Annotated in this window: 100 protein-coding genes; 61 read left to right on the forward strand and 39 right to left on the reverse strand. The window is 63.8% G+C overall.

Annotation, left to right across the window (positions count from 1 at the left end):
- Positions 1 to 135: 135 nt before the first annotated feature.
- Positions 136 to 543, reverse strand: coding sequence for an ACT domain-containing protein (locus NKH21_RS23420; protein WP_352669119.1), 408 nt, complete (start codon positions 541 to 543; stop codon positions 136 to 138).
- Between the two features lie 260 nt (positions 544 to 803).
- Between NKH21_RS23420 and NKH21_RS23425 the strand changes: the two genes are divergently transcribed.
- Both NKH21_RS23425 and NKH21_RS23430 read left to right on the forward strand, forming a co-directional pair.
- A complete protein-coding gene (locus NKH21_RS23425) occupies positions 804 to 1214 on the forward strand; it encodes a DoxX family protein (protein WP_352669033.1) in 411 nt (136 codons plus the stop codon).
- Positions 1215 to 1359: 145 nt separating this feature from the next.
- Positions 1360 to 1623 carry a YMGG-like glycine zipper-containing protein gene (locus NKH21_RS23430; RefSeq protein ID WP_352669031.1) on the forward strand — a complete coding sequence of 88 codons (264 nt, stop codon included), beginning with the start codon at positions 1360 to 1362 and terminating at the stop codon, positions 1621 to 1623.
- A 71-nt stretch (positions 1624 to 1694) separates the two neighbouring features.
- Here the strand turns inward: NKH21_RS23430 and rpsP are convergent, their stop codons facing one another.
- From rpsP to NKH21_RS23465, 7 genes are all read right to left on the reverse strand, one after another.
- On the reverse strand, positions 1695 to 2096 hold the full coding sequence (gene rpsP / locus NKH21_RS23435) for a 30S ribosomal protein S16 (protein ID WP_352669029.1): 402 nt from the start codon (positions 2094 to 2096) through the stop codon (positions 1695 to 1697).
- A gap of 50 nt (positions 2097 to 2146) precedes the next feature.
- A complete protein-coding gene (locus tag NKH21_RS23440) occupies positions 2147 to 2473 on the reverse strand; it encodes a chorismate mutase (RefSeq protein WP_352491671.1) in 327 nt (108 codons plus the stop codon).
- Between the two features lie 7 nt (positions 2474 to 2480).
- Positions 2481 to 4094, reverse strand: a complete 1614-nt coding sequence (ffh, locus tag NKH21_RS23445) for a signal recognition particle protein (protein WP_352867800.1) — start codon at positions 4092 to 4094, stop codon at positions 2481 to 2483.
- A 409-nt stretch (positions 4095 to 4503) separates the two neighbouring features.
- Positions 4504 to 5472: a CPBP family intramembrane glutamic endopeptidase gene (locus tag NKH21_RS23450; protein ID WP_352669025.1), complete on the reverse strand. Its 969-nt coding sequence runs from the start codon at positions 5470 to 5472 to the stop codon at positions 4504 to 4506.
- A gap of 147 nt (positions 5473 to 5619) precedes the next feature.
- Positions 5620 to 6222, reverse strand: coding sequence for a DUF1236 domain-containing protein (locus NKH21_RS23455; protein ID WP_352669022.1), 603 nt, complete (start codon positions 6220 to 6222; stop codon positions 5620 to 5622).
- Positions 6223 to 6285: 63 nt separating this feature from the next.
- Positions 6286 to 7380, reverse strand: a complete 1095-nt coding sequence (locus NKH21_RS23460; protein ID WP_352669020.1) for a zinc-binding metallopeptidase family protein — start codon at positions 7378 to 7380, stop codon at positions 6286 to 6288.
- Positions 7381 to 7470: 90 nt separating this feature from the next.
- Positions 7471 to 8718, reverse strand: coding sequence for a flavin monoamine oxidase family protein (locus NKH21_RS23465; RefSeq protein WP_352867804.1), 1248 nt, complete (start codon positions 8716 to 8718; stop codon positions 7471 to 7473).
- A gap of 185 nt (positions 8719 to 8903) precedes the next feature.
- Between NKH21_RS23465 and NKH21_RS23470 the strand changes: the two genes are divergently transcribed.
- Positions 8904 to 9704 (forward strand): lytic murein transglycosylase, encoded by an 801-nt coding sequence (locus tag NKH21_RS23470; protein WP_352669117.1) that lies wholly within the window; start codon positions 8904 to 8906, stop codon positions 9702 to 9704.
- Between the two features lie 323 nt (positions 9705 to 10027).
- Here the strand turns inward: NKH21_RS23470 and NKH21_RS23475 are convergent, their stop codons facing one another.
- The gene (locus NKH21_RS23475; RefSeq protein ID WP_352669015.1) at positions 10028 to 11251 is read right to left on the reverse strand and encodes an argininosuccinate synthase; all 1224 of its coding nucleotides are present in this window, start codon (positions 11249 to 11251) and stop codon (positions 10028 to 10030) included.
- Positions 11252 to 11420: 169 nt separating this feature from the next.
- Between NKH21_RS23475 and NKH21_RS23480 the strand changes: the two genes are divergently transcribed.
- Positions 11421 to 12062 (forward strand): LysE family translocator, encoded by a 642-nt coding sequence (locus tag NKH21_RS23480; RefSeq protein ID WP_352669013.1) that lies wholly within the window; start codon positions 11421 to 11423, stop codon positions 12060 to 12062.
- A gap of 57 nt (positions 12063 to 12119) precedes the next feature.
- Here the strand turns inward: NKH21_RS23480 and NKH21_RS23485 are convergent, their stop codons facing one another.
- Both NKH21_RS23485 and rlmN read right to left on the reverse strand, forming a co-directional pair.
- Entirely contained in the window at positions 12120 to 12572 is a 453-nt protein-coding gene (locus NKH21_RS23485; RefSeq protein ID WP_352669011.1) for a hypothetical protein, read from the reverse strand.
- On the reverse strand, positions 12569 to 13801 hold the full coding sequence (gene rlmN / locus NKH21_RS23490) for a dual-specificity RNA methyltransferase RlmN (RefSeq protein WP_352669009.1): 1233 nt from the start codon (positions 13799 to 13801) through the stop codon (positions 12569 to 12571). The genes NKH21_RS23485 and rlmN overlap by 4 nt, the downstream gene beginning before the upstream one ends.
- Positions 13802 to 13961: 160 nt before the next feature.
- Here rlmN and NKH21_RS23495 point away from each other — a divergent pair, with 160 nt between their 5' ends.
- Positions 13962 to 14117 carry a hypothetical protein gene (locus NKH21_RS23495; protein WP_352867809.1) on the forward strand — a complete coding sequence of 52 codons (156 nt, stop codon included), beginning with the start codon at positions 13962 to 13964 and terminating at the stop codon, positions 14115 to 14117.
- Between the two features lie 23 nt (positions 14118 to 14140).
- On the opposite strand, the gene NKH21_RS23500 is transcribed toward NKH21_RS23495, so the two are convergent.
- Positions 14141 to 14647 (reverse strand): invasion associated locus B family protein, encoded by a 507-nt coding sequence (locus NKH21_RS23500; RefSeq protein ID WP_352667992.1) that lies wholly within the window; start codon positions 14645 to 14647, stop codon positions 14141 to 14143.
- Between the two features lie 362 nt (positions 14648 to 15009).
- Here NKH21_RS23500 and NKH21_RS23505 point away from each other — a divergent pair, with 362 nt between their 5' ends.
- The gene (locus NKH21_RS23505) at positions 15010 to 15615 is read left to right on the forward strand and encodes a methyltransferase family protein (RefSeq protein WP_352867812.1); all 606 of its coding nucleotides are present in this window, start codon (positions 15010 to 15012) and stop codon (positions 15613 to 15615) included.
- A 46-nt stretch (positions 15616 to 15661) separates the two neighbouring features.
- Here the strand turns inward: NKH21_RS23505 and NKH21_RS23510 are convergent, their stop codons facing one another.
- From NKH21_RS23510 to NKH21_RS23525, 4 genes are all read right to left on the reverse strand, one after another.
- On the reverse strand, positions 15662 to 16024 hold the full coding sequence (locus tag NKH21_RS23510) for a YkvA family protein (RefSeq protein ID WP_031212728.1): 363 nt from the start codon (positions 16022 to 16024) through the stop codon (positions 15662 to 15664).
- Positions 16025 to 16116: 92 nt separating this feature from the next.
- Positions 16117 to 16413, reverse strand: a complete 297-nt coding sequence (locus NKH21_RS23515; RefSeq protein WP_352667997.1) for a 4a-hydroxytetrahydrobiopterin dehydratase — start codon at positions 16411 to 16413, stop codon at positions 16117 to 16119.
- Positions 16414 to 16419: 6 nt separating this feature from the next.
- Positions 16420 to 17016 (reverse strand): RNA 2',3'-cyclic phosphodiesterase, encoded by a 597-nt coding sequence (thpR, locus tag NKH21_RS23520; RefSeq protein WP_352667998.1) that lies wholly within the window; start codon positions 17014 to 17016, stop codon positions 16420 to 16422.
- Positions 17017 to 17153: 137 nt separating this feature from the next.
- Positions 17154 to 17801, reverse strand: a complete 648-nt coding sequence (locus tag NKH21_RS23525; RefSeq protein WP_352867816.1) for an arylesterase — start codon at positions 17799 to 17801, stop codon at positions 17154 to 17156.
- Positions 17802 to 17908: 107 nt separating this feature from the next.
- Here NKH21_RS23525 and NKH21_RS23530 point away from each other — a divergent pair, with 107 nt between their 5' ends.
- The 4 genes from NKH21_RS23530 (at position 17909) to NKH21_RS23545 (ending at position 22904) form a co-directional block, all read left to right on the forward strand.
- The gene (locus NKH21_RS23530; protein ID WP_352668002.1) at positions 17909 to 18619 is read left to right on the forward strand and encodes an ABC transporter ATP-binding protein; all 711 of its coding nucleotides are present in this window, start codon (positions 17909 to 17911) and stop codon (positions 18617 to 18619) included.
- Positions 18619 to 21168, forward strand: coding sequence for an ABC transporter permease (locus NKH21_RS23535; RefSeq protein ID WP_352668005.1), 2550 nt, complete (start codon positions 18619 to 18621; stop codon positions 21166 to 21168). Before NKH21_RS23530 ends, NKH21_RS23535 begins: the two co-directional genes overlap by 1 nt.
- A gap of 219 nt (positions 21169 to 21387) precedes the next feature.
- Positions 21388 to 22167 (forward strand): Bax inhibitor-1/YccA family protein, encoded by a 780-nt coding sequence (locus NKH21_RS23540; RefSeq protein ID WP_352668007.1) that lies wholly within the window; start codon positions 21388 to 21390, stop codon positions 22165 to 22167.
- A 167-nt stretch (positions 22168 to 22334) separates the two neighbouring features.
- Positions 22335 to 22904, forward strand: a complete 570-nt coding sequence (locus tag NKH21_RS23545; RefSeq protein WP_352668009.1) for a GNAT family N-acetyltransferase — start codon at positions 22335 to 22337, stop codon at positions 22902 to 22904.
- Between the two features lie 4 nt (positions 22905 to 22908).
- Here NKH21_RS23545 and NKH21_RS23550 read toward each other — a convergent pair whose 3' ends face one another.
- Together NKH21_RS23550 and NKH21_RS23555 are read right to left on the reverse strand one after the other, a co-directional pair.
- Positions 22909 to 23295 (reverse strand): DUF2794 domain-containing protein, encoded by a 387-nt coding sequence (locus NKH21_RS23550; RefSeq protein WP_352668011.1) that lies wholly within the window; start codon positions 23293 to 23295, stop codon positions 22909 to 22911.
- 478 nt (positions 23296 to 23773) lie between these two features.
- A complete protein-coding gene (locus NKH21_RS23555) occupies positions 23774 to 24523 on the reverse strand; it encodes a DUF1223 domain-containing protein (protein WP_352668013.1) in 750 nt (249 codons plus the stop codon).
- Positions 24524 to 24698: 175 nt separating this feature from the next.
- Here NKH21_RS23555 and NKH21_RS23560 point away from each other — a divergent pair, with 175 nt between their 5' ends.
- On the forward strand, positions 24699 to 25361 hold the full coding sequence (locus tag NKH21_RS23560; RefSeq protein ID WP_352668015.1) for a ceramidase domain-containing protein: 663 nt from the start codon (positions 24699 to 24701) through the stop codon (positions 25359 to 25361).
- Positions 25362 to 25427: 66 nt separating this feature from the next.
- Here NKH21_RS23560 and acnA read toward each other — a convergent pair whose 3' ends face one another.
- Complete coding sequence (gene acnA / locus NKH21_RS23565) at positions 25428 to 28118, reverse strand: aconitate hydratase AcnA (protein WP_352668016.1); 2691 nt, start codon at positions 28116 to 28118, stop codon at positions 25428 to 25430.
- Positions 28119 to 28400: 282 nt separating this feature from the next.
- Here acnA and ccmA point away from each other — a divergent pair, with 282 nt between their 5' ends.
- The 4 genes from ccmA (at position 28401) to NKH21_RS23585 (ending at position 30611) form a co-directional block, all read left to right on the forward strand.
- Positions 28401 to 29009: a heme ABC exporter ATP-binding protein CcmA gene (ccmA, locus tag NKH21_RS23570; protein WP_352668017.1), complete on the forward strand. Its 609-nt coding sequence runs from the start codon at positions 28401 to 28403 to the stop codon at positions 29007 to 29009.
- A 70-nt stretch (positions 29010 to 29079) separates the two neighbouring features.
- Entirely contained in the window at positions 29080 to 29745 is a 666-nt protein-coding gene (gene ccmB / locus NKH21_RS23575) for a heme exporter protein CcmB (protein WP_352668019.1), read from the forward strand.
- Positions 29746 to 29871: 126 nt separating this feature from the next.
- Complete coding sequence (ccmD, locus tag NKH21_RS23580; protein ID WP_352567342.1) at positions 29872 to 30039, forward strand: heme exporter protein CcmD; 168 nt, start codon at positions 29872 to 29874, stop codon at positions 30037 to 30039.
- Complete coding sequence (locus NKH21_RS23585) at positions 30036 to 30611, forward strand: DsbE family thiol:disulfide interchange protein (RefSeq protein WP_352668020.1); 576 nt, start codon at positions 30036 to 30038, stop codon at positions 30609 to 30611. Before ccmD ends, NKH21_RS23585 begins: the two co-directional genes overlap by 4 nt.
- Before the next feature lie 239 nt (positions 30612 to 30850).
- On the opposite strand, the gene NKH21_RS23590 is transcribed toward NKH21_RS23585, so the two are convergent.
- Positions 30851 to 31018 (reverse strand): hypothetical protein, encoded by a 168-nt coding sequence (locus tag NKH21_RS23590; RefSeq protein WP_023721879.1) that lies wholly within the window; start codon positions 31016 to 31018, stop codon positions 30851 to 30853.
- Between the two features lie 263 nt (positions 31019 to 31281).
- Between NKH21_RS23590 and NKH21_RS23595 the strand changes: the two genes are divergently transcribed.
- Entirely contained in the window at positions 31282 to 32199 is a 918-nt protein-coding gene (locus NKH21_RS23595) for an SMP-30/gluconolactonase/LRE family protein (protein ID WP_352668023.1), read from the forward strand.
- Positions 32200 to 32231: 32 nt separating this feature from the next.
- A complete protein-coding gene (locus tag NKH21_RS23600; protein ID WP_352668024.1) occupies positions 32232 to 32441 on the forward strand; it encodes a tautomerase family protein in 210 nt (69 codons plus the stop codon).
- Positions 32442 to 32723: 282 nt separating this feature from the next.
- Here the strand turns inward: NKH21_RS23600 and NKH21_RS23605 are convergent, their stop codons facing one another.
- From NKH21_RS23605 to NKH21_RS23640, 8 genes are all read right to left on the reverse strand, one after another.
- The gene (locus NKH21_RS23605) at positions 32724 to 33257 is read right to left on the reverse strand and encodes an NADPH-dependent FMN reductase (RefSeq protein WP_352668112.1); all 534 of its coding nucleotides are present in this window, start codon (positions 33255 to 33257) and stop codon (positions 32724 to 32726) included.
- Between the two features lie 40 nt (positions 33258 to 33297).
- A complete protein-coding gene (locus NKH21_RS23610; RefSeq protein WP_352668025.1) occupies positions 33298 to 33918 on the reverse strand; it encodes a pyridoxamine 5'-phosphate oxidase family protein in 621 nt (206 codons plus the stop codon).
- 80 nt (positions 33919 to 33998) lie between these two features.
- Positions 33999 to 34664 carry a septation protein A gene (locus tag NKH21_RS23615; RefSeq protein WP_352468104.1) on the reverse strand — a complete coding sequence of 222 codons (666 nt, stop codon included), beginning with the start codon at positions 34662 to 34664 and terminating at the stop codon, positions 33999 to 34001.
- A gap of 60 nt (positions 34665 to 34724) precedes the next feature.
- A complete protein-coding gene (ftsY, locus tag NKH21_RS23620) occupies positions 34725 to 36479 on the reverse strand; it encodes a signal recognition particle-docking protein FtsY (protein WP_352867827.1) in 1755 nt (584 codons plus the stop codon).
- 11 nt (positions 36480 to 36490) lie between these two features.
- The gene (gene mtaB / locus NKH21_RS23625; RefSeq protein WP_352668029.1) at positions 36491 to 37792 is read right to left on the reverse strand and encodes a tRNA (N(6)-L-threonylcarbamoyladenosine(37)-C(2))-methylthiotransferase MtaB; all 1302 of its coding nucleotides are present in this window, start codon (positions 37790 to 37792) and stop codon (positions 36491 to 36493) included.
- Positions 37792 to 38676, reverse strand: coding sequence for a diaminopimelate epimerase (gene dapF / locus NKH21_RS23630; RefSeq protein WP_352867830.1), 885 nt, complete (start codon positions 38674 to 38676; stop codon positions 37792 to 37794). The genes mtaB and dapF overlap by 1 nt, the downstream gene beginning before the upstream one ends.
- A gap of 74 nt (positions 38677 to 38750) precedes the next feature.
- The gene (locus NKH21_RS23635) at positions 38751 to 38912 is read right to left on the reverse strand and encodes a DUF1328 domain-containing protein (RefSeq protein WP_352479665.1); all 162 of its coding nucleotides are present in this window, start codon (positions 38910 to 38912) and stop codon (positions 38751 to 38753) included.
- Positions 38913 to 38982: 70 nt separating this feature from the next.
- Positions 38983 to 39993 (reverse strand): MBL fold metallo-hydrolase, encoded by a 1011-nt coding sequence (locus NKH21_RS23640; RefSeq protein WP_352867833.1) that lies wholly within the window; start codon positions 39991 to 39993, stop codon positions 38983 to 38985.
- 304 nt (positions 39994 to 40297) lie between these two features.
- On the opposite strand from NKH21_RS23640, the gene NKH21_RS23645 reads away from it, so the two are divergent.
- Positions 40298 to 40837, forward strand: coding sequence for a protease inhibitor Inh/omp19 family protein (locus tag NKH21_RS23645; protein WP_352450179.1), 540 nt, complete (start codon positions 40298 to 40300; stop codon positions 40835 to 40837).
- 83 nt (positions 40838 to 40920) lie between these two features.
- Complete coding sequence (gene zapE / locus NKH21_RS23650; RefSeq protein WP_352867837.1) at positions 40921 to 42123, forward strand: cell division protein ZapE; 1203 nt, start codon at positions 40921 to 40923, stop codon at positions 42121 to 42123.
- 31 nt (positions 42124 to 42154) lie between these two features.
- On the opposite strand, the gene NKH21_RS23655 is transcribed toward zapE, so the two are convergent.
- The gene (locus NKH21_RS23655) at positions 42155 to 42583 is read right to left on the reverse strand and encodes a GNAT family N-acetyltransferase (protein WP_352867840.1); all 429 of its coding nucleotides are present in this window, start codon (positions 42581 to 42583) and stop codon (positions 42155 to 42157) included.
- Between the two features lie 232 nt (positions 42584 to 42815).
- Between NKH21_RS23655 and mdh the strand changes: the two genes are divergently transcribed.
- The 11 genes from mdh to lpdA all read left to right on the forward strand — a co-directional run bounded on the left by mdh (position 42816) and on the right by lpdA (position 54499).
- Positions 42816 to 43784, forward strand: a complete 969-nt coding sequence (mdh, locus tag NKH21_RS23660; RefSeq protein WP_352668043.1) for a malate dehydrogenase — start codon at positions 42816 to 42818, stop codon at positions 43782 to 43784.
- 41 nt (positions 43785 to 43825) lie between these two features.
- Positions 43826 to 45022, forward strand: coding sequence for an ADP-forming succinate--CoA ligase subunit beta (gene sucC, locus NKH21_RS23665; protein WP_352867844.1), 1197 nt, complete (start codon positions 43826 to 43828; stop codon positions 45020 to 45022).
- Positions 45022 to 45513 (forward strand): hypothetical protein, encoded by a 492-nt coding sequence (locus NKH21_RS23670; protein ID WP_352867847.1) that lies wholly within the window; start codon positions 45022 to 45024, stop codon positions 45511 to 45513. The genes sucC and NKH21_RS23670 overlap by 1 nt, the downstream gene beginning before the upstream one ends.
- Positions 45514 to 45545: 32 nt before the next feature.
- The gene (locus NKH21_RS23675; protein WP_352867850.1) at positions 45546 to 45917 is read left to right on the forward strand and encodes a cupin domain-containing protein; all 372 of its coding nucleotides are present in this window, start codon (positions 45546 to 45548) and stop codon (positions 45915 to 45917) included.
- A 2-nt stretch (positions 45918 to 45919) separates the two neighbouring features.
- Positions 45920 to 46417: a DUF1579 family protein gene (locus NKH21_RS23680; protein WP_352867852.1), complete on the forward strand. Its 498-nt coding sequence runs from the start codon at positions 45920 to 45922 to the stop codon at positions 46415 to 46417.
- Positions 46418 to 46429: 12 nt separating this feature from the next.
- Complete coding sequence (gene sucD / locus NKH21_RS23685; RefSeq protein WP_352719356.1) at positions 46430 to 47332, forward strand: succinate--CoA ligase subunit alpha; 903 nt, start codon at positions 46430 to 46432, stop codon at positions 47330 to 47332.
- A gap of 126 nt (positions 47333 to 47458) precedes the next feature.
- The gene (locus tag NKH21_RS23690; protein WP_352867855.1) at positions 47459 to 50446 is read left to right on the forward strand and encodes a 2-oxoglutarate dehydrogenase E1 component; all 2988 of its coding nucleotides are present in this window, start codon (positions 47459 to 47461) and stop codon (positions 50444 to 50446) included.
- Positions 50447 to 50475: 29 nt separating this feature from the next.
- A complete protein-coding gene (gene odhB, locus NKH21_RS23695; protein ID WP_352867858.1) occupies positions 50476 to 51771 on the forward strand; it encodes a 2-oxoglutarate dehydrogenase complex dihydrolipoyllysine-residue succinyltransferase in 1296 nt (431 codons plus the stop codon).
- 23 nt (positions 51772 to 51794) lie between these two features.
- Positions 51795 to 52322, forward strand: coding sequence for a hypothetical protein (locus NKH21_RS23700; protein ID WP_352867861.1), 528 nt, complete (start codon positions 51795 to 51797; stop codon positions 52320 to 52322).
- On the forward strand, positions 52319 to 53074 hold the full coding sequence (locus NKH21_RS23705) for an SDR family oxidoreductase (protein WP_352867863.1): 756 nt from the start codon (positions 52319 to 52321) through the stop codon (positions 53072 to 53074). The genes NKH21_RS23700 and NKH21_RS23705 overlap by 4 nt, the downstream gene beginning before the upstream one ends.
- Positions 53075 to 53092: 18 nt before the next feature.
- Positions 53093 to 54499, forward strand: a complete 1407-nt coding sequence (gene lpdA / locus NKH21_RS23710; protein WP_352668058.1) for a dihydrolipoyl dehydrogenase — start codon at positions 53093 to 53095, stop codon at positions 54497 to 54499.
- Positions 54500 to 55243: 744 nt separating this feature from the next.
- On the opposite strand, the gene NKH21_RS23715 is transcribed toward lpdA, so the two are convergent.
- Both NKH21_RS23715 and NKH21_RS23720 read right to left on the reverse strand, forming a co-directional pair.
- Complete coding sequence (locus tag NKH21_RS23715) at positions 55244 to 56311, reverse strand: TraB/GumN family protein (protein WP_352668060.1); 1068 nt, start codon at positions 56309 to 56311, stop codon at positions 55244 to 55246.
- Positions 56312 to 56396: 85 nt separating this feature from the next.
- Entirely contained in the window at positions 56397 to 57335 is a 939-nt protein-coding gene (locus tag NKH21_RS23720) for a tyrosine recombinase XerC (RefSeq protein ID WP_352668062.1), read from the reverse strand.
- A gap of 129 nt (positions 57336 to 57464) precedes the next feature.
- Here NKH21_RS23720 and rimM point away from each other — a divergent pair, with 129 nt between their 5' ends.
- Together rimM and trmD are read left to right on the forward strand one after the other, a co-directional pair.
- On the forward strand, positions 57465 to 58064 hold the full coding sequence (rimM, locus tag NKH21_RS23725; RefSeq protein ID WP_352867868.1) for a ribosome maturation factor RimM: 600 nt from the start codon (positions 57465 to 57467) through the stop codon (positions 58062 to 58064).
- Positions 58061 to 58759: a tRNA (guanosine(37)-N1)-methyltransferase TrmD gene (trmD, locus tag NKH21_RS23730; protein ID WP_352668066.1), complete on the forward strand. Its 699-nt coding sequence runs from the start codon at positions 58061 to 58063 to the stop codon at positions 58757 to 58759. Before rimM ends, trmD begins: the two co-directional genes overlap by 4 nt.
- Here trmD and NKH21_RS23735 read toward each other — a convergent pair.
- On the reverse strand, positions 58741 to 59493 hold the full coding sequence (locus NKH21_RS23735; protein ID WP_352668068.1) for a sulfite exporter TauE/SafE family protein: 753 nt from the start codon (positions 59491 to 59493) through the stop codon (positions 58741 to 58743). The genes trmD and NKH21_RS23735 overlap by 19 nt on opposite strands.
- A gap of 368 nt (positions 59494 to 59861) precedes the next feature.
- Between NKH21_RS23735 and rplS the strand changes: the two genes are divergently transcribed.
- From rplS to leuC, 6 genes are all read left to right on the forward strand, one after another.
- Positions 59862 to 60401: a 50S ribosomal protein L19 gene (gene rplS / locus NKH21_RS23740; RefSeq protein ID WP_254817835.1), complete on the forward strand. Its 540-nt coding sequence runs from the start codon at positions 59862 to 59864 to the stop codon at positions 60399 to 60401.
- Positions 60402 to 60664: 263 nt separating this feature from the next.
- A complete protein-coding gene (locus tag NKH21_RS23745) occupies positions 60665 to 61462 on the forward strand; it encodes a transporter substrate-binding domain-containing protein (protein WP_352468079.1) in 798 nt (265 codons plus the stop codon).
- Positions 61463 to 61727: 265 nt separating this feature from the next.
- Entirely contained in the window at positions 61728 to 62540 is an 813-nt protein-coding gene (locus tag NKH21_RS23750) for an amino acid ABC transporter permease (protein ID WP_352867874.1), read from the forward strand.
- Between the two features lie 50 nt (positions 62541 to 62590).
- The gene (locus NKH21_RS23755; protein WP_352867877.1) at positions 62591 to 63226 is read left to right on the forward strand and encodes a class I SAM-dependent DNA methyltransferase; all 636 of its coding nucleotides are present in this window, start codon (positions 62591 to 62593) and stop codon (positions 63224 to 63226) included.
- Positions 63227 to 63301: 75 nt separating this feature from the next.
- A complete protein-coding gene (locus NKH21_RS23760; RefSeq protein ID WP_352867929.1) occupies positions 63302 to 63454 on the forward strand; it encodes a hypothetical protein in 153 nt (50 codons plus the stop codon).
- A 73-nt stretch (positions 63455 to 63527) separates the two neighbouring features.
- Positions 63528 to 64937, forward strand: a complete 1410-nt coding sequence (gene leuC / locus NKH21_RS23765) for a 3-isopropylmalate dehydratase large subunit (protein WP_352867881.1) — start codon at positions 63528 to 63530, stop codon at positions 64935 to 64937.
- Positions 64938 to 64999: 62 nt separating this feature from the next.
- Here leuC and NKH21_RS23770 read toward each other — a convergent pair whose 3' ends face one another.
- A complete protein-coding gene (locus NKH21_RS23770; RefSeq protein ID WP_352493166.1) occupies positions 65000 to 65311 on the reverse strand; it encodes a hypothetical protein in 312 nt (103 codons plus the stop codon).
- A 160-nt stretch (positions 65312 to 65471) separates the two neighbouring features.
- On the opposite strand from NKH21_RS23770, the gene NKH21_RS23775 reads away from it, so the two are divergent.
- The gene (locus tag NKH21_RS23775) at positions 65472 to 66668 is read left to right on the forward strand and encodes a GGDEF domain-containing protein (RefSeq protein ID WP_352867884.1); all 1197 of its coding nucleotides are present in this window, start codon (positions 65472 to 65474) and stop codon (positions 66666 to 66668) included.
- Positions 66669 to 66746: 78 nt separating this feature from the next.
- Entirely contained in the window at positions 66747 to 67967 is a 1221-nt protein-coding gene (locus NKH21_RS23780) for a GGDEF domain-containing protein (RefSeq protein ID WP_352668077.1), read from the forward strand.
- Here NKH21_RS23780 and NKH21_RS23785 read toward each other — a convergent pair.
- Positions 67951 to 68310: a hypothetical protein gene (locus NKH21_RS23785; protein ID WP_352668080.1), complete on the reverse strand. Its 360-nt coding sequence runs from the start codon at positions 68308 to 68310 to the stop codon at positions 67951 to 67953. The two genes, NKH21_RS23780 and NKH21_RS23785, sit on opposite strands and share 17 nt — an antisense overlap.
- A 252-nt stretch (positions 68311 to 68562) precedes the next feature.
- Here NKH21_RS23785 and NKH21_RS23790 point away from each other — a divergent pair, with 252 nt between their 5' ends.
- The 7 genes from NKH21_RS23790 to NKH21_RS23820 all read left to right on the forward strand — a co-directional run bounded on the left by NKH21_RS23790 (position 68563) and on the right by NKH21_RS23820 (position 73935).
- The gene (locus NKH21_RS23790; protein WP_352867888.1) at positions 68563 to 68943 is read left to right on the forward strand and encodes an RAD23 family protein; all 381 of its coding nucleotides are present in this window, start codon (positions 68563 to 68565) and stop codon (positions 68941 to 68943) included.
- Between the two features lie 243 nt (positions 68944 to 69186).
- Positions 69187 to 69606 carry a succinate dehydrogenase, cytochrome b556 subunit gene (sdhC, locus tag NKH21_RS23795; RefSeq protein ID WP_292663224.1) on the forward strand — a complete coding sequence of 140 codons (420 nt, stop codon included), beginning with the start codon at positions 69187 to 69189 and terminating at the stop codon, positions 69604 to 69606.
- A gap of 1 nt (position 69607) precedes the next feature.
- On the forward strand, positions 69608 to 70003 hold the full coding sequence (gene sdhD / locus NKH21_RS23800; protein WP_352468070.1) for a succinate dehydrogenase, hydrophobic membrane anchor protein: 396 nt from the start codon (positions 69608 to 69610) through the stop codon (positions 70001 to 70003).
- 3 nt (positions 70004 to 70006) lie between these two features.
- A complete protein-coding gene (gene sdhA, locus NKH21_RS23805; RefSeq protein ID WP_352867892.1) occupies positions 70007 to 71845 on the forward strand; it encodes a succinate dehydrogenase flavoprotein subunit in 1839 nt (612 codons plus the stop codon).
- Positions 71846 to 71847: 2 nt separating this feature from the next.
- The gene (locus NKH21_RS23810) at positions 71848 to 72285 is read left to right on the forward strand and encodes a DUF3052 domain-containing protein (protein ID WP_352668085.1); all 438 of its coding nucleotides are present in this window, start codon (positions 71848 to 71850) and stop codon (positions 72283 to 72285) included.
- Complete coding sequence (locus NKH21_RS23815; protein WP_292663232.1) at positions 72285 to 73064, forward strand: succinate dehydrogenase iron-sulfur subunit; 780 nt, start codon at positions 72285 to 72287, stop codon at positions 73062 to 73064. Before NKH21_RS23810 ends, NKH21_RS23815 begins: the two co-directional genes overlap by 1 nt.
- Before the next feature lie 232 nt (positions 73065 to 73296).
- Positions 73297 to 73935: a YceH family protein gene (locus tag NKH21_RS23820; RefSeq protein WP_352867896.1), complete on the forward strand. Its 639-nt coding sequence runs from the start codon at positions 73297 to 73299 to the stop codon at positions 73933 to 73935.
- Between the two features lie 252 nt (positions 73936 to 74187).
- On the opposite strand, the gene NKH21_RS23825 is transcribed toward NKH21_RS23820, so the two are convergent.
- Complete coding sequence (locus tag NKH21_RS23825) at positions 74188 to 74613, reverse strand: OsmC family protein (RefSeq protein ID WP_352643715.1); 426 nt, start codon at positions 74611 to 74613, stop codon at positions 74188 to 74190.
- A gap of 225 nt (positions 74614 to 74838) precedes the next feature.
- Between NKH21_RS23825 and NKH21_RS23830 the strand changes: the two genes are divergently transcribed.
- The 3 genes from NKH21_RS23830 (at position 74839) to NKH21_RS23840 (ending at position 76081) form a co-directional block, all read left to right on the forward strand.
- The gene (locus NKH21_RS23830; protein ID WP_352668090.1) at positions 74839 to 75075 is read left to right on the forward strand and encodes a hypothetical protein; all 237 of its coding nucleotides are present in this window, start codon (positions 74839 to 74841) and stop codon (positions 75073 to 75075) included.
- Positions 75076 to 75077: 2 nt separating this feature from the next.
- A complete protein-coding gene (locus tag NKH21_RS23835) occupies positions 75078 to 75434 on the forward strand; it encodes a YciI family protein (protein ID WP_352668092.1) in 357 nt (118 codons plus the stop codon).
- 119 nt (positions 75435 to 75553) lie between these two features.
- Positions 75554 to 76081 carry a hypothetical protein gene (locus NKH21_RS23840; RefSeq protein ID WP_352540843.1) on the forward strand — a complete coding sequence of 176 codons (528 nt, stop codon included), beginning with the start codon at positions 75554 to 75556 and terminating at the stop codon, positions 76079 to 76081.
- Between the two features lie 263 nt (positions 76082 to 76344).
- Here NKH21_RS23840 and NKH21_RS23845 read toward each other — a convergent pair whose 3' ends face one another.
- On the reverse strand, positions 76345 to 77589 hold the full coding sequence (locus NKH21_RS23845; RefSeq protein ID WP_352867927.1) for a ubiquinone biosynthesis hydroxylase: 1245 nt from the start codon (positions 77587 to 77589) through the stop codon (positions 76345 to 76347).
- Positions 77590 to 77689: 100 nt separating this feature from the next.
- Between NKH21_RS23845 and tesB the strand changes: the two genes are divergently transcribed.
- The 6 genes from tesB to NKH21_RS23875 all read left to right on the forward strand — a co-directional run bounded on the left by tesB (position 77690) and on the right by NKH21_RS23875 (position 85218).
- On the forward strand, positions 77690 to 78565 hold the full coding sequence (tesB, locus tag NKH21_RS23850; RefSeq protein ID WP_352867901.1) for an acyl-CoA thioesterase II: 876 nt from the start codon (positions 77690 to 77692) through the stop codon (positions 78563 to 78565).
- A 219-nt stretch (positions 78566 to 78784) separates the two neighbouring features.
- Positions 78785 to 79123 (forward strand): P-II family nitrogen regulator, encoded by a 339-nt coding sequence (locus tag NKH21_RS23855; protein WP_023679755.1) that lies wholly within the window; start codon positions 78785 to 78787, stop codon positions 79121 to 79123.
- 49 nt (positions 79124 to 79172) lie between these two features.
- On the forward strand, positions 79173 to 80495 hold the full coding sequence (locus NKH21_RS23860) for an ammonium transporter (protein WP_352480032.1): 1323 nt from the start codon (positions 79173 to 79175) through the stop codon (positions 80493 to 80495).
- A gap of 323 nt (positions 80496 to 80818) precedes the next feature.
- Positions 80819 to 83467: an FtsK/SpoIIIE family DNA translocase gene (locus tag NKH21_RS23865; RefSeq protein ID WP_352867904.1), complete on the forward strand. Its 2649-nt coding sequence runs from the start codon at positions 80819 to 80821 to the stop codon at positions 83465 to 83467.
- A gap of 130 nt (positions 83468 to 83597) precedes the next feature.
- Complete coding sequence (locus NKH21_RS23870) at positions 83598 to 84281, forward strand: outer membrane lipoprotein carrier protein LolA (RefSeq protein ID WP_352867907.1); 684 nt, start codon at positions 83598 to 83600, stop codon at positions 84279 to 84281.
- Positions 84282 to 84411: 130 nt separating this feature from the next.
- Positions 84412 to 85218, forward strand: a complete 807-nt coding sequence (locus tag NKH21_RS23875) for an exodeoxyribonuclease III (protein ID WP_352867909.1) — start codon at positions 84412 to 84414, stop codon at positions 85216 to 85218.
- A gap of 20 nt (positions 85219 to 85238) precedes the next feature.
- On the opposite strand, the gene NKH21_RS23880 is transcribed toward NKH21_RS23875, so the two are convergent.
- Genes NKH21_RS23880 through NKH21_RS23890 form a run of 3 tightly spaced genes read right to left on the reverse strand, consistent with a single transcriptional unit; the run spans position 85239 to position 88418 of the window.
- Complete coding sequence (locus NKH21_RS23880; RefSeq protein ID WP_352867912.1) at positions 85239 to 86090, reverse strand: TIGR01459 family HAD-type hydrolase; 852 nt, start codon at positions 86088 to 86090, stop codon at positions 85239 to 85241.
- Positions 86087 to 87373: an FGGY-family carbohydrate kinase gene (locus tag NKH21_RS23885; RefSeq protein ID WP_352867915.1), complete on the reverse strand. Its 1287-nt coding sequence runs from the start codon at positions 87371 to 87373 to the stop codon at positions 86087 to 86089. Before NKH21_RS23885 ends, NKH21_RS23880 begins: the two co-directional genes overlap by 4 nt.
- 1 nt (position 87374) lies before the next feature.
- Positions 87375 to 88418 (reverse strand): class II aldolase/adducin family protein, encoded by a 1044-nt coding sequence (locus NKH21_RS23890; RefSeq protein WP_352867918.1) that lies wholly within the window; start codon positions 88416 to 88418, stop codon positions 87375 to 87377.
- A gap of 227 nt (positions 88419 to 88645) precedes the next feature.
- Here NKH21_RS23890 and NKH21_RS23895 point away from each other — a divergent pair, with 227 nt between their 5' ends.
- The 5 genes from NKH21_RS23895 to NKH21_RS23915 all read left to right on the forward strand — a co-directional run bounded on the left by NKH21_RS23895 (position 88646) and on the right by NKH21_RS23915 (position 94368).
- A complete protein-coding gene (locus NKH21_RS23895) occupies positions 88646 to 89425 on the forward strand; it encodes a DeoR/GlpR family DNA-binding transcription regulator (protein ID WP_352668102.1) in 780 nt (259 codons plus the stop codon).
- On the forward strand, positions 89425 to 90804 hold the full coding sequence (locus NKH21_RS23900; RefSeq protein WP_352668104.1) for an FGGY-family carbohydrate kinase: 1380 nt from the start codon (positions 89425 to 89427) through the stop codon (positions 90802 to 90804). The genes NKH21_RS23895 and NKH21_RS23900 overlap by 1 nt, the downstream gene beginning before the upstream one ends.
- Entirely contained in the window at positions 90801 to 92345 is a 1545-nt protein-coding gene (locus NKH21_RS23905) for a sugar ABC transporter ATP-binding protein (RefSeq protein WP_352867922.1), read from the forward strand. The genes NKH21_RS23900 and NKH21_RS23905 overlap by 4 nt, the downstream gene beginning before the upstream one ends.
- Positions 92346 to 92365: 20 nt before the next feature.
- Positions 92366 to 93343, forward strand: a complete 978-nt coding sequence (locus NKH21_RS23910; RefSeq protein ID WP_502903445.1) for an ABC transporter permease subunit — start codon at positions 92366 to 92368, stop codon at positions 93341 to 93343.
- A gap of 86 nt (positions 93344 to 93429) precedes the next feature.
- Positions 93430 to 94368: an ABC transporter substrate-binding protein gene (locus tag NKH21_RS23915; RefSeq protein ID WP_352668109.1), complete on the forward strand. Its 939-nt coding sequence runs from the start codon at positions 93430 to 93432 to the stop codon at positions 94366 to 94368.
- Positions 94369 to 94513: the final 145 nt, after the last annotated feature.

The following is a 94513-nucleotide window of genomic DNA, read 5'->3' on the forward strand; positions in this document are numbered from 1 at the left end:
ATCCGCCGCGGCCCGGCGCGGGGGGGGGCGGGGGTGGGGCGCGGGCGCGCCGCGCGCCGTGTGGGGGGGGTTTTGGGGCCGGCTGGCTTTGGCGCCCCCGCGCCGGCGTCTCAAATAGGCAGCAAGGCGCCGGCGTCACAGCCGGTTCTCCTCCACCAGGTCCAGCAGCAACCCCAGCGCCTCCTCCGCCCGGTCGGCGGGCACGAACAGGTGATCGTGGTAGAAGGCCGAGACCGGATTGACGCCGATGCCGGCCGCGGCCAGTCGCGCGGTGATGGCGGCGAGGAAGCCGACCGCTTCCAGCGACGAATGGACGTTCAGCGTCAGCATCCGGCAGCGGAACACGGTTTTCAGGCCAGCGGCCTTAGCCTGCTCTTCAAGCACGATCAGCGTCATGCCCTCGCGCTCGCGAAATAGCATCACCGGGTGGAGCCTGTCGGGAACGGGCGCATCGGGTGGCAACGTGGTGAAGACATGAACGCCGGCAAGCAATTCCGGCGTCATCGCCGCCAGCAACTGTTTCAGGTCGGTCTCTCCGGCCATCGGTTGCTTTCGTTGTACGATCAGGCGGCGGCTGCCGTCGAGCGCTCGGAAGATTCCCTTGCGGATTTCCAATAACGCTCTCCACCTCACGCCGCAAGGTGGACTTGGCCAGGTTCGTTGCCGGCGGAACTTGCATTTCCGAGGTCGCCGTCCCCCGGAGTGAAAAAGAACTGGAGGCATGTCGGATCGCCGTTATGGGCCGCGTCCTTGGTTCGAGCTGGCGAAGGACCCAGTGCTCACAACGACCGGAGGGAACATCAATGACCATGTCTCAGGCAGCACCCGTCTCACCGCGTGCCCTGTGGGCCGGCCGCGTGCTCAGCGCCGTCATCGTGCTGTTCATGATCTTCGACGGCGTCATCAAGCTGCCGCCGCTCGAAATCGTCACCCAGACCATGATGCAGCTCGGCTGGCCAGCCGATGCCAATGTCTCGCGCATGCTCGGCGTCATTGGATTGGTCTCGACCGTGCTTTACGCGCTGCCGCGCACCTCGGTGCTCGGCGCCATCCTGCTCACCGCCTATCTCGGCGGCGCCGTCGCCACGCATGTGCGTATCGGCAGCCCTTTGTTCTCGCACATACTGTTCGGCGTCTATCTCGGCGCCATCCTCTGGGGTGGCCTGTATCTGCGCGATCCAAGGGTGCGCGCGTTATTCCCGTTCAGCCAATAGCGGCGATTTCGAAAGCCGTTCGATGGTGGCCACGCCGCCAGAGCGGGCGCGATCCGCAGCCGATCTTCTTCTTTGGATCAAATCGCCCGGTTGTGAGTTAGGGGGTGCAGCGGCGAGGACGGCACCCTGTTGGAGAGGAACGACAATGAAAAAGCTGATGATCTTGATGGCCTTGCTGGTGCCGCTCGGTGCCTGCTCCCGTACTGAGCAAGGCGCGGCAGTTGGTGGCCTGGGCGGTGCGGCGATCGGCGCTGCGGTGGCCGGCAACCCAACCAAGGGCGCGGTGATCGGCGGTGCGGCCGGCGCTTTGGCCGGTGCGCTGATCGGCCGTGCCAGCGAAAGCGGCCAGTGCCGTTATCGCGATCGTAATGGTCGTGTGTACGTTGCGAGCTGCCCAGAGGGCTATTGATCGGGCCGCAATCATGCGGATGAACAGCAAAACGGCGGGCAAGGCCCGCCGTTTCGTGTTGTGGAGATGCTTTATTCGGCGCTGGCGGCTTCCGCCTCGGCCGGCGCGGCTGCAGCGGCGGCAACGGCCGCAGCGGCATCTTCCTGCGCCTTCTTCAGCAAGGCTGCGCGCTCCTGCGCCTTCTTGCCGGGCTCGGCCTTCTTCGGGTTGGAGCGGGCGTCGCGCTTGGCGATGCCGGCTTCATCGAGGAAGCGCAGCACGCGGTCGGTCGGCTGAGCGCCATGCGCCAGCCAATGCTTGACGCGCGCGGCGTCGACCTTGACGCGTTCGCCGTCCTTGGGCAGCAGCGGATTCCACGAGCCGAGCGACTCGATGAAACGGCCGTCGCGCGGCGAACGCGCGTCGGCGACGACGACATGGTAATAGGGACGCTTCTTCGAGCCCGCACGGGCCAATCGGATCTTCAGTGGCATTTCTTTTCTCCTAAAAGGTCTAACTTGGTTGATCGGTTGGTGGCTGGTCCTCAGCCGGTTTTTGTCACGCCGTTGGATGCGGCGATCTGCTCGTGATGGCGGATCACTTCGCGGACGACGAAGTTCAGGAATTTCTCCGCGAAATCCGGGTCGAGATGGGCGTCCTTGGCCAGTTGGCGAAGACGGGCGATCTGCTGCTGCTCGCGCGCCGGGTCGGCAGGCGGCAGGCCATGTTCCGCCTTCAGCACGCCGACTGCCTTGGTGCAGCGGAAGCGCTCGGCCAGCATGTGGATCAGCGCAGCGTCGATATTGTCGATCGAGGCGCGATAATTGGCCAGCGCCGCACGCGCATCCGCCATGTCCTTCTCTTCGTTCATGGCGCCCTCACTTCTTCTTGCCGAGGCCAGGCAGCCCGCCACCGCCCGGCAGGCCGGGAAGTTTCATGCCGCCGGGCAGCCCAGGCAGGCCACCGCCACCGGGAAGACCACCGGGCAGGCCCTTCATGCCGCCGAGCCCGGCCGCCTGCGCCTGCTTCTGCAAGGCTTCGAGCTGCTTGGGGTCCATCTTGGAGAGATCCGGCATGCCGCCGCCCATCATGCCGCCTCCGGGACCGCCTGGGCCGCCAGGCATCATGCCGCCGAGCCCCATCTTGGAAGCGAGCCCGCCCATCATGCCGCGCATCAGGCCGCCGCCTTTGCCCTTGCCGCCCATCGCCTTCATCATGTCGGCCATGCCGCGATGCATCTTCAACAGTTTGTTGATTTCGGCAGCGTCGGTGCCCGAGCCGGCGGCGATGCGCTTCTTGCGCGAGTGCTTCAGAATATCGGGGTTGGCGCGCTCGGCCTTGGTCATCGACGAGATGATGGCGAGCTGGCGGCCGAACATCTTGTCGTCGAGACCGGCGGCGGCCATCTGGTCCTTCATCTTGCCCATACCGGGCATCATGCCCATGATGCCGCCCATGCCGCCCATTTTCGACATTTGCTGAAGCTGGCCGGCGAGGTCGTTCAGGTCGAACTTGCCCGATTGCATCTTCCTGGCCATCGCCGCCGCCTGTTCGGCGTCGATGTTCTCGGCTGCTTTTTCGACGAGGCTGACGATGTCGCCCATGCCGAGGATGCGGTCGGCGATGCGCTTGGGGTGGAATTCCTCCAGCGCGTCCATTTTTTCGCCGGTGCCGATCAGCTTGATCGGCTTGCCGGTGACGGCGCGCATCGAGAGCGCCGCACCACCGCGGCCGTCGCCGTCCATGCGGGTCAGCACGAGGCCGGTGATGCCGACGCGCTCGTCGAAGCTTTTTGCCAGATTGACGGCGTCCTGGCCGGTCAGCGAATCGGCGACCAGCAGGATCTCGTGCGGCGACGACATCTTCTTGATGTCGGCCATCTCGACCATCAAGGGCTCGTCGATATGAGTGCGGCCGGCGGTGTCGAGGATGACGACGTCATGGCCGCCAAGCTTGGCCGCCTGCACGGCGCGGCGGGCGATATCGACCGGCGTCTGGCCGGCGACGATCGGCAATGTCGCGACCTTGACCTGCTCGCCGAGCTGGCGGAGCTGCTCTTGCGCGGCGGGACGCCGCGTGTCGAGCGAGGCCATCAAAACCTTCTTGTTTTGACGATCGGTGAGGCGCCTGGCGATCTTGGCCGAGGTCGTCGTCTTGCCGGAACCTTGCAGGCCGACCATCATGATGACGACCGGCGCCGGTGCATTGAGGTCGATGGCGACGCCCTCGGCGCCGAGCATCTCGACCAGCTCGTCATGGACGATCTTGACGACCATCTGGCCGGGCTTGATCGACTTGACCACGGCGGCGCCGACGGCCTTCTCGCGCACCTTGTCGGTGAACGAACGCACCACTTCCAGCGCCACGTCGGCCTCGAGCAACGCACGGCGGACCTCGCGCAGCGCCGCCGAGACATCAGCCTCCGACAAGGCGCCGCGGCCGGTGAGGCCGTTCAGGATGGAGCCAAGGCGCTCTTGTAGGGACTCAAACATTGGTCAACCCGCCGCGCGACAGCGCCTTGGATTCATTTTGATCCCTGTCGGGCCGATGGCCCTCCACGCCTCTTGTGCGTTCCTGTAGCGATTCAAACATTCTTTTTCCTTTTCCCTGGCACCCGGATGATGCCCGAGAGGTAATGCGTTCGCGCCGACTGTCCAAGCAAAAGCCGGTCCGGGCAAAGCCCAAAGCCAAAAAGCACCCGGGGGCGCACAGCGCTGCCGGGTGTTGGCCTCCGGGATCGATTTACAGCACTTCACCTCAAAGAGGTTTCGGCGTCCCGGTCGGTTTGCTCGGAGGAATACTCGTCGCGGAATTCGCGGCGTGTAGACAGGAAATCGGCCGCAGAGTCAAGCTTTGGTCAGCTTTGCGCCAAATATGCCCAGGACGACCAGGCAAGACGCATCAGCGCACGCCGCCGCCGCGCGCCATATCCGGCTCGACCTTCAGTGGTGAACGCGGATGCAAAAGCAGCAGAACGGTCAACAGGCTGCTGACGATCCCTATCGCAGCGATGAGGGCGGCATCTAAAGTCGTCCAGCCGGCGGCTTCCAGCGGCTTGGCGTTGAACAGGGCGAAGGAATTATAGCTTTGCTGGTGCGAAATCAGCAGGAAGCCGGTCAGATTGTTGCCGAGATGGGCCCCGAAGCCGGCACCGAGATTGCCGGTTGCATAGACCAGAAGCGTCAGCAACAGCGCAAAGGCGGCGATCGAGGCCAGCACGCAGGCATTGATCGCAGCGCTCGAACCTGGGCTCCAGTGCAGGGAGGTGAACAGCAATCCCGGCAGCAGCGCCCAGATGAAAGGGTTCTGGAACCGGCTGGCCAAGCCCCTGAGTAGATAACCGCGAAACAGCATCTCCTCCGACGAGGTCTGAAGAAAGGTCAGGGCGGCGATCGGGATCAGGAACAAAAGCCACGAAGACAAGCCGATCGCGCCGCGCGCGATGTCGGGCTGCAAACCATAAAGCAGGATCTCGGAAAGCAGCGAGGTGATCAGCACCGCGGCCAGCCCTTTCAGGAACCCCGACCACGAAATGCGCCGGCTGACGCCAATCAGGGCGGTCAGCTTCTCGCGATGGATCCAGCGCATGGCAGCCCAAAGACCGAGCCAGATTCCGGCAAATGAAGCCAACGCCGCGAGGATGCCCGCCGGAGAGGCCATGAAATCCTGCACCGCTCCTCCACCTGGCGGGGCGGTGCCAGATGATGCCTGCCAAACGGCAAAGGCATAGGTGCCGCCGAACAGCACGGCGGCAGTGGTTCCGAGCCAGAACAAGATGACGACCGCCGTTCCAAGCAGAAGCCGCGGCAAAGTGGTCTTGTTGTTGGCGGTGTGCCGGTACTGTTGGAAGGCGGTTGGGTCGATCGTCACGCGGGCTCGCTGGCGGGTGCTTCGGCTCGCAAGGTCTAGAACATCGGTCCCAATGTGGAAACCGGTATTGCAGCGGCAACACCGGTCTGTGGCAATGTCGGGAGTGCGAGCGGCCGCCATTACAGGGCGACCGCCCTGTTTGTATCGTCAGCGCACGACGTACACGATACGCCGGCTGCCCGGATCGACCAGTGCCGGCTGGCCGTTCACATAGACGTAGCGGTAATCATAGTCCGGAATCTCGCGCAGCTCGACGGTGTCAGGCAAGGTCGCGCCCGTCACCACCTCGCCCTCGAGATAGACCGGATCGAGCCGATGCGTACGGACATAGGTACGGATCTCGGCCGGCGGTCTCCGGATAGGCTCGATCGCCTCGCCGGCGACGATCGCTCCGGTATAGCTGTCGGAATATTCGACGCTATCGGCGGGCGGCGTCACGATGGCAATGTCGGCGCTGGCCGGACGCTGTGTCAGGACCACACGGCTGCCGCCGAAATCGGCCGTCACATAGTCGGAATAGACCCAGCCCTGGCCGTTGGCCTCGGCGATGGTGCACCATTTGCTGTTGGCGATGCAGCCGTCGAGCGTCGCCGACTGGCCGGCCGCGAGCACGCCGATCACCGGATATTGCGGGCCGGGGCCGGCGCGTACATTGAGATCAGTGATGGCCGAGACGGCGGTGTCGGCCAAAGCAGAGCCCGACATCGCCATGAGCGCTCCGGCCACCGCCGGAAACAATTTGCGTTTCATGGTCTTCTCTCCGTTTCACAGTCCCTTGGGACGGAAAACGAAGCAAAGCCGCATGCGTTCCGGCTAAAAGGCTTCCGCCGGCTCACGATTTGTTCCAGTCGTTTTCGGCAGGTCGGTCAAAAGCTGGTGAACAAAAGCAAGTTTTTGCGCCGCCACGTCCGAGATGACGAAGGGATAGAGATCGGGCAGGCCCATGCAGCGGTTGATCGAGTTGGACGCCTCCGACAGCACCAGCCAGCGGTCGAGAATCCTTTCGAAAGGCTCCGGCCTGGCGGCGGGTTCCGATGGTGCCGGCTGCAGCTTGCCGCCGGTATCGGTGCGCGGCAGCTCGTTGGTTTCAACGGTTTCCAGCCGGCCGAGCGGGAAATTCAGGGCATGCACCATCTCCAGCGTGTCGGTGATGTGCATGTGATGCGCCCATGTCTCGGCCCAGTCCTCCCATGGGTGCGACGTCGCATAGGCCGAGATATGGCGCTGCTGCCAGTCGGGCGGCGCGCCATCGGCATAATAGGTCTTGAGCGCCTGTTCGTAGTCGGCGCGCTCGTCGCCGAACAAGGCGCGAAAACCGGCAAGCTTTTGCGGATCGCCGCGTATCAGGCGGTCCCAATAGTAATGGCCGAGCTCGTGGCGGAAATGGCCGAGCAGCGTGCGGTAGTTCTCGCCCATCTCGACGCGCCGCCGCTCGCGCTCAGCCGAATCCGCCTCGGCGACGTTGAGCGTGATCCGGCCGTTGTCGTGGCCGGTCAGGATACGCTCGCCGCCGGGACCGCCGCCGATCGGATCGGCAAGAAAATCGAAAGCGAGGCCGATCTCGTCGCCAACGTCCTGCTTGGGTGCGATCGGCAGGCCGAAGGCGAGCAGCGAATACACGGCACGCTTCTTTGCCGCCTCGACACGGATCCAGCGGCGGCGGTTGCCGTCGACCGACAGATCCGGGATCAGTTGGTTCAGCGCACAGGCGCGGCAGAAGGCGTGGCCGGGCTCCGCCATCCAGTTGCAGGCGCATTCGTCGGCATTGGTGCAATGGAAGACGTCTGCGCCGGACAGCGCGAAGCGCGCATGCTCGGGATCGTAGAGCACGAGGCTGGCGCAGTTCAGGCATTGCGCGTTCTCGAAATAGAGACGGTGGCCGCAATGCGGGCAGTCGAAAAGCTTCATTGGCGTCTCAAATCATTCGAAATGCGGAGGACGATACGAGCAGGAGAAGGCCAAACGCCTGTCAGCTGCCCACGTTCCTGCCGGCAGATGCTATTTTGCCGCAAGGTGGGCGACGACCTCCTTGGCCACTGCCTCGCCCGACAATCTGGCGCCGCCGCAGGTCTGCATCAGCGGACCGGCCAAATGCTCGCCGGCGAAGAAGATCTTTTCCGCCACCGGCTGCATCAAAGTGGCGCGCGCTTGCGAGCGGCCGGGACGCGCCGCCGCATAGGCGCCGCGCACGAACCGCTCAGCGCCCCAATTGGTCATCATTGCGCGTCCGACATGCTTTCGTATGTCGCCGCCAAAGATGCCGCAGAGCCGGTCGACGACGAAGTCGATGCCGGCCGCCTCGCCCGCCGCCGATATCTCCCAAGCGAAATCGCCGCCGACGAAACCGACCATCAGATCGAGGTCGAAAGGAAAGCAGAGGAAGTAGATGTCGTGCCGGGCCAACCGCTCGATCAGCAAATCGTCGAACGGCTCCAGGCCGAGCCTGGTACCGGATATTTCCACCGGCAGCTTGGTCAGCATGCCCATCGGCAGGTCGAAGAAGGCAGCGAAATGCGCATCGGGGAGTGCAGGCGAGAACGCGATCTCCTCGAAGGCGAGCACTGCCGGCGAGGCGGTGACGATGGCCGCATTGGCGCGGATGGTACCGCGATCGGTGACGCAGGCCACGCCCCGCTCATCCCAGACGATCTTGCGCACAGGCGTCGACAGTTCCACCGGCACATCGGCACCGAAGCGGGCAACCAGCGTACCGAAGCCTTCCCTGGTGAAATAGTTCGGATCGAGATCGGCGGCGGCCTGAAAGTCGCGGATCGATATCTCGTCTTCGTCGGCGCCGAAATCCATCGGCCCGGCGAAGGTTGCGGCGGCGCGCGGCGCCTGTCCCTTGGCGAGCAATGCCGAAAGACGGTCGTCGTCGCCTTCCCTCACCTGATGTGCCGCCACGGGCTCGAACAGCCTTGCGTCGGCCACCTTCATCGCGGCCTCTTCGGCTTCGCTTGCCTTTCGCTCGCGGTAATAGAGATGATCGACATTCATGTCGTGGTGATGAAGTGTCCAGGCGGCGGCCTTCGCCTCGGGAAAGTAGGGATTGCGGTCCGCGGCATGCAGCCAGGCGCAGCCGATGTCGAACGGCACGCCGAAATGCTGGTCGCTGGTCCAGGCGCGGCCGCCAATGCGGTTCATCGCTTCCAACAATTTGAAGGAAAAACCGGCGGCGCGCAGGGTCTTGGCAGCCGAAAGCCCGGCTGAACCGGCGCCGATGATCACGACATCAACGTCTTCCATGCTTATTCTGTCCCCGCCACAATAATTACTTGATCGTAGGCAAATTCCCGGGCGTCCGCCAGTGTGGTGGATTTGAAGTTCCTGCTGTATTGAGTGCATCGGCGCAGCGCCGGGACAGTGACAAGCAGGTGTTTCGCTGGCAAATTCGCAATTGGGAACATGATTCAGGCAACCAGGAGAGCAGCATGGCATTTCTTGCCAAGGGGAAGATGTTTGTAGTGGCCACGGTGGTGGCGGTGCTTGCGCTGGCGACGAGCGCGCAGGCGGCGGCCAGTTGCGGCAAAAACGGCGCCGGCTTCGAGGCGTGGAAACCGGAGTTTGCCGCGGAGGCGAAGGCCGACGGTGTCGGCTCGAAGGGTCTGGCCGCTCTGGCTCGCGCAACCTACGCGACAAAGACGATCTCCGTCGACCGCGCCATCCATAAGGCTTTCAGCGGCTCGGTGGAAGCTTTCATGAAGCGCCGTGGCGCGTCCGCGATCATTGCCAGGGGCCGTGCGCTGAAGAAGGCCAATGCCGCGCTGTTCGACAAGATCGAACAGAATTACGGCGTGTCGCCGGGTGTGTTGCTCGCCATCTGGGGCATGGAGACCGGCTTCGGTTCCGCCATGGGCAACCAGAATACGGTCTCCGCCATTTTAACGCTGGCCTATGACTGCCGCCGTCCGGAATTCTTCTACCCTCATGCCATTGCAGCCCTGAAGCTGGTTGATCGCGGAGCGCTGAGCGCCTCGTCGGTCGGTGCCGCGCATGGCGAGATTGGCCACACGCAGTTCCTGCCCGGAAATGTTTTGACATATGGCGTAGGCAACAAAAATCTGCGCGACAAGGCCACTGCGTTGGCTTCTACCGCCAACTTCCTCAAGGGTCATGGTTGGCGGCCGGGTGCCAGCGCGCAGGCGAATATCGGCGCAATTGCCGGCTGGAATTCGGCGAGCGTCTATCAACAGGCCATCGCCCGCATGGCCACGGCGATCGATGCCGACTGACAGGGACCTCCAGAGCTTTGTCTTAACGCAATTCCGGACGGAAAACCGTTTCACACTTTTCCTGGAATTGCTCTATTCGACAGAAAGCCCGGCCAAGCGCCGGGCTTTCTATTTCACGTGGAGCGCGTAGGAGCAGCCGGCGAGCACCTTGCCGGGACGTGAATCAACGGTTGAGACATTGAGCGTGACGCGCGTGCGCCGCGTCGCTTCGCTCCTTGCTCCGCCCTGGGATGACGAAGTGAGAGGTGGCCTGTGGCTAATCGCCAGCGTGGAGAGGGCGGATGCCAGTCAAAGAGCCAAATCCCTCGGTGCGGAGGAACAGGCTAGCCTTTACGACTACGCGCCGCCAGCGTGCGCAGCCTGAGCGCGTTGAGGCGGATGAAGCCTTCGGCGTCCTTCTGATCGTAGGCGCCGCGGTCGTCCTCGAAAGTGACCAGCGCATCGGAATAGAGCGTCTTCCTCGACTTGCGGCCGGTGACAATTACGTTGCCCTTGTAGAGCTTCAGCCGCACGGTGCCTTCGACGTCTTCCTGGCTCTTGTCGATCATCGCCTGCAGCATCAGCCGCTCGGGCGCGAACCAGAAGCCGTTATAGATCAGCTCGGCGTAGCGCGGCATGAACTCGTCCTTGAGATGGGCGGCTCCGCGGTCGAGCGTGATCGATTCGATCGCCCGGTGGGCTGATATCAGGATGGTGCCGCCGGGGGTCTCGTAGACGCCGCGCGATTTCATGCCGACGAAACGGTTCTCGACCAGATCGAGCCTGCCAATGCCGTTGTCGCGGCCGAGATCGTTCAGCGCCGCCAGCATCGTTGCAGGCGACAGTTTCTTGCCGTTGAGCGCAACCGGGTCGCCCTTGAGGAATTCGATCTCGATCTCGGTGACCTCATCGGGCGCATCCATCGGCGAGATGGTGCGCTGGTGGACGAATTCGGGCGGCTCGCTCCACGGGTCTTCCAGCACCTTGCCCTCGGAGGAGGAGTGCAGCAGGTTGGCATCGACCGAGAAAGGCGCATCGCCCTTCTTGTCCTTCGGCACCGGGATCTGGTGCTGCTCGGCGAAATTGATGAGATCGGTGCGCGACTTGAACGACCAATCGCGCCAGGGCGCGATGACCTTGATGTCGGGATTGAGTGCATAGGCCGACAGCTCGAAACGCACCTGGTCGTTGCCCTTGCCGGTGGCGCCATGGGCGATCGCATCGGCGCCGGTCTCCCTGGCGATCTCGACAAGATGTTTCGAGATCAGTGGCCGGGCGATCGAGGTGCCGAGCAGATACGTGCCTTCATAGACAGCGTTGGCGCGGAACATCGGGAAGACGAAATCGGATACGAACTCCTCGCGGACATCGACGATGCGGATATCCTTGATGCCCATCATCTCGGCCTTGCGCCTGGCCGGCTCCAGTTCGCCACCCTGGCCGAGATCGGCGGTGAAGGTGACGACCTCGGCGCCGAGCTCGGTCTGCAGCCATTTCAGGATGATCGAGGTATCAAGGCCGCCGGAATAGGCGAGCACGACTTTCTTGACGGCTTTTGCTTTCGACATGGTGGGCGGTTCCGCGACAGGGGTTCTTCGCGGGCGAGGTATCACGGCGTTTTAGGCCAGCGCAAGGGACGAACGATGCCTGGACCAGATGCTGTATCGCCCAGAGGCTGGCGAGAATACGGCTCTTGCGGTATGGCTGCGCCGTCTTTTTGCCGCACCGAGACGAGCCATGTCCTTCATCCCCGACAGTACGACGCTTATCCAGTTCTCCATCGCCACCTTCATCCTGGCGATCACGCCTGGGCCTGATATGACGCTGTTCGTGTCGCGCACGCTGAGCCAGGGCCGCGCCACCGGCTTTGCCTCAATGGCCGGCGCCTTGTGCGGCACGCTGATCCACACCACGCTGGTGGTGGTCGGCGTCTCGGCGCTGATCGTCGCCTCGCCGATGGCGTTCTTCGTGCTGAAAATTTTCGGCGCCGGGTACCTGGTCTTCCTGGCATGGCAGGCGATCACAAAAGGGTCGGCGTTTTCGCCGGAGAAGAAGAGCGGGCCGAGAATCTCGCTGTTCCGCAGCTGGGCGGCTGGGCTCGGGGTCAATCTCCTCAACCCGAAGATCATCCTGTTTTTCATGACCTTCCTGCCGCAATTCGTCTCCGCGCATGATCCCAACGCGCCGGGAAAGCTGTTCTTCCTCGGCGCGATGTTCGTCGTGCTGGCGATCCCGGTGACGGCGCCGATGGTGCTGGCGGCGGAAAAGTTCTCGGCCGCGATGAAATCCAGCCCGCGCGTGACGCGCGTCGTCGACTATCTCTTTGCCGGAGTTTTTTCGGCCTTCGCGCTCAAGATCCTGTCGGCCCAGGCGAAATAGGGCGCATTCCTGCTTGACCATGCTCTTTTCCGAAAAACCGGCCTCCACTTTTCGGGATCATGGTCCAATCTGACGCCAGCTTCCGGCCGAGCGCCCGGCGCTCAGCCAGTAGAAAATGCCGCCGACCATGCCGCAGCCGATCACCGCCAGCATGACGCTGGTATTGGTAACCTCGAAATTGGCATCGGCCGTCTGGTGGACGAAGCCGAGGAAGACCGCCGAGACCACAGCACCCGCCAGCGCATAGAACAGCCAGTCACGCCGGCCAAGAATCTCGGAGACGAGGATGGCGATGGCGGCCGGCATGAAGGCGAAATAGGCGACGAACAGCGCGACGAAGGGGATTGAAAACCACAGCGACGCCTGCGCCGCCGGTTGCGCCTCGTCCGTCATCAACCCAAGAGACGCCAGGAACATGATGTTAAGGAAGGCGCTTGCCGCCAGCGAAGCAACGCCATAGCCGACAAGGATGACGGCGAAGCGGATCAGATAGGCGACGACGCGATTCACGCCTCGCCATGCCCTGCGATCATCATCGCTTCCAGCGCCAGCCGGTCGACTTTGCGCATGCGCTCGGAGTCCGACTTGAGCTGGCCGCAGGCGGCGAGGATGTCGCGGCCGCGCGGCGTGCGGATCGGCGAGGCATAGCCGGCATTGTTGATGTAGTCGGCGAATTTCTCGATCGTCTCCCAGTCCGAGCACTGGTAGTTGGTGCCCGGCCACGGATTGAACGGGATCAGATTGATCTTGGCCGGAATGCCCTTGAGCAACTTGACCAGCGCCTTGGCGTCTTCGATGGAATCGTTGACGTCCTTCAGCATCACATATTCGAAGGTGATCCGCTTGGCGTTGGACAGGCCGGGATAGGCACGGCAGGCAGCGATCAGCTCGTTCAGCGGATACTTCTTGTTGATCGGAACCAAAAGGTCGCGCAGATCGTCATTGGTGGCGTGCAGCGAGATCGCCAGCATGACGCCGATCTCCTCGCCGGTGCGGAAGATCTCGGGCACGACGCCCGATGTCGAGAGCGTGATGCGTCTCTTCGAAAGGGAAAGCCCGTCGCCGTCGGATGCGATCAGCAGCGCCTTCTTCACCGCCTCGAAATTGTAGAGCGGCTCGCCCATGCCCATCATGACGACGTTGGACACTTTCCGGCCCTCGGCCGGCACGATGGCCCCGTCGGGCGTATCGCGGTCGGGGAAATCGCCGAGCCGATCGCGGGCGGTCAAAAGCTGGGCAAGGATTTCCTCGGCGGTCAGGTTGCGCACCAGTTTCTGCGTGCCGGTGTGGCAGAAGGAGCAGGTCAGGGTGCAGCCGACCTGCGAAGAGATGCAGAGGGTGCCGCGGCCTTCTTCGGGAATGTAGACGGTCTCGATCTCGACCGGCCGGCCGGCGCCGCGCGGCGGAAAGCGGAACAGCCATTTGCGCGTGCCGTCGGAGGAAATCTGCTCCTCGACGATCTCGGGCCTGACAACGGTGAAATGCCTGTCGAGCGCGGCGCGCAGATCCTTGGAAATGTTGAACATGCCGGCAAAATCGGAAACGCCGCGCACATAGATCCAATGCCAGAGCTGCTGGGCGCGCATTTTCGCCTGGCGCTCCGGCACGATGCCGGCAGCGACAAGGGCGGCCCCAAGTTCGGCGCGCGTCAAGCCGATCAGCGAGGGCTTTTCAGGCGCCGTGCGGGTGCGCAACGCGTCACGCGCGCCTTCGGCGGTAAGATCGAATGAAAGGGTCATTGTTGCACTGATATAAGCGATTTGCGGCCGAATACAGCATCGTGCCCGAAATGAAGCGCGGCGCATAGCACAGGTTAGCGGCGGAGTCATGCCGGGTGCGCAAGCAAGGGCAGGGCTTCAGAAAAGGCTGGCGTCCAATTTTGCGTTGGAGACAACCAAATTGGCGACCTCGGCGCTGCCCTCATCCGGCGGCGACGTCAGCGCCATTCCCGCAGCGCTGGCAATCAGCGAAAACTTCTATGCGGCGCTCTTTCTCCCCGTCACCATACGGGGAGAAATGCCCGGCAGGGCAATGAGGGGCGGCGTCAACGCCTAAAAGGTCGGTCTTCCGACTCTAAGCTACTTGCACTTGGCGATCGAGGCCAGCGCAGCCGAGATGCCCTTCAGCGAGAAGACGTAGGTGGTGGTGTTGCCGCGGCCGGACTTGGCCGACACCTTCATGTCGGTGCCGGTCTTCATCGCGGCGATCAGCACCGGCTCCTCGGCGGCGTTCTCGACCCAGGCCGACTTGCCACGCGTGAACATCGAAAAAGACTTCCTGTCGATGGTGACGGTGGCCTTGGAACCTTCCTGGAAGGTATAGCCGGCGATGAATTGCGGCTCGTAGGACACTTGCTGCCCTGGCCGCTGGCTGACGAAGAAGAACATGTCGCCGTGATCGAGCGTCGGCGGCTGCTTGTCGGTTGGCACCGTCAGGACATAGCAGACCTTGCCGCCGCCCGACGCCTGATAACTGTAGGTGCCCCAGGCATTGTGCTGGCCGATCTTGGTTGCCGACTGCGCCAGCGCGGGCGCCGTCAAGGCCACCAGGGCCAGGCTGGAAACTATAGCAATCAATCCGCGCATCGCTTTTCCCGTATTCCACTGGTGCGGCGGCAGGCCGGCTCGGCGTCCTGCCCGTCGCTTCATTTTGATTTAATCTGGGTTACCAAACGGTGAATTTCCCCTGAGAAAAGGATGTTCACGCCAGGAAACCGCCGCCGTCTTCGCGCTGCCGCTCGAAAAAAGCGGCTGGCGCAATGTCCCTGCCGCGACTTGGAGGCCACGAAAACGGCAAGAGTTTGACTTTTCAAGCAGCTAGGTCCTGCAGCGGTTCTCGCTTTTCTGAGGTACGTGACGAATTTCCCTGCAGGCGCTACCATGTCTGCGTTCGCCGCCACGGCACTCGGCCAGGGTGCCCTCCTTGGCGGCTTACGGGAGATTTGGCCATGGCCATTTCCGAGACAGGGCTTATCCTGGCGGGCGGCACAGTCGTCCTGGCGATCGTGTTCGGCATTCGTGTCGCCGTCCGCGTGGCGGCCGGTGGCCCGGTGCCCTCCGATGGCGGGGAGGCGGCGGGCACGTCGGGCGCGCCCGACGTGCCCGGGGTCATTGCGCTGCCGCCTTTGATCTTCCTCGGCTTCCTGGTGGCGGCAACCGTGCTCGAGGTGCTCGTTCCCCTCCCGGTCATGGCCGGGCAGGCGCTCGCCCGCTATCTGGCCGGCGCCGTGCTCGCGGTGTGCGGCTTCGTGCTCATCTTTATGGCGGCGGGCCGCTTTCAGGCAGCTGGAACCAACATACCACCGACCTTGCCAACGACCTCGCTGGTCGTCGACGGGATCTATCGGCGGACCAGAAACCCGTTCTATCTGGGAACGACCCTCATCTATCTGGGCCTCGGCGTCGCGGCCGGAAGTCTTTGGGCTATCGCGCTCGTCATCCCCCTGCTGTGGGTGATCAATGCCGGCGTCATCGCGCCGGAAGAGCGCTATCTCGAGCGGAAGTTCGGAGATGCCTATCGCGCCTACAAGGCGCGGGTGCGGCGGTGGGTTTGACGGCCGGAAAGTCGGTTCTCGCGCGATTTTTTTGCGCCGCACCGGCTCAGCTCTTGTCGGCGATGGCCTGCCTGGCGGCGAGCCGGTGCGCCGGCGTGATGTGGGCGCTGACGGCGGTAATCGCGGCGGTCAGCACGGCGATGTCGTCGGTGAAGCCTAGTCCAAGGATGAAATCGGGGATGACGTCCGTCGGCAGCACGAAATAGCCGAGCGCAGCCAGCAAGGTGCCCTTGGCGCGCAGCGGCGTCTTCTTGTCCATGGCGCAGTAATAGGCGGCGACCACCTCTTCCATGAACGGGATCTGCCGGGCGGCTTTCTTCGCCGTACGCCAGAACTTTTCGCGCACTTCGCTCTCATTGCCCGGCTTGCTGCCGAGGCCGAAGAAATCAAAACCGGATTTTTGCGCCATCAACCTCTCCTTGCGGCCGTCGCGTGACTTCACGCATGACCGCGAGACAAAATGTGGTGAAAGCCGAACCTCGCTGCAAGGTGCAGATAGTCTCAGCCGCCGAAATAGCGGTTCATCTTCCTGGCCAGCTCGAAATCCAGCGCCGTCAGGCCGCCAGCGTCGTGCGTGTTGAGGGTCACGTTTACGGTCTTGTAGACGTTCGACCAGTCGGGGTGGTGGTCCATCTTCTCCGCCGCCAGGGCGACGCGGGTCATGAAGGCAAAGGCTTCGGAGAAATTCTTGAAGGTGAAGGTGCGGGTGATCGAGCCGCCATCCTTGGCCAGCGACCAGCCTTCGAGGCCGGCAAGTTCGGCGCGGATCGCCTCTTTTGCTAGTTTCTCCCTGGCCATATCCGCCTACCGCATGATCCGCGAAGCGTCGGCGGCGCCGACCAAACGGCTGGCGACGCGATTGTCGGCACCTGAAAGCGGCCAGGCCTCCTCGACGACGTAAGGCCCGCCGCCGACCGAGTCGCGCGACGACATCAGCACGAAGCGGCCGACCCGGAACGGCAGCGTCGAAAAATTGCCGCGCGCCGACAGATACTGGGCGACATCGAGCGGGTTCGAATTGCGCAGGCGGGCCAGCGTCACATGCGGCATGAACTTGCGCGGGTCGGCCGGGATGCCGAGCCGCTGGCAGATGCGCTCGATCTCGGCCTGCAATGCGGAAAGATCGGGCGAAGCGGCGACCCCGGCCCACACCGCATGCGGCTTCTTCTGGCCGAAGGCGCCGACGCCGGACAGCGTCAGCGGGAAGGAGGCGCGGTGAACACGGTCGAGCGCGTTGGCGATCTCGTCGGCGACATGGCCCTCGACATCGCCGATGAAGCGCAGCGTCAGATGATAGTTTTCGACGTCAATCCAGCGGGCTCCGGGCAGGCCGCCCCTGAGCAGGGACAGCGAAAGAGCGGCATCACGCGGCATTTCGAGGGCGGTAAAAAGACGCGGCATGGGAAGCCTCCTGTCCTCGAATCGAACTCTTGCCCCTAGCGAATCATCGATATTCGAACGGGGCAAGCGGTTTGTTGGTCGCAGGGCTGCCTAAAAGCTTCCCCAGCGGAATGTGGTGCGGCGGCGAACCCTCGCCTTCAGGAATTACCCCGCACCGTTGCAATGGTCTTCTCCACACTGGGCAGGATACCCTCGACGATGCGGTCGACGCCTCGGGCACTTGGATGAAGGCCGTCCTCGAGCTGCAGGACGGATTGGCCGGCTACGCCCTCGAGAAAGAAAGGATAGAGCGGCACGCCGTATTTTTCAGCCAATCGCGGAAAGATTGCGTCGAAGGCGTTCTGGTAGTCGGCACCGAGATTGGGCGCCGCGCGCATTCCGGCAAGCAACAGCGCGATCTTGCGCTGCTTCAGTTTTGCCAGCATCGCGTCCAGGTTTTTTTCCGCTATGGCGGGCGAAACGCCGCGCAGCATGTCGTTGGCGCCGAGCTCCAGGATGACCAGTTGCGTGCCGTCCGGTACCGACCAGTCGAGCCGCGACAGGCCGCCGCTCGTCGTATCGCCGGAGACGCCGGCATTGGCGACCGTGACATCGTAGCCCTTGGCGCGCAGCGCCGCCTGCAGCTTTTCGGTGAAGCCCTGACCTGGCCCGAGGCCATAACCCGCCATCAAGCTGTCGCCGAAACCGACAATGGTGAAGGGTTCGGCGCGCGCCGATGAAATGGCGCCGCCGCAAATGGCGAGGAAAAGGGCGAAGGCTGCGGCAAAGGTGTGTTTGAAAGCCATGCGGCAGGCCCCATATGACCAGGAACATCTGTTGGCGAAGGCAGGTTTTCGTCTTTGTCGAGCATCGGATGCTCTAGCCTTCATCTCCCATATAGGACGATTTGATTTTGGAAGAAGCCGTCATTTCGCTGAAAGACGTATCGCTGACGCTCGGCGAAGGTGCCTCCTCGGTTCATGTGCTGAAGGGCGTCAGCCTCGATGTGACGGGCGGCGAAGCGACAGGCATCGTTGGGCCTTCAGGTTCGGGAAAGTCGACATTGCTGATGGTTTTGGCGGGGCTTGAAAGGGTCGATTCGGGCACGGTCCGAGTTGCCGGCGAGCTGCTCAACGGCAAAAGTGAAGACCAGATCGCATCGTTTCGGGGGCGAAACATCGGCATCGTATTCCAGTCTTTCCATCTCATCCCGAATATGACGGCGCTGGAAAACGTCGCCGTCCCGCTGGAGCTTGCCGGCCATGTCGATCCCTTCGGCGTGGCGGCGCGCGAGCTGGCGGCGGTCGGTCTCAGCGATCGCGTCACCCATTACCCCGGCGAATTGTCTGGCGGCGAGCAGCAGCGCGTGGCGATCGCCCGGGCGCTGGCGCCGTCGCCGCGCATCCTGATCGCCGACGAGCCGACCGGCAATCTCGACCAGGCGACGGGGCGGCACGTCGCCGACCTGCTGTTTGCCAAGGCGGCCGAACGCGGCATGACGCTGGTGCTGGTCACGCATGACCCAGTGCTTGCGGCGCGCTGCTCGCGCCAGGTGTCGATGCGGTCGGGGCTGATCGAGGTCGCGCCTGAGCCGGCCACCAGGGCCGGCAAGGTGACCGCCTGATGCCGCTGTCGCAAACGCTGAGGCTCGCCTTTCGGTTTTCGCTGCGAGAAATGCGTGGCGGGCTGTCCGGCTTCCTGATCTTCCTTGCCTGCATCGCGCTCGGCGTCGCGGCAATCGGCGGCGTCAATTCGGTGGCGCAAGCGATTTCCGCCGGTGTTGCCGATCAGGGCCAGACGCTGCTCGGCGGCGATCTCCGCTTCCAGCTCAACCAGCGCGATCTTACCAGAGCCGAACGCAGCTTCCTCGACCGGCTTGGCACGGTTTCGCACAGTGCCAACATGCGCTCGATGGCGAGGCTCGAGGACGGCTCCGACCAGGCGCTGGTCGAGGCCAAGGCGGTCGACGGCGCCTATCCGCTCTATGGCGCGCTGGAGACCGAGCCGGTGCTGTCGCGAGAGGATCTGTTCGGCGAAAAATCCGGCGTCTTCGGCGCCGCCGCCCCGGATCTCTTGTTCGAGCGGCTAAACCTTGGCATCGGCGACCGGCTGAAGCTCGGCAGCGCGACGTTCGAGCTGCGTGCGAGGCTGGTCAATGAGCCGGATGCGGTGTCGGATGGCTTCGGTTTTGCGCCGCGGCTGATGGTGTCGACCGACGGGCTTGCCGCTTCCGGCCTGATCCAGCCGGGCAGCCTGGTCGAGAACGCCTATAAGGTCCGCCTGCCCGGTGGCACCACTGAGGCACAGATCAAGGCGATCCAGGAGCGGGCGGGAAACCAGTTCCCGCAGGCCGGTTGGTCGATCCGCACACGCAGCAACGCAGCGCCGGCGCTGTCCTCGAATATCGAGCGGTTCTCGCAATTCCTGACGCTGGTCGGGTTGACGGCGCTGGTGGTCGGCGGCGTCGGCGTGGCCAATGCGGTGCGGGCCTATCTCGACGGCAAGCGCGGCGTCATCGCCACCTTCAAGAGCCTGGGAGCTTCGGGCGGGTTCGTCTTTGCCGTCTACCTGGTGCAGATCCTGATGATCGCAGCCCTCGGCATCACGTTGGGCCTTGTGCTTGGCGCGCTGATGCCGTTCGCGGCCAGCGCGGCACTGCAGTCGGTCATTCCGGTACCGGCGGAAGGCGGGTTCTACCCCGGCGCGCTCGGCATGGCGGCGCTGTTCGGACTGCTGGTGACGCTGGCTTTCGCCTTGCTGCCGCTCGGCCGTGCCCGCGACGTGCCGGCAACGGCGCTGTTTCGCGAAATGGGTTTCGAGGGCCGCGGTTTTCCCCGCCCGCTCTATATCGCCGCGGCAATGGCCATCGCGCTGCTACTCGCGGTGCTGGCGATCCTGTTTTCCGGCGACCGCCGTATTGCCTCGATCTTCGTCGGCGGCACGATCTTTTCGTTCCTGGTGCTGCGTGTCGTCGGCACGCTGGTGCAGTGGGCGGCGAAGAAAAGCCCGCGCGTGCGCTCGACCGCGCTCAGGCTCGCGATCGGCAACATCCATCGGCCAGGCGCCTTGACGCCATCGGTGGTTCTGTCGCTGGGTCTCGGGCTGACGCTCCTGGTCACGTTGGCGCTGATCGACGGCAATCTCAGGCGGCAGATTTCCGGCAGCCTGCCGGAACGGGCGCCGAACTTCTTCTTCGTCGATATCCAGAGCGGCGACGTCGATGCCTTCTCCGCGCTGGTCGGCAAAGAGGCGCCGCAGGGCACGCTGATCAAGGTGCCGATGCTGCGCGGCCGGGTGATGGCGCTCAACGGCGTCGATGTCGACAAGGTCAAGGTTCCGGCCGAAGGCGCCTGGGTGCTGCGCGGCGACCGTGGCCTGACCTATGACGCAAAGCTGCCGGAGAATGCGACGCTGACCGAGGGCAGTTGGTGGCCGGAGAATTATTCCGGCGCGCCGCTGGTCTCGTTTTCCGCCGAGGAAGGCAAAGAGATCGGGCTGAAGCTCGGCGACACCATCACCGTCAACGTGCTCGGCCGCAACATCACGGCGAAGATCGCCAATTTCCGCCAAGTCGAATGGGAAACCATGGGTATCAATTTCGTCATGGTGTTCTCGCCCAACACATTCGCCGGTGCGCCGCATGGCTGGTTGGCGACGCTGACCGAGACGAACGCATCGGCGGCCGACGATGCGCATCTTCTCAATGCCGTCACGCGTGCCTTTCCCGCGGTGACGACGGTCAGGGTCAAGGACGCGCTCGACATCGTCAACCGGCTGGTGGCGCAGCTCGGCACGGCAATCAGGGCAGCAGCGGGCGTGGCGTTGATCGCCTCGGTGCTGGTGCTGGCCGGGGCGCTCGCCGCCGGCAACCGGGCCCGCATTCACGACGCGGTGGTGCTGAAGACCCTGGGAGCGACCAGGAGAACACTGATCGCCGCCTTTTCACTGGAATACATGCTGATCGGCCTTGCCACTGCGATGTTCGCGCTGGCAGCGGGCGGTGTGGCGGCGTGGTTCGTCGTCACGCGCATCATGACGCTGCCATCCCACTTCATGCCCGAGGTGGCGGTGGCGACCATCGGCTTTTCACTGATGGTCACGGTCGGTATCGGCCTTGCCGGCACGTGGCGGGTGCTGGGCCATAAGGCGGCGCCGGTGCTGCGGAATCTTTGAACCAGAGCCGGTTTTGATTAAATCTCGTTAATGTTCCGGGCGGGAAGTCCAATAAAACCGTATCTCCGGCACTTCACGGAGCATTACGCCTGGTTACGGTCTTGTCCTTTACGCCAAGAACCATCATATTTCGGCGCAGGCATGCTGGAGCCCCGCCAGCGGCGCCTGGGTTCAAAAGGACCTGACACCGGACGGGGCAGAAGCAATATGAGGATTTCCATGGCTGATCCCGTTCGCAATTATCAGACGCGCGCCGTGCCCGGCGCCGGCGTCGATGCTGCCATCGACCAGGGCCTGCGCGCCTACATGATCAAGGTCTACAATCTGATGGGGCTTGGCCTCCTCATCACCGGCCTTGCCGCGGTCGGCACAATCATGCTGGCCACCACCAGCGATCCCGCCTCGGCGGTCGCGACGTTGCCAAGCGGCGAGATGCTGACCTCGTTCGGCTACGCGATCTTCGGCTCGCCGCTGAAATGGCTGGTGATCTTTGCCCCGCTGGCAGCGGTGATGTTCCTGTCGTTCCGCGTCCAGTCGATGACCGTTTCGGCCGCGCAGACGACGTTCTGGGTCTACGCCGGCCTCGTCGGCCTGTCGCTGTCGTCGATCTTCCTGGTCTACACCACCGCCAGTATCTCGCAGACCTTCTTCGCCACCGCCGCCGCCTTTGGCGGGCTGTCGCTCTACGGCTACACGACCAAGCGCGATCTCTCGGCGTTCGGTTCGTTCCTGGTCATGGGCCTGGTCGGCCTGATCATCGCGATGGTGATCAACGTCTTCCTGCAATCGTCGGCGCTTTCCTTCGCCGTTTCGGCGATCGGCGTGCTGATCTTCGCAGGCCTTACCGCCTACGACACGCAGAACATCAAGGAGATGTACTTCGAGGGTGACGAGACTGATGTCGCCGGCCGCAAGGCGATCATGGGCGCATTGAGGCTCTATCTCGATTTCATCAACCTGTTCATGTTCCTGCTGCAGTTCATGGGCGACCGTCGCTAGTACGGCGTTCTTTGCCGACCATGGTCTTTTCCGAGAACCGGTTTCGACTTTTCGGGATCATGGTCTGACTGGACCAGCGAGTTTGGAAAGGGCGGCCCAACAGCCGCCCTTTTCTTTTGTGCCGGCTTTTGCTTTGATATAAGGCAGATGAACGACTTGCATAAAATATGAGCAGCATCACGTTACGGGCCGCGACGTCGGCCGATCTCGACCGGATCACGGAAATCTATGCCGACGCGGTGACGAATGGCACGGCGAGCTATGAACTCGAGCCACCAAGCCGCATCGAGATGGGCGCGCGATTCGACAACCTGATGGCGGGCGGCTTTCCCTATCTCGTTGCGGAAAAGGCCAGCGGCGTGCTCGGCTATGCCTATGCCGGAGCGTTCCGGCCACGCCCGGCCTACCGCTTCGTCGTTGAGGATTCCGTCTATGTCGCGCCCGCGGCCAAAGGGCAAGGCGTCGGGCTGCTACTGATGCAAGGGCTGATCGAGGCGGCCAAGGCGGCGGGCTTTCGCCAGATCATCGCGGTGATCGGCGACGGCAGACCCGACAGCGCCTCGGTACGGTTGCACGAGAAGCTCGGCTTCCGCCATTCCGGCCGCCTGGAAGGCTCCGGCTACAAGCACGGGCGTTGGCTCGACACGGTGTTCATGCAGTTGCCGATCAATGGCGGGGCATCGATCCCGCCCGATCCGCAATCGCTGCCCGAGCGGAAGTTCCGCCAGCAAAAATAAAGGGTTACGCCTCGACCAGCTTCAGCGTTCGGTCGAACACGCCAAGCACCCGGCCGAGTTCCTGGCCACGCTTGAGGATGCGTCCGCCGGCGGCGATGACGGCGAACGCGCCTTGCCGGCGCGCCAGCTTCGGATCCTTGACGATCTGGAAAAGCGGCACTTCGCTGGTGCGGCGGAAGACGGAAAAAATGGCGCGGTCGGCGAGATGGTCGATGGCATAGTCGCGCCACTCATTGGCGGCAACCATACGGCCGTAAAGCCTGAGGATCTGGTCCAGTTCGCGCCGGTCGAACCGCACCGGCTGGTCGAGGCGTTCGCGTCTTGCCTCATGCAGCGGGATCAATATTGCGGATGCGTCCCCATCCTCCGTCCCGCTGCTGCGATCAGTCATGCCTGGATCCTCGCAATGAATCGTACGCCGACCAAAGTTGGCGCTTTCGTTACCGAATTGCAAGGCCCGGCCGGGCAAGGCCAGCACCGCGCGGTTTCTCCAGCGTCCAGTCACGTTTGCGAAACGCCTGTTGGAATTGGTGATGCTTCGCCACAATCCTGCCTTTTTTTATCCGTGCTCATGCCCCAATGTCCGACGAATTTACCGGTGTTGCCTGAGACGGTTCGGTCCGGCACCGGCTCGTAAACCCCAAGCCCCCCGCCCACGGGTCTGCGTCGGATCGAACCAACCTCGGTTTTTCCTTGGAAAGATCGGGTGCGACGATCCCAAAACCTAAATGACCGGCGTCAGAAGCAAGCTGACGCCGGTTTTTTATTGGCCGGCCGCCGCGGCGGTGCGATCCAGATAGGCTGTCGTCGGAGGCTTGAGCGCGGTTATCCCTTCTCCCACAACAAGGGGAGAAGGGAGAACGCTCTATCTAAGGCTTGCGGATAAAGGCTGCGCCCAGGATCGGCCCGGGCATGCCGTCCTTGCCGACCGACTGCAGCAGCACGGCGCAGCCGCCCTTCTTGGCGATCTCGCTCATGGGCAGTTCGTAGCGCTGCGCCTTGCCGTGCCACATGCCGGCGGTCTGTATGCTGGAGACGGCGTTCCAATAGGTCATGCTGCGGCCGCTGTTTTCACCCTTGCCGATCTTTATCGTCTGTGGCGGGTTGAAATAGACGATGACGACATGCGCGTCGGCGGGGCCGGTCACGGCGTCGCCGGCATCGATCATGACGCGATCGCTGGTCCGGCTGACCTTGATGCCGACCCGCATGCCTTCGCCGACCCTCTCCATGCGGGCCAGCGCGCCGTCGACTTCCTTGCGGCTGGCGCCGTTGACATGGCTGCGGCCGTTTATGACGGCTTGCGGGGTGTAGACGGAACGACTGCCGAAGGCGCGCATATACTCGTATTGCCGCTCGGTATTTTCCTTGCGGCTCAGCGTGTCCTGCCAGCCGAGGTAATCCCAATAATCGACATGATAGGCGAGCGCGACGATGTCCTCCTTGGCGGCAAGCTCGGCGAAGAATTCGTCGGCTGGCGGACAGGAGTTGCATCCCTGGCTGGTGAAGAGCTCGACGACGCCTAATGGCTTATCGGCTGGCTCGGCAAGGGCCCTGCCGGCAAACGCCGAGAGGGCCAGCGCAAGGGCCGCAAGCCGCAATGGTCTTCGAGATGGCATGGCCGTTCCGATCCCGCCGGTGACGCCGGCTTTGTTCTGGTTGTCGAAATATGTGGCAGAAGCGGCAGTCAACGGGAAGTCACGTTGCGGTGAAATTTTGCCGTTGCAACCGCTGGCAAGGGCGCAATAGGTGGACTTGCACTTCACCATGGAAGCGATTCGGGCGGCAATCAGCATGTGGCAATCTCTCCTGGCGCCGGTCGATCTTTATTGCGAACGGACGGGGCCGGAATTCTGGGCCGAACCGCTCAATGCGCTGAGCAATCTGGCTTTCTTTGCCGCCGGACTATGGGGTGTCTGGCAGGTGCGCAAGCGCGGTACCGGCACTTTCGCCGAAGTGCTGGCCTGGTGGGTGGTGGCGATCGGCGTCGGCTCGTCGCTGTTCCACACCTTTGCCACAAGGGCAATGGTCCTGGCCGACGTGCTGCCGATTGCAGGGTTCACGCTGGCCTACACGCTGTTCAACCTGCGACGTTTTCTCGGCATGAAATGGGGCAAGGCGATCGCCATCTTCGTCGCCTTCTATGCCGTTGCCGGGTTGCTTACCTTCGCCGTGCCCGACTGGCTGCGCCAGGCGTCGAACGGGACGACCGGCTATCTGCCGCCGTTTCTGGCGCTCGCCTTCTTCGGCGCCTGGGTGGCGGCCAGCGGCAATCGCGCCGGCTGGTACAATCTAGCGGGTTCGGCGATCTTCGTCGTGTCGGTCATCTGCAGGATGATCGATCCGCTGGTCTGCGGCGGCTTTCCGCTCGGCACGCATTTCCTGTGGCACATATTGAACGGGCTGATGCTCGGCGTGCTGCTGGCGGCGACAGCGCGGTTTGGAAAGCCAAGGTAGGGGAATAGGGGAATAGGGGAAGCGTTCACTACTCCCTTACTGCCCTACTCCCGTACTCCCCTCTCTCTATGCTGCCAGATCGCGCAGCACGTATTGCAGGATGCCGCCATTCTTGAAGTAGTCGAGCTCGTCCAGCGTATCGATGCGGCAGATGATCGGAACTTCTTTGACGCTGCCGTCGCCGTAGGTGATCCTGGCGATCATCTTCTGCCGCGGCTTGATGTTGCTCAGTCCGTCGATCTCGACCAGTTCGTCGCCCTTGAGGTTGAGCGAGGCCCATGAGGTGCCTTCCTCGAAGACGAACGGGATCACGCCCATGCCGACCAGGTTGGAGCGGTGGATGCGCTCGAAGGACTGGGCGATGACGGCGCGGACACCGAGCAGATTCGTACCTTTGGCCGCCCAGTCGCGTGACGAGCCGTTGCCATATTCGACGCCGGCGAAGATGACCAGCGGCACGCCTTCCTTCTTGTAGCGCATCGCGGCGTCGTAGATCGATTCCTCTTCTTTCGAGGGGTAATGGATGGTGTAGCCGCCCTCGCGGCCGTTCTCGCCCAGCATATGGTTGCGGATGCGGATATTGGCGAAGGTGCCGCGCATCATGACCTCGTGGTTGCCGCGGCGCGTGCCGTACTGGTTGAAATCGGCGACGCCGACGCCGTGGTCGGTGAGATACTTGCCGGCCGGCGAGGCCGCCTTGATCGAACCGGCCGGCGAAATGTGGTCGGTGGTGATCTTGTCGCCGAACAGGCCGAGCACACGCGCGCCCTTGATATCGCCGATCTTGCCGAAGCCTGACTTCATGCCGGCGAAATAGGGTGGGTTCTGCACATAGGTCGAATTGTCGTCCCAGGCATAGGTCTGGCCTTCCGGCGCCTTGACGTTCTGCCAGTACTTGTCGCCCTTGAAGACGTCGGCATATTTGCGGGCGAACAATTCGCGCGTGACGTTCTTCTCGATGAATTCCTGGATCTCGACCGAACTTGGCCAGATGTCTTTGAGATAGACCGGATTGCCGTCGCGATCGTCGCCGAGCGGCTCGGTGGTCAGATCCTTGGTCACGGTCCCGGCCAACGCGTGGGCGACGACCAGCGGCGGCGAGGCGAGATAGTTCGCCTGCACGTCGGGCGAGACGCGGCCTTCGAAATTGCGGTTGCCGGACAAGACTGCCGCAGCAATCAAGCCCTTGTCGTTGATGGTCCTGGAGATCGGCCCCGGCAACGGGCCGGAATTGCCGATGCAGGTGGTGCAGCCGAAGCCGACCAGGTTGAAGCCGATCTGGTCGAGCTCCTTCTGCAGGCCGGATTTCTCGAGATATTCGGCGACGACCTGGCTGCCCGGCGCCAGTGAGGTCTTGACCCACGGCTTCTGCTTTAGGCCGAGCCGGTTGGCGTTACGCGCCAACAGCCCGGCGCCGATCAGCACGCTCGGGTTCGAGGTGTTGGTGCAGGAGGTGATTGCGGCGATGACGACATCGCCATGGCCAAGATCGTAGTCCGTGCCCTCGACGGCATAGCGCTTGTCGATTTCGGCGGCCTTCTTGTATTCGGTCTCCATGGCCTTGGCGAAGCCGGCCGGAATGTCTTCAAGTGCGACCCGGCCTTCCGGACGCTTCGGGCCGGCCATCGACGGCACGACACTGCCGAGATCGAGCTCGAGCAGGTCGGTGAAGACCGGATCGGCCGAGCCGGGATCGCGCCACAAGCCTTGCGCCTTTGAATAAGCCTCGACCAGGGCGATGCGGCTTTCGTCGCGACCGGACATTGTGAGATAGCGGATGGTTTCGCTGTCGACCGGGAAGAAGCCGCAGGTGGCGCCATATTCCGGGGCCATGTTGCCGATGGTGGCGCGGTCGGCCAGCGTCATGTTGGACAGGCCCGGCCCGAAGAATTCGACGAACTTGCCGACGACGCCCTTCTTGCGCAGCATCTGGGTGACTGTGAGCACCAGGTCGGTAGCGGTGACGCCTTCCCTCAGCCTGCCGGTAAGGCGAAAGCCGATGACTTCGGGCAACAGCATGGAGACCGGCTGGCCGAGCATCGCCGCCTCGGCCTCGATGCCGCCGACGCCCCAGCCGAGCACGCCGAGGCCGTTGATCATGGTGGTGTGCGAATCGGTGCCGACGCAGGTGTCGGGATAGGCGGTGGTTTCGCCGTCTTCGCTGTTGGTCCACACCACCTGGCCGAGATATTCGAGATTGACCTGATGGCAGATACCGGTGCCGGGCGGCACGACGCGGAAATTACGGAACGCCTGCTGGCCCCATTTCAGGAATTTGTAGCGTTCCTCGTTGCGCTCATATTCAAGCTCGACATTGCGGGCGAAGGCCAGCGGCGTGCCGAATTCGTCGACGATGACCGAGTGGTCGATGACCAGATCGACCGGCACCAGCGGATTGATCTTTTGCGGATCGCCGCCGAGCGAGGCCATGGCGTCGCGCATGGCGGCAAGGTCGACCACGGCCGGAACGCCGGTGAAATCCTGCATCAGTACGCGAGCCGGGCGATAGGCGATCTCGACGCCGGCGGTGCCCCGGTCGGTCAGCCAGCCGGCGACCGCCTGGATGCTCTCCTTGGTAACGGAACGGCCGTCCTCGTTGCGCAGCAGGTTCTCCAGCAGCACCTTCATCGAATAGGGCAATTGGGCAATGCCGGTGAGGCCGTTCTTTTCGGCCTCGACAAGGTCATAGTAGATGTACTCGGTGCCGCCGGCGGTCAGCGTGCGGCGGCAATTGAAGCTGTCGAGTGATTTGGACACGTGCGATCCCTAACTGTCGGTTGCCGGGAGGGAACGGACGCCAGTGGGCATGCAAATCACGCGCAAAGGTGCGGGTACGGCCATTTCCGCTATCCGTTCCCAAGCGTCCGGGCCGTTCAAGGCGGCACGCGCGCTGGTTCGGCGCAAATTCGGTTCCCGTGCCGACCGCTGGCACGGATGATGCGGATATAGAGAATTTTCTGGAATAGTTCTAGACACGGAATCGCCATTTTTGCTGCGGCGCACCGAAGCCGCACCTGAACTTTCGGCGAAGGGGAACGGATGCGGCTGATCGCCGAAAATCTGGGCGGCGAACGCGGCGGCGAGACGGTATTTTCCGGCATCGAATTCGCGCTGGGGGCTGGTCAGGCGCTGGTCGTTTCCGGGCCGAACGGCGCCGGCAAATCGACGCTGCTCAGGATCATCGCCGGACTGTTGCCAGTGGCGGCAGGCCGTGTGCGGTTCGAAGGTGGTGGCGAGGACTTTCCGTCGGCCGCCTCGGCCTGTCACTATCTCGGCCACCTCAACGCGATGAAGACGGCGCTGAGCGTTACGGAAAACCTGTGCTTCTGGCGCGATTTTTCGGGCGCCGGTTCCGCGGGTGTTGAAGAGGCGCTGGAGACCGTCGGGCTGGGCAGCATCGGCCATCTGCCGTTCGGCTATCTCTCGACCGGCCAGCGCCGGCGTGCGGCGATTGCAAAACTGCTGGTCAGCCACCGGCCATTGTGGCTGCTGGATGAGCCGACGGCAGGACTGGACAAGGCTTCGGAGGAGAGATTCGGCGAATTGATGGGAAAGCACCTCGAGAGTGGGGGGATCGTGGTTGCGGCGACGCATCTGCCGCTGGGGATCGAGGGGGCACAAGGGCTGATGATGGGCGGGGCCGCTTGATGTTGGTGCTCTACGCGACGGAACTCCATCCTTTGCTTGGCCTTCACGCATGCATCGGGACCGCACCATAATGTGGTCGCTCTTCCTCCGCGACATCCGCCTGAGTATCCGCGCCGGCGGCGGGGCGTTGACCGGCGTGATTTTCTTTCTCGCCGTCATCGCGACCATCCCCTTCGGCGTCGGTCCCGACCTGAGGCTGCTGGCCCGCATCGGGCCAGCGATTCTCTGGATATCAGCCTTGCTGGCCTGCCTGCTCGGCCTCGACCGGCTGTTCCAGGCTGATCGGGAAGACGGCTCGCTCGATCTTCTGGTGCTTGGCAACGACCGGCACCTGCTGGCCCTGACCGTGCTGACGAAATGCCTGGCGCATTGGGCGGGAAGCGTGCTGCCGCTGGTCATAGCCGCTCCCCTGCTCGGCCTGTTCATGAACATGGAGCCGGCCGGCATCGGCGCCACGGCGCTGACGCTTCTGGTCGGCACGCCGGCGATCACCTTCATCGGTGCTGCCGGTGCCGCGGTGGCGGTGGCGCTGCCGCGCGGCGGGCTGCTGATCTCTGTGCTGGTGCTGCCGCTGACGATTCCCGTGCTGATCTTCGGCGTATCTGCAAGCTATGGCGCGGTGGCGGACCCCGATCCGTTCCTGCAGCCCTTCCTCATTCTTGCCGCGCTGACCTTGTTCCTTGCCGTGCTCGGGCCGGTGGCGGCGGCGCTGGCGCTGCGGCACGGTACGGATTGATGTGTTGGCTTCAGCTCATGCCTGCGGCGCGGCGAACAATTGCGGAGCCGGTGGCGCGGCGTTAAGAGAGGACATGTCGGAACAAGGCGAGACGGACCGGTTGGAAAGCGCCGCGGAGCGAAAAGCATGAGCGTACACGCGCTTTATGTCACCGCCGCCTATGCGATCACGGCCGTGGTGCTGGGCGGGCTGATCGGCTGGATTCTGCTCGACCAGCGCGGCCGCAAGCGAGAGCTCGCCGAGCTGGAGGCGTCTGGCGTGCGCCGGCGCTCCGATAAGGCAGCAAAATCATGAGCACGGAAACGCAAACACCGGCGCGCCGCCGCCTGATCGTGCTCGTGCCGCTGCTGGTCTTTCTCGGGCTGGCGGGATTGTTCCTGGCGCAGCTTTTGTCCGGGCGCGACGTTTCGGAAGTGCCGTCGGCGCTGATCGGCCTGCCGGCGCCGCAGACCAACCTGCCGGCGCTCGAGGGCACCAATTTACCGGGCCTCGATTCAAGACAGTTCGCCGGCAAGGTGACGCTGGTCAACGTCTTTGCGTCCTGGTGCGCGCCGTGCCGCGAAGAGCATCCGGTGCTGCTGGCGCTGTCGCAGGACAAGCGCTTCGTTATGGCGGCGCTGAACTACAAGGACCAGCCGGAAAACGCCCGTCGGTTCCTTGGCGATCTCGGCAATCCATTCCAGGCGATCGGCGTCGACCAGGCCGGGCGCACGGCGATCGACTGGGGTGTCTACGGCGTGCCGGAGACCTTCGTCATCGGCAAGGATGGCAAGATCGCCTACAAGCATGTAGGGCCGCTGACGCCGGACTCGGCGCGGACGCTGCTGTTGCCGGAGATCGAAAAGGCGCTGGCCGTGCCGGGCTGATGCGTCCGCTAGGCTTCGTCATCCTGGGGCGAAGCAAGGAGCGAAGCGACGCGGCGCAGACCCCAGAATCCATGCCGTGAGATCAGCCAACGAATGCAGCGGGGCAAAATAGTCGCCCGCTAGGTGATGCCGGACATAGATTTTGCACTGTTGCGGGTGCTCAAAAGTCACGGCATGGATCCTAGGGTCTGCGCTCCGCTTTGCGTCGCTACGCCCTAGGATGACGAAGGTGATGCTGCTCAGCCGTAGATCTGCTTGTGGACCTGGTAGAGCATTTCTGAGCGGTCGGCGCGCATGTCAGCGAGGTCGCGGCTGCTGAAGCTGTCGATTTCGGCGACGAGGCGGTTGTAATGCCGGCGCTTGGCGATGCTGGCGCGAGCGCGGCTCATGAGGCTGTCGATGATCATAGCGAGTTTCCTTTTGCGCCGCATTTCGCGGCCAGTTGTTCCTCCCTTGATCGATACGAAGCATGACATAGTTATGGTGCGTTGCAAAAATAAGATGTTGCAATGCACCATTGCGCTGGGCGCATAGCCGGTTAACGGGATGTGACCTGCCGTCCGCGCCAGCATTCGCTTCCATGATGCTTCTGACGCATCATCGATCTTGCCATATCGATCGCAGGCTGGCTTGATCGCGCCTTGCCAAGCGATTGCTACCGGGAGGAACCATGGCCAGCGAATTCTACGAAGTTCTCGATCCGCGCTTTTCGCGGCTGTTCAACGGCAATGCACAGGTCGACCGGCTGTTTACTGGCTGCCGATGGGCGGAAGGGCCCGCCTGGTTTGCGGCCGGGCGCTATGTGGTCTGGTCCGACATCCCGAACAATCGCATGCTGCGTTACGACGAGACCGACGGCAGCGTCAGCGTGTTCCGTCAGCCGTCCGGCAATTCCAACGGCAACACCGTCGACCGGCAAGGCCGGCTGGTCACTTGCGAGCATTCCGGCCGCCGCGTCAGCCGCACCGAGCATGACGGGTCGGTTGTCACCATCGCCGACAAATGGCGCGGCAAGCGGCTGAACTCGCCCAATGACGCCGTGGTCAAGTCCGACGGGTCGATCTGGTTCACCGATCCGAGCTACGGCATCGATACCGATTACGAGGGCGACAAGGCCGAAAGCGAGATCGGCGCCTGCCATGTCTACCGGGTCGATCCCGGCACCGGCGAGACCGAGGCGGTGATCACCGACATGGTCAGGCCCAACGGGCTCGCCTTCTCGCTCGACGAGAGCAAGCTCTATGTCGCCGATACCGGCCGCACGCATGGTGCGCAGAACCCGGCGCACATCCGGGTGTTCAATGTCGGCCAGGGCGGCAAGAAGGTCTCAGGCGAAAAGGTCTTTGCTGACTGCACCGCCGGCCTGTTCGACGGTTTCAGGCTGGATGCGGACGGCCGCATCTGGACCAGCGCCGCCGACGGCATCCACTGTTACGATCCAGACGGGACGCTGATCGGCAAGGTCAAGGTACCGGAAGTCGTCGCCAATTGCGTGTTCGGCGGCAACAAGTTGAACTGCCTCTACATCGCCGGCACGACCTCGCTCTACATGGTCCGGCTCATGGTCAATGGCGCCAAAACCTACTGAGCGGCCGCCAAGCATATGCAAGGGAGGGAACCATGCCATTCGTGAATATCCGCCTGGTCAAGGAGGTGATTGCCGATGACCCGGCCGCCAAAAAGGCCGCGATCGCCGCCCAGGTGACGGCGGCCATCACCGGCGTCACCGGCCTGACCAACAACGATGTCTGGGTGGTCTTCGAGGAAGTCGCTGCACGCGACTGGTTCGTCGGCGAGACCGACGTCGAGACGCGCAGGGGCAAGGGATAGTTCACGGCACAGATGGGCCGCAGCCCCTAGCGTCGTCATCCCAGGGCGGAGCAGCAGCGAAGCTCCGTCGCGCAGACCCTGGGATCCATGCCGTGACCTACCAGTAGAACAGCGGTGCGATTCTGTTGTGCAGCGCGCCGGTGTAATGTCCAACGTCAGGCCTCTGGCGGCCTTCCCGAAACGCTGCATCTCCGACGAATGTCACGGCATGGATCCTAGGGTCTGCGCCGCGTCGCTTCGCTCCTTGCTCCGCCCTAGGATGACGAAAGTACGGTCCGGCGTTCACCGCGAGCGGATGAACTCCGCGAAGGCGGATAGGGCATCGCGCATTGTCTGCCTACTTGCCGGCTGCGACAAGATATCCTCCACCTCCGGCGGTCTCTTGCCGAGCAGCGCTATTTCGAGCGCTGCCTCCTCATAGAGCGCAAAAGACATTGTCCGCATGATCTCGGCCAGTGCGGCGCGGGCAAACAGCGAGCGCGGCGAGGCATGCACCAGCGTGGCCGGTTTGTCGACGGCTGCATCGCGCGACACCAGCCAGTCGAGCGCGTTCTTCAGGCCGCCTGGCACACCGTGGGCATATTCCGGGCAGGAGACGATGACGCCGTCAGCGCGGGTGACCACGTCGATCAGCGCCCCTGCTTGCGGCGGCGTCCGCTCGCCTTCGTCGTCGGGGTTGAAAATCGGCAGCCGGCCAAGCCCGTCATAGACGGCGACGTGACAGTCCGGCGGCGCGTTTCGCGCGAGTGCCGCGAGCAGGGCTGAATTGGTCGAGGCGGCGCGCAGGCTGCCGGAGATGGCGAGGATGTTGAGCAAAGGAATGGAGACCGGCTTGGGCGATTCGTTACCGGGCACGCTACCACATGGTTTCCCTGTATTCCTCGTCCAGCCAGCGGTCGGTCGCCTCGGCCGAATCGGCGAGCGCCAACTGGTCGCGCAGGATCTGGCCGAGCGTTGGCAGCGTCGCGCGGTCGTACCAGCTCTCCGGCTTCCACAGTTCGGAGCGCATGAAGGCCTTGGCGCAATGCATGTAGGCAGCCTTAACCGTCACCACGACGACGCTTTGCGGTGCCTTGCCGTCGACCGCCAGCCGCTCACGCAATGCCGCATCGACGGTGATGCGGGCATCGCCATTGACACGCAGCGTTTCGTTCATGCCGGGAATGAGGAAGAGCAGCCCGATCGAGGGATTGAGAAGGATGTTCTCCAGCGTGTCGAGCCGGTTGTTGCCGGGCCGGTCGGGGATGGCGATGGTCTTCTCGTCGAGCACTGTTACGAAGCCCGGCCTGTCGCCCTTCGGCGTCACATCGGCATTGCCGGCGCCGTCGGACGAGCCGATCAGCACGAAAGGGCTCTTGCCGATGAAGGAACGGCAGTGGCCATCCAGGGCCTTCAGCTCCTTGCGGATCGAGCCGTCGGTCGGACGAGGCGTCTTGTAGATCGTCCTCAACTCGTCGCGCGTGGCGATGAATTCCATGCTCCTCTCCTCTTATTCTGACGTAATTACGTTCTGACGTAATTGCGGACGGAACCGCTACACACTTTCCTGGAATTGCTCTATTTGCCGGCCTTCTCTTCCTTGCCGGCCTTGTCCTCGAGCGAATGGCGCAGGATCAACGGCATTTGGCTTAACGTGAAGACAAGGGTAATGGGAATCGTGCCCCAGACCTTGAAATAAAGCCAGGCTTCCTCAGAAAAGTTGCGCCACACAACCTCGTTCAGCGCAGCCAGAAAAAGGAAGAAGAGCCCCCATCGGAAAGTGAGCTTGCGCCAGCCTTCGGCATCGAGATTGAAGGCGGAATCAAAGACATAGCCCAACAGCGATCTGCCGAACGCCAACCCGCCAAGCAACGTGATGCCGAACAGGCTGTTGATAATTGTCGGCTTCATGAAAGCGAAGGTCTTGTCCTGCAGCCACAGCGCCAGCGCGCCAAACACAAACACCACGATGGCCGAGACCAACGGCATGATCGGCCAGCTGCGCGTCAAAATCCACGAAACGCTGAGCGATAGCGCCGTCGCCACCATGAAGAACGCCGTGGCAATCAGGATAGGCTCGCCGATATGGCCGAGGATCGGAAACTTCCCGACAAGCCACGCGCCGCGGATGGTGGTGAAAAAGAACACCAAGCCAGGCCCGAGTTCGAGCAGGAATTTCAAGCCCGGGTTCAACGCCTTGCGTCGCGGATCGGACGGGTCGCCTTCGAGGATGGGTGGGTTCATAGGGTCCTTCTTACGCATGATCCAATCCAAAAAGCCTGCAACTTTTCGGGATCATGCTCGTCAAGCCACTCCAGCGATCGCCCTGGCGAATTCGCTTGCGGAAAAGGGTTCGAGGTCGTCGACCTGTTCGCCGACGCCGATGAAATAGACCGGCAATTTGTGCTTTGCCGCGATCGCCACCAGAATACCGCCGCGCGCCGTGCCGTCCAGCTTGGTCATCACCAGGCCGTTGACGCCGGCGACATTGCGGAAGATCTCGACCTGGTTGAGAGCATTCTGGCCGGTGGTGGCATCGACCGTCTGCAGCACGGTGTGCGGCGCTTCCGGATCGAGCTTGCCCAGCACGCGGACGATCTTTTCCAGTTCCGCCATCAGTTCGGTCTTGTTCTGCAGCCGCCCGGCGGTGTCGATGATCAGCACGTCGGAGCCGGCCTCCTTCGCGCGCTCGAATGCGTCGTAGGCGAGGCCAGCGGCATCGGCGCCGAGCTTCGAGGCAATGACCGGCGAGTTGGTACGCTCGCCCCAGATCTTCAACTGCTCGATCGCGGCTGCGCGGAAAGTGTCGCCGGCGGCGAGCATCACCGAGAGGCCGCCATCGGTGAGCTTTGCCGCCAGCTTGCCGATGGTCGTTGTTTTTCCCGTTCCGTTGACGCCGACGACCAGGATGACATGCGGCTTGTGGCTGAGGTCGAGCTCCAGCGGCATGGCTACGTGGGTCAGCACCTTTTCCACTTCGGCCGCCATGATGGTGCGGACTTCGGTGTCGGAGACGTCCTTGCCGTAGCGGCTGGCGGAGAGCGCGTCGGTTACGCGCAAAGCCGTCTCCATGCCGAGATCGGCGCGGATCAGCACATCCTCGAGGTCCTGCAGTGTGTCCTCGTCGAGCTTGCGCTTGGTGAAGACGCCGGCGATGTTGCCCGACAACTCCCGGGAAGAGCGGGCAAGCCCGTCTCGCATGCGCTGGAACCAGGAACGCCTCGGCGCCGGTTCGGGCGCCTTCTGCGGCTCGGCTTTCTGCTCGACCTTCTTGGTTACGGTGACTTTGCCGGGGGCGGGCTTTGGCTCTGGCGATGGTTGCGGAACGGCTTCTGGCTCGGGTGCGATCTCGGCGAGGACCGGCTTCGCCTCGACCGGCGCGGGCTGGCGGATCGGAGGCGGGATTTCGGCCGGTGGCGCTTCGGGCGCTGCGGGTGCTGGTGGCGTGACTTCGGCCGCGGGTGCCGCGTCTTGCAGAGGTTGGCGCTGCCCCTCTCCCCGTAAGAGACGGGGAGAGGGGGGCGTCAGCGTCGGAGCTTTTTCCTCGCCACTTTCAAAAGGAGGCTCGGCCTGCCGATCAGCCCCTTTCTCCCCGTCACTATACGGGGAGAAGGTGCCGGCAGGCGGATGAGGGGCAGCGCCAGCTTCCGCGGACGGAGGCTCGGGCTGAACGATCTCCGGCTGCTCCGGCTCAGGAACTGGCTCGGGAGCGACGGGTCCGGCTCGGATCTCCTCCGGTTCCTCAGCAGGCGTTTGCGGCTCCGGCTGGATGTCTGGCTCGGGTGGAATGGTCGGCGGTGGTTCGGGCTTCGGCTCTTCCGCGGGCGCCGGTTGCGGTGCCGGAGGCAACTCTGGTTCGGCTGGCGGCGGAGCTGCGGCCTCGGCCTCGGGCCGCGGCTCTTCGCGTTTCAAAAACTCCGGGACGGCCTGCTCGGCGGCCGGCTTCAGCGCTTCCAGTTCATCCCATTTGATCGGCGGCAGCGGTGCGGCCTCGTCGGGCCGCTCCTCGACGACTTCCTTCTTGCCGAACGAGAATATCTTCTTGAAAAACCCAGCCATGTCTTGCGCTCTCAGGCGGCGCGGGCGGCAAGCGGCGCGGCGATCAGTCTGACACCGTCATGGCCTGCGATATCAGCCTCGACGATGTCGCCCGGAGCGCCGGCAGAGACCGCGGCCAGCGTAAACCCTTCGGTGCGGCCGAGCCCGTCGCGCTCGACCAGGATCGACTGGCGTGTGCCGGCAAGTGCCGAAAGGTGACGGCGATAGGCGGCCTCGCCGGCGGCGCGCAGGCGTGCCGCGCGTTGCTTGACGACGTCGCGGCGAAGCTGCGGCATGCGCGCGGCGGGTGTGCCCTGGCGCGGCGAAAACGGGAAGACGTGGATATGCGTCAGGCCGCATTCCTCGACGATCTCCAGCGAGTTTTCGAACATGGCGTCCGTCTCGGTCGGGAAGCCGGCGATGATGTCGGCGCCGAAAACGATGCCGGGGCGCAGTTTGCGCACATCCTCGCAAAAGCGGATCGACTGGTCGCGGCTGTGCCGGCGCTTCATCCGCTTCAGGATCATGTCGTCACCCGATTGCAGCGACAGATGCAGATGCGGCATCAGCCTCGGCTCGGTGGCGATGGCGTCCAGCAGATCGTCGTCGGCCTCGATCGAATCGATGGAGGAAAGCCGCAGGCGTTTGACGTCGGGCACCTGCTTCAGGATGGTCTTGACCAATTTGCCGAGCTTCGGGGCGCCCGGCAGATCGGCGCCAAAACTGGTCATGTCGACGCCCGTCAGCACGATCTCGGCATAACCGTTGCCGACGAGTCTCTTGACCTGCTCGACCACGGCGCCCATCGGCACCGAGCGCGAATTGCCACGACCGTAAGGAATGATGCAGAAGGTGCAGCGGTGGTCGCAGCCGTTCTGCACCTGGACGAAAGCGCGCGCGCGGCCTTCGATGGCGTCGACCATGTGGGCGGCCGTCTCGCGCACCGAAAAGATATCGTTGACGCGCGCCTTTTCGGTGTCGTTGACGCCGAAATCCGGCAGCGCGCGATAGGAATGCGCCCTGAGCTTTTCCTCGTTGCCGAGGACGAGATCGACCTCGTCCATGGCGACGAAATCCTGCGGGCCGGTCTGCGCAGCGCAGCCGGTGACGATGATGCGGGCAGCCGGGTTCTCACGGCGGGCTTTTCTGATCGACTGCTTGGCCTGGCGCACCGCCTCGCCGGTGACGGCGCAGGTGTTGAAGATGATGGCGCCGCCTTCGAGGCTACCGAGGCCGGCACCTTCGGCTTCACGCCGCATCACCTCGGATTCATAGGTGTTCAGCCGGCAGCCGAAGGTGACGACCTCGATACCCTTGTTGCCAGGAGCAGCCATCAGGCGGCACTTTCGGTGTCGCGCGCCCACGCCCCGGTCGACGGATCGAAGCTGCCGGAAAATTCCCATTCGGCGGCACCGGTGAGGATGACGTGGTCGTCGTCGCGCCACAAAACATGCAGCGAGCCGCCGCCGGGCGTCATCAGCGTCACGCTGCGGCCGGTACGCCTTGTGCGGGCCGCAGCTACCACGGCAGCGCACGCGGCCGAGCCGCAGGCCTTGGTCAGGCCGGCGCCGCGCTCCCAGGTGCGGATTGCCATGGTCTCCGGCGAAGTCACCTGCGCGATGGTGATGTTGGCGCGCTCGGGGAAGATCGGGTGGTTTTCGAGCAGCGGGCCGAAGCGCTCGAGCTCGTACGACCAGACGTCGCGGTCGACCCAGAAGATGGCGTGCGGATTGCCCATCGAGACGACCGACGGCGAATGCAGCACCGGGGAATCGATAGGGCCGATCTGCAGCTCGATCATGCGGGTGTCGCGAAACTCCTCGGCCAGCGGGATGTCCTGCCAGCCAAAGCGCGGCGTGCCCATGTCGACTGAGATCGTTCCGTCGGCATGTTCCTCGGCATTGAGGATGCCGGCGACTGTTTCAAAGGCAAATGTCTTCTGGCCGGTCTCGGCGGCGAGCGCCTGGACCACACAGCGCATGCCGTTGCCGCAGGCTTGCGCGCTCGTTCCGTCGGAATTCAAGATGTCGATGAAAAAGGCGGTGCCCGGCGTCCTGGGGTCGTGGATCGCCATGATCTGGTCGAACCTGGTCGCCGCATCGGCATTAAGCGCGATGGCTGCCGCAGGCGTCACGCGATCGGCACGGCCGCGCATATCGGCAACGATGATCTCGTTGCCGATGCCGTTCATCTTCGCGAAAGGGGCCGCGCTTGCCATCGATCGAAAGGTCTCTTGCCGGTTTGGCGCCTATATGGCGGATAGCGGCAGAAATTACCAGCGCGGCGTGATTTTCAAGTCACCGCGAAGACGCCAAGCACGATCAGCAGGAAGATGATCAGCACGATGCCGATGAGGATGCGCGCGCCGGTGGCGGCGGCTCCGGCCAGTACCGGCATGCCGAGCAGGCTCGCTGCGGCCGCGATAATCAAAAGAATGATGATCCACCTGATCATGAGAGACACCTCACAGCCGACAGGTTTGAACACCTACAAACGTCTATGTGATGCCTTAGGTTCCGCCGCGCTAAACCTCCGGCACGTCCCAGACTTCGCCCGGCCGCAAGGCGCGAAAACGTTGCCGCGGCAGGCCGGCGGCATCGAGCGCTTCGCCGAGCTTTCTGGGCGGCTCGTCGATCGGCTCGTTGGTGAGCCGGAACGTGCCCCAGTGACAGCCGGCCGCATAGGAAGCGTTGCACAACAGCATGCCGTGCACCGCCTCTTCCGGATCCTGGTGATGCGGCGCCATGAACCAGCGCGGCTCGTAGGCGCCGATCGGCAGGATGGCGAGGCGGAAGCCGCCGTGCTTTTGCGCCATCAGCCGGTAGTTGATGCCGCCGTGGAAGCCGGTATCGCCGGCGAAATAGATCTTTGCGCCGGGTGTCTCGACGACGAAACCCGCCCACAGCGCCATGCGCCGGTCGCGGGTACCGCGGGCCGACCAGTGGTGCACCGGCTCGACATGGACGGTGACGCCATCGCCAATATCGACCCGGTCGCCCCAGTCATGCGCGGAAAGCCGCATACGGGGCACGGCAGCGTCGATGATCGTGTCGTTGCCGAGCGGCGTCAGCAGCAGCGGGTCGTGTCTTGTCTTCAGGCGCTTCAGCGTGGCGAGGTCGAGATGGTCGTAATGGTTGTGGCTGACCAGCACGAGGTCGATGGGCGGCAAATGCGAAAAGGCGATGCCCGGTGGATTGACGCGTTTCGGACCGGCGAAGGAGAGCGGCGAGACGCGTCGCGACCAGACCGGGTCGGTCAGGATGTTCAGGCCGGCTGTCTGGACGAGCAGCGAGGAATGACCGACCATGGTGAGGCGCAGCGTAGAACCATCGATGCGCTCGACCGGTCTTGCCGGTGGAAACGGGCTCGGATCCGCCGCCGGCCATTTCGAGCGTTCGCGGCTCAATTGCCATTTCAACAGATCGGCAAAGCGACCCGGCGGCCGTCCGTCGGGATTGAAGAACAAGGTGCCGTCGAAATGATCGCTGGGCGGCCCGCTGTAATAGCGGTTGGCGGCTCTCTTTCTCGCGGCCAAGAAATCGGCTCCCTGCAGTTTGCTGATCGCCAAGAGATAATGCCGGAGCCGGCCCGCACAAGCATTTGAGGTGAACGCCAGGGATTTGGCGCCAGCGCGCCGTATCGCATCAACCGGAGGTGCCGGCCAAACGGCCGAGGCGTAACGCAATTCAGGCAATGTGCATTTTGCGACAAATTTACAACATTAGCGGCGCAAACCGTATTTTAACCATATCGGGTTGAAATTTCGCCACCTTCTCCATCTTGGTGAGGGGGACATTGCGCGGACGGCATCCCCAGCCGGATCCGACGGAGGTTGAAGAATGAAATTTTCGAAAACCGGCCTGCTGGCCGTATCGTTGGCCGCGCTCGTTGCGAGCGGCTGTTCAACCTCACGGTTCACATCAATGGACGAGCAGCAGCCGGCGCCGCTGGAAGCCGCGCCCGCCGGCAAGGTGACCGCAAACCAGCTGCCGCCGCCGGCGACACCCGGCCCGGCCGATCCGTCGAAGTTCCCGACCGCGCCGCAGAACACCCAGGTCGCCTCGCTGCCGCCCGACGGGACGGCGCCGGCCGGTGCGGCCGACCTTACCGCGTCAAGCGTCGCCGGTGTGTGGAAGGCAAGCGTGTCCGGCCAGAGCTGTCAGGTGGCGACGCCGCAGACCAAATTCGGGTCGGGCTACCGCGCCGGACCGCTGCATTGCCCGGCGCCGCTCGATGGCATCAAATCCTGGAACGTCGCCGGCAAACAGCTGACGCTCTTTGACGAGAACGGCGGCACGCTGGCACGGCTTTATTCCTCGGGCGGCGAGAAATTCGACGGCCAGACTTCCAACGGCCTGCCGATCTCGCTTACAAGGTAAGAGAACGGCCCCCATTGTTACGCAATTCCGGACAGAAAACCGCTACACACTTTTCTTGGGATTGCTCCGGAACGACGTGACCGATGCATCTGCGTGACGGCCTCCAGATCCATGCGACCGTCAAGCAGCGCTACGACCATCTGGTCGAGACGGGCGCCATCGGGCGCGACCCGGCGCAGGAGCGAATAGCCGCTGCGCTCGACCGGCTGATCGAAGAGATATCGGCAAAGCGGCTGGCGCAGAAATCAAGCGCGCTGGGGTGGTTGTTCGCCCGCAAGCGCGAGGTGCACGAGGCGGTCAAGGGCCTCTACATCCATGGCGGCGTCGGCCGCGGCAAGACCATGCTGATGGACATGTTCTTCGAGCTGCTCCCGGCGAGGCGCAAGCGCCGGGTGCATTTCAACGACTTCATGGCCGACGTGCAGGACCGCATCCAGAAGCACCGGCAGGCTCGCAAGAACGGCACGGCCAAGGAGGACGACCCGATCCCGCCGGTGGCGCGCGCGCTGGCCGAGCAAGCCTGGGTGCTGTGCTTCGACGAGTTCTCCGTCACCGACATCGCCGATGCGATGATCCTGTCCAGGTTGTTTTCGGCGTTGTTTGCCAATGGCGTGGTGCTGGTCGCCACCTCCAATGTCGCGCCGCAGGATCTCTACCGCGACGGCCTGAACCGCCAGTTGTTCTTGCCGTTTGTCGCTATCCTGGAGCGCCACGCGCAGGTGCTGGCGCTTGACGCCGACAAGGATTACCGCCTCGACAAGCTCAGCCGCATGCCGGTCTACGTCACCCCGGCCGATGCCGCCGCCGACCATGCGCTCGACGACGCGTGGGCGGTGATGACGCATGGCAGGCCGACGGCCGAGGCGATGCTGACGGTGAAGGGCCGGCACGTCGTGGTGCCGCGTGCTGCCGGCGAGGCGGCGCGGTTTTCGTTCGCCGATCTCTGCGAGAGGCCGCTCGGCGCCCGCGACTATCTTGCCATTGCCAGCCGTTTCTCGACCATCTTCATCGACCATGTGCCGGTGCTCGGCGAAGGCAAGCGCAACGAAGCCAAGCGCTTCATCCTGCTGGTCGATACGCTCTACGATCATCATGTACGGCTGGTGATGAGCGCCGCGGCACCGCCGGCGCAGCTCTATACGGCCAAGCGCGGCAACGAAGTCTTCGAGTTCGAGCGGACCGCATCGCGGCTGATCGAGATGCAGAGCCACGACTGGCTGGAGGACTGGGCGGAGAGGCAGAGGGCGCAGGGATCATCGGCGGAGGCACGGCAGGCTCAGGCGTGAGGGATAGTACAGAAGGGGGCGCTGCCGGCGCCTATAATCGATAAACATACATGACGAACCCCTCCGCCGGCCCATGCGGCTCTCTTCGCGACTCGTAAAGTGCGCGAGCAGCAACATTGTCCGGCTCGGTGCCGACCCACGCCTCCTCACAGCCATGCTCGCGACCGAGTGCGAACATGGCGCCGAGCATCCTCGTCGCAATGCCCTGGCGTTGAAAGGCCGGCGCCACGCCGACTTCGTCTATGTAGAGTTCGCTCACCTTGTCCGGGTGGCGGTGGACGACGGCTGCGCATTGGCCGACGACGATGCCGTCGGCGAGGGCCACGACCATGAAATGACCGGCCTCCATGAGATAGGCGGAGAGCCGATCCGGCCTGACCGGCTCGTCGAAGACTTCGTCGACGACCCGCATCACAAGGGCGTCATCGCCAGGAAACAGCCTTCTGATTTCCAGTGCCATTGTGTAGAATTCCTCTAGCCGGCTTCAGAACTTTGACGTTTACGTAAGTCCCAATGTTTCTAACCGATTGAAATTACTCACTCCAAAATAATCGTTTGAATTTTTGTGCGGCCAAGGCTATTGCGAGCGGCGAATTTCGCGGTTCCGCAGCATTCCGGCCTCTTCCTCCGACGCCGTCATCAAATCGTCAAGGATTTGGGCGCCGTCATAGTCAAAGGGAAAACATCCTGACATGGCACGCAACAAGATAGCGCTCATCGGCTCGGGCATGATCGGCGGCACCCTCGCCCACATGGTCGGCCTCAAGGATCTCGGTGACGTCGTGCTGTTCGATATCGCCGAAGGCATCCCGCAAGGCAAGGGGCTGGACATCGCGCAGTCGTCGCCGGTCGATGGGTTCGACTCCAGACTGACCGGCGTCAACGACTATGCCGGCATCGAGGGCGCCGACGTCTGCATCGTCACCGCCGGCGTGCCGCGCAAGCCCGGCATGAGCCGCGACGATCTTCTGGGCATCAATCTGAAGGTGATGGAGCAGGTCGGCGCCGGCCTCAAGAAATACGCGCCGAAAGCCTTCGTCATCTGCATCACCAATCCGCTGGACGCCATGGTCTGGGCGCTGCAGAAGTTTTCCGGCCTGCCGAAGAGCCATGTCGTCGGCATGGCCGGCGTGCTCGACAGCTCGCGCTTCCGCTATTTCCTCGCGGAAGAATTCAAAGTCTCTGTCGAGGACGTCACTGCCTTCGTGCTCGGCGGCCACGGCGATTCCATGGTGCCGATGATCCGCTATTCGACGGTTGCCGGCATCCCGCTGCCCGACCTCATCAAGATGGGCTGGACCTCGAAGGAGCGGCTCGACCAGATCGTGCAGCGTACCCGCGACGGCGGCGCCGAGATCGTCGGCCTGCTCAAGACGGGCTCTGCCTTCTACGCGCCGGCCGCCTCGGCCATCGCCATGGCCGAAGCCTATCTCAAGGACAAGAAGCGGGTGCTGCCCTGTGCGGCGTATCTTTCGGGCCAATATGGCGTCAAGAACACCTATGTCGGCGTTCCCGTGGTAATCGGCGCCGGCGGCGTCGAGCGGATCATCGAGATCGAGCTCTCGAAAAGCGAGCAGAAGATGTTCGACAGTTCGGTCGCGGCGGTGCAGGGCCTCTGCGACGCCTGCGTCAAGATCGCTCCGCATCTCGCGGCCAAGTAAGCCGGCAACCAAGCCCGCCAAGCAAGCTGGAGACATAGCGCATGAACATCCATGAATATCAGGGCAAGGCGCTGCTGAAAGGTTTTGGCGCACCCGTGGCCGAGGGCGTGCCGGTGTTCAAGGCGAACGAGGCGGAAGCCGCCGCCAAGGCGCTGCCCGGCCCGCTCTATGTGGTCAAGAGCCAGATCCATGCCGGCGGCCGCGGCAAGGGCAAGTTCAAGGAGCTCGGCCTCGATGCCAAGGGCGGCGTCAGGCTGGCGAAGTCGGTGGCCGAGGTCGTCGCCAACGCCAAGGAGATGCTCGGCCATACGCTGGTCACCAAGCAGACCGGCCCGGCCGGCAAGCAGGTCAACCGGCTCTATATCGAGGACGGCGCCGACATCGAGCGCGAACTCTATCTGTCGATCCTGGTCGACCGTTCGGTCGGGCGCGTCGCCTTCGTCGTCTCGACCGAGGGCGGCATGGACATCGAGGCGGTCGCCCACGACACGCCGGAAAAGATCATTACCGTCGCCATCGACCCGGAAAAGGGCGTGACGGCCGACGATGTGAAGAAGCTCAACGCCGCACTGAGGCTCGACGGCGACGCCGCCAAGGATGGCGCGACCCTGTTTCCGATCCTCTACAAGGCGTTTGTCGAGAAGGACATGAGCCTGCTCGAGGTCAACCCGTTGATCGTCATGAAGAGCGGCCGGCTGCGCGTGCTCGACGCAAAAGTGTCGTTCGACAACAATGCGCTGTTCCGTCACCCGGACGTGCTCGAATTGCGTGACACCACCGAAGAGGACGAGAAGGAGATCGAGGCGTCGAAATACGACCTCGCCTATGTCGCGCTCGACGGCAATATCGGCTGCATGGTCAACGGCGCCGGCCTCGCCATGGCGACGATGGACATCATCAAGCTTTATGGCGCCGAGCCCGCCAACTTCCTCGATGTCGGCGGCGGCGCGTCGAAAGAGAAGGTGACGGCGGCGTTCAAGATCATCACCAAGGATCCGGCGGTCAAAGGCATTCTGATCAACATCTTCGGCGGCATCATGAAGTGCGACATCATCGCCGAGGGCGTCATCGCCGCGGTCAAGGAGGTTGGCCTGCAGGTGCCGCTGGTGGTGCGGCTGGAAGGCACCAATGCCGAGCTCGGCAAGAAAATCATCAACGACAGCGGGCTGAACGTGGTGTCGGCCGATGACCTCGATGACGCAGCCAAGAAGATTGTCGCGGCGGTGAAGGGCGGCTGATGCGGCGCATGCTGGCCATAGCGTTCTGCGGCATGGCCTTTTGGGCCAGCGCGGCTGAGGCTGCGGATAGTTCGACGTCGCCCGCCTGGATCGGCAAGAGGGTCAATCTCTTCATGAATTTATGTCCGGCGACAGCACCCAGCTTTGGCAGGTTCGACGCCGTTGCCCGTGAGAGCGGGTTCAAGGCCGGATCCGACGGACTCCAAGTCTACAAGGCTACAGAGATCGTTGCCTCGATCAAAAATTGGAGCGGTCGCTGCGACTGCCTTGTCTCCTTCGGCACCAACGATCCAAAGCGGGCTGCCAACATGATCCTGAGAACGCTTCTGACCAAATACGGCAGCAAGTTCCAGGCCGATGATGATCCCAAGTCCCTTGGCAAATTGAGAACGTCTGGCGGCAATCTATCGGTGCAGGTCGTAACGACGCGGCGCGCCGGTAGCCAATGGATCGGTGCTGTCGTTCACGGAAACCAAAGATGCCCAGCTTGAAAACTGAACTTCATGGTCAGGGTCGCTAGGCGATGCCTCCGCGCAAGATAAACCTCGTCGAAGCGGCGGACGCGAAGATCAAAAAGGTCTTCGATCCGCACATTGCCGGTGACGTTAACGATTCCCAGGTCAAGATCGCCAAGTTCGGCGATGTCTTCGACTGGCACGCGCATGACAATGAGGATGAAGCCTTCCTGGTGCTGCGCGGCCGCATCGCCATCGACTTCCGCGACGGCACGGTGGAGCTTGGCAGCGGCGATTTCATCGTCGTGCCGCGCGCCGTCGAGCACCGTCCGCGCTCGCTGAGCGAAGAACCTGTCGTGCTGATGTTCGAGCCGGCGACGACGCTCAACACCGGCAACGCCAAGAGCGACCTCACCGTCACCGAGCTGAAGCGGCTCTGACCATGAACGCGGCACCGTTCTCCTCCCTCTCGGCCGATCACCAGCGCCTGCAGGCGCTGGTCGGTGCCTGGCGTGGCGAGGAAGAGATTTCGGGCACTCAGTGGGCCGACGCCGGTACGGCGACTTCGGAAGTGCTGGCCGAGGCGCAATTCGGCGGCCTGTTCGTGGTGCAGCGCTATCGCCAGCGCCGCGACGGCACGGTTTCGTTCGGCTCGCACAATGTGTTCGGCTTCGATCAGCAGAACAGCCTCGTCACCCTGCATCAGTTCGACTCGATGGGGTTCGTGCCGGCATCGCCCGCCACCGGCACTTGGAACGGCAGCGAGCTGGTTCTGGATCGGTCGTCGCCGCGCGACGCGGCGCGCGTGACGTATATTTTTGACGATGCCGACACCTACCGCATGCGACTGCATTTCAAATCTGCCGGCAGCGATAGCTGGCAAGACATGGTAAGCGGCGTCTACCGGCGCGTCTCGCCATCCTCGATCAACGGTTTTTAGAAAAGGGCTCCGATGTCCATTCTCGTCGACAAGAACACCAAGGTGCTGGTGCAGGGCCTGACCGGCAAGACCGGGACGTTCCACACCGAACAGGCGCTGGCCTATCACGGCACCAAAATGGTCGGCGGCATCCACCCCAAGAAGGGCGGCGAGACCTGGACCGGCGCCAAGGGCGAGGCACTGCCGATCTTCGCCACCGTAGCCGAAGGTAAGGCCAAGACCGGCGCCAATGCCTCCGTCGTCTACGTGCCGCCGGCGGGTGCTGCCGAAGCGATTCTGGAAGCGATCGAGGCCGAGATCCCGTTGATCGTCTGCATCACCGAGGGCATACCGGTGATGGACATGATCAAGGTCAAGGCGAGGCTCGACCGCTCGAAATCGCGGCTTATCGGGCCGAACTGTCCCGGCGTGCTGACCCCCGACCAATGCAAGATCGGCATCATGCCCGGCAACATCTTCCGCAAGGGCTCGGTCGGCGTTGTTTCGCGCTCGGGAACGCTTACCTATGAGGCGGTGTTCCAGACCACCAATGTCGGTCTCGGCCAGACCACCGCCGTCGGCATCGGCGGTGATCCGGTCAAAGGCACGGAGTTCATCGACGTGCTGGAGATGTTCCTCGCCGACGACGAGACCAAGTCGATCATCATGATCGGTGAGATCGGCGGTTCGGCCGAGGAAGACGCCGCGCAGTTCCTCAAAGACGAGGCAAAGCGCGGCCGCAGCAAGCCGATGGCAGGCTTCATCGCCGGGCGCACCGCGCCGGCGGGCCGCACCATGGGCCATGCAGGCGCGGTCATCTCCGGCGGCAAGGGCGGCGCGGAAGACAAGATCGCGGCGATGGAATCGGCCGGCATCAAGGTTTCGCCGTCGCCGGCCCGGCTCGGCACGACGCTGGTCGAGGCGATCAAGGGTTAGGGGAGTAAGGGAGTGCGGGAATAGGGGAGTAGGGAACAAGAAGAGGGCATTTGCCCTACTCCCTTACTCCCCTATTCCCGTACTCCCCTCCAACAAAGGAGACGAAGCAAAGGCTTCGACAGTGACATGGCAAGACAAGATCAGGCCAACGACCAGTTTTCGCTTACCTCTTTCCTCTATGGCGGCAATGCCGATTATATCGACGCGCTTTATGCCGCCTATGAGGACGATCCCGCTTCGGTCGATCCCGAATGGCAGGATTTCTTCGCGGCGCTGAAGGACGACGCCGGCGACGTGCGCAAGAATGCCGAGGGCGCCTCTTGGGCCAAGCCCTCATGGCCGATGCAGGCCAATGGCGAGTTGGTCTCGGCGCTGGACGGCAATTGGGGCCTGGTCGAAAAGCACATCGAAAAGAAGGTCAAGGACAGGGCGGTCGGCAACGGCGCAGCGCTTTCCGACGCCGACGTGCATCAGGCGACGCGCGATTCCGTCCGCGCCATCATGATGATCCGCGCCTTCCGCATGCGCGGCCACCTGCACGCCAATCTCGATCCGCTCGGCATTGCCAAGCCGCTCGAGGATTATAACGAGCTGTCGCCGGAGAATTACGGCTTCACCGAAGCCGACTACGACCGGCCGATCTTCCTCGACAATGTGCTCGGGCTGGAATTCGGCACCATCCGGCAGATGCTCGATATCCTGACCCGGACCTATTGCTCGACGCTCGGCGTCGAATTCATGCATATTTCCGATCCCGAGGAGAAGGCCTGGATCCAGGCGCGCATCGAGGGCACCGACAAGGAGATCTCCTTCACTGCAGCCGGCAAGAAGGCGATCCTGCAGAAGCTGGTCGAGGCGGAAGGCTTCGAGCAGTTCATCGACGTCAAGTACAAGGGTACCAAGCGCTTCGGCCTCGATGGCGGCGAATCGCTGATCCCGGCGCTGGAGCAGATCATCAAGCGCGGCGGCCAGCTCGGCATGAAGGAGATCGTGCTCGGCATGGCGCATCGCGGCCGGCTGAACGTGCTGTCGCAGGTGATGGCCAAGCCGCATCGCGCCATTTTCCATGAGTTCAAGGGCGGCTCGGCCGCGCCCGACGAGGTCGAAGGCTCGGGCGACGTGAAGTACCATCTCGGTGCCTCGTCGGATCGCGAGTTCGACGGCAACAAGGTGCATCTGTCGCTGACTGCCAATCCCTCGCATCTGGAAATCGTCGACCCGGTGGTGATGGGCAAGGCGCGCGCCAAGCAGGACTATCTGTTCGGTCGCAGCCGCGAGGAGATCGTTCCGCTGGAAGAGCGCGCCAAGGTGCTGCCGCTGCTGTTGCATGGCGACGCCGCCTTTGCCGGCCAGGGCGTGATTGCCGAAATCCTCGGCCTGTCGGGCCTGCGCGGCCACCGCGTCGCCGGCACGCTGCATTTCATCATCAACAACCAGATCGGCTTCACCACCAACCCGCGCTTTTCGCGCTCGTCGCCCTATCCGTCCGATGTGGCCAAGATGATCGAGGCGCCTATCTTTCACGTCAATGGCGACGATCCGGAAGCTGTGGTCCATGCGACCAAGGTGGCGATCGAATTCCGCATGAAGTTCCACAAGCCTGTCGTGGTGGACATGTTCTGTTACCGCCGCTTCGGCCACAATGAGGGCGACGAGCCCGCCTTCACCCAGCCGATCATGTATCGCAAGATCCGCAACCAGAAGACGACGGTGCAGATCTATGCCGACCGGCTGATTTCCGAAAGCCACATCACCCAGGTCGAGTTCGAAAAGATGAAGGCCGATTGGCGGGCGCATCTCGAGCAGGAATTCGAGGTCGGCCAGCATTACAAGCCGAACAAGGCGGATTGGCTGGACGGCGCGTGGTCCGGCCTGCGCTCGGCCGACAACCAGGACGAACAGCGGCGCGGCAAGACCGCCGTGCCGGTCAAGACGCTGAAGGAGATCGGCAAGAAACTGACCGAGGTGCCGAAGGATTTCGAGGCGCACAGGACGATCATCCGCTTCCTCGACAACCGCCGCCAGGCGATCGAGTCCGGTGAAGGCATCGATTGGTCGACGGCCGAGGCACTGGCCTTCGGCGCCATCCTGCTCGACGGCAATCCGATCCGGCTGTCCGGACAGGATTCGGAGCGCGGCACCTTCTCGCAGCGCCATTCCGTGCTCTATGACCAGCGCGACGAGACACGCTACATCCCGCTCAACAATCTGTCCGCGGCGCAGGCCGGTTTCGAGGTCATCAACTCGATGCTGTCGGAAGAGGCCGTGCTCGGCTTCGAATATGGCTACTCGCTGGCCGAGCCGAAGGCGCTGACGCTGTGGGAAGCGCAGTTCGGCGACTTCGCCAACGGCGCCCAGGTGGTGTTCGACCAGTTCATCTCGTCGGGCGAGCGCAAATGGCTCAGAATGTCGGGCCTCGTCTGCCTGCTGCCGCACGGCTATGAAGGCCAGGGGCCTGAGCATTCGTCGGCCCGGCTCGAGCGCTTCCTGCAGCTTTGCGCCGAAGACAACATGCAGGTCGCCAACGTCACGACGCCGGCCAATTACTTCCACATCTTGCGCCGGCAATTGAAGCGGGACTTCCGCAAGCCTCTGATCCTGATGACGCCGAAGTCGCTGCTGCGCCACAAGCGGGCGGTATCGACGCTGCCGGAGATGTCGGGCGAAAGCGCCTTTCACCGGCTGTTGTGGGACGATGCCCAGCTGCTGTCGGGCCAGGCCATCAAGCTCACCAAGGATTCGAAGATCCGCCGTGTCGTGCTCTGTTCGGGCAAGGTCTATTACGACCTCTACGAGGAGCGCGAGAAGCGCGGCATCAACGACATCTATTTGCTGCGCGTCGAGCAGCTCTATCCGTTCCCGGCCAAGGCGCTGATCACCGAACTGTCGCGCTTCCGCAATGCCGAGATGGTGTGGTGCCAGGAAGAGCCCAAGAACATGGGCGCCTGGTCGTTCATCGATCCGTATCTCGAATGGGTGCTGGCGCATATCGACGCCAAGCATCAGCGGGTGCGCTATACCGGCCGGTCGGCCGCCGCCTCGCCGGCGACCGGATTGATGTCCAAGCATCTCGCCCAGCTTGCCGCCTTGCTCGACGACGCGCTTGGTGAATAGAACAGAACCGAAAGAAACGGACAGGCACAATGGCAACCGAAATCCGCGTCCCGACACTTGGTGAATCCGTCACCGAGGCGACTATCGGCAAATGGTTCAAGAAGGTCGGCGACGCGATCACCGCCGATGAGCCGCTGGTCGAGCTCGAAACCGACAAGGTGACGGTGGAAGTGCCGGCCGCCGCCGCGGGCACGCTCGCCGAGATCGCCGTCAAGGAAGGCGAGACGGTCGGCGTCGGCGCACTGCTCGGCACGATTTCGGCAGGCGGAGCAGCCGATGCTGCCGCCGCCCCGGCAACGAAGCAGGAGGCGGTGTCGCAGGCCTCGGCTCCGACTGCGGCCTCGAGCGTCAAGCAGGCCGCCGCCGAGACGGCCAAGATCGCCGGCGACGCCGGCGCCATCGAGACACGCACCATGCCGCCGGCGCCGTCGGCGGCAAAGCTGCTGGCCGAGCACAATCTCGCGGTCGACCAGGTGTCGGGCTCGGGCAAGCGCGGCCAGGTGCTGAAAGGCGACGTGCTCGACCTGATCGCCAGGGGCGCGCCGTCGCAGCCGGCAGAAATGCCGAAGGCCGCCCCTGTACCGGCACCTGTCGCAGCGCGTGCGCCGTCCTCGGCCGACGATGCGTCGCGCGAGGAGCGCGTGCGCATGACCAAGCTGCGCCAGACCATCGCGCGCCGCCTCAAGGAAGCGCAATCGACCGCCGCCATGCTGACCACCTTCAACGAGGTCGACATGAGCGCGGTGATGGCGCTGAGGAGCAAATACAAGGACGTGTTCGAGAAGAAGCACGGGGTGAAGCTCGGCTTCATGGGCTTCTTCACCAAGGCGGTCACCCATGCGCTGAAGGAGATACCGTCGGTCAATGCCGAGATCGACGGCACCGACATCATCTTCAAGAACTACGCCCATATCGGCGTTGCCGTCGGCACCGAGAAAGGTCTCGTCGTGCCGGTTGTGCGCAATGCCGACCAGATGTCCATCGCCGAAATCGAAAAGGAAATCGGCAGGCTGGGGCTTGCGGCGCGCGACGGCAAGCTGTCGGTTGCGGATATGCAAGGCGGCACGTTCACGATTTCCAACGGTGGCGTTTACGGGTCGCTGATGTCGACGCCGATCCTCAATGCGCCGCAGTCGGGCATTTTGGGCATGCACAAGATCCAGGAGCGGCCGATGGTGGTCGGCGGCCAGATCGTCATCCGTCCGATGATGTATCTGGCGCTGTCCTACGACCACCGCATCGTCGACGGCAAGGAAGCGGTGACGTTCCTGGTGCGGGTCAAGGAAAGCCTGGAGGATCCTGAGCGGCTGGTGCTCGACCTCTAGGGGCGGCCGACGTGAGCCGGAGCATGGATCTGCGCCGCCGGATGAATTCCCCTCGTTTCCGGTCCGGTTTGTTTGTCACGATCTGCGCACTCGGCGTGCAGACGGTCTCCGCGGCCCTCGCCGCCTGTCCCATCGAGCTCGCCGTCTATGGCGAACCTGAGAACGCCGCCGAGATCGATTTCAGGCCGACCGGGGAGTCGGCCGCCGTCACCAACAGCTTCAAGATGGTGCTCGACAAGGGCGTCGTGCTCGACGGCATCGTCATGTGGACCGAGGGCGTGGCGCGGCCGCATGGCTCGCTGATGTACAAATGCCCGGCCGGCGACATCACCGGCGACGAGCTCGCCGCCTGCACCGTGTGGGAGGGCGTCATCTACACTGCCGACGACCAGGGCAATATCGCGTTGCTGCCGGGCGAAGGAAAGGATGCGCCGAAGAAGCTGATCCTTCCCGATCTGGGAGCGTCGTTGCAGATGTCGGCGGCCTATGGCGCCAACGGCTTTTCCAAGGTGCCCTGGGACGTCTTTGCCCTGAAAGGATGTCAGGAATGAGCGCGAGCGGAAAAATCCTGCTGGTGACCGGCGGCAGCCGCGGCATTGGCGCCGCTACATGCAGGCTTGCCGCCAAGGCCGGCTATCGCATTGCGGTCAATTACGTGTCGAATGCAAAAGCAGCCGAAACGGTGGTCGCCGACATCGAAGCCGCTGGCGGAGAAGCCTTCGCCGTCAAGGGCGATGTCGCCAGCGAGGGGGACGTGTTGGCCATGTTCGAGGCTGTCGATGCCCGGTTCGATCGGCTCGACGCGCTCGTCAACAATGCCGGCGTGGTCGACCAGAGCGCGCGCGTCGACGAGCTGAGCGCTGCAAGGCTGGAGCGCATGATGCGCATCAATGTGATCGCACCGATGCTTTGCGCCCGCGAGGCGGTGAAGCGCATGTCGACCAGGCATGGCGGCAAGGGCGGCGCGATCGTCAATGTTTCTTCGATCGCGGCAAGGCTTGGCGGGCCGGCTCAATATGTCGACTACGCCGCCTCGAAGGGCGCGCTCGATTCCTTCACCATCGGGCTTGCCCGCGAAGTGGCCGGCGAAGGCATTCGTGTCAATGCGGTCAGCCCGGGCATCATCGACACAGAAATTCATGCCTCCGGCGGGCAGCCGGATCGCGCCGAGAGAATGCGCAAGGTGGTGCCCATGCAGCGCGTCGGCACCGCCGAGGAAGTCGCAGCCGCAATTCTCTGGCTGCTGTCGGACGAGGCGTCCTACACAACAGGCGCCAATCTGGAAATCGGCGGCGGCCGCTAAAGCAAAAGGGACAGTATTATGGCCTATGACGTCGTTATCATCGGATCGGGACCAGGCGGCTATGTCTGCGCCATCAAGGCGGCGCAGCTCGGTCTGAAGACGGCGGTGGTCGAAAAGAACCCGACCTTCGGCGGTACCTGCCTCAACATCGGCTGCATCCCGTCGAAGGCGCTGCTGCATGCGTCCGAGATGTTTGCCGAGGCCGGCCATTCCTTCGATGCGCTCGGCGTCGAGATCGGCGCGCCCAAGCTCAACCTTGGGAAGATGATGGCGCACAAGGATGCGACGGTGACGGCCAACGTCAATGGCGTCGCCTTCCTGTTCAAGAAGAACAAGATCGACAGTTTTCGTGGCACCGGCAAGGTGGTTGCGGCCGGCAAGGTGTCGGTGACCTCCGATGACGGCAAGATCGAGGAGATCGAGACCAAGAACATCGTCATCGCCACCGGCTCCGACGTCGCCGGCATTCCCGGCGTCAAGGTCGATTTCGACGAGAAGGTGATCATCTCGTCGACCGGCGCGCTGTCGCTGGACAAGGTGCCGGGCCATCTGGTGGTGGTCGGCGGCGGTGTCATCGGTCTAGAGCTCGGCTCGGTATGGGCGCGGCTCGGCGCCAAGGTCACCGTGGTCGAGTTCCTCGACACCATCCTGGGCGGCATGGATGGCGAGGTCTCCAAACAGTTCCAGCGCATGCTGTCGAAGCAGGGCTTTGAGTTCAGGCTGGGCGCCAAGGTGACCGGCGTCGCCAAGGCCAAGAAGGGGGCGACCGTCACCTTCGAGCCGGTCAAAGGCGGAGCGGCCGAGACGATCGAGGCGGACGCGGTGCTGATTGCGACGGGACGACGGGCCTATTCGGACGCTCTCGGGCTGAAGGAGGCCGGCGTCGACGTCGATGAGCGCGGCCGGGTCAAGACCGACGGTCATCTCAGGACCAACGTGCCTGGCATCTACGCCATCGGCGATGTCATCGCCGGGCCGATGCTTGCCCACAAGGCCGAAGACGAGGGCGTGGCGGTGGCCGAAACCATCGCCGGCCAGGCCGGTCATGTGAACTATGACGTGATTCCGAGCGTCGTCTACACCACGCCGGAAATCGCCTCGGTCGGCAAGACCGAAGAAGAATTGAAGAAGGCCGGCATCGACTACAAGGCCGGAAAATTTCCGTTCAGCGCCAACGGCCGGGCGCGCGCCATGCTGCACACCGACGGCTTTGTGAAAATCCTGGCCGACAAGGCCAGTGACCGTGTGCTCGGCGTCCACATCGTCGGCTTCGGCGCCGGCGAGATGATCCACGAGGCGGCCGTGCTGATGGAGTTTGGCGGCTCGTCGGAAGACCTAGCCCGCACCTGTCACGCCCATCCGACAATGTCGGAGGCGGTAAAGGAGGCGGCATTGGCGACGTTCTTCAAGCCGATCCATATCTGAGCAAACGCGGAGAATCGCAAACCTTGGAGATTGGCTGAAACATCTGCGATTGCTCCCAAAAACAAAACGGCCCGCCTTTCAGCGGGCCGTTCATATATTAAGTCGGCAGTCTGATCACTGAGGGGCCGGTGCTGGTGCCGGCGCAGGTGCTGGTGCCGGGGCTGGCGCAGGGGCCGGAGCGGGTGCAGGTTCTGCCGGAGCCGGAGCCGGAGCGGGTGTTGCCGGAGCTGGCGCAGGAGCCGGTTCGGCCGGCTTCATCGGCTCGGCGGGTGCAGGCGCCGGGGCCGGTGTGCTGGCTGCGGGCGGTTCGGCAGGCGCAGGTGCCTCGCTACGTCTTCCAAAAACATAATAGGCGACAATTGCCAGGATAACGACGACCAGGGCAATCAGCCAGCCGCTGCCGCCGCCGCGTGGCCGTGCGGTGCCCGGCGAGGTGAATGGGTCGTTCGGATTGGGTGTGTTCGCCATAAAAGTGTCCTCCGTGGATGAAAAACATCAAGTAATAGCCATCAACGTACAATCGTTGAATCGGTTTCACATTAGGCGTTGAAAACGCCGAAAACAGGGCAATTCTGATCCGGAATCGCTTGCAGGCATGCATTTCCACCGCAAAATGGGTTCGATCGAGCCAAACCGAACCTTTTTCAGTTTCTTGGCACGAAGCGCGGCTGGTCCGCCGTCGCGCCACGAGTAAGGACTGACCCCGCCTTGGCAATGATTCGGTGTGCAACTCCGCCGTGTTGTTCAGTTGACGGCGGTCACCGTATAGCCAGTCTTGCGGAAACCCTCGACCAAGCCTTGCGCGCCGGGAAGGTGCATGGCGCCGACCGCCATGAAGACATTGCCGTGGGCGAGGATCGGCGCTGCCCGATCGACCATCACCTTGTTGCGGCTGGTGATCATGGTCTGCTCGAATTCGGCGTAACCCGATTGGTCGTCGACCTGTTCGGGGATGACGGCCCGAAACAGCGGTACGTACATGCCAGTGTCGCCACGCCGGTAAAGCACGATCATGGTTTCGTTGACGTCGTTCACCTTGTCGCCAAGCTTCAGCGTATCGACCAGCCCCTTCAGGTGAAAGGCGATCGGCAGCGAAGCCATGGCATGCAGCTGGTCGGCGATTGTCTCCAGCCCCTCGACCGATTTGCCCGAAGCCTCGGCGTCCTTGGCAAGCTTGACGTCGAGCACCGGCGCACCGCCAGCCTGGCGGGCGACTTCGCATGCAGGCAGCGCCACCGTCGCCGACAGCAACCAGGGCTTCATCTTGGCGACGGTCGCTGGCGGGATGCCACGCGCATCGAGCGCCTTGTCGACCACCGCCGCATCCTCCGGCGACAGCAGCGACGAAAGCGTCGTCTTGTCGGTGAACATCATCAGATCCGGCTCTTTCAGCAGTGTGGCCATCACCTTCTGCTTGTCGAGCACTTCGGTGGTCTCGATGACGACGGTGCCAGCCGCATCGAATGCCTTCTGCGCGGCGGGCGGCAGCGTGGTGACGCGCGGGTCGGTAACGTGCATGGTGCCGAACAGGAAAGACGGTTTTTCGCCTGATTTTTCGAGCTTCCACAGCAGGCCCTTGCCGTTCGGCGTCGCTGCCGCGTCTGCCTCGATCTTGCGGTAGGCAGCCGGGTCGTCCTTTTGCAGCGCGCTCAGCATATCGCTACCGGCGCAGGCCGGGGTCTCGGCGCGTGCCTTGCCCGCGGCGAGCAGCGCGATGATGAGGAAGGAGAGGAAAAACAGGGCGTTGAGCGCGACAAGCAGCTTCAGCGACATATGGGTCGCGCGGTCGGCGATGGCGATGAGGCGTTTCATGTTGCGGTTCTAGGCGCAAAAAGCGGCAAAACGGTTAACCGGCGCATCCAAATTGTTGCGAGATGGCCACCGATATATGCATCGATCACGCGCGCGGATGGGCTGCTTCGTAAATCTCGAGCAGCCTGGCGGTGTCGACGCCGGTGTATATCTGGGTCGTCGACAGGCTGGCATGGCCGAGCAACTCCTGGATGGTGCGCAGGTCGCCGCCGCGCCCTAGCAGGTGCGTGGCGAAGGAATGGCGCAACGCATGCGGCGTCGCTGTGTCGGGCAGGTTGAGCGCCGAGCGCAGCTTGGCCATGTCGCGCTGGACGATTGCCGGGTTCAGCGGGCCGCCGCGGGCACCGCGAAACAGCAAGCCCTTGGGATCGAGATGATAGGGACACAAGCGGCGGTATTCGGCAATCGCGCGCAGCGCCACCGGCAGCACCGGCACCAGCCGCGTCTTGCCACCCTTGCCGGTGACGCGCAGCACGGTCTCACCAGGTGAGGACAGATCGGCGCCCGACAGGCCGAGCGCCTCGGAAATGCGCAAGCCGGACCCATAGAGCAGGGTCAGCACGGCGGCGTTGCGCGCGGCGATCCACGGCTCCTCCGCCAGCTGGCCTTCCACCGAGACGACGTGTTTTGCATCGCCTGCGGTCAGTGGCTTGGGCAGCGATTTCGGCTGCCGCGGCGCGCGTAAGGCTGCCGCACCTGCCGCATTGGCGAGGCCGCGCCGCTCCAGGAAACGCAGCAGCGAGCGGATGCCAGCCAGCCCGCGTCCGAGCGTGCGGGCGCCGGCGCCCTCGGCACGGCGGGCAGCGAGAAAGCCGCGCAGATCGGCGGGGCGCAGATCGGCGATGTCGGAGATGCCGGGCGAGCCGCCGCAATGGCCGGTCAGGAAATGCAGGAACTGGCGCGTGTCGCGTTCATAAGCCTCGACGGTTTCGGGCGACAGCCGGCGTTCTCGCGCCAGCATCTTCAGCCAGGCCTCGCGCGCCGCCTGAAGATCGGGTTTCGCCGGTATGAGGAATTCCTGCATTGCGATCTTCCAGTTCCGTTCTTCCAGTTCTGGGCCATCTTCCGGCACGCGGGTTAGGAAGCGGTGAAGAGCGGCGTCATTGAAATGACGACGGGCTGGGGTTAGAGCAAGGCAAAGGATTTTCCGCAGATGAGCAAGCCGCAAAACCCCGTCCAGATGGCCGTGATCGGTGCCGCGCACGGCATCAAGGGCGAATTGCGCGTCAAGAGCTTTACCGGCGACCCACTGGCACTGGCCGATTACGGTCCGCTCTACACCAGGGATGGCCGCGCCTTCCAGATCGTCGACATCAGGCCTGCCAACACCGTGGTGGTGGTGCGGTTCAAAGGCGTCAACGATCGCAATGCCGCCGAGGCGCTTGCCGGCACCGAATTGTTCGTCGACCGTTCGGTGTTGCCGGATGAGGGCGAAGAGGATGAATTCTACCATGCCGACCTCGTCGGACTGGAGGTCAAGGATGACACCGGTGAGGTCATCGGCAAGGTCGTCGCCGTGCATAATTTCGGTGGCGGCGACATTCTCGACGTGACGCTTGCCGGGCGCAAAGGCGTGCTCATCCCGTTCACGCAGGCCGCTGTTCCAGACGTGTCGATCGCCGGCGGCTTTGTCCGTGTTGATCCAGCCGCCGCAGGGTTGGTCGAGGACGAGGACGGCGAGCCTGCCGGTGACGACGGTTTCGACCCGAAGGGCAGGCCGCGCGGGCCGAGGGACGCCGGAGGCAACCGGTGAGTTTTTCGGCTTCGGTGCTGACGCTCTATCCCGAGATGTTTCCCGGCGCGCTCGGCCTGTCGCTGGCCGGCCGCGCGCTCGAGACCGGCATTTGGTCGCTCGAAACGATCCAGATCCGCGACTTTGCCAGCGATCGTCACCGTACCGTCGATGACACACCGGCCGGCGGCGGCGCCGGCATGGTGATGCGGGCAGACGTGCTGGCCCGTGCCATCGACCATGCCTCGCCGCCCGGCGATCCGCGTCCGCGCCTGCTGATGAGCCCGCGCGGCAAGCCGCTGATGCAGCGCCGTGTGCGCGAGCTCGCCGGCGGGCCGGGTGCGGTGATCGTCTGCGGCCGCTTCGAAGGCGTCGACCAGCGGGTCATCGAATCGCGGGGGCTGGAAGAAGTCTCGATCGGCGATTTCATCCTGTCCGGCGGCGAGCCGGCGGCACTCGTGCTGCTCGACGCCGTGGTGCGCCTGCTGCCCGGCGTCATGGGCAATGCGGTATCGGGCGACGAAGAGAGCTTTGAGAACGGCCTGCTCGAACATCCGCATTATACGCGGCCGCAGGAGTTCGAGGGCCGACCGATTCCCGAAGTGCTGATTTCGGGCAATCACAGGAAGATCGCGGCCTGGCGGCGGGCCGAAGCGGAGAGGCTGACGAAAGAGCGAAGGCCCGATCTTTTAGCCGCTCAGCCCTTGTCGAAATAGTAAAAAGCCAGGAACAGGCCGACGGCGATGACGAAGCCGCGCACCGCGTTCTGCGGCACGCGCCTGGCGATCCAGACGCCGGCATAGCCGCCGAGCGCGCCACCCGGGATCATGATGATCGCCTGCAACCAGGCGATGACGCCGCCCGAGACGAAGACCAGGATAGCTATCGCCGCGATGACCACGGCCAGCATGTTCTTCAGCGCGTTCAGCCGGTGATAGTCGCCGGACTGGGTGAGACCGAGCGTCGCCAGCATCATGACGCCCATGCCGGCGCCGAAGAAGCCGCCATAGACGGCGGTGGCGAACTGCGCCAGCGACCCGACCAGCGAACCCACCGCGGCCTCATGCTCCGGCTTGGGCGCCGGCTTCAGCCATGGCCCGGCAGCGAACAATGCGGTTGCCGCCAGCAGCAGCCACGGCACCAAGGCGCGGAACGACGGGTTATCGAGCCCTAAAAGGATAAGCGCGCCAGACAGCGCACCGAGACCCGAAATGAGGCTGAGCAGCAGTGCGCCGCGCCAGAAATGCTTGATGTCGTGCCAATAGGCGAGCGTCGAGGTGATGTAGCCAGGAAACTGCGTCACCGACGATGTCGCATTGGCGACGATCGGCGGCAGGCCGGCCAGGGTCATGGCGCCAAAGGTTATGAACGTGCCGCCGCCGGCAACGGCGTTGACCGCGCCTGACAGAAAGCCGGCGAGAAAGAGCAGGACCGCGTCCAAGATTGGCATGAGGGGTGTCGTCGCTGGAGGAAAATGCTTATCTTCCGGCTTAGAAAGCTTGACGCGCGGGCGCAACCCCCTGGACCACAAGCGATCATAGGATTGCCACAGCGGGCGCCAGCCAAAAAGAAACAGCGCCAAAAAAGAAACGGCGAAGACGTGACAAAGCGCCGAAATAGCTGTATGTGCGCGCCGAACCGGAAGAAAATTTGCCAAGAGCGATCTTCTGGCCCGTCAACAATGACGGTGTAGTCGCCCCTGCCCGATGTTCTCGAACAGACGTTCCCGAACGAAGGGCATAGCCGAGCGGTCGATGCGACCGCAAGGCGAGTGTCGGACGCTCTGACTGTCGGAAGAACAAGAAGTGGATTTATGAGATGGATATCCTCCGTCAGCTCGAGGCCGAGCAGGCCGCCAAGATCGAAGCCAAGCGCAAGCTCCCCGAATTCCAGCCCGGCGACACCGTGCGCGTCCAGGTCCGCGTGACCGAAGGCACCCGCACCCGCGTCCAGGCCTATGAGGGCGTCGTCATCGCCCGCGCCGGCGCCGGCTTCCAGGAAAACTTTACCGTCCGCAAGATCTCCTACGGCGAAGGCGTGGAGCGTGTGTTCCCGGTCTATTCGCCAATGGTCGAGGGCGTCGAGATCGTGCGCCGCGGCAAGGTGCGTCGCGCCAAGCTGTACTATTTGCGTGACCGTCGCGGCAAGTCGGCCCGCATTTCGGAAAACACCGGCGTGCGCGCCCGCAAGCTCAACGACGAAGAGCGCGATGCGCTGAACGCCGAGAAGGCGCGCATCGAGGCCGAGAAAGTGGCCGCCGCCCAGGCGCTGGCCGCCGAGAAGGCCGCGCAGGACGCCGCCGAGAAGAAGGCCGCCGACGAGGCCGCCAAGGCCGCGGAAGCAGCTGCCGCCGAATAAGGCTCTTCAAGAACGTACTTTCGGAAAGGCGGCTTCGGCCGCCTTTTTGTTTCGCGAGGTGGAGCCGATTTGCCGGGCCGCCTCGGTCCGCTATCGAAACGGATCGTTCCGTAATGCCGCCGTCGAAAGCATTGGAATCCATTTTCGTGCCGAACGCCGCATCGGAGCGGCTTGCAAGGCGCCTGCGGAAAGCTAAAGTCGGCGCCGGATTTTCCTGCATGCCTCGGCTGATCGAGGCGGTTCAGTTCCTGGGGAGCATCGTCATGATCAATTCGAAACTGCTGCTGGCCGGCCTGCTGGCTTGCCTTCTCGTGCCTGTCGCGGCTCTGGCGCAAGCGCTGCCCGACCTCGGCGGCAAGAAAGTGGTGGTGGTGACTGAAAATGCCTATCCGCCGCTGCAGTTCATCGATGCCAAGACCGGCAAGCAGATCGGCTGGGAATATGACGCGATGAACGAGATCGCCAAGCGGTTGAATTTCAAGGTCGAGTACCAGAATACCTCCTGGGACGCGATGATCCAGGCGGTTTCCGACAACCAGTACAACATCGGCATGACCGGCATCACCATCAAGGACGACCGCAAGCAGAAGGTCGACTTCTCCGACCCCTATATGCGTTCGGAGCAGTTCATGCTGGTGCGCGGCGACGAGAAGCGCTTCAGCGATGCCAAGACGTTCGCCGCCTTCAAGGACGGGCTGATCGGCGCGCAGGCCGGCACCACGCCGTTCTACACCGCCGTCTACAGCGTGCTCGACGGCAACGAGCAGAACCCGCGCATCAAGCTGTTCGAGACATTCGGCGCGACGGTGCAGGCGCTGAAGGCCGGCGACGTCGACGTCGTGCTCACCGACGGCACTGCCGGCAAGGGCTATGTCGATGCGTCCAATGGCGGCCTGAAGCTGATCGGCGGCCCGCTCGGCACCGAGGATTTCGGCTTCATCTTCCCCAAGGGCTCCGACCTGGTGAAGCCGGTCAACGCGGCAATCGCCGCGCTCAAGGCCGACGGCACGCTCGACGCGCTCAACAAGAAGTGGTTCCTTGATTACAAGATGGGGCAGTAGTCTCCATTGCTACGTGCGATGCGCGATGATCGTGTGCTGAAATTCGCACGAATTTCGTTTCTTCCCACCCCCCTCTGTCCTGCCGGACATCTCCCCCGCAAGGGGGAGATTGGCAGCTTTGGTCTCACCGCACATTCTGCAACGTTGGGGGTTGGCGAAAGCAGGCGCGACAGCCGATCTCCCCCCTTGCGGGGGAGATGGCCGGCAGGCCAGAGGGGGGTGTGACAGAACGCTGCCTTCGTGACACTGTCACCGGTACCGCTTGATGCCGTCGGCGCCCCCAGCCACCGCCAAATCCGACTTCCCCTGGTGGCTTGCCGTGGCCGTGGCGATCGCCTTGGCCGCCGCTATCTTCATCGCTGCCAGCGACCTCTATGCCCAGGTCTTCACAACCGTCGCCAAGGGCATCGGCGTCACCATCTTCGTCACTGTGGTCGCCTTCGCGCTGGCTTGCGCGATCGGGCTCGGCGTCGCGCTGATGGGCCTGTCGGACTCACGCTGGCTCAGCCAGATCGCCCGCTTCTATGTCGAGATCATCCGCGGCGTGCCGATGCTGGTGCTGTTGTTCTGGATCGCCTTTGCCGGCGCGCCGGCCTTCGTCGCGGCATGGAACGCGCTGACGGCGCCGCTGCAAAGCGCCGGCCTCTTCGGTGAGCTGCTGGTACGCGACGTGTCGCTTTTATGGCGCGCCGTCATGGCGCTGACCATCGGCTATTCCGCCTTCATCTCGGAGGTGTTCCGCGCCGGTATCCAGGCGGTCGAGAAGGGCCAGATCGAGGCGGCGAAGGCGCTCGGGCTGACGCGCACGCAGCGCTTCCGGCTCGTCATCTTTCCGCAGGCGATCCGCACCATCCTGCCGCCGCTCGGCAATGATTTCGTCGCCATGGTCAAGGATTCCTCGCTGGTCTCGGTGCTCGGCGTCGCCGACATCACCCAGATGGGCAAGATCTACGCCGCCGGCTCGTTCCGCTTCTTCGAAACCTATTCCATCGTCGCCTATATCTATCTCATGCTGACCGTCGGCTTGTCGCTGGCCCTGCGGGCGCTGGAGAAGCGGCTGCGCCACCAGAATGGGTAATAGAAGGCAGGCGAAATCGGCGCTACCATCGAGCGGACCGGGGAGGACCCATGATCATCGACAAGGCCAATGCGGCGCTGGAAGCGGTTTACACGGCCGACACGCCTGAGGCGCTCGCCAAGGCCTATGCGCAATGGGCCGCGACCTATGACGGCGAAACCGCGGCGCTCGGCTATCTCCTGCCGTTCCTCATCACCGCCTGGGTGGCGCGCCACGTGCCGCCGGGCGAAGGGCCGCTCCTCGACGCCGGCTGCGGCACCGGCCTGTCGGGGCCGTCGCTCAAGGCGCTCGGCTACCACGATATTGCCGGGCTCGACCTGTCGCAGGACATGCTGAAAATCGCCGGCAGCCGGCAGGCCTACAGCGAGCTGAAACAGGCGATGCTCGGCGGGCCATTGCCCTGGCCGGACGGGTATTTCCGCGCCTTCTTCTCGACCGGCGTGTTCACCATCAGCCACGCGCCGGCGTCGGCCCTGCATGAACTGGTACGCATCACCAGGAAGGGCGGCCACGCCATCTTCACGGTCCGTGACCAGGTGTTTGAAAGCGGCGGGTTCAAGGCTGTGCTTGGCGAACTGGAGCAGGCGAAAAAATGGCGGCCGGTCGAGGAGAGCCCATGGTTCCGCTGCTATGCGATCGCCGAGCCCGACGCGCTGGTGAAAACGTTTGTGTTCGAGGTAATTTGAGTAAGCTTGGCGGTTGCTCCTCGCCCCCGCAAAGCGGGGGAGAGGAACCCAGGTTTCGCGCCACGCACCCGCCGATTGCTGAAAAGCCAAAACATTGATATGAGCAACGCCATGGAAGAGCTTTTTGGCGATCCGGCCTATAAAGGTTTCGTGCTGCAGGACAGAAAACGCCTGCCGTCGCGATTTTCCGCGCGCGTCTGCGGGGCGCTGACCAGCCGACTTAGCTAGGGCGGACTCGCCAGGCTGTTTCGCCGGGCCGACCGGCGTCCTTTTCCCTTTTTAAATCGACGGATTTACGCAAATGAGCGCACCGCGCACCCTCTATGACAAGATTTTCGACGACCATGTCGTCGACCGCCAGGACGACGGCACCTGCCTGCTCTATATCGACCGCCATCTGGTCCACGAAGTCACCAGCCCGCAGGCTTTCGAAGGCCTGCGCATGACCGGCCGCAAGGTTCGGCATCCGGAAAAGACGCTGGCCGTGGTCGACCACAATGTGTCGACCTCGCCGGAACGCAAGTTCGGCATCAAGAACGAGGAAAGCCGCATTCAGGTCGAGGCACTGGCCAAGAACGCCAAGGATTTCGGTATCGAATATTATTCCGAGAAGGATATCCGCCAGGGCATCGTCCACATCATCGGTCCCGAGCAGGGCTTTACGCTGCCCGGCATGACCATCGTCTGCGGCGACAGCCACACCTCGACGCATGGCGCGTTCGGGGCGCTGGCGCATGGCATCGGCACCTCGGAAGTCGAGCATGTGCTGGCGACGCAGACGCTGATCCAGCGCAAGGCCAAGAACATGCTGGTGCGCGTCGACGGCGCACTGCCGGAAGGCGTCACCGCCAAGGACACCATCCTCGCCATCATCGGTGAGATCGGCACGGCCGGCGGCACCGGCTATGTTATCGAATATGCCGGCGAGGCGATCCGCGCGCTGTCGATGGAAGGCCGCATGACGATCTGCAACATGTCGATCGAAGCCGGCGCGCGCGCCGGCCTGATCGCGCCCGACGAGACCACCTTCGCCTATGTCAAGGACAAGCCGCGCGCCCCCAAGGGCGAAGCCTGGGACGCCGCGCTCGCCTATTGGAAGACGCTGCAGTCCGACGAAGGCGCGCATTTCGACAAGGTGGTCGTGCTCGACGCGGCAAAACTGCCGCCGATCGTCTCCTGGGGCTCCTCGCCCGAGGACGTGGTCTCGGTGCAAGGCATCGTGCCGAACCCGGACGATATAACCGACGAGAACAAGCGCACGTCCAAGCAACGCGCACTCGATTATATGGGCCTGAAGCCGGGCACCAAGATCACCGATATCGAACTCGATCGCGTCTTCATCGGCTCCTGCACCAATGGCCGCATCGAGGATCTGCGCGCCGCCGCCAAGGTGATCGAGGGCAAGAAGGTCAACCCGCGGGTCAGTGCGATGATCGTGCCGGGCTCCGGTCTGGTCAAGGAACAGGCCGAGGCCGAAGGCCTAGACAAGATCTTTGTCGCCGCCGGCTTCGACTGGCGTGAGCCGGGCTGCTCGATGTGCCTTGCCATGAACGACGACCGGCTGAAGCCGCATGAGCGCTGCGCCTCGACCTCGAACCGCAATTTCGAAGGGCGCCAAGGCTTCAAGGGCCGCACGCATCTGGTATCGCCGGCAATGGCGGCGGCGGCAGCGATTGCCGGCCATTTCGTCGACATCCGCGAGTGGAAATAGGGCAGGGGCTCTCGCGCAGTTAGATATGAGGTGCCCGAGCCGCAATGCGGTTCGGGCATTCTTCAGCCGGGCCGCCTGACGAATTCGTGGAATCCCTCACGGCGGCCGGGTTGATCCTTTGCGACGACCAGCGCCAGTTCGCGCTCGTCGAAGAGTTTGAACCATTCGTCCCATTCGACCAGTTCATAGCCGCCGGCATTGACTGGGCGTTCGGCCTCATCCTGGTCCTGGTAGGCATGCTGGCCGAAGACCAGCCTCAGCATGGGCTGCGTTCCGGCTTCGGGCGACACGTCGACGATCGCCGGAAAGCCGGCGCGCGCCGCGGCCCATGAGCGAATTGCATCGTGATCGGTCAGCATGATCGTGTCGGCCATCGGAGCGTCTCCTGGTTGCCGTCGTGAAACGCCGCTCGCCGTTCGCGGTTCCGCCCAGCGGCCTTGTCGACGCACCCGTCGTATATTCGCTTTCGCTTAACCGCTTGTTTGGGCTTCCGCTCTAACGTCTCCTGAGGGAAGCGAGGGGAAATTACAGCGCTTGGACACCGGACTGCTCATAGCGCTGCTCAATCCAGCTATCGCCCTCACACTCGGCACGGCATTTCTCGTGCTGTGGTTCCATCAGCGTCACCGTCCCTATCTGGCTGTGCTGGCGGCGGGCTACTCGGCTTCGGCCGCAGGCTTCCTGCTCCAGTATTTCACGCTGCCGGTCGGTATGGCGCCCACCAAGCTCATCTCGATCCTGTGCTTCACCTTTGCCACCTGCTGTCTCGCCGGCGCGGTCATTGCGCGCTACGGGCGGCGCGTGCCTTACCCGGCGGTCGGCATTCTGGCCTGCGGCGGACTGGCCGCGTTCTCGTGGTTTCTTTTTGCCCGGCCGGATCTCACCTGGCGCATCCTTGCAATCAATTTCAGCTTCGGGGGCATCAGCCTGGTTGTCGCCGCCGAGTTGCGCGTGGTGCGCAACAACGGCCCGACGGAAATGATCTTGTTCGTGCTGTCGCTGCTTTCCGGCCTGAACTTCCTGGCGCGGACCCTTGCCGTCGTCATCGCGCATGGGCCGTTCACCAGCTATGAAGGGCTTTACACCTCGTCCTACTGGACGACGGCGCTGCTGTCGCATGCATTGCTGTCGCTGCTTATTGCACTTTGCCTGTTCGGCGCCGCCGCGCTGGATGTGATGAAGGCCCTGAAGACCGAAACCCTGACAGACCCGCTGTCGGGGCTGCTCAACCGCCGCGGTTTCGAAGAGCGTGCCACGGTGGTCCTGCAGCACTGTGCCACGGCGCGGTTGCCGGTTACGCTGGTGCTGGCCGATCTCGATCATTTCAAGGCACTCAACGATCAGCATGGTCACGCGGCCGGCGATCGTGTCATCGCTGACTTCGCCGCCAAGCTTCTATCGGCTGCAGGTACGGGTGGCGTTGCCGGCCGCATCGGCGGCGAGGAGTTTGCCGTGCTTTTGCCGCTCAGCGACCTTGGCGCGGCGAGACTGTTTGCCGAAACCATTCGCACGCTCTATTCGGCGGGCAGAATCGACGGGCTTCCGCCCGAGACAAGGGTGACCGCGAGCTTCGGCGTGGCCGCCCGCACTAGCGACGAAGGGCTGGACCCGCTGATGCGCCGTGCCGACGAAGCACTCTACAAAGCCAAGAGGAATGGCCGCGACAGCGTGTGCCTGTCCTATCAGCGGCCTGAAACAGTCGTCCTTCCCAATCGGACCAGTGCTGGCTGAGCGTCAGCGGCGCCGTCGAATTAACGTCTTTTTCGCGCCTCGGTGATTTGCTGTTCGGCGGGGAGTGCCAAAAACGCCATGGGCAGCGCTAATTTCATCCTGGTGATCAACCTGTTCGTTGCCGGGCTGCTGGCGGCGGCCTTCATGACGATCGCGGTCTATGACGCCGGCCGGGTGTCGGCGCGCTGGCTGGCGTTCGGCTATGTGCTCGGCATGGCTTATTTCGCGATCGAGTTCAGCATTCCTGCCTTCGACAATGCGCGTCCCGTGGTTGTCGCCGCCTTTGCCGCCTTCCTCGGCGCTACCGTCGCCTTCAATGGCGGGCTTGCCCATAAATACCGCGTTTCGCCGCCTTGGCCGCCGATGCTGTTCTTCCTGGTCTTCGCCACCCTCGCGGTCTACTTCGTCCAGGACCTGCCACGCCAATCCTTTGTGCGAATGGCGGCCTACCAGCTTCCCTATGCGGCCATGCAATTCACCGGGCTGGCGATCGTCTTGTCGTCCAGGCAAAGACGCGAGCGGCTCGACTATATGCTGATGGCTGTCCTGGCGGCCAGCACCTTGCAGTTCGCCAGCAAACCCTTCATCGCCCATGCGCTCGGCGGCTGGGGTGCCAACCCGCAATCTTATGCGCAGACCAGTTACGCGTTGGTGTCGCAGTCGATCGGCACCGTGTTCGGCCTGGCGCTTGCGCTGGTGACGCTGGCTATCCTGGTCCGCGACGTGCTCGCCGAGGCGACGTCGAAGTCGGAAACCGATACGCTTTCACGGCTGCTCAACCGTGGCGGCTTCGAGCGCCATGCCGAGATCGCACTGCGCGACGCCATGCGGCGGGCCGTTCCAGCGGCACTGGTCATTGCCGATCTCGACCATTTCAAGCGCATCAACGATACTTACGGCCACGCGTCCGGCGATCGGGTCATCGAGACCTTTGCCGGTTTTCTCCGCGATGCCGCGGCCGACCATCATGTTGCCGGCCGCATCGGCGGCGAGGAATTCGCTATTTTCCTGCCAGGGACCAATCTAGCCGCCGCCCGGCTCTTTGCCGAGGGTACGCGTAGCGCCTTCGGTGCCACGCCGATCGACTGCCTGCCCGCGGATCACCGCTGCAGCGCCAGTTTCGGCGTTGCCGAGCTTGGTCCGGGCGAAAGCTTTTCCGACCTGCTGCGGCGCGCCGACAAAGCGCTCTATCAGGCGAAGGGCAGCGGCCGCGATTGTGTGCGTGTCTCGGTGGGGTCGGCTGTTGCCCAGCCGGCAGCGGTGGCAAAAGGCGGCGTGGCCGTCAGCGGCAGGGGCTGAGCTCCGGCATTTCGCCGTCGGAGAGGCCGTACATATAGCTGCGGCCCTTGACGAAAACCGGCGGCCTGTAGCAGTCGCCGCCGCGGACATCGTCCGATTCGTTTTCGTAGATCACGTCGGGCTGGCCGGCGCTGGTGTAGGCGGACAATTCCTTGGCGAGCTTGCCCTCGCCGACGAGGATACGCTTGTAGCCGGCGGCGCTTTCGATGACGAGATTGCCGAAGGAATCGGCATAGACGCGGTCGTGGTGACGCGTCCCGGCGAGTGCTGGTGCGGCGATGCCGAGGGCGAGCGCCGCCAATAGGAACCAGGGAAGGCGCGATCCTGCTGAATTCGAATGCATGGCGTGCTGCTCCTTTGCTGAGAGGCAAGCCTCCTCGAATCAGAAATTAACCTTTTATTAACCTTTGTTAAGAGGGCAACGGCAGCCGGGGCGAGGTCTCGGAAAACATGGTTAATTTCGAGCACCCACCGGCCATCATTCGGCCATGCCGTGTTCCCACCATCGCCGGCATCGAGCGCGACTCAAAAAGCATGAAAATCCGGGGGCTTGCCGGAGCATCGCGGCGGGTTCGATGCGCGGGAGAAAAGCAGCATGAGATTACGCCGCACGTTTCGGATGGCGCTGGCCATTCCGCCGCTGCTAACCGCCGCCGCCTGCGCGCCGCAGACCAGCGCGCCCAAGCTCGGCAATACGCCCGCCGCTTCCGTGTCGCTTGCTCCCGCCGCTAGCGAACCGACGGCACGGCAGCCGCGCACTGCAACCTACAAATGCGCCGACGGTAGCGTGATGACCATCGAGAACCTCGGCACGTCGGTGCGCGTCCTCGGCCCCGACGGCACCAGCGCCGAGCTGCCGGCCTCACCGGCCAATCAGACAAGCCGCTACGGCGAGGCGCATGACGCAATCGTGATCGATGGGCGTGATGCGCTGGTGATGAAGGGCGGTGCATCACCGCTGGCCTGCAAGCGCTGATCCGCCCCTTGCGCCAGCCATATTTTTGCAGTGCAGCGACATTGTGCCGGCTCAAGGCAACAGCCCTAATCGATTGAAGCTGAAAGCCTCGCTTTCGTCAGACTAAATTACGTTTTCGAAACGGTTTTCCGGCTTTGACGCGGTGCAAAAAGAGCATTAGAAACCGGCTGTCCGAAGTCGCAACCGGAAGCGGCAATGCCGCATTTCCACCTGAGGCTCCAGAGACGCCGAACTGGGGGAGCCATGAGCAAATCACCAGCCACCCGCGAATTTGCCAGACGCGAACGGCCGCTTTCGCCGCATTTGACCGTCTATCGGCCGCCGATCACCATGACGATGTCGATCGTCCACCGCATCACCGGCGGGGCGCTCTATTTCGGCACGCTGCTGGTCGCCCTGTGGCTGATGGCGGCGGCGAGCTCGGAGGCGACCTTCAATGCTGTCAACTGGGCCTTCGGCTCGTGGCTGGGACGGCTGGTGCTGTTCGGCTACAGCTGGGCGCTGATGCACCACATGCTGGGCGGTGTGCGCCATCTTATCTGGGACACTGGGGCAGGGCTGGAAAAGCATACGGCCTCGAGGATCGCCTGGGCGACGCTGGCCGGCTCGGTCACGCTGACGCTGCTGATCTGGATTGCCGGCTACATGGCGCGGGGAGCCTGACATGAACGGCAAGAACACCGACATGCGCACGCCGCTGGCCAAGGTCCGCGGCCTCGGTTCCGCCCGCGAGGGTACCGGCCATTTCTGGCGCCAGCGGCTGACGGCCATCTCCAATATCCCGCTGGTCCTGTTCTTCGTCGGCTTCCTGATCGCACTCAACGGCGCCAGCTATCTCGAGGTGCGCGCCGCACTTGCCAATCCGTTCGTGGCACTGGTGCTGGCGCTGGTGTTGTTGTCGGTGCTCTACCACATGCGGCTCGGCATGCAGGCAATCATCGAAGACTATGTGCACGGCGAAGGCGCCAGGCTGGCGCTGCTCGCCCTCAACACATTCTTTCCCGTAGTCGTCGGCGTCGCCTCGGTCTTCGCCCTGCTTAAACTGGCATTTGGAGGCTGAGTTTTGGCCAAGGACGCTAAGAACGCCAACACGGCTTCCGCCTATAGCTATGTCGACCACAAATTCGACGTCGTGGTCGTCGGCGCCGGCGGCGCCGGCCTGCGCGCCACGCTCGGCATGGCCGAACAGGGCCTGCGCACCGCCTGCATCACCAAGGTGTTCCCGACGCGCTCGCATACGGTGGCGGCGCAGGGCGGCATTGCCGCCTCGCTCGCCAATATGGGGCCAGACAACTGGCAGTGGCATCTCTTCGACACGGTCAAGGGCTCGGATTGGCTGGGCGACACCGACGCGCAGGAATACATGGTGCGCGAGGCGCCGGCGGCGGTCTACGAGCTCGAGCATTACGGCGTTCCCTTCAGCCGCACCGAGGACGGGAAAATCTACCAGCGGCCGTTCGGCGGCATGATGATGAATTTCGGCGAGGGGCCGCCAGTGCAGCGCACCTGTGCGGCCGCCGACCGCACCGGCCACGCCATGCTGCACACGCTCTACGGCCAGTCGCTGAAGCACAATGCGCAGTTCTTCATCGAGTATTTCGCGCTCGACCTGATCATGGAGCCGGACGGAACCTGCACCGGCGTCGTCGCCTGGAACCTCGACGACGGCACCATCCATCGTTTTTCGGCCAAGATGGTGGTGCTGGCGACAGGCGGCTATGGCCGCGCCTATTTCTCGGCCACTTCGGCGCATACCTGCACCGGCGATGGCGGCGGCATGGCCGCACGCGCAGGCCTGCCGCTGCAGGACATGGAGTTCGTGCAGTTCCACCCGACCGGCATCTACGGCGCCGGCTGCCTGATCACCGAGGGCGCGCGCGGCGAGGGCGGCTATCTCGTCAATTCCGAGGGCGAGCGCTTCATGGAGCTTTACGCGCCGTCAGCCAAGGACCTGGCTTCCCGAGACGTGGTCTCGCGCTGTATGACGCTGGAGATCCGCGAGGGCCGCGGCGTCGGCCCGAAGAAGGATCACATCTTCCTGCATCTCGACCATCTCGACCCGGCCGTTCTGCACGAGAGGCTTCCCGGTATCTCGGAATCGGCAAAGATCTTTGCCGGCGTCGACCTGACCAAGGAACCGATACCGGTGCTGCCGACGGTCCACTACAATATGGGCGGCGTGCCGACCAACTACTGGGGCGAGGTGCTGAACCCGACGGCGTCGAATCCGGACCAGGTGTCACCCGGGCTGATGGCGGTCGGCGAGGCCGGCTGCGCCTCGGTGCACGGCGCCAACCGGCTGGGCTCCAACTCGCTGATCGACCTGGTGGTGTTCGGCCGCGCGGCGGCGATCCGGGCCGGCCAGGTGATCGACCGCACCTCGGCGATCCCATCGCCCAACGAGGCTTCGGTCGAAAAGATCATGGATCGCTTCGACCGGCTGCGTCACGCCAACGGCTCGACGCCGACAGCGGTTTTGCGCGAAAAGATGCAGAAGGCGATGCAGGAGGACGCAGCGGTGTTCCGCACCCAGGAATCGCTGCAAAGCGGCTGCAGGCGCATTTCGCAGCTGTGGGGCGAGCTCAAGGACGTGAAAGTGTTCGATCGCTCGATGATCTGGAACTCCGATCTGGTCGAGACGCTGGAGCTGGAAAACCTGATGGCCAACGCCATCACCACCGTCTACGGCGCCGAGGCGCGCAAGGAAAGCCGCGGCGCGCACGCGCGGGAGGACTTTTCGGCCCGCGACGACGCCAATTGGCGCAAGCACACGCTGGCCCGGCTCAACGAGGCCGGCGAGGTGGCGCTCACCTATCGGCCGGTGCACACCGAGACGCTGCTCAAGGAGGCAGACGGCGGCATCAACCCGGCCAAGATCGCGCCAAAGGCCAGGGTGTATTGATCATGGCGGTGGCGGCAGCTGGATATTCCGGCACACCCCTTCCAGCCAAGCTCGGCCTGAAGGACGGGATGATTGCCGCCTTCGTCGCCTTGCCGCCCGAACTGGACGACCTTGCCGAAGCCGTGGATTTTGCCGGGCTCGACCGGCTGGCCAACTGGTCGGCGATTTCGGGCGTTCATCAGAAATATGATGCGGTGCATGCTTTCGCCCGGCAGCGTGTCGAGATCGAGGACCGTCTTGGCGACGTCGAAGCGGCGATCAAGCGGGACGGCATGGTCTGGGTGTCATGGCCAAAGAAGGCATCGAAAGTGCCGACCGACGTCACCGAGGACGTTATCCGCGCCGAGGCGCTGAAGCTCGACCTCGTCGACGTCAAGGTCGCCGCCATAAACGAGATCTGGTCCGGGCTGAAGCTCGTCATCCGAAAGGACCTGAGGTAATGGTCGAACTCACGCTCCCGAAAAACTCGAAGATCATGGCCGGAAAAACCTGGCCGAAGCCGGAGGGCGCGACCAATCTGCGCGAATACCGTATCTACCGCTGGTCGCCGGACGATGACGAGAACCCGCGCATGGACACGTATTTCGTCGACATGGACGATTGCGGGCCGATGGTGCTCGACGCGCTGCTCTGGATCAAGAACAAGATCGACCCGACCCTGACGCTGCGCCGCTCCTGCCGCGAAGGCATTTGCGGCTCCTGTGCCATGAACATCGACGGGTCGAATACGCTGGCCTGCACCAAGGGCTGTGACGACATTTCCGGCGCGATCAAGGTCTATCCGCTGCCGCACATGGCCGTGGTCAAGGACCTGGTGCCCGACCTCACCAATTTCTACGCCCAGCACGCCTCGATCGAGCCGTGGCTGAAGACGGTATCGCCCGAGCCGGCCAAGGAGTGGCTGCAGAGCCACGAGGACCGCGAAAAGCTCGACGGGCTCTACGAGTGCATATTGTGCGCCTGCTGCTCGACCTCCTGCCCGAGCTACTGGTGGAACGGCGAGCGCTATCTCGGCCCGGCGACGCTGCTGCAGGCCTATCGCTGGCTGATCGATTCCAGGGACGAGGCGACGGGCGAGCGGCTCGACAACCTCGAAGACCCGTTCCGGCTCTACCGCTGCCACACCATCATGAACTGCGCCCAGACCTGCCCCAAGGGGCTCAACCCGGCCAAGGCGATCGCCGAGATCAAGAAGATGATGGTGGAGCGACGGGTTTAGGGTTGCGGGCGGGATTGTCTCATCCGCAGCGATCCTTCGCGCCCCCCTCTGTCCTGCCGGACATCTCCCCCACGGGTGGGGAGATTGGCTGCCATCACGGCTTTCGCCAATCTCCAAGGTTGAAGGATGACGCGGTGTCGGCGAAGCTGCCGATCTCCCTCCTTGTGGGGAAGATGTCCGGCAGGACAGAGGGGGGCGCTGTCCCGCCAGCCTCAGAAAGGATTGTAGCCCAATGAGCGATGACCTTCCCATCCTCTCTCCCATCGAAGCGCGCGTGCTCGGCTGCCTGATCGAGAAGAAGGAGCTGACGCCGGATGTCTATCCGCTGACGCTCAATGCGGCACTTGCGGCGGCCAACCAGAAAACGGCGCGCGAGCCGGTGATGTCGGTCGAACTTGGCGAGGTCAGAAGGGCGCTTGGCCAGCTCGAGCAGAAGGGCCTCGTCAGGCAGGTGTTCGCGTCGCGCGTCGAGCGCTACGAGCATGTCGTGGCGCAGCGCTTTTCCCTGACCTCGGCGCAGATCGCGCTGCTCGGCCTGTTGCTGCTGCGCGGCCCGCAGACGGCCTATGAATTGCTGGCACGAAGCGAGCGTATGGCGCGGCTGCCGTCGATCGACGAGCTTCGCGGCAACCTCGATCTGCTGATCGGCCGCCGGCCACCGTTGGTGCAGCAGATCGATCGCGGGCCAGGCCAGCGCGAAGATCGCTATGTCCATCTGCTCAGCGGGCCAGTGGAGGCGTTGGCGGCCCCGGCGCCATGGCAACCACCGGCAGCGGCGCCCGACCTCGAAGCGCGCGTGCGTGCGCTGGAGGAAGAGCTTGCGGCGCTGCGTGCACGCCTCGAGGTGCTCGCTGGCGAAAGAAGCCAATAATCATTCGAGATGTCGGAGGGACAGCGCCCCCCTCTGTCCTGCCGGACATCTCCCCCACATGGGGGGAGATTGGATGTCACGTCGGCCTTCGCCAATCTCAAACGTTGAAAGATTGCGGGACGGCGAAGCTGCCAATCTCCCCCCTCGTGGGGGAGATGTCCGGCAGGACAGAGGGGGGCGCGACGGATCGCCAGCCTCTGGAAAAGCAAAACGCCGGCTCTGGGCCGGCGTTTTCCTGGCAAAGTGGTCTGCTCACCCGAGCCTGGCGTCGAGCGATACTTTGATGGCGCCGAGCGCTTTTGAAACCGGGCATTCGGCCTTGGCCTTCTCGGCCAATTCCTTGAACTTGGCGGCATCGATGCCCGGTACCTTGCCGACCAGCGTGATCGCGCTGCCAGTGATGCCGGTGCCGGGAACCAGCGTTACCACGGCCTTGGCGTCGAGCTCGGCGGCCGGAGTGCCGTTCTCGGCGAGAAAATGCGAAAGCTGCATGGCGTAGCAGCCGGCATGGGCGGCGGCGATCAGCTCCTCCGGGTTGGTGCCGGATTTGCCGCTCTCATCCTCGAAACGCATCTTGGCTGAATAGGGCGTGCCCTTCAGCGTCCCGCTCTGGGTTTCGAGTGTGCCTTTGCCTTCCTTGAAACTGCCTTTCCAAACGGCGTTGGCGGTGCGGTCCATCAATTCCTCCTTGATTGTCGTGGCTGAGCCCGTGATCGGCATCCAGTCGACTATAGCGCGCGCGGGAGCGAAGGCCACCCGCGCTTTCGTATCGGCGGCAGCATGGTCGGGCAAAATCGCTCGGGAAAATATCGCAAAAAAATATGCGTGCAAAAAATGTCGACTTCCATCTGTCCCGGCCGTCCTGCGGGCGGCCATGAAATTGGTGGCCGGATGGAGGACCACATGAACAATCTGTTTTCTGCTCACCCGACAAGCACCAGCCACAGGGCCGGTGAACAACAAGCCGACTGGTCGCGCGTGCCGCCTTCCGGCTTCGGCCGGCTGCTTGCGGCGATTGCCATCATCGGCATTGCGGTGTCCTTTCTGGATTATGCAGCGGGGCTCGACTATGCCGCCGCCAAAGGCCCGGCCAATGTTTCCGTAGCCTCGTCCTACGGTCCAACCCAGGAATGGAGGTAAAGATGAAATACGTTTGCCTGGTCTACGGTGAAGAAAAAGATCTCTACGCAATGACGCCTGCGAGGCTAGCCAAGCTCGACGCCGATTCACTGGCCTATGACAGGTCGGTGGCGCAAAGCGGACGGCTGGTCATAGCGCAGGCGCTGCAATCGGTGAAGACGTCGAAGACCGTGCGCCGGCGCAAAGGCAAGCGGCTGGTTACCGACGGCCCCTTCGCCGAAACCAAGGAGCAGTTGCTCGGTTTTGTCATGATCGAGGCCGAGGATCTCGACGAGGCGCTGGAGATCGCCGGCGGCATTCCGCTGGCCGAAATCGGCACGATCGAGGTGCGGGCGATCTACAACGTGCCGGGGTCGTAGGGATGTCGGCGGCCGGCGACTGGCGCAGGCTGTCGGTTTCTTCAATCGGCGCAACTTTTGCGTGTTGAAGCGAAGCAATACTTCTCCTATCGTCGCCCGAGATTGGGGGATCTTGGGGCATGCATATATTGATTGCTGCAATCGGCCTGCTGGGGGCAGCGGCGTTCTGGTGGTACCGGCTGAAGACCATGAACGACGCGGCGCGTGAGGTTGCCGACGTCGTTGGCCGCGTCCAGGGCAACGTCCGCCGCAAGAAACTGCGCAAGCAGGCGGCGCTCTCGCCGCTGACGGCGATCGACGATCCGGTCGTGGCCGCCGCGACGCTGATCACCGCCATCGTTTCCGAACATGGTCCTGTGCTGCCGCAACGCGAAGCTGCCATTCGATCGGTGATCTCGGAGATTGCCGACAAAAAACAGACCGATGAAGCGGTGATCTACGCCAAATGGGCGGCATCGCAAATCGACGACGCCACGGTCGTCATCGACAAGCTGGCACCGTTCCTGCGGGAACGGCTCGACGCGGCCGAAAGGAGCGATCTGCTGCGGATGGTCAGCCGTGCGGCGGAAGCCGGCGGGCAAAACCTGCAGATTCCCGACCAGCGCATGCTGCGACTGCGCCAGAAGCTGGGCTTCGAGGTCAACTAAGTTCCCTGACACGGAAATTTGGCAGACCGCATGGCGATTAAGCCGAGACGCCTGATCGCTTCGTCATCCTGGCGCGAAGCAAGGAGCGAAGCGACGCGGCGCAGACCCCAGGATCCATGCCGTGACCTTAAGGCGTCGCGACGGTGCAGAATTCTGCTCCGCTGCATTCTTCGTCTCAGGTCACGGCATGGATCTTGGGTCTTCTCTCCGCTTCGCGTTGCTACGCCCAAGGATGACGAAGTTGGGGGAGCATCAGGGCCTGTTTAGATCGCCTCGCCTTTCAATAGTTTCGGCGTGTCGCCGGACAGACCCGACGCCTGGCGGATGAAAAAGCCCTTCAGCCGCGGCATGCGCTCGACGAGGCCGAGGCCGATGTCGCGCAAAGTGCGCAGCGGGCCGAAATCGTTGGAAAACAGCCGGTTCAGCACATCGGTGGTGACGCCCATCTGCACCGTGTCGAAACGCCGCCATTGCTGGTAGCGCTCAAGCACGTCCAGCGCGCCGATGTCCTGGCCGAGCCGGTCGGCCTCGACCACCACTTCCGCCAGCGCCGCCACGTCCTTGAAGCCGAGATTGAGACCCTGGCCGGCGATCGGGTGGATGCCGTGGGCGGCATCGCCAGCCAAGGCGATGCGTGGCGCGACGAACGCGCGCGCAATGGTCAGCCCGAGCGGCCAGGCGCGGGGCCTGTCGGCGATATGGATTTCGCCGAGCTTGAGGCCAAAGCGGTGCTCGAGCTCATATTCCAAGACCAGCGTGTCGCCACTGACCAGCTTTTCGGCATCCTGCGACCGTTCGACCCAGACGATCGACGAACGGTTGGTGCCGTCCTTGCCCGGCTTCAGCGGCAGCGTGGCGAAGGGACCCGCGGGAAGGAAATGCTCTTCGGCGCGGCCGTTGTGCGGCCGCTCATGCGCCACCGTGCAGACGATGCCGGACTGGCCATACTCCCATTTCACCGTCTTGATGCCGGCCATGTCGCGCAGCTTCGAGTTGACGCCGTCGGCGGCGACCAGCAGGCGCGCTTTCAGCGTCGCGCCATCGGCAAGATGCACGGTGATGCCGGCACCGTTGATGTCGAAGGCGCTGACGGCGACGCCTTCGATGATGCCGATGCCGAGTTGTTCGGCGCGCCGGCGCAAGGCGCCGTTCAAATCCTTGTTGGCGACCATATGCGCAAAGGGTTCTCCGGGCGCGATCTCGCCGTCGAAGGTGAGGAACACTGGGCGGACCGGATCGGATGTGCGTGAATCGGTGACGATCATTTCGGTAATCGCCTGTGCCTCCGGCGCGATCTCGTTCCAGACGCCGAGCTGGTCGAGCATGCGGCACGCGGCGGCGGCAATCGCCGAGGCGCGGCCGTCCTTTTGCCAGACCCCGGCGGGTGCTGCATCGACGACGGCAACGGCAAGGCTCGGCCGCGCCTGCTTCAGCGATACGGCGGCGGCCAAGCCGATATAGCCGGCGCCGGCGACCAGAACGTCGAGCGAATTCTTGCTGTCGACCATGGCAATTCCTTTCGCAGCCTGACTGTCGCCGGGCATTCCGCCCTTGACTGCTCGCTGTTCCTGTCGGAAACCGCCATGGTAATTTTGCGGCGAGGTCAAGATGACGGCAGCCATGGACGAGCTTCTCGGCATTCTCGACCTCGAGCAGCTGGAACACAATCTGTATCGTGGTCGCAGCCCCAAGCTCGACTGGCAGCGCATCTTCGGCGGCCAGACCATCGCCCAGGCGCTGGTCGCCGCGCAGCGAACGGTCGAGCCCGAGCGCCATGTGCACTCGCTGCACGGTTATTTCATGCGGCCGGGCGACACCAAGGTGCCGATCATCTACGAGGTCGACCGCATCCGTGACGGCGGCTCCTTCACCACGCGCCGCGTCGTGGCGATCCAGCACGGCCAGGCGATCTTTTCGCTGGAAGCCTCGTTCCAGCAGGATGAGGTCGGCCTGGAACATCAGGTGCCGATGCCGCAGGACGTGCCGGCGCCCGACACGTTGCTGTCGCAGCGCGAGTTGCTGGGCAAGTTCGGCGAAGCGGTGCCCGACGGCATCAAGCGCTATTGGGAGCGCGACCGGCCGATCGAGATGAAGCCGGTGATGCTGAAGCATTATACCAGCCGGGAAAAGCTCGAGCCGAAGCAGAACATCTGGATCCGCACGACCGGCCCGGTGCCGGCCGACCGCGCCACGCAGGCGGCCGTGCTCGCTTACCTCTCCGACATGACGCTGCTCGACACCTCGACCTTTGCCCATGGCCGCGCCATTTTCGATCGCGATATCCAGGCGGCCAGCCTCGACCACGCCATGTGGTTCCACCGCAGCCACCGGCTCGACGACTGGATGCTGTACACGCAAGACAGCCCGTCGACGCAAGGATCGCGCGGCTTTACCCGCGGCTCGCTGTTTGCGCGCGACGGCACCTTGATCGCCTCCGTTGCCCAAGAAGGACTCATCCGGCTGAAGCGGCCGCCTGCGGAGTAGGCATTTTTCGAAATTTGCCTATTTTTTGAGCATATGCACTGCCGCGCCTGTGAACAGGCAGTCGGCAAACCTTCCCGATTTCGTTGTTTAACAACAGCTTAATACCCTGCTTCGGCAATTGGCACGGAGCTTGAATCCTAGCGGGCACTCTCCGGCTCTCATGGGGATCGGCGAAGTCGTGCAAACGCGGGGACCCGCAACAGCAAAGGGTGAAACCTTATGAAGATCGTGATGGCAATCATAAAGCCGTTCAAGCTCGACGAGGTGCGCGAGGCGCTCACCGCAGTCGGCATCCAGGGCCTGACCGTCACCGAGGTAAAAGGCTACGGACGGCAGAAGGGGCACACGGAAATCTATCGCGGGGCGGAATACGCGGTCAGCTTCCTGCCGAAGATCAAGATCGAAGTCGCGGTCGCTGTCGACATGGTCGACAAGGCCGTCGAAGCCATCACCGCGGCGGCCAAGACCGGCCAGATCGGCGACGGCAAGATCTTCGTTTTCGGCATCGACCAGGCGGTGCGCATTCGCACCGGCGAAACAGACACCGACGCGCTTTGAGCTGCGGATACGTATTCCAATGGAGAGTTCAATGAATATTCCTTCCACCTTGAAGATAACGGGACGCGCGGCCGTTTTGGGCTCGCTCGCTCTCGCTGCACTGGGCACGGTTGCTGCGTTCGCGCAGGAAGCGGCACCGGCAGCACCGGCTGCCCCTGCACCCGCGCTCGACACCGGCAACACCGCCTGGATGCTGACCTCGACGGCGCTGGTGCTGATGATGACCATCCCGGGCCTGGCGCTGTTTTATGGCGGCATGGTGCGCAAGAAGAACGTGCTCGCCACCATCATGCAGAGCTTTGCCATCACCTGCCTGGTGACGGTGCTGTGGTTCATGTTCGGCTATTCGCTGGCCTTCTCGGATGGCGGCGGCATGAATGCCTATCTGGGCGGCTTCTCGAAGTTCTTCCACAACGGCATCACCACCTCGTCGCTGTGGCTGCCGGGCGTGGCTAACATCCCTGAGTTCGTCTTCTCGATGTTCCAGATGACCTTCGCCATCATCACGCCGGCGCTGATTGCCGGCGCCTTCGCCGAACGCATGAAGTTCTCCGCGCTGCTCATCTTCATGGGCGCGTGGCTGCTGGTGGTCTACGCCCCGATCGCGCACTGGGTGTGGGGCGGCGGCTTCCTCGGCACAGCCGGCGTTCTCGATTTCGCCGGCGGCACGGTCGTTCACATCAATGCCGGTGTTGCCGGCCTGGTCTGCGCGCTGGTTCTCGGCAAACGTGAAGGCTACGGCACCACCAACATGGCGCCGCACAACCTCGTCTACTCCGTCATTGGCGCTTCGCTGCTGTGGGTCGGCTGGTTCGGCTTCAACGCCGGCTCGGAACTGGCTGCCGACGGCCTTGCCGGTGCCGCGATGCTGAACACCCAGGTTGCCGCAGCCGCTGCGGCGCTCGCCTGGATGTTCGCCGAATGGATCGTCGCCAAGAAGCCGAGCGTTCTCGGCATCATCTCGGGCGCCGTTGCCGGCCTGGTCGCGGTGACGCCGGCTTCCGGTTTCGTCAATCCGACCGGCGCCTTCATCGTCGGCATCGTCGCCGGCGTGCTGTGCTACGTCTCGGCCGTCAAGCTCAAGCACGCGTTCGGCTATGACGACTCGCTCGATGCGTTCGGCGTGCACGGCATCGGCGGCATCATCGGTGCATTGCTGACCGGCGTGCTTGCCGATCCTGCGATCAACAGCCTCGGCTCGGGTGCTTCTGTCGGCAAGCAGCTCTACGGTATCGTCTTCACCATCCTGTGGACGGCGATTGCGAGCTTCGTGATCCTCTACATCGTCAAGGCGCTGGTCGGCCTACGTCCTTCCACCCAGGAAGAGGTCGAAGGCCTCGACATCAGCCAGCACGGCGAAGTGGTGCCGTAAGGTTTATTGGCTGGCACCGGCGTTTTGCCGGTGCCGGGAAGATCCCGTCGTGATGCTCCCGAAAGGGCTCACGCATTGAGGCCCGGAAACCTTCCGGGCCTCTTTTTTGTGTGCGGGCGACCGTGATGGCTCGATCACAACCGCTTGATCAAAGGTGGCTCGAGCCGCCGGCGGCGTGAAACAGCGGCCGCAGCTGCGCCCGTTCCGGCGACGCAGATGCCCATGGTTAATGCGCCCTTAACCTTCCCGCCGCTAGTCTGACAGCCGAATCTGCCGTGTTGCGCGTCCGCGCCCCGGCCGGGCAACGACAGACGAGGAAGAGCATGCGTTCAGGGGCTTCAGCACCGCTTGCGCTGGCCGATACGGGGCACGGCATCCGGTCGTTCGCGAGGCGCCAGGTCGGGCGGCTGGTCGGTGCCGGGCTGTTTGCTCTCGTTGGTTTCGGCGTCGCCGCCCTTGCCACCTGGAACGTCGCCGATCCGAGCTTTTCGCATGCCACCGACAATATCGTCACCAATGCAATGGGTTATGCGGGTGCGGTCTTTTCCGACATTGCCATGCAGTTCTTCGGACTTGCCGCCGTCGCGGCGCTGGTGCCGGCGGTGATCTGGGGATTTCTGCTGTTTACCGCGCGCGGCGTCGACCGGCTGCCGAAACGGGCGCTGGCCTGGTTCGGGTTTTCGCTGCTTGGCGCGGCAATTGCCGGCTGCGTGGTGCCGCCCAAGACCTGGCCGCTGCCGACCGGCCTCGGCGGCGTATTCGGCGATATGGTGCTCAACATTCCCGGCCTGGTCATCGGCGGTTATCCGACCGGCCTCGTCGCCAGCGTGCTCGCCGTGCTCCTGGCAGCGCCGGCGCTGTGGGTATTCTTGTATGGCTCGGCGCTGATTTCACGCAAGAACGGCTTCGCCGTCCTCGAACAGCCTGCCGTGCCCGACCCGCAGGACGACCTGCTTTTCGACAATGAAGAGGACGAGGGCGACGAAGGCATATTGGCGCTTGGCGCCATCACCCACTGGTGGCTGTCGCTGCGGGCCTATCTGCGCCGCCGCGCCGCGCGCCGGCGCGAGCGCGACGATTTCGAGCCGGAGATGGAGCCGCGCCCCAGCGCCTGGCGGCGGGCGGCCGAACGGGTCGAATCGGCCGAGTTCGCCGAGGCGCGGATGAGCCCGGGCGGGCGCGCCCGCGTCGAGCCGGAATTCTTCGCCGCCATGGTCAACGACCGCAGTGCCTCGATCGACCCCGACGATGCCGACGTCTTCGACGATGACGATGACATGGATTTTGCACCGGAGCCCGTGGGCCAACGGCGCAGCGCCCCGACAGCGCAGGTTCAGAATTTCCGATCCGATGCGGCGACGCGCGTCGCAGCGCCGGCGCCGCGGCCGGCACCCGGCGCCCGGGTCCAGCGCGAGGCGCAGACCACACTGATCGGCTCGGAAAGGTTTGAAATGCCGTCGCTGCATTTCCTGTCCGAGCCGAAGAATGTCGTGCGCGATGCCAGCCTGTCGAAGGACGCGCTGGAGCAGAATGCCCGCCTGCTCGAGGGCGTGCTGGAGGATTTCGGCGTCAAGGGCGAGATCATCCATGTGCGTCCCGGCCCGGTGGTCACGCTTTATGAACTGGAGCCGGCGCCCGGCATCAAATCGTCGCGGGTCATCGGCCTTTCCGACGACATCGCCCGCTCGATGAGCGCGATCGCCTGCCGTGTCGCCGTGGTGCCAGGCCGCAACGCCATCGGCATCGAGCTGCCGAACGCCAAACGCGAGACCGTCTATCTCAGGGAGATACTCGCCAGCCGCGATTTCGAAACGACAAAGTCCAAGCTGGCGCTGGCGCTCGGCAAGACCATCAATGGCGAGGCGGTGATCGTCGACATCGCCAAAATGCCGCACGTGCTGGTCGCCGGCACCACCGGCTCGGGCAAGTCCGTCGCCATCAACACCATGATCCTGTCGCTGCTCTACCGGCTGACGCCGCAGGACTGCCGGCTGATCATGATCGATCCAAAGATGCTGGAGCTCTCGGTCTATGACGGCATTCCGCATCTCCTGACACCGGTCGTCACCGATCCGAAGAAGGCGGTGGTGGCGCTGAAATGGACCGTGCGCGAGATGGAGGACCGCTACCGCAAGATGTCCAAGGTCGGCGTCCGCAACATCGACGGTTTCAACGCGCGCGTGCAGCAGGCCGAGAAAAAAGGCGAAAGGATCTCCCGCACCGTGCAGACCGGCTTCGACCGCCAGACCGGCGAAGCGATCTACGAGACGGAGAACCTCGACCTCGAGCCGATGCCCTACATCGTCGTCATCATCGACGAGATGGCCGATTTGATGATGGTCGCCGGCAAGGACATCGAAGGCGCGGTGCAGCGCCTGGCGCAGATGGCTCGCGCCGCCGGCATTCATGTCATCATGGCGACGCAGCGGCCGTCGGTCGACGTCATCACCGGCACCATCAAGGCGAATTTCCCGACCCGTATCTCGTTCCAGGTGACGTCGAAGATCGACAGCCGCACCATCCTGGGCGAGCAGGGCGCCGAACAGCTGCTCGGTATGGGCGACATGCTCTACATGGCCGGCGGCGGCCGCATCCAGCGCGTGCACGGTCCCTTCGTCTCCGACGACGAGGTGGAGAAGATCGTCGCGCATCTGAAGCTGCAGGGCGTGCCGGAATATCTCGACGCCATCACCGAGGACGACGACAAGGATGACGATGAGCCGTCGGGCAAAGGCAGTGGCGGCGGCGACGGTGGCAATTTCGAGGATTCCGACGACCCCTACGACCAGGCGGTCGCGGTGGTGCTGCGCGACGGCAAGGCCTCGACCAGCTACATCCAGCGCCGGCTCGGCATCGGCTACAACCGCGCCGCCTCGATCATCGAGAAGATGGAGAAGGAAGGCATTGTCGGCCCGGCCAATCATGCCGGAAAACGCGAAATCCTGGTGCCGACGGAGGACGACAAGTTCTAGAGCCCGCGCCGGCAACTTTGAACCTTTTGGCGCGTTGCAACGGACGGGCGCCGTGCGGCCCGCCAAACTTAAGCCCAACTGGGGGGCCAGACCAATATAACGAGCAAGCAATCAGATGATGGTGACCGGCATGAAAAACGCAGCTTTCGCCCCAAGCAGGGATTTCGCCCCAACCCGCCGGCAGGTGCTCGGCCTCGGTCTGGTCCTGGCCGGTGCGGCGGCCGCCAATCTCGTGCCCGGCTTCCAGCTGCTGGCGGCGGCGCAAGCAGCGGTTCCGGCGACGGCGCAGAAGATCGCCGATCATTTCTCCTCGGTCAAATCGATGAGCGGCGAGTTCGTGCAGTTCGGACCCAAGGGCGAGCAGACCGGCGGCAAGTTCTTTCTGGAACGGCCGGGCAAGATCCGCTTCAATTATGATGGCGCCTCGAATTTCAGGGTGATTTCCGACGGCAAGTCGGTGGTCATCCTCAACAAGAAGCTGCGGACCTCTGACCTCTACCCGCTGTCGAAGACGCCGCTGAAGCTGCTGCTCGACGACAAGATCGATCTCTCGGGCGGACGCGTCAGAAGCGTCAAGGAAGAGGACGACCTCACCACCATCCAGCTTGCCGACAAATCGGTGTTCGGCAATTCGAAGATCACCATGATGTTCGATCCGAAATCCTATGAATTGCGGCAGTGGACCATCACCGATGCGCAAGGCAAGGATACGACGGTGATGATCTTCAACACCAAGGAGGGCGTCAGCTTCGCCCCCGACACCTTCGCCATCGACTATACGGCGAACCGCGAGCTGAACACCAAGACGCGGTAGCTTTCTACCGCTAAGGGGCCTTCCGCGTTGGTGCGGGCGGCTTGTTTTTGCGGTGCGCGGCTGGCAGTAGTTTCCGCGATTGACTTCCGTCGGAGCCATCCGGCGGATCTTGCGTTGTCCGGAACCCCACATGCCGTTTTCCATCGCTACCTGGAACATCAACTCCGTCCGGCTGCGCATGCCGATCGTCGAGCGCCTGCTGGTCGAGCAGGCGCCGGACGTGCTCTGCCTGCAGGAAACCAAGGTTCCGGACGAATTGTTTCCGGAGAAGGCGTTCCGCAAGCTCGGCTACGAGCACATCGCCTTCCATGGCCAGAAGGGCTATCACGGCGTTGCGACCATAGCGCGGCGGCCGATCGAGGTGGTCGAAAAGCGCCGCTTCTGCGACATCGACGACAGCCGACATCTGTCGGTCACCGTGAACGCCGGCGGCAAGACGATCCTGCTGCACAATTTCTACGTTCCGGCCGGCGGCGACGAGCCCGACCCGGCCGTCAACCGCAAGTTCAAGCACAAGCTCGATTTCGTTGCCGAGATGAACGCCGTGCGCGCCGAGCATGGCGAGCACTCCGGCTCGATCTTGGTCGGCGACCTCAACATCGCGCCGCTCGAGCACGATGTCTGGTCGCACAAGCAGCTCCTCAACGTCGTCAGCCATACGCCGGTCGAGACGGAAAACTTCGAGGCGATGCGGCTCGCCGGCAACTGGATCGACCTGATGCGGCTCAATGTGCCTTACGAGGAGAAACTCTACACCTGGTGGAGCTATCGCGCCCAGGATTGGCAGGCCTCAAATCGCGGCCGCCGCCTCGACCATATCTGGTCGTCGCCAAACCTGGTGTCGCATTTTGCCGGCTATGAAATCCTGCGGCCGGCGCGCGGCTGGGAACGGCCCTCGGACCATGTGCCGGTGATCGGTCGTTTCAACCTCGATTAGCTTTGTTTCGCCTTAACAACTCAGCGAAACCTGAAGCTATCCGCGATGTAGTCGGGACGGGCGTTGAGCGTGGCGAAAACGTCCTCGAGGTCAGGCGCCCCCGCCAATATGCCCGACAGGACCAGCGTCGTCGCGACGCCGACGCCGTTGCCGCCGGCGATGTCGTGCTCGACGCTGTCGCCGACGCAGACCACGCTGTCGCGCTCCGGGTGGCCCGCCAGTGCCAGCGCGGCCTCGAATATCTGCGGATTGGGCTTGCCAATGCGCGCCACGCTGCCGCCGAGGCTCTCATAGAGATCGGCGAGCCGGCCGGCGCCGAAGCGAGGGCCGACGGCAGTCAGCATGATCTTGTCGGGATTGGTGCAGAAGCATGGCACCCGGCGCGCCGCCGCCGGGCCAAGAAGCCGGCGATAATGGTCGAGGTCGTAGCGATCGCCCTCGCTGGCGGAAATCAGCACCAGTTCGGCATCGTCGCCGTCCCTGGCCAGGACGAAGGGCAGGCCGTCGACAGCCGAACGGTCATTGTCGCGGCGGATCAGCAGGCATTTTGTCTGCGGGCGCAGGGCTCCGGAGGCCGCCATTTGGTGGAAGGAGCGCCACGCCACCTCGCCGGAGGAGACAAAGTGATCCCAGCTTCCCGGTTCGAAGCCGAGCTTCAGCAGGCGGCGCTCATTGGGTTGCGCCCGCTTGCCGGAATTCGAGATCAGCACGATGGTCTTGCCGGCGCGCTTGAGTGCCGACAAGGCTTCGACAGCACCTGGATAGGCGCTGGTGCCGTCGTGCAGCACACCAAACTGGTCGAGCAGGAACACCTGATAGCGGTCGATCAGTGCGGCGATGCCGTCGAGGTGTTGAATTGCCTTGGCCGTCATAAAAGCCCCGCTGCGCTTGCGCCCATCAGCGCCAGCCGCGCCGTGCCGGCAGCGGCCTCCTCCGAAAAAGCCGGTACGAGAGCGACGCCGAGCTTGCGCTGCCGGATCGCTGTCCAGGCCGGATTGGCCGCACCGCCGCCGACGCTCCTGACCGATGTCAGCCGGGGTGCGCCGAGTTCGGCAAGCCGGCGATAGCCGAGCGCTTCGATCGCCGCAATACCCTCGAACATCGCTTTCAGATAATCGGCGTCGTCGGCGGGCCGCGGCTCGAGGCGGGGCGGCAGCGCCGGATCGGCTATGGGGAAGCGTTCGCCCGGTTCCGGCAATGGGTAATAATCGAGGCCGGTCTCGGTCGCCGGGTCGATCTTCTTGCTGAGTTCGACAATGCGGGCAACGGGGAAATGCTGGGCCAGCACCTTGCCGCCGGAATTCGAGGCGCCGCCCGCCAGGTACGTGTCACCCAGCCTATGGCTGTAGATGCCGAATTGCGGCGCCGAGATCGGCCGGTCGGAGAGGATCTTGATGGTCAGCGATGAGCCGAGCGCGGTAACGCCGTCGCCGACTGTCGTGGCGCCTGTCGCCAGGAACGAGGCGCAGCCATCCGTCGTGCCGGCAACGATAACCACGTCGCGCGGCAGGCCGAATATTTTCGCAGTGCTGGCGGTAAGCGTGCCCGTGACATCGCCCGGCCGCACGACCCCAGGCAGGAATTCCATGCGCATGCCGGTCGCCGCGATCCAGTCCGGCCAACGCCGGGCCTCGACGTCGTAGCCGGTCTTCAGGGCGTTGTTCTCGTCGCTGACATCGAAGCGGCCGGAAAACTGTCCGGCGATCCAGTCGGCCTGATGCAGCACAGTGGCGACGCCGGGCAGGTGCTGGAAAGACAGCGCCTTGGCGAGACCGGACGTCGCCCCGAGTGCAGCGCTCGTTGCCGGTGCCGCGCCGGCTATTGCAGTCAGGATAGTGTCGTCAGCGACCTTGTCGTTGTACATCAGCGGTTCGGCCAGCGGTCGCCCGGCGCGGTCGACCGGCAGCAGCGTGCCCGACGTACCGTCGACGGCGATCGAGTGCACTGCCGCGCGATCGATACATTTGAGCAGTTCCGCCAACGTCGCGCCGACCGCCTCCCACCATATGGCGGGGTCGCGGCCGTTCGGCCCAAATCGCTCGAGGGCAATAGCGGAATGCGCGGCAATGGAAAAATCCGGACGCATGGCGACGGCGCGCGCGCCGGATGTGCCGATGTCGATGCCGACGGCAAGTGGGCCAGACGAAAGCGGCATGTCAGCTGCCTCCGGCATTGAGTTTCTGGCGATATTTTTCGGCATCCCAGTTGATCAGTTCGTCATTCTCTGCCGCTGTCAGATAATTCAGCTTCGCCGCGACATCGACCCGCGCCGTCACGTCGGCGAGGCAGCGCTGCATGGCGTCGGCACCGGCGCCGGCGTCGCTGCGCATCAGCACGCCGAGGCCGGGAAACAGGATCGCCACGGGTGCGGCGCCGCAGCGCTCGATGACGCGCTTCACATCCTCGCCCGGTCTCGCCACGACCGAACCCTCGCCGAGAAAGATGACATGGTCGGGGTAGAGGCTGCCCCCTGACGCCATGCGGCAGCTTTCGGGGTCGATCGCCACCGCATGCGCTTCGACTTCGGCCGGCAGTCTGTAGGCGCTGCCGCCGGCGCGCGCCGTCAATGCCGCGATGTCCGGTTCCGCCACCTGGCGCGGCGGCCGCGCCAGCAGCCGTGTCACACGCCGCAGCAGCATGTCGGCCGCGGCGACGGTCTCGGCCGCAACGACCAGACCGTGATTGCCGAGGATCAGGATATCCACGCCTGGCCGCAGGCGCTCGGCGATGCCCTGGGCAAGCGGCAGTCCCGGCCGGCGATAGGGAACATACGCCCATTGGTGGCCGTCGAGCCGCCTGGCGGCCTCGGCCTCGCAGTCGGCCTGCACGGCCAGCGAAATGGTCTCGACGCAGTGGACATGCAAAACGATGCGCTGCCGCATCAGCGCATGCACGGTGGTCTCGATCGACGGGCGCAAGCCGCGTGGGTTGAGGGCGCCGACGGTGAAGGCCTGTGGCTGTTCGGCGGCCGGGTCGCCCCGTTCGATGGCGTCGAGCAATGGCGGGATGCCGACCGGCACCATGATGTCTGCGGTGAGCGCGTCCTTCAGCCAGGTGCCGGAGGCCTTGATCCAGAGCGTGTCGCCGGCTTTCAGCGAGGTGTTGCCGCCGGCGGCCTGGGTCAGATGCGGGTCGCTGCCGATCTCGGCCGAAAGCGACCGCAGCGCTGCCAGTTCCTGCGCATCCGCACTGATCGTCATCGAAATTCCTCCACACACCGGCCGCGTGGCCACGGCTTTGGACGTCCCGTTGCCTGGACGAAGACCGACGCTGGTATCGCAGATGCGAGTAAGTTACGTCAACAGTGATGTTATCGCGTCAAATCAGGCTTGCAATCAGCGGGGCGTTGAGTAAGTTGCACCAATTGCCGTGCAAAATGGCATGCCGTGCAAAATGCTTGGGAGGCAAGCGCATTGGGAGGTAAGGATTGAGCGACTCCGGCCGCCAGCGCCAGATCGTCGAGCTTTTGCGGGACCGGCCTTTCGCATCGGTGCGTGAGCTGCAGGAGCGGCTTGGCGTGTCGGCGGCGACGGTGCGGCGCGACATCGACAAGATCGACGAGGCCGGCGAAGCGCGCAAGGTTTATGGCGGCATCTCGGCGCTTGATGGCGCTTCGCAAGCCGGCGTCGCCTATGCAAGGCCCTATGACGAGAACCGCGACCTCGCCGTCGAGGCCAAGCGGCAGATCGCCGCTCTCGCCGCCACCATGGTGCGCGACGGCGACGCGGTCATCGTGCATGGCGGTTCGACCTGCTTCCATCTCGGCGTCAAGCTCGCCGACCGAAACATCCGGCTCTACACCAACTCGATGCCGCTCGCGGCCTATCTCAGCGACCACGGCCATTGCAGCCTGACGGTCGCCGGCGGCGAACTGCACCGCGAGCCGGGCATCATCCATTCGCTGACTCAGACGGTGCCGTTCTACGCCTCGAAGTTCTTTCTCGGCGCGCAAGGCATCGGCCAGGAAGGCCTTCTGGAATCGCATCCGCTGCTGGTCCGCTCAATCGTCGAGCTCAGCCTCTGCGCCGACCAGATCGTCGTGCTAGCCGACAGCCGCAAATTGTCGATCCACGCGCGCAACGTGGCGCTGCCGCTGTCGCGGATCGGCACGCTGGTCACCGATGACGGCCTGTCCGACGCCGATGCGCGCATGCTTGAGGATGCCGGCGTCACGGTGCGGATCGCCGCTTCCTCGGGAGGCGCCTAGTGAACATCGCCGTCCTCGATTTCGGCAAGACCAATTCGAAGCTGTTCGTCTTCGGCCAGGACGGACAGATCCTCGACGAGCGCCGCACCCAGCCGAGCTGGATCCGCAAAGACGGCTTCAGCGTGCTCGACGAGCCAGCGCTGCACGAATGGGCGGCTCGCGCCATCGATGATGCAGTCGACACGCACGGCGTGGAAGGGCTGATGGTATCCGGCCATGGCTGCACTTTCGCGTTGGTCGACGAAGCCGCGCTGACGCATCCGATCCTCGATTACGAGCAGGAACCGCCAGCTGAAATCGCCGCGCAGATCGACCGCCGCATTCCGGATTTTGCCGAGACCTTTTCGCCGCGCCTGCCGCTTGGCTTCAACTATGGCCGCCACATGTTGTGGCTGAAGCAGGTGGAGCCCGGTGCCTTCGCCGCAGCGAAATCGATCCTCGGCTACCCCCAATATTGGAGCTGGCGCCTTGGCGGCCGGCCGGTATCGGAAGTGTCGTATCTCGGCTGCCACTCGCATTTATGGGCGCCGCGCAAGCGCGATTTCAGCTCGCTGGTCGATGCCGAGGGCTGGCGCGGCCAGATGCCCGCCTTCGAGCGTGCCGGCGCGGTGATCGGCGAGCAGCGCTTCGGTCAGGCCGCGAAGCCGGTCGCCATCCATAATGGCGTGCACGACAGCAATGCCGCGCTCCATGCCTACCGCCGGCAGCAGCTCGGGCCGGTGACCGTGGTCTCGACCGGCACCTGGGTGGTCGTGCTCAATCCGGACTGTCCGCTCGATGCACTCGATGGCGAGCGCGACATGCTGGTCAATGTCGATGTCGATGGCGGCCCGGTGCCGACCATCCGCTTCATGGGCGGCCGCGAATTCGCGACGATCAGCGCCGGCTGGCAGGGCGCAATCGCGCCGTCATCGATACAACGGGTGATCGACGCCGGCATCATGGCGCTGCCGAGCTTCGCGCCCGGCGGCCCGATGCCGCACCGACGCGGCGAATTGGTCGGGCGTACGCCCAATGGCGAGGAACGCGCGGCGATGGCGCTGCTCTATGTCGCGTTGATGGTCGATCTGTGCCTCGAGCTGATCCATTCGGACAATACGGTGATCGTCGACGGCGGCCTGAACAATGGCGGGCTGCTTGCCGCGTTGCTGGCGCAGTTGCGGCCCGGGCAGGCCTTCCTTCAGGGCGCAACGCTGGAGGGCAGCGCCACCGGTGCCGCCGCACTTGCCTTCGAAAGCGTCGGACGCGAGTTTGCCACCGAGGCGCCGGAGGCGGTGCATGCGGCAAGCTTCAGCGGCCTTGCCGGTTACCGCAATGATTGGCGCGGCCTTGCCGCCGACCGGGCTGTGGTCAGCGCAGCTGCAGGAGGTGCGCGATGAGCGCCGCCGCCCGGATCGAGACGGTGCGCCAGCCGGTGCTGGAGATGCGCCATATCTCGAAGACGTTCGGTGCGATCCGCGCCTTGCACGATGTGTCGCTGACCGTTCACGCCGGCGAGCTGCACGCGCTGATGGGCGAGAACGGTGCCGGCAAGTCGACGCTGATGAAGGTGCTGTCCGGCGCCTACCGGCCGGACCCCGGCGGCGAGATCCTGATCGACGGCGTGCCGGCCGCCACCGGCGACCCGATCAAGGCGCGCGCGGCCGGCATTGCGGTCATCTATCAGGAGCTGTCGCTGGCGCCAAATCTGTCGGTGGCGCAGAACATTTTTCTCGGCAACGAACCGCGACGGTTCGGCGTCGTCGATCGCGAGCAGTGCAACCGGCGCGCCAGCGAGATCATCGCGCGGCTCGGCGTGGCCTTCTCGGCGCGCACTCCGGTCGCCAGCCTGTCGCTCGGCGAACGCCAGCTGGTCGAAATCGCCCGCGCGCTGTCGACCAATGCGCGCATCATCGTCATGGACGAGCCGACCACGTCACTGACCTCGCGCGAGACCGACCGGCTGTTCGAGGTGATCGCGACGCTGAAGGCGCAAGGCATCGCCATCATCTACATCAGCCACCGCATGGAAGAGGTCTACCAGCTCGCCGATCGCGTCAGCGTGCTGCGCGACAGCGGCTTTGTCGGCACGCTCGACCGTGCCGATCTGAACGCCTCGCGGCTGGTATCGATGATGGTCGGGCGCGATCTGTCGACCTTCTACAAGAAGGATCACCGCCCGCCGGACAGCAAGCGCGCCGTCGCGCTGTCGGTGCGCGGTATGTCGGACGGCAATCTCATCAAGAATTGTTCCTTCGACCTCCACAAGGGCGAGGTGCTGGCACTGGCCGGCCTGGTCGGTTCGGGCCGCACCGAACTGGCACGGCTGATCTTCGGCGCCGACAGGCACATATCGGGCACGCTGGAGCTCGGCGGCAAACCGATATCCATCGGTTCGCCGAGCGAGGCGCTCGATGCCGGCATCGCCTACCTAACCGAGGACCGCAAGCAACTTGGCCTGTTTCTCGACATGTCGATCTCCGACAACATCAGCATGGGCGTGCTGGCAAGGGACGCGAAGGCCGGCGGCCTGCGCGACTTCAATGCTGCCGAAAAGCGCGCCGCCAAGGCGGTGTCGGATCTCTCCATCCGCACCGGCTCAGTGCAGGCCAATGCCGGCTCGCTGTCGGGCGGCAACCAGCAGAAGGTCCTGCTCGCCCGCCTGTTGGAAACCGAGCCGCAGGTCGTCATCCTCGACGAGCCGACCCGCGGCGTCGATGTCGGGGCGAAGTCGGAGATCTACCGGCTGATCGACAACCTGGCCAAGAAAGGCATCGCCATCCTGATGATCTCCAGCGAACTGCCGGAGGTGATCGGCATCGCCGACCGCGTGCTGGTGATGCGCGACGGCACCATTGCCGGCGAGGTGACGGCGTCGAAGGGCGAGCCGCTGCGGCAGGAAGCGATCATGGAACTTGCAACGGGAGCGGCTCAGCGATGACCGACAAGGTGGCCGACACGATGAAAGCGGACGACCGGGCGGTCGGCAGGAGCACGAGGTGGCGTACCGCCATCGCCGCACTCGGCATGCTGCCGATCCTGATCCTGCTGGCGGTCGGCTTCCAGTTCATCAACCCGCGCTTTTTCACCCAGACCAATCTGCTGATCGTCATGCAGCAATCGTCGATCAACATCGTGCTGGCGGCCGGCATGACTTTCGTCATCCTGACCGGCGGCATCGACCTGTCCGTCGGCTCCATCCTTGCCGCCTCGGCGATGGTGGCGGTGATGGTGTCGCTGGTGCCCGATTGGGGACTGCTGGGCGTGCCGGCCGCCATTCTCGTCGGGCTCGGTTTCGGCGTCATCAACGGGCTGCTGATCGCCTATATCAGACTGCCGCCGTTCATCGTCACGCTTGGGTCGCTGACCGCCGTGCGCGGCGTCGCCCGCCTGCTCGGCCAGGACACCACGGTGTTCAACGCGGACCTGCCGTTCGACTTCATCGGCAACGGTTCGCTGTTAGGCATTCCGTGGCTGGTCATCATCGCGCTGGCGGTCGTCGTGCTGTCCTGGCTGGTGCTCAAGCGCACAGTGCTCGGCACCTGGATCTACGCTGTCGGCGGCAATGCCGAGGCCGCCAGGCTGACCGGCATCAAGGTGCCGCTGGTGCTGCTCTTCGTCTACGGCGTTTCCGGCCTTCTGGCCGGCCTTGGCGGCGCCATGTCGGCGGCCCGGCTCTATGCCGCCAACGGGCTGCAGCTCGGCCAGTCCTACGAGTTGGACGCGATCGCCGCGGTCATCCTCGGCGGCACCAGCTTCGTCGGCGGCGTCGGCTCGATCTGGGGCACGCTGATCGGCGGCCTGATCATCGCCGTGCTGTCCAACGGGCTCATACTCGCCGGTGTTTCGGACATCTGGCAGTACATCATCAAGGGATTGGTCATCATCGTGGCGGTCGCCCTCGACCGTTACCGGCTCCAGGCAGGAGCAAGAACGTGATGGCCCTTAGTCGCCGGCATCCAACGAGCCGGTTTCATGTGTAACGCACCGTGAGAGGCGCGGGGCATCAGGAGGAAAATAAAACAATGAAGACCATCGCTAAACTGCTCTGCGGCGTCGCCCTTGCGGCCGCCGCCATCGCGCCGGCATCGGCAAAGGATCTGAACAAGGTCGGCATCTCGGTCGGCCTGCTCGGCAACCCGTTCTTCGTCGCCACCATCAAGGGCATCGAGGACGCGGCCAAGAAGATCAACCCGAATGTGCAGGTGACCTCGGTATCGGCCGACTACGACCTCAACAAGCAGGTGTCGCAGGTCGATTCCTTCATCGCCGCCGGCGTCGACGTCATCATGCTCAACGCCGTCGATGCCAAGGCGATCGCGCCGGCGGTGAAGAAGGCGCAGGCGGCCGGCATCGTCGTTGCCGCCTTCGACGTTTCGGCGCCGGGCGCCGACGTCACCGTGATGACCAACAACGTCAAGGCCGGCGAAGAGGCGTGCCAGTATCTGGTCGATCATACTGGCGGCAAGGGCGACTACGTCATCCTCAACGGCCCGGCCTCGTCGTCGATCCTGGAGCGGGTCAAGGGGTGCAAGGACGTGCTGGCAAAACACCCCGACATCAAGATCCTTTCCGATGACCAGAACGCCGAAGGCTCACGTGACGGCGGCCTGAAAGTGTTCCAGTCGCTGCTGACCCGTTTCGACAAGATCGACGCGGTCTTCGCCATCAACGATCCGACGGCGATTGGCGCCCAGCTTGCGGCCAAGCAGCTCAACCGTTCTGAGTTCATCTTCACCGCGGTCGACGGTGCGCCCGATATCGAGAAGGAACTCGGTTCCGGCACGTCGATGATCAAGGCCTCTGCCTCGCAGGATCCCTATGTGATGGCCGGCCAGTCGCTGACGATGGCGGCTGACCTGCTTGCCGGCAAGAAGCCGGCCGAGCCGACGGTGCTGCTCGACCCGAAGCTGATCACGGCCGACAATTTGAAGGATTACAAGGGCTGGACCGCGGCTCGCTAAGCCTCCCAAGCCTGGTGGGGGGGGGGGGGCCGGGCGCGCCCGGTTTTTTGAGCCACCGCATGGGAAAACCCGTGTTTGGGTGTGGGGGGGGGGGATTAAACCGGAAGGTCCAGTAGGGGGTTTTTTGATCAAAGTGAGTGTTTTG

The organism is Mesorhizobium sp. M1329 (genome assembly GCF_040318035.1).
In the GTDB taxonomy this organism is placed as follows: domain Bacteria; phylum Pseudomonadota; class Alphaproteobacteria; order Rhizobiales; family Rhizobiaceae; genus Mesorhizobium.

Bases quoted from the DNA above. Each gene is read 5' to 3' on its own strand.
- NKH21_RS23420 (WP_352669119.1), bottom strand. From the start codon at position 543: ATGGCCGGAGAGACCGACCTGAAACAGTTGCTGGCGGCGATGACGCCG.
- NKH21_RS23425 (WP_352669033.1), top strand. From the start codon at position 804: ATGACCATGTCTCAGGCAGCACCCGTCTCACCGCGTGCCCTGTGGGCC.
- NKH21_RS23430 (WP_352669031.1), top strand. From the start codon at position 1,360: ATGAAAAAGCTGATGATCTTGATGGCCTTGCTGGTGCCGCTCGGTGCC.
- rpsP (WP_352669029.1), bottom strand. From the start codon at position 2,096: ATGCCACTGAAGATCCGATTGGCCCGTGCGGGCTCGAAGAAGCGTCCC.
- NKH21_RS23440 (WP_352491671.1), bottom strand. From the start codon at position 2,473: ATGAACGAAGAGAAGGACATGGCGGATGCGCGTGCGGCGCTGGCCAAT.
- ffh (WP_352867800.1), bottom strand. From the start codon at position 4,094: ATGTTTGAGTCCCTACAAGAGCGCCTTGGCTCCATCCTGAACGGCCTC.
- NKH21_RS23455 (WP_352669022.1), bottom strand. From the start codon at position 6,222: ATGAAACGCAAATTGTTTCCGGCGGTGGCCGGAGCGCTCATGGCGATG.
- NKH21_RS23460 (WP_352669020.1), bottom strand. From the start codon at position 7,380: ATGAAGCTTTTCGACTGCCCGCATTGCGGCCACCGTCTCTATTTCGAG.
- NKH21_RS23465 (WP_352867804.1), bottom strand. From the start codon at position 8,718: ATGGAAGACGTTGATGTCGTGATCATCGGCGCCGGTTCAGCCGGGCTT.
- NKH21_RS23470 (WP_352669117.1), top strand. From the start codon at position 8,904: ATGGCATTTCTTGCCAAGGGGAAGATGTTTGTAGTGGCCACGGTGGTG.
- NKH21_RS23475 (WP_352669015.1), bottom strand. From the start codon at position 11,251: ATGTCGAAAGCAAAAGCCGTCAAGAAAGTCGTGCTCGCCTATTCCGGC.
- NKH21_RS23480 (WP_352669013.1), top strand. From the start codon at position 11,421: ATGTCCTTCATCCCCGACAGTACGACGCTTATCCAGTTCTCCATCGCC.
- rlmN (WP_352669009.1), bottom strand. From the start codon at position 13,801: ATGACCCTTTCATTCGATCTTACCGCCGAAGGCGCGCGTGACGCGTTG.
- NKH21_RS23500 (WP_352667992.1), bottom strand. From the start codon at position 14,647: ATGCGCGGATTGATTGCTATAGTTTCCAGCCTGGCCCTGGTGGCCTTG.
- NKH21_RS23505 (WP_352867812.1), top strand. From the start codon at position 15,010: ATGGCCATTTCCGAGACAGGGCTTATCCTGGCGGGCGGCACAGTCGTC.
- NKH21_RS23510 (WP_031212728.1), bottom strand. From the start codon at position 16,024: ATGGCGCAAAAATCCGGTTTTGATTTCTTCGGCCTCGGCAGCAAGCCG.
- NKH21_RS23515 (WP_352667997.1), bottom strand. From the start codon at position 16,413: ATGGCCAGGGAGAAACTAGCAAAAGAGGCGATCCGCGCCGAACTTGCC.
- thpR (WP_352667998.1), bottom strand. From the start codon at position 17,016: ATGCCGCGTCTTTTTACCGCCCTCGAAATGCCGCGTGATGCCGCTCTT.
- NKH21_RS23525 (WP_352867816.1), bottom strand. From the start codon at position 17,801: ATGGCTTTCAAACACACCTTTGCCGCAGCCTTCGCCCTTTTCCTCGCC.
- NKH21_RS23535 (WP_352668005.1), top strand. From the start codon at position 18,619: ATGCCGCTGTCGCAAACGCTGAGGCTCGCCTTTCGGTTTTCGCTGCGA.
- NKH21_RS23540 (WP_352668007.1), top strand. From the start codon at position 21,388: ATGGCTGATCCCGTTCGCAATTATCAGACGCGCGCCGTGCCCGGCGCC.
- NKH21_RS23545 (WP_352668009.1), top strand. From the start codon at position 22,335: ATGAGCAGCATCACGTTACGGGCCGCGACGTCGGCCGATCTCGACCGG.
- NKH21_RS23550 (WP_352668011.1), bottom strand. From the start codon at position 23,295: ATGACTGATCGCAGCAGCGGGACGGAGGATGGGGACGCATCCGCAATA.
- NKH21_RS23555 (WP_352668013.1), bottom strand. From the start codon at position 24,523: ATGCCATCTCGAAGACCATTGCGGCTTGCGGCCCTTGCGCTGGCCCTC.
- NKH21_RS23560 (WP_352668015.1), top strand. From the start codon at position 24,699: ATGTGGCAATCTCTCCTGGCGCCGGTCGATCTTTATTGCGAACGGACG.
- ccmA (WP_352668017.1), top strand. From the start codon at position 28,401: ATGCGGCTGATCGCCGAAAATCTGGGCGGCGAACGCGGCGGCGAGACG.
- ccmB (WP_352668019.1), top strand. From the start codon at position 29,080: ATGTGGTCGCTCTTCCTCCGCGACATCCGCCTGAGTATCCGCGCCGGC.
- ccmD (WP_352567342.1), top strand. From the start codon at position 29,872: ATGAGCGTACACGCGCTTTATGTCACCGCCGCCTATGCGATCACGGCC.
- NKH21_RS23585 (WP_352668020.1), top strand. From the start codon at position 30,036: ATGAGCACGGAAACGCAAACACCGGCGCGCCGCCGCCTGATCGTGCTC.
- NKH21_RS23590 (WP_023721879.1), bottom strand. From the start codon at position 31,018: ATGATCATCGACAGCCTCATGAGCCGCGCTCGCGCCAGCATCGCCAAG.
- NKH21_RS23595 (WP_352668023.1), top strand. From the start codon at position 31,282: ATGGCCAGCGAATTCTACGAAGTTCTCGATCCGCGCTTTTCGCGGCTG.
- NKH21_RS23600 (WP_352668024.1), top strand. From the start codon at position 32,232: ATGCCATTCGTGAATATCCGCCTGGTCAAGGAGGTGATTGCCGATGAC.
- NKH21_RS23610 (WP_352668025.1), bottom strand. From the start codon at position 33,918: ATGGAATTCATCGCCACGCGCGACGAGTTGAGGACGATCTACAAGACG.
- NKH21_RS23615 (WP_352468104.1), bottom strand. From the start codon at position 34,664: ATGAACCCACCCATCCTCGAAGGCGACCCGTCCGATCCGCGACGCAAG.
- ftsY (WP_352867827.1), bottom strand. From the start codon at position 36,479: ATGGCTGGGTTTTTCAAGAAGATATTCTCGTTCGGCAAGAAGGAAGTC.
- mtaB (WP_352668029.1), bottom strand. From the start codon at position 37,792: ATGGCTGCTCCTGGCAACAAGGGTATCGAGGTCGTCACCTTCGGCTGC.
- dapF (WP_352867830.1), bottom strand. From the start codon at position 38,676: ATGGCAAGCGCGGCCCCTTTCGCGAAGATGAACGGCATCGGCAACGAG.
- NKH21_RS23635 (WP_352479665.1), bottom strand. From the start codon at position 38,912: ATGATCAGGTGGATCATCATTCTTTTGATTATCGCGGCCGCAGCGAGC.
- NKH21_RS23645 (WP_352450179.1), top strand. From the start codon at position 40,298: ATGAAATTTTCGAAAACCGGCCTGCTGGCCGTATCGTTGGCCGCGCTC.
- zapE (WP_352867837.1), top strand. From the start codon at position 40,921: ATGCATCTGCGTGACGGCCTCCAGATCCATGCGACCGTCAAGCAGCGC.
- NKH21_RS23655 (WP_352867840.1), bottom strand. From the start codon at position 42,583: ATGGCACTGGAAATCAGAAGGCTGTTTCCTGGCGATGACGCCCTTGTG.
- mdh (WP_352668043.1), top strand. From the start codon at position 42,816: ATGGCACGCAACAAGATAGCGCTCATCGGCTCGGGCATGATCGGCGGC.
- sucC (WP_352867844.1), top strand. From the start codon at position 43,826: ATGAACATCCATGAATATCAGGGCAAGGCGCTGCTGAAAGGTTTTGGC.
- NKH21_RS23670 (WP_352867847.1), top strand. From the start codon at position 45,022: ATGCGGCGCATGCTGGCCATAGCGTTCTGCGGCATGGCCTTTTGGGCC.
- NKH21_RS23675 (WP_352867850.1), top strand. From the start codon at position 45,546: ATGCCTCCGCGCAAGATAAACCTCGTCGAAGCGGCGGACGCGAAGATC.
- NKH21_RS23680 (WP_352867852.1), top strand. From the start codon at position 45,920: ATGAACGCGGCACCGTTCTCCTCCCTCTCGGCCGATCACCAGCGCCTG.
- sucD (WP_352719356.1), top strand. From the start codon at position 46,430: ATGTCCATTCTCGTCGACAAGAACACCAAGGTGCTGGTGCAGGGCCTG.
- NKH21_RS23690 (WP_352867855.1), top strand. From the start codon at position 47,459: ATGGCAAGACAAGATCAGGCCAACGACCAGTTTTCGCTTACCTCTTTC.
- odhB (WP_352867858.1), top strand. From the start codon at position 50,476: ATGGCAACCGAAATCCGCGTCCCGACACTTGGTGAATCCGTCACCGAG.
- NKH21_RS23700 (WP_352867861.1), top strand. From the start codon at position 51,795: ATGGATCTGCGCCGCCGGATGAATTCCCCTCGTTTCCGGTCCGGTTTG.
- NKH21_RS23705 (WP_352867863.1), top strand. From the start codon at position 52,319: ATGAGCGCGAGCGGAAAAATCCTGCTGGTGACCGGCGGCAGCCGCGGC.
- lpdA (WP_352668058.1), top strand. From the start codon at position 53,093: ATGGCCTATGACGTCGTTATCATCGGATCGGGACCAGGCGGCTATGTC.
- NKH21_RS23715 (WP_352668060.1), bottom strand. From the start codon at position 56,311: ATGAAACGCCTCATCGCCATCGCCGACCGCGCGACCCATATGTCGCTG.
- NKH21_RS23720 (WP_352668062.1), bottom strand. From the start codon at position 57,335: ATGCAGGAATTCCTCATACCGGCGAAACCCGATCTTCAGGCGGCGCGC.
- rimM (WP_352867868.1), top strand. From the start codon at position 57,465: ATGAGCAAGCCGCAAAACCCCGTCCAGATGGCCGTGATCGGTGCCGCG.
- NKH21_RS23735 (WP_352668068.1), bottom strand. From the start codon at position 59,493: ATGCCAATCTTGGACGCGGTCCTGCTCTTTCTCGCCGGCTTTCTGTCA.
- rplS (WP_254817835.1), top strand. From the start codon at position 59,862: ATGGATATCCTCCGTCAGCTCGAGGCCGAGCAGGCCGCCAAGATCGAA.
- NKH21_RS23745 (WP_352468079.1), top strand. From the start codon at position 60,665: ATGATCAATTCGAAACTGCTGCTGGCCGGCCTGCTGGCTTGCCTTCTC.
- NKH21_RS23750 (WP_352867874.1), top strand. From the start codon at position 61,728: ATGCCGTCGGCGCCCCCAGCCACCGCCAAATCCGACTTCCCCTGGTGG.
- NKH21_RS23755 (WP_352867877.1), top strand. From the start codon at position 62,591: ATGATCATCGACAAGGCCAATGCGGCGCTGGAAGCGGTTTACACGGCC.
- leuC (WP_352867881.1), top strand. From the start codon at position 63,528: ATGAGCGCACCGCGCACCCTCTATGACAAGATTTTCGACGACCATGTC.
- NKH21_RS23770 (WP_352493166.1), bottom strand. From the start codon at position 65,311: ATGGCCGACACGATCATGCTGACCGATCACGATGCAATTCGCTCATGG.
- NKH21_RS23780 (WP_352668077.1), top strand. From the start codon at position 66,747: ATGGGCAGCGCTAATTTCATCCTGGTGATCAACCTGTTCGTTGCCGGG.
- NKH21_RS23785 (WP_352668080.1), bottom strand. From the start codon at position 68,310: ATGCATTCGAATTCAGCAGGATCGCGCCTTCCCTGGTTCCTATTGGCG.
- NKH21_RS23790 (WP_352867888.1), top strand. From the start codon at position 68,563: ATGAGATTACGCCGCACGTTTCGGATGGCGCTGGCCATTCCGCCGCTG.
- sdhC (WP_292663224.1), top strand. From the start codon at position 69,187: ATGAGCAAATCACCAGCCACCCGCGAATTTGCCAGACGCGAACGGCCG.
- sdhD (WP_352468070.1), top strand. From the start codon at position 69,608: ATGAACGGCAAGAACACCGACATGCGCACGCCGCTGGCCAAGGTCCGC.
- NKH21_RS23810 (WP_352668085.1), top strand. From the start codon at position 71,848: ATGGCGGTGGCGGCAGCTGGATATTCCGGCACACCCCTTCCAGCCAAG.
- NKH21_RS23815 (WP_292663232.1), top strand. From the start codon at position 72,285: ATGGTCGAACTCACGCTCCCGAAAAACTCGAAGATCATGGCCGGAAAA.
- NKH21_RS23820 (WP_352867896.1), top strand. From the start codon at position 73,297: ATGAGCGATGACCTTCCCATCCTCTCTCCCATCGAAGCGCGCGTGCTC.
- NKH21_RS23825 (WP_352643715.1), bottom strand. From the start codon at position 74,613: ATGGACCGCACCGCCAACGCCGTTTGGAAAGGCAGTTTCAAGGAAGGC.
- NKH21_RS23830 (WP_352668090.1), top strand. From the start codon at position 74,839: ATGAACAATCTGTTTTCTGCTCACCCGACAAGCACCAGCCACAGGGCC.
- NKH21_RS23835 (WP_352668092.1), top strand. From the start codon at position 75,078: ATGAAATACGTTTGCCTGGTCTACGGTGAAGAAAAAGATCTCTACGCA.
- NKH21_RS23840 (WP_352540843.1), top strand. From the start codon at position 75,554: ATGCATATATTGATTGCTGCAATCGGCCTGCTGGGGGCAGCGGCGTTC.
- NKH21_RS23845 (WP_352867927.1), bottom strand. From the start codon at position 77,589: ATGGTCGACAGCAAGAATTCGCTCGACGTTCTGGTCGCCGGCGCCGGC.
- tesB (WP_352867901.1), top strand. From the start codon at position 77,690: ATGACGGCAGCCATGGACGAGCTTCTCGGCATTCTCGACCTCGAGCAG.
- NKH21_RS23855 (WP_023679755.1), top strand. From the start codon at position 78,785: ATGAAGATCGTGATGGCAATCATAAAGCCGTTCAAGCTCGACGAGGTG.
- NKH21_RS23865 (WP_352867904.1), top strand. From the start codon at position 80,819: ATGCGTTCAGGGGCTTCAGCACCGCTTGCGCTGGCCGATACGGGGCAC.
- NKH21_RS23870 (WP_352867907.1), top strand. From the start codon at position 83,598: ATGAAAAACGCAGCTTTCGCCCCAAGCAGGGATTTCGCCCCAACCCGC.
- NKH21_RS23875 (WP_352867909.1), top strand. From the start codon at position 84,412: ATGCCGTTTTCCATCGCTACCTGGAACATCAACTCCGTCCGGCTGCGC.
- NKH21_RS23880 (WP_352867912.1), bottom strand. From the start codon at position 86,090: ATGACGGCCAAGGCAATTCAACACCTCGACGGCATCGCCGCACTGATC.
- NKH21_RS23885 (WP_352867915.1), bottom strand. From the start codon at position 87,373: ATGCCGCTTTCGTCTGGCCCACTTGCCGTCGGCATCGACATCGGCACA.
- NKH21_RS23890 (WP_352867918.1), bottom strand. From the start codon at position 88,418: ATGACGATCAGTGCGGATGCGCAGGAACTGGCAGCGCTGCGGTCGCTT.
- NKH21_RS23905 (WP_352867922.1), top strand. From the start codon at position 90,801: ATGAGCGCCGCCGCCCGGATCGAGACGGTGCGCCAGCCGGTGCTGGAG.
- NKH21_RS23910 (WP_502903445.1), top strand. From the start codon at position 92,366: ATGAAAGCGGACGACCGGGCGGTCGGCAGGAGCACGAGGTGGCGTACC.
- NKH21_RS23915 (WP_352668109.1), top strand. From the start codon at position 93,430: ATGAAGACCATCGCTAAACTGCTCTGCGGCGTCGCCCTTGCGGCCGCC.